96 protein-coding genes, 1 tRNA gene and 1 pseudogene are annotated in these 104643 nt (G+C 45.3%); 60 read left to right on the plus strand and 38 right to left on the minus strand.

The features are described from left to right. Nucleotides 1-85: 85 nt before the first annotated feature. Entirely contained in the window at nucleotides 86-430 is a 345-nt protein-coding gene (locus DW039_RS13055) for a pyocin knob domain-containing protein (RefSeq protein ID WP_117589304.1), read from the minus strand. A 75-nt stretch (nucleotides 431-505) separates the two neighbouring features. On the opposite strand from DW039_RS13055, the gene DW039_RS13060 reads away from it, so the two are divergent. The 4 genes from DW039_RS13060 (at nucleotide 506) to DW039_RS21090 (ending at nucleotide 2768) form a co-directional block, all read left to right on the plus strand. Continuing rightward, nucleotides 506-1105 (plus strand): master DNA invertase Mpi family serine-type recombinase, encoded by a 600-nt coding sequence (locus tag DW039_RS13060; protein ID WP_117599663.1) that lies wholly within the window; start codon nucleotides 506-508, stop codon nucleotides 1103-1105. Nucleotides 1106-1251: 146 nt separating this feature from the next. After that, nucleotides 1252-1593: a hypothetical protein gene (locus DW039_RS13065; protein WP_117866130.1), complete on the plus strand. Its 342-nt coding sequence runs from the start codon at nucleotides 1252-1254 to the stop codon at nucleotides 1591-1593. Nucleotides 1594-1723: 130 nt separating this feature from the next. Further along, on the plus strand, nucleotides 1724-2248 hold the full coding sequence (locus DW039_RS13070) for a glycoside hydrolase family 108 protein (protein WP_117866129.1): 525 nt from the start codon (nucleotides 1724-1726) through the stop codon (nucleotides 2246-2248). Then, nucleotides 2238-2768, plus strand: coding sequence for a hypothetical protein (locus tag DW039_RS21090; RefSeq protein ID WP_182012948.1), 531 nt, complete (start codon nucleotides 2238-2240; stop codon nucleotides 2766-2768). The genes DW039_RS13070 and DW039_RS21090 overlap by 11 nt, the downstream gene beginning before the upstream one ends. A 79-nt stretch (nucleotides 2769-2847) precedes the next feature. Here DW039_RS21090 and DW039_RS13085 read toward each other — a convergent pair whose 3' ends face one another. Continuing rightward, nucleotides 2848-4128, minus strand: a complete 1281-nt coding sequence (locus DW039_RS13085) for a DUF3440 domain-containing protein (protein ID WP_117866128.1) — start codon at nucleotides 4126-4128, stop codon at nucleotides 2848-2850. 141 nt (nucleotides 4129-4269) lie between these two features. Between DW039_RS13085 and DW039_RS13090 the strand changes: the two genes are divergently transcribed. From DW039_RS13090 to DW039_RS13100, 3 genes are all read left to right on the plus strand, one after another. Further along, nucleotides 4270-4512: a hypothetical protein gene (locus DW039_RS13090; protein ID WP_117866127.1), complete on the plus strand. Its 243-nt coding sequence runs from the start codon at nucleotides 4270-4272 to the stop codon at nucleotides 4510-4512. Nucleotides 4513-5225: 713 nt separating this feature from the next. Continuing rightward, entirely contained in the window at nucleotides 5226-5552 is a 327-nt protein-coding gene (locus tag DW039_RS13095; protein WP_008664637.1) for a hypothetical protein, read from the plus strand. 212 nt (nucleotides 5553-5764) lie between these two features. Continuing rightward, nucleotides 5765-6046 (plus strand): hypothetical protein, encoded by a 282-nt coding sequence (locus DW039_RS13100; RefSeq protein WP_005837084.1) that lies wholly within the window; start codon nucleotides 5765-5767, stop codon nucleotides 6044-6046. 69 nt (nucleotides 6047-6115) lie between these two features. On the opposite strand, the gene DW039_RS13105 is transcribed toward DW039_RS13100, so the two are convergent. Together DW039_RS13105 and DW039_RS13110 are read right to left on the minus strand one after the other, a co-directional pair. Next, nucleotides 6116-6520, minus strand: a complete 405-nt coding sequence (locus DW039_RS13105; protein WP_117866126.1) for a DUF5053 domain-containing protein — start codon at nucleotides 6518-6520, stop codon at nucleotides 6116-6118. Nucleotides 6521-6563: 43 nt separating this feature from the next. Then, a complete protein-coding gene (locus tag DW039_RS13110) occupies nucleotides 6564-6746 on the minus strand; it encodes a hypothetical protein (protein ID WP_117589094.1) in 183 nt (60 codons plus the stop codon). 316 nt (nucleotides 6747-7062) lie between these two features. Between DW039_RS13110 and DW039_RS13115 the strand changes: the two genes are divergently transcribed. Next, entirely contained in the window at nucleotides 7063-7272 is a 210-nt protein-coding gene (locus DW039_RS13115; RefSeq protein WP_117879008.1) for a hypothetical protein, read from the plus strand. On the opposite strand, the gene DW039_RS13120 is transcribed toward DW039_RS13115, so the two are convergent. The 7 genes from DW039_RS13120 to DW039_RS13150 form a co-directional block, all read right to left on the minus strand. Further along, nucleotides 7264-8436 (minus strand): phage integrase SAM-like domain-containing protein, encoded by a 1173-nt coding sequence (locus tag DW039_RS13120; protein WP_117589092.1) that lies wholly within the window; start codon nucleotides 8434-8436, stop codon nucleotides 7264-7266. The genes DW039_RS13115 and DW039_RS13120 overlap by 9 nt on opposite strands. A 336-nt stretch (nucleotides 8437-8772) precedes the next feature. After that, nucleotides 8773-9474 carry a LytTR family DNA-binding domain-containing protein gene (locus DW039_RS13125; protein WP_022401519.1) on the minus strand — a complete coding sequence of 234 codons (702 nt, stop codon included), beginning with the start codon at nucleotides 9472-9474 and terminating at the stop codon, nucleotides 8773-8775. Next, nucleotides 9471-10538, minus strand: coding sequence for a sensor histidine kinase (locus DW039_RS13130; protein ID WP_120382010.1), 1068 nt, complete (start codon nucleotides 10536-10538; stop codon nucleotides 9471-9473). The genes DW039_RS13125 and DW039_RS13130 overlap by 4 nt, the downstream gene beginning before the upstream one ends. Nucleotides 10539-10806: 268 nt before the next feature. Beyond that, a complete protein-coding gene (locus tag DW039_RS13135) occupies nucleotides 10807-12027 on the minus strand; it encodes an ABC transporter permease (protein ID WP_005836280.1) in 1221 nt (406 codons plus the stop codon). Between the two features lie 53 nt (nucleotides 12028-12080). After that, nucleotides 12081-12827, minus strand: coding sequence for an ABC transporter ATP-binding protein (locus DW039_RS13140; protein WP_005828066.1), 747 nt, complete (start codon nucleotides 12825-12827; stop codon nucleotides 12081-12083). Nucleotides 12828-12842: 15 nt separating this feature from the next. After that, nucleotides 12843-14072 carry an efflux RND transporter periplasmic adaptor subunit gene (locus tag DW039_RS13145; protein ID WP_120382011.1) on the minus strand — a complete coding sequence of 410 codons (1230 nt, stop codon included), beginning with the start codon at nucleotides 14070-14072 and terminating at the stop codon, nucleotides 12843-12845. A gap of 12 nt (nucleotides 14073-14084) precedes the next feature. Beyond that, nucleotides 14085-15485: a TolC family protein gene (locus tag DW039_RS13150; protein WP_120382012.1), complete on the minus strand. Its 1401-nt coding sequence runs from the start codon at nucleotides 15483-15485 to the stop codon at nucleotides 14085-14087. Nucleotides 15486-15695: 210 nt separating this feature from the next. Between DW039_RS13150 and DW039_RS13155 the strand changes: the two genes are divergently transcribed. The 3 genes from DW039_RS13155 to DW039_RS13165 all read left to right on the plus strand — a co-directional run bounded on the left by DW039_RS13155 (nucleotide 15696) and on the right by DW039_RS13165 (nucleotide 18777). Beyond that, nucleotides 15696-15917: a DUF4492 domain-containing protein gene (locus tag DW039_RS13155; RefSeq protein ID WP_005836288.1), complete on the plus strand. Its 222-nt coding sequence runs from the start codon at nucleotides 15696-15698 to the stop codon at nucleotides 15915-15917. Between the two features lie 116 nt (nucleotides 15918-16033). Beyond that, nucleotides 16034-17608, plus strand: a complete 1575-nt coding sequence (locus tag DW039_RS13160) for a cytochrome ubiquinol oxidase subunit I (protein ID WP_005828071.1) — start codon at nucleotides 16034-16036, stop codon at nucleotides 17606-17608. Nucleotides 17609-17628: 20 nt separating this feature from the next. After that, on the plus strand, nucleotides 17629-18777 hold the full coding sequence (locus DW039_RS13165; protein WP_005828073.1) for a cytochrome d ubiquinol oxidase subunit II: 1149 nt from the start codon (nucleotides 17629-17631) through the stop codon (nucleotides 18775-18777). Between the two features lie 75 nt (nucleotides 18778-18852). Here DW039_RS13165 and mtgA read toward each other — a convergent pair whose 3' ends face one another. The 7 genes from mtgA to potA form a co-directional block, all read right to left on the minus strand. Continuing rightward, entirely contained in the window at nucleotides 18853-19557 is a 705-nt protein-coding gene (mtgA, locus tag DW039_RS13170; RefSeq protein ID WP_120382013.1) for a monofunctional biosynthetic peptidoglycan transglycosylase, read from the minus strand. An 80-nt stretch (nucleotides 19558-19637) separates the two neighbouring features. Beyond that, on the minus strand, nucleotides 19638-20312 hold the full coding sequence (locus DW039_RS13175; protein ID WP_005828077.1) for an OmpA family protein: 675 nt from the start codon (nucleotides 20310-20312) through the stop codon (nucleotides 19638-19640). A 100-nt stretch (nucleotides 20313-20412) separates the two neighbouring features. Continuing rightward, a complete protein-coding gene (locus DW039_RS13180; protein WP_005828079.1) occupies nucleotides 20413-21741 on the minus strand; it encodes an MATE family efflux transporter in 1329 nt (442 codons plus the stop codon). A gap of 32 nt (nucleotides 21742-21773) precedes the next feature. Next, a complete protein-coding gene (locus DW039_RS13185; protein WP_175522695.1) occupies nucleotides 21774-23111 on the minus strand; it encodes an ABC transporter substrate-binding protein in 1338 nt (445 codons plus the stop codon). Nucleotides 23112-23155: 44 nt separating this feature from the next. Continuing rightward, nucleotides 23156-23947 carry an ABC transporter permease gene (locus tag DW039_RS13190; RefSeq protein ID WP_005828082.1) on the minus strand — a complete coding sequence of 264 codons (792 nt, stop codon included), beginning with the start codon at nucleotides 23945-23947 and terminating at the stop codon, nucleotides 23156-23158. Further along, a complete protein-coding gene (locus tag DW039_RS13195) occupies nucleotides 23944-24717 on the minus strand; it encodes an ABC transporter permease (RefSeq protein WP_120382026.1) in 774 nt (257 codons plus the stop codon). Before DW039_RS13195 ends, DW039_RS13190 begins: the two co-directional genes overlap by 4 nt. Before the next feature lie 16 nt (nucleotides 24718-24733). Next, complete coding sequence (gene potA / locus DW039_RS13200; protein WP_005828085.1) at nucleotides 24734-26140, minus strand: polyamine ABC transporter ATP-binding protein; 1407 nt, start codon at nucleotides 26138-26140, stop codon at nucleotides 24734-24736. A 213-nt stretch (nucleotides 26141-26353) separates the two neighbouring features. Here potA and DW039_RS13205 point away from each other — a divergent pair, with 213 nt between their 5' ends. Both DW039_RS13205 and DW039_RS13210 read left to right on the plus strand, forming a co-directional pair. Further along, on the plus strand, nucleotides 26354-27115 hold the full coding sequence (locus DW039_RS13205; protein ID WP_005836294.1) for an SDR family oxidoreductase: 762 nt from the start codon (nucleotides 26354-26356) through the stop codon (nucleotides 27113-27115). A gap of 100 nt (nucleotides 27116-27215) precedes the next feature. Further along, on the plus strand, nucleotides 27216-29420 hold the full coding sequence (locus tag DW039_RS13210) for an alpha-galactosidase (protein WP_120382014.1): 2205 nt from the start codon (nucleotides 27216-27218) through the stop codon (nucleotides 29418-29420). A gap of 342 nt (nucleotides 29421-29762) precedes the next feature. On the opposite strand, the gene DW039_RS13215 is transcribed toward DW039_RS13210, so the two are convergent. Further along, a tRNA-Lys gene (locus DW039_RS13215) sits at nucleotides 29763-29835 on the minus strand. Nucleotides 29836-29973: 138 nt separating this feature from the next. Here DW039_RS13215 and ettA point away from each other — a divergent pair. After that, nucleotides 29974-31671 carry an energy-dependent translational throttle protein EttA gene (ettA, locus tag DW039_RS13220; RefSeq protein ID WP_016273502.1) on the plus strand — a complete coding sequence of 566 codons (1698 nt, stop codon included), beginning with the start codon at nucleotides 29974-29976 and terminating at the stop codon, nucleotides 31669-31671. Between the two features lie 153 nt (nucleotides 31672-31824). Here the strand turns inward: ettA and DW039_RS13225 are convergent, their stop codons facing one another. The 3 genes from DW039_RS13225 to DW039_RS13235 form a co-directional block, all read right to left on the minus strand. Then, nucleotides 31825-33174, minus strand: coding sequence for a DNA/RNA non-specific endonuclease (locus tag DW039_RS13225; RefSeq protein ID WP_035457911.1), 1350 nt, complete (start codon nucleotides 33172-33174; stop codon nucleotides 31825-31827). 89 nt (nucleotides 33175-33263) lie between these two features. Next, on the minus strand, nucleotides 33264-34748 hold the full coding sequence (locus DW039_RS13230) for a BACON domain-containing protein (protein WP_016273504.1): 1485 nt from the start codon (nucleotides 34746-34748) through the stop codon (nucleotides 33264-33266). 27 nt (nucleotides 34749-34775) lie between these two features. Continuing rightward, a complete protein-coding gene (locus DW039_RS13235; protein ID WP_022401511.1) occupies nucleotides 34776-38045 on the minus strand; it encodes a TonB-dependent receptor domain-containing protein in 3270 nt (1089 codons plus the stop codon). A gap of 375 nt (nucleotides 38046-38420) precedes the next feature. Here DW039_RS13235 and DW039_RS13240 point away from each other — a divergent pair, with 375 nt between their 5' ends. The 4 genes from DW039_RS13240 to DW039_RS13260 all read left to right on the plus strand — a co-directional run bounded on the left by DW039_RS13240 (nucleotide 38421) and on the right by DW039_RS13260 (nucleotide 43598). Continuing rightward, a complete protein-coding gene (locus tag DW039_RS13240) occupies nucleotides 38421-39758 on the plus strand; it encodes a DEAD/DEAH box helicase (RefSeq protein WP_120382015.1) in 1338 nt (445 codons plus the stop codon). Between the two features lie 274 nt (nucleotides 39759-40032). Then, nucleotides 40033-41100, plus strand: a complete 1068-nt coding sequence (gene serC / locus DW039_RS13245; RefSeq protein ID WP_005828105.1) for a 3-phosphoserine/phosphohydroxythreonine transaminase — start codon at nucleotides 40033-40035, stop codon at nucleotides 41098-41100. Nucleotides 41101-41210: 110 nt separating this feature from the next. Beyond that, a complete protein-coding gene (locus DW039_RS13250; protein ID WP_035448197.1) occupies nucleotides 41211-42134 on the plus strand; it encodes an NAD(P)-dependent oxidoreductase in 924 nt (307 codons plus the stop codon). A 216-nt stretch (nucleotides 42135-42350) separates the two neighbouring features. After that, a complete protein-coding gene (locus DW039_RS13260; protein WP_120382016.1) occupies nucleotides 42351-43598 on the plus strand; it encodes a DUF1015 domain-containing protein in 1248 nt (415 codons plus the stop codon). A 60-nt stretch (nucleotides 43599-43658) separates the two neighbouring features. Here the strand turns inward: DW039_RS13260 and DW039_RS13265 are convergent, their stop codons facing one another. After that, the gene (locus DW039_RS13265) at nucleotides 43659-44048 is read right to left on the minus strand and encodes a hypothetical protein (protein WP_016273509.1); all 390 of its coding nucleotides are present in this window, start codon (nucleotides 44046-44048) and stop codon (nucleotides 43659-43661) included. Next, the gene (locus tag DW039_RS13270) at nucleotides 44045-44593 is read right to left on the minus strand and encodes an RNA polymerase sigma factor (protein WP_035448201.1); all 549 of its coding nucleotides are present in this window, start codon (nucleotides 44591-44593) and stop codon (nucleotides 44045-44047) included. Before DW039_RS13270 ends, DW039_RS13265 begins: the two co-directional genes overlap by 4 nt. Before the next feature lie 143 nt (nucleotides 44594-44736). Between DW039_RS13270 and DW039_RS13275 the strand changes: the two genes are divergently transcribed. The 5 genes from DW039_RS13275 (at nucleotide 44737) to DW039_RS13295 (ending at nucleotide 47875) form a co-directional block, all read left to right on the plus strand. Next, the gene (locus tag DW039_RS13275) at nucleotides 44737-45132 is read left to right on the plus strand and encodes a DUF6249 domain-containing protein (protein ID WP_016273511.1); all 396 of its coding nucleotides are present in this window, start codon (nucleotides 44737-44739) and stop codon (nucleotides 45130-45132) included. Nucleotides 45133-45182: 50 nt separating this feature from the next. Then, nucleotides 45183-45758 carry a flavodoxin family protein gene (locus DW039_RS13280; protein WP_005828115.1) on the plus strand — a complete coding sequence of 192 codons (576 nt, stop codon included), beginning with the start codon at nucleotides 45183-45185 and terminating at the stop codon, nucleotides 45756-45758. A gap of 18 nt (nucleotides 45759-45776) precedes the next feature. Next, nucleotides 45777-46178 carry an FKBP-type peptidyl-prolyl cis-trans isomerase gene (locus tag DW039_RS13285; protein WP_016273512.1) on the plus strand — a complete coding sequence of 134 codons (402 nt, stop codon included), beginning with the start codon at nucleotides 45777-45779 and terminating at the stop codon, nucleotides 46176-46178. A 64-nt stretch (nucleotides 46179-46242) separates the two neighbouring features. After that, on the plus strand, nucleotides 46243-46425 hold the full coding sequence (locus tag DW039_RS13290) for a hypothetical protein (protein WP_005828120.1): 183 nt from the start codon (nucleotides 46243-46245) through the stop codon (nucleotides 46423-46425). A gap of 109 nt (nucleotides 46426-46534) precedes the next feature. Next, on the plus strand, nucleotides 46535-47875 hold the full coding sequence (locus DW039_RS13295; RefSeq protein WP_120382017.1) for an MATE family efflux transporter: 1341 nt from the start codon (nucleotides 46535-46537) through the stop codon (nucleotides 47873-47875). Here the strand turns inward: DW039_RS13295 and DW039_RS13300 are convergent. Beyond that, the gene (locus tag DW039_RS13300; protein WP_120382027.1) at nucleotides 47872-49029 is read right to left on the minus strand and encodes a glycerate kinase; all 1158 of its coding nucleotides are present in this window, start codon (nucleotides 49027-49029) and stop codon (nucleotides 47872-47874) included. The genes DW039_RS13295 and DW039_RS13300 overlap by 4 nt on opposite strands. Before the next feature lie 450 nt (nucleotides 49030-49479). On the opposite strand from DW039_RS13300, the gene DW039_RS13305 reads away from it, so the two are divergent. From DW039_RS13305 to DW039_RS13320, 5 genes are all read left to right on the plus strand, one after another. Further along, a complete protein-coding gene (locus DW039_RS13305; RefSeq protein WP_074668557.1) occupies nucleotides 49480-50211 on the plus strand; it encodes a hypothetical protein in 732 nt (243 codons plus the stop codon). 249 nt (nucleotides 50212-50460) lie between these two features. After that, complete coding sequence (locus DW039_RS21095; protein WP_005828133.1) at nucleotides 50461-50610, plus strand: hypothetical protein; 150 nt, start codon at nucleotides 50461-50463, stop codon at nucleotides 50608-50610. 303 nt (nucleotides 50611-50913) lie between these two features. Then, complete coding sequence (locus DW039_RS13310; RefSeq protein ID WP_009036892.1) at nucleotides 50914-51510, plus strand: YigZ family protein; 597 nt, start codon at nucleotides 50914-50916, stop codon at nucleotides 51508-51510. A 157-nt stretch (nucleotides 51511-51667) separates the two neighbouring features. Further along, complete coding sequence (locus tag DW039_RS13315; RefSeq protein ID WP_120382018.1) at nucleotides 51668-52792, plus strand: HpaII family restriction endonuclease; 1125 nt, start codon at nucleotides 51668-51670, stop codon at nucleotides 52790-52792. 60 nt (nucleotides 52793-52852) lie between these two features. Further along, nucleotides 52853-53416, plus strand: coding sequence for a nitroreductase (locus tag DW039_RS13320; protein ID WP_120046663.1), 564 nt, complete (start codon nucleotides 52853-52855; stop codon nucleotides 53414-53416). Between the two features lie 111 nt (nucleotides 53417-53527). Here DW039_RS13320 and DW039_RS13325 read toward each other — a convergent pair whose 3' ends face one another. From DW039_RS13325 to DW039_RS13365, 9 genes are all read right to left on the minus strand, one after another. Further along, entirely contained in the window at nucleotides 53528-55858 is a 2331-nt protein-coding gene (locus tag DW039_RS13325; RefSeq protein ID WP_120382019.1) for a TonB-dependent receptor, read from the minus strand. 230 nt (nucleotides 55859-56088) lie between these two features. Then, nucleotides 56089-56457 carry a GntR family transcriptional regulator gene (locus DW039_RS13330; RefSeq protein ID WP_118936640.1) on the minus strand — a complete coding sequence of 123 codons (369 nt, stop codon included), beginning with the start codon at nucleotides 56455-56457 and terminating at the stop codon, nucleotides 56089-56091. A 3-nt stretch (nucleotides 56458-56460) separates the two neighbouring features. Next, nucleotides 56461-57255, minus strand: a complete 795-nt coding sequence (locus DW039_RS13335) for a hypothetical protein (protein WP_120382020.1) — start codon at nucleotides 57253-57255, stop codon at nucleotides 56461-56463. Continuing rightward, entirely contained in the window at nucleotides 57252-58076 is an 825-nt protein-coding gene (locus DW039_RS13340; protein ID WP_117866112.1) for an ABC transporter ATP-binding protein, read from the minus strand. The genes DW039_RS13335 and DW039_RS13340 overlap by 4 nt, the downstream gene beginning before the upstream one ends. Before the next feature lie 117 nt (nucleotides 58077-58193). Beyond that, complete coding sequence (locus DW039_RS13345) at nucleotides 58194-58856, minus strand: hemolysin III family protein (RefSeq protein WP_227980180.1); 663 nt, start codon at nucleotides 58854-58856, stop codon at nucleotides 58194-58196. Further along, nucleotides 58856-61705, minus strand: a complete 2850-nt coding sequence (gene gcvP, locus DW039_RS13350) for an aminomethyl-transferring glycine dehydrogenase (protein ID WP_120382021.1) — start codon at nucleotides 61703-61705, stop codon at nucleotides 58856-58858. Before gcvP ends, DW039_RS13345 begins: the two co-directional genes overlap by 1 nt. Nucleotides 61706-61736: 31 nt before the next feature. Next, complete coding sequence (locus DW039_RS13355) at nucleotides 61737-62375, minus strand: MBL fold metallo-hydrolase (protein WP_087332570.1); 639 nt, start codon at nucleotides 62373-62375, stop codon at nucleotides 61737-61739. A gap of 15 nt (nucleotides 62376-62390) precedes the next feature. Next, nucleotides 62391-63011, minus strand: a complete 621-nt coding sequence (rsmG, locus tag DW039_RS13360; RefSeq protein ID WP_044467280.1) for a 16S rRNA (guanine(527)-N(7))-methyltransferase RsmG — start codon at nucleotides 63009-63011, stop codon at nucleotides 62391-62393. A gap of 37 nt (nucleotides 63012-63048) precedes the next feature. Continuing rightward, nucleotides 63049-63915: a DUF3298 and DUF4163 domain-containing protein gene (locus tag DW039_RS13365; RefSeq protein ID WP_057258734.1), complete on the minus strand. Its 867-nt coding sequence runs from the start codon at nucleotides 63913-63915 to the stop codon at nucleotides 63049-63051. Nucleotides 63916-64053: 138 nt separating this feature from the next. Here DW039_RS13365 and DW039_RS13370 point away from each other — a divergent pair, with 138 nt between their 5' ends. The 4 genes from DW039_RS13370 (at nucleotide 64054) to DW039_RS13385 (ending at nucleotide 68857) form a co-directional block, all read left to right on the plus strand. Then, nucleotides 64054-64452: a hypothetical protein gene (locus tag DW039_RS13370; RefSeq protein WP_057097942.1), complete on the plus strand. Its 399-nt coding sequence runs from the start codon at nucleotides 64054-64056 to the stop codon at nucleotides 64450-64452. Nucleotides 64453-64535: 83 nt separating this feature from the next. Next, nucleotides 64536-66752 (plus strand): TonB-dependent receptor domain-containing protein, encoded by a 2217-nt coding sequence (locus tag DW039_RS13375; protein ID WP_120382022.1) that lies wholly within the window; start codon nucleotides 64536-64538, stop codon nucleotides 66750-66752. A 28-nt stretch (nucleotides 66753-66780) separates the two neighbouring features. Next, the gene (locus DW039_RS13380; protein WP_008663186.1) at nucleotides 66781-67092 is read left to right on the plus strand and encodes a heavy-metal-associated domain-containing protein; all 312 of its coding nucleotides are present in this window, start codon (nucleotides 66781-66783) and stop codon (nucleotides 67090-67092) included. 70 nt (nucleotides 67093-67162) lie between these two features. Then, nucleotides 67163-68857 carry a heavy metal translocating P-type ATPase gene (locus tag DW039_RS13385; RefSeq protein ID WP_120382023.1) on the plus strand — a complete coding sequence of 565 codons (1695 nt, stop codon included), beginning with the start codon at nucleotides 67163-67165 and terminating at the stop codon, nucleotides 68855-68857. 11 nt (nucleotides 68858-68868) lie between these two features. Here DW039_RS13385 and DW039_RS13390 read toward each other — a convergent pair whose 3' ends face one another. Together DW039_RS13390 and DW039_RS13395 are read right to left on the minus strand one after the other, a co-directional pair. Continuing rightward, the gene (locus DW039_RS13390; RefSeq protein ID WP_005828170.1) at nucleotides 68869-69702 is read right to left on the minus strand and encodes a helix-turn-helix domain-containing protein; all 834 of its coding nucleotides are present in this window, start codon (nucleotides 69700-69702) and stop codon (nucleotides 68869-68871) included. A gap of 92 nt (nucleotides 69703-69794) precedes the next feature. After that, nucleotides 69795-72641 carry a TonB-dependent receptor gene (locus DW039_RS13395; RefSeq protein ID WP_118936635.1) on the minus strand — a complete coding sequence of 949 codons (2847 nt, stop codon included), beginning with the start codon at nucleotides 72639-72641 and terminating at the stop codon, nucleotides 69795-69797. 137 nt (nucleotides 72642-72778) lie between these two features. Between DW039_RS13395 and lipB the strand changes: the two genes are divergently transcribed. Both lipB and DW039_RS13405 read left to right on the plus strand, forming a co-directional pair. Continuing rightward, nucleotides 72779-73450: a lipoyl(octanoyl) transferase LipB gene (gene lipB, locus DW039_RS13400; protein WP_227239111.1), complete on the plus strand. Its 672-nt coding sequence runs from the start codon at nucleotides 72779-72781 to the stop codon at nucleotides 73448-73450. Then, nucleotides 73447-74043 (plus strand): ACP phosphodiesterase, encoded by a 597-nt coding sequence (locus DW039_RS13405; protein WP_057281255.1) that lies wholly within the window; start codon nucleotides 73447-73449, stop codon nucleotides 74041-74043. The genes lipB and DW039_RS13405 overlap by 4 nt, the downstream gene beginning before the upstream one ends. Before the next feature lie 127 nt (nucleotides 74044-74170). Here the strand turns inward: DW039_RS13405 and DW039_RS13410 are convergent, their stop codons facing one another. Both DW039_RS13410 and DW039_RS13415 read right to left on the minus strand, forming a co-directional pair. Beyond that, nucleotides 74171-75001, minus strand: a complete 831-nt coding sequence (locus tag DW039_RS13410; protein WP_120382024.1) for a DUF4373 domain-containing protein — start codon at nucleotides 74999-75001, stop codon at nucleotides 74171-74173. Between the two features lie 40 nt (nucleotides 75002-75041). After that, nucleotides 75042-75389, minus strand: coding sequence for an SH3 beta-barrel fold-containing protein (locus DW039_RS13415; RefSeq protein WP_022401485.1), 348 nt, complete (start codon nucleotides 75387-75389; stop codon nucleotides 75042-75044). A gap of 1163 nt (nucleotides 75390-76552) precedes the next feature. Between DW039_RS13415 and DW039_RS13420 the strand changes: the two genes are divergently transcribed. The 26 genes and pseudogenes from DW039_RS13420 (at nucleotide 76553) to tnpB (ending at nucleotide 104632) form a co-directional block, all read left to right on the plus strand. After that, nucleotides 76553-77089, plus strand: a complete 537-nt coding sequence (locus DW039_RS13420) for a UpxY family transcription antiterminator (RefSeq protein ID WP_022401484.1) — start codon at nucleotides 76553-76555, stop codon at nucleotides 77087-77089. A 50-nt stretch (nucleotides 77090-77139) separates the two neighbouring features. Next, entirely contained in the window at nucleotides 77140-77634 is a 495-nt protein-coding gene (locus tag DW039_RS13425; RefSeq protein WP_022401483.1) for a UpxZ family transcription anti-terminator antagonist, read from the plus strand. Between the two features lie 413 nt (nucleotides 77635-78047). Continuing rightward, complete coding sequence (locus DW039_RS13430; RefSeq protein WP_118936629.1) at nucleotides 78048-80468, plus strand: SLBB domain-containing protein; 2421 nt, start codon at nucleotides 78048-78050, stop codon at nucleotides 80466-80468. 37 nt (nucleotides 80469-80505) lie between these two features. After that, the gene (locus DW039_RS13435) at nucleotides 80506-81588 is read left to right on the plus strand and encodes a Wzz/FepE/Etk N-terminal domain-containing protein (RefSeq protein ID WP_117720729.1); all 1083 of its coding nucleotides are present in this window, start codon (nucleotides 80506-80508) and stop codon (nucleotides 81586-81588) included. Nucleotides 81589-81890: 302 nt separating this feature from the next. Next, a complete protein-coding gene (locus tag DW039_RS13440) occupies nucleotides 81891-83417 on the plus strand; it encodes a lipopolysaccharide biosynthesis protein (protein ID WP_117720710.1) in 1527 nt (508 codons plus the stop codon). Next, nucleotides 83414-84514 carry a polysaccharide pyruvyl transferase family protein gene (locus DW039_RS13445; RefSeq protein WP_117720711.1) on the plus strand — a complete coding sequence of 367 codons (1101 nt, stop codon included), beginning with the start codon at nucleotides 83414-83416 and terminating at the stop codon, nucleotides 84512-84514. The genes DW039_RS13440 and DW039_RS13445 overlap by 4 nt, the downstream gene beginning before the upstream one ends. Next, nucleotides 84511-85704 carry a Coenzyme F420 hydrogenase/dehydrogenase, beta subunit C-terminal domain gene (locus DW039_RS13450; RefSeq protein ID WP_117720712.1) on the plus strand — a complete coding sequence of 398 codons (1194 nt, stop codon included), beginning with the start codon at nucleotides 84511-84513 and terminating at the stop codon, nucleotides 85702-85704. The genes DW039_RS13445 and DW039_RS13450 overlap by 4 nt, the downstream gene beginning before the upstream one ends. Nucleotides 85705-85706: 2 nt before the next feature. After that, entirely contained in the window at nucleotides 85707-86633 is a 927-nt protein-coding gene (locus DW039_RS13455) for an FAD-binding protein (RefSeq protein WP_117720713.1), read from the plus strand. 5 nt (nucleotides 86634-86638) lie between these two features. Further along, on the plus strand, nucleotides 86639-87745 hold the full coding sequence (locus DW039_RS13460) for a polysaccharide pyruvyl transferase family protein (RefSeq protein ID WP_117720714.1): 1107 nt from the start codon (nucleotides 86639-86641) through the stop codon (nucleotides 87743-87745). A gap of 2 nt (nucleotides 87746-87747) precedes the next feature. Beyond that, entirely contained in the window at nucleotides 87748-88941 is a 1194-nt protein-coding gene (locus DW039_RS13465) for an O-antigen ligase (protein ID WP_117720715.1), read from the plus strand. Beyond that, nucleotides 88929-90104: a glycosyltransferase gene (locus DW039_RS13470; RefSeq protein ID WP_117720716.1), complete on the plus strand. Its 1176-nt coding sequence runs from the start codon at nucleotides 88929-88931 to the stop codon at nucleotides 90102-90104. Before DW039_RS13465 ends, DW039_RS13470 begins: the two co-directional genes overlap by 13 nt. A 48-nt stretch (nucleotides 90105-90152) precedes the next feature. After that, the gene (locus DW039_RS13475; protein WP_117720717.1) at nucleotides 90153-90383 is read left to right on the plus strand and encodes an acyl carrier protein; all 231 of its coding nucleotides are present in this window, start codon (nucleotides 90153-90155) and stop codon (nucleotides 90381-90383) included. A gap of 2 nt (nucleotides 90384-90385) precedes the next feature. Next, a complete protein-coding gene (locus tag DW039_RS13480; RefSeq protein WP_117720718.1) occupies nucleotides 90386-91432 on the plus strand; it encodes a 3-oxoacyl-ACP synthase III family protein in 1047 nt (348 codons plus the stop codon). Between the two features lies 1 nt (nucleotide 91433). Beyond that, the gene (locus DW039_RS13485; protein WP_117720719.1) at nucleotides 91434-92186 is read left to right on the plus strand and encodes an SDR family NAD(P)-dependent oxidoreductase; all 753 of its coding nucleotides are present in this window, start codon (nucleotides 91434-91436) and stop codon (nucleotides 92184-92186) included. A gap of 44 nt (nucleotides 92187-92230) precedes the next feature. Further along, on the plus strand, nucleotides 92231-93247 hold the full coding sequence (locus tag DW039_RS13490) for a 3-oxoacyl-ACP synthase III family protein (RefSeq protein ID WP_243635032.1): 1017 nt from the start codon (nucleotides 92231-92233) through the stop codon (nucleotides 93245-93247). A gap of 1 nt (nucleotide 93248) precedes the next feature. Continuing rightward, nucleotides 93249-93488, plus strand: coding sequence for an acyl carrier protein (locus DW039_RS13495; RefSeq protein WP_117720721.1), 240 nt, complete (start codon nucleotides 93249-93251; stop codon nucleotides 93486-93488). Between the two features lies 1 nt (nucleotide 93489). Then, nucleotides 93490-94899: an AMP-binding protein gene (locus DW039_RS13500; RefSeq protein WP_178068554.1), complete on the plus strand. Its 1410-nt coding sequence runs from the start codon at nucleotides 93490-93492 to the stop codon at nucleotides 94897-94899. A gap of 9 nt (nucleotides 94900-94908) precedes the next feature. Next, nucleotides 94909-95526, plus strand: a pseudogene (locus DW039_RS21300) (sugar transferase); the annotation flags it as partial. Nucleotides 95527-96554: 1028 nt separating this feature from the next. Next, entirely contained in the window at nucleotides 96555-97643 is a 1089-nt protein-coding gene (locus tag DW039_RS13510) for a DegT/DnrJ/EryC1/StrS family aminotransferase (protein ID WP_117720723.1), read from the plus strand. Further along, the gene (locus tag DW039_RS13515; protein WP_117720724.1) at nucleotides 97640-98794 is read left to right on the plus strand and encodes an acetyl-CoA carboxylase biotin carboxylase subunit family protein; all 1155 of its coding nucleotides are present in this window, start codon (nucleotides 97640-97642) and stop codon (nucleotides 98792-98794) included. Before DW039_RS13510 ends, DW039_RS13515 begins: the two co-directional genes overlap by 4 nt. A 4-nt stretch (nucleotides 98795-98798) precedes the next feature. Then, on the plus strand, nucleotides 98799-99842 hold the full coding sequence (locus DW039_RS13520) for a GNAT family N-acetyltransferase (RefSeq protein WP_117720725.1): 1044 nt from the start codon (nucleotides 98799-98801) through the stop codon (nucleotides 99840-99842). Between the two features lie 29 nt (nucleotides 99843-99871). After that, entirely contained in the window at nucleotides 99872-100486 is a 615-nt protein-coding gene (locus tag DW039_RS13525) for a GNAT family N-acetyltransferase (RefSeq protein WP_118936625.1), read from the plus strand. 8 nt (nucleotides 100487-100494) lie between these two features. Continuing rightward, the gene (locus DW039_RS13530; protein ID WP_117720731.1) at nucleotides 100495-101688 is read left to right on the plus strand and encodes a pyridoxal phosphate-dependent aminotransferase; all 1194 of its coding nucleotides are present in this window, start codon (nucleotides 100495-100497) and stop codon (nucleotides 101686-101688) included. Nucleotides 101689-101972: 284 nt separating this feature from the next. Next, entirely contained in the window at nucleotides 101973-103733 is a 1761-nt protein-coding gene (locus tag DW039_RS13535) for a DUF4838 domain-containing protein (RefSeq protein WP_117720727.1), read from the plus strand. Between the two features lie 207 nt (nucleotides 103734-103940). Then, complete coding sequence (locus DW039_RS21100) at nucleotides 103941-104303, plus strand: hypothetical protein (protein WP_207810801.1); 363 nt, start codon at nucleotides 103941-103943, stop codon at nucleotides 104301-104303. Further along, on the plus strand, nucleotides 104297-104632 hold the full coding sequence (gene tnpB / locus DW039_RS13545) for an IS66 family insertion sequence element accessory protein TnpB (protein WP_007761176.1): 336 nt from the start codon (nucleotides 104297-104299) through the stop codon (nucleotides 104630-104632). The genes DW039_RS21100 and tnpB overlap by 7 nt, the downstream gene beginning before the upstream one ends. Nucleotides 104633-104643: the final 11 nt, after the last annotated feature.

Here is a 104643-nt window from a genome sequence, read left to right on the forward strand (position 1 = left end):
TCTATCATATCCCTTGTACTTTTGAGGGTCAGAAGATACGAATGAAAAAGAATGTATTAGGAAATATTCTATTTAGTAGTAAAAATCATTTCCATTGAGTCCAAACACCATTGACTCGTGACCTCTTATACTCTTTCAGGTCGATAAAGGATATTGCTATTTGTACAAAATCAGCTGAACCTATAACTTTGACCCAATAAAAGCTATTAGTTGGAATGTTTGCCACATTATTCCATACGCTATATTCTCCAGCTTCTACAAGGTTGTTTAAGTCTCCATCTTTAACAATATTTGCTTTGTTCATTTGCAAATTAAGGTCGCTTTTCTTAATCTTCACCGGTTCACTACTTGTTTCCCCATAGAAAAAATCTGCATCATCCTTAACAGATAAGCTGTTCAAGGCTTGACTTATGTTTACCTTCTCTATCATACCTTTGTATTTTTGAGGGTCATTAGAATACCCTTTTTGGTTAGGCTGTTGAATAAGACTACCTTCACCGCAAAAATGGTTTACGCATACATTAGGGTTAGCACTGACAAACAAACAGTCGAGAACCAAAGGTTCGAAGTCCAGAAATTTGCAACGGAAAAAGGACTTGTAATAGATAAATGGGTGTCCGAGAAGGTTTCCGGCACCAAAATTGCTAACGATAGGAAATTAGGCCCGCTTCTCAAGAGGATGAAGAAAGGCGACACTCTAATCATAACAGAAATCAGCCGATTAGGAAGAAACCTGATGGGTATTATGTCAATGCTTCACCTCTGTATGATTAAGGAGACTTGCGTTCTTACTGTCAAGGAGCGTTACGAATTAGGTAATAACATCAACAGTAAGGTATTGGCATTCGCTTTCGGTTTATCCGCTGAGATTGAACGTGATTTGATCAGTCAGCGAACCAAGGAGGCCCTTGCTTACAGAAAAGCTGCAGGAATACGACTTGGTCGGAAAAAGGGGGATAAAAACACGCATTACAAGCTTACAGGAAAGGAACCTCTCATTAGAACTATGCTCGAATATGGTTATTCAAAGGCAGCCATATGTCGTAAGCTTAAATGTAACCCTAAAACATTGGATGACCATTTGCGGAGAATGTCAAAAAAATAATGTCCTTTTTGAAGGCTACATCCATATCTATCTTTGCATTGACATTCTGTGTCAGTGGAAAATCCCGAATTGGCAGCATGTTTGACATAGGCTTACTTACTTTTGTGGTTGTCTGACAATTTGATGGTTATAAATAAAGTAATAAAATGGGTATGGATGATTGGGTTATGCTGGTGACCGCACTCGGTGGCATCGAGGGCATCAAGCAGCTTATTAAGTGGTGGATGTCGCGCAAAACCAATGCGCGTATTGAGGACGCACATGCGGATGTCGAGGAGTTTAAGGCATTACGGGAGTACAACGAGTTCCTGCAAAAGCAGCTTTCGGAGAAGGAACAGCGGTTTGTGGAGCAGACAGACCGGCTCCGTAAGGTGCAGGATGAGTTATTTACACTGAAGGAGGCTAATTCTGACTTAAAACTGGAACTGGCGCTTAAACGGTGTGAGAGGAAGAAATGCGGTGACAGAGAACCGCAAAACGGCTACTGATTCGCGGAAAGGAAGGTGTTTCACAACAGCTCCCTTTCCCTTAATACTACACAACTTAAAGTTTAAACAAAGGCGTTTGCAAATATATTGTATTTTTATGTAAAACCAAAAATCAAGGAGGAAAATAAGAATGGCGAATGTGTATAAATTAGCGCCGTGGATTCTCAAATGGGAAGGCGGTTTCGTGAATGACCCGGCAGACCTTGGAGGTGCAACGAATATGGGTGTGACTATTGGCACGTGGAAGTCATGCGGCTATGACAAGGACGGTGACGGTGATATAGACGTGGATGACCTGCGTCTGCTTACCCGTGAGGATGTCGTTAACCGGGTGCTCAAACCGCATTATTGGGACAGATGGAAAGCTGACGATATTAAATCGCAATCAGTTGCTAATATCCTTGTCGATTGGGTGTGGGCATCCGGTGTACACGGAATAAAGATTCCTCAACGTTTGCTTGGTGTTACTGTGGATGGCATTGTTGGACCTAAGACACTCGCTGCGGTGAATGCCAGGAACCCGCGTGAGTTGTTCGACATGATTAAGATTGCACGGTTTGATTTCATCGAGGATATATGTAAAAAACGTCCGGCGAACAATAAATTTAAGAGAGGTTGGATGAACCGTATAAATGACATTGCCTATGTTGGCTAAGGTTATGAACTGGGTAAGCCGGCATATATTGCTGGCTCCTTTCATGTGTCTGTTCCTATTGTTATCATGTGGCAGCTCTCATAAAGCTGTCAAGTCCGGTGCAGAAGTAATCAGAAAGGACAGCACGAGTGAATCGGTCGATATCGTACATGGGGCAAGTACCTCTTTGAGCGAACTCATTACCGCTAATGGTAACTATGTGATTGATTTCCGTATCTATGATACAAGAAAACCGCCCGATAGCTTGACCGGGAAATCTCCGTTATTGGCTGACGGTCATGTAGAAGGTGATTTCAATAAGAAGGAGGATAAACAGACGGTAGTAGTTGATACTACGAGTGTCAAGGCTGATAAAAGAACCATTTCCAATATCCGTGAGGAAAAACGGTCAGAAACTATAAAAGAAAAAAAAGAATCCACCTTGCTTAAACAAATTGGTTTTGCTTGTGTTTGTGTAACCGTTTTGATTGTCGTTATGCTGATAGTAAAACATTGGCGCAACAGACAATCTTCATCATAAGACTTTAAATTTATAAATTGGACTGCTCCGGCTTGCGAAAGTCGGAGCAGTTTTATATGTTTACTGTAAAATGCAGTATTTATAAAATATCCTTGTATTTTTTCAAGGCGTTACTCTTCATTTTGTTCTCCTCCTTGGTTAGGGCGAACCCCATATACTTGCAGGTATGGTCGTTACGCAGGATACATATACACATACGCTTATAGGTGGGAATTTCTCGGAACTCTTCTATGTCAATGTCATCCAGGTAGTCCATTCGTACTGGTTTCTTGTCTGTCCTATAGTTGGTACTGTCACCCACCTGGATGGGGATATTGCGGTCTTTCAGCTTCTGTATGACTTCATCACTGAGAACTCCACCCTTTTCCTTCCAAAATTTGATACTGGTTTCCAGCTTGGACTGGTATCTTCTCCTGGTATGTTCCGGCAGGGTCGAAAGCAGGAATTCCATGAATGACTTCCAGGTATATCCATCCGGCAGACGTATCTCTCTCCTTCCAGCAGCACGGGTATTGCCGTAAAGTCCGGCAAAGCCGACTCCGTTTACACGTCCTATCATCCGTCCCCAAGTGTTGGGGTCAATGACCTTGTACAAGGCAAGGCTCTCAATGGCCTCGCTGATGAACGGACTTGCCACCCGTTGCCGGTCAAGGCTTACCCCGGCTTGATAGTAGAGGTCGTATAGTTTATTGTAATCCCATCGGAACTTACCGTTGGCAATCCATATATCCTCCGTTTTCCAGTCGAACAGTGGATATAGGTTATACACATCCTCGCTGATTTTCGTGCTCCATTGGTAATCCTTATATTGCTCTTTCACACCTCGATAGATTGTGCGCCAACGGTTGTAGCTTTCTTGGGTACGTATGCCCACCAGACAGCAGGTACGCCGTGCAGCTTTCCGTTGATGGAGCCAACGGGAAAACTCTGTCTGAAATTCATAGTCCCACATCCTGCGGTTATAGAAAGGGAAATCGTCTACAGTCATTGCGCCCTCCGGCATTTCTCTGACCCATGCTTCCTTTTTTGCTTCGTCCCAGGGACGCCAGTAGTTCTGGTACATGGAGGTACAGGTCGTTACACGGAAAGGCACGCAGACACGGTACACGTCCAGCATGTCCTTGTTTGCCTCCAATACCCGGTCCACATAGTCAATGGTCATACTGTACTGTATCTCATAGTCCATGTGGAACACTCCAATCCTGCGCTTCAGCCGGTTCCTACGCATATAGTCCAGACATAGGTTCAGCAACACTCCGCTATCCTTTCCACCTGAAAAGGAAATGTATATATTGTCGAACTCTTTAAAAATCACTTCCAGTCTTTCCTGGATTAATTCATATACATTCTTTGGGCTCATATGGTGTAAAAAATTATAAGTAGTGACAAAATTAATGCAAAGCCTCAATATTTCCTATAACTTCGGCTTCTATATCATTTGTAATTGGCTTCAATTATCTATATTTGTGCAGGCTAATTCATAAAAACATAAATAGCAATTATGGCAGAAGAAAGTAAATATTCCTATGACGAGGAATCCGTCAAGGCAATAATCGAATGGGCACAAACAACCCAGTTACCCAAGGAGGTGATGCTAAGTGAGGCAGAACATATTTTTGACACCTCTATGTATGTTAATGCGAATATCTGCGATATAAAGCAGCATTATCCGGATGCTTTCTATAATCCGGCCATTGATAGATTGTATCGGTTGAAGGAAGTAATAGAAGGGGCGGTTGAATAAGCTGCCTTTATATTCATAGGCAACAATTCATATCTATTGTGTGTGACATGTCCCGGCTTTCGTCGGGGCTTTTTCATTTATATCCTTTCTTTTATAAAATTCCCTCAAGTCACGTAGGGAATTTCAGAAAAGCAGTTGTCTTTATAGTAGAATCCGGTATATAGTGTTAGTATAGTCCTTCTTTCAGCCATTGCAGTTTCTTTATACTGGATTTACAGAATGTTCCAACATTGTGTGCTCTAATTGATTGTATATATTGAAAGGAACATGCTGGACCTCAGCTTTTATGCGGCTGAGGTTTTGTCGGAGACAAGAGTGCGTTGTTGAACGTGCGATGGAAATATGTGTTTAACCAAATTATTAGTTATGAAAAAAGAGTTTTGTATGGTAATTGCATTTGCTATGGCTTTAGCCGGGTTATTTATGCTTATGTTTATGTCATTTGATTAGTGAATGTCTGTTTGTTGACTGTTTTATAGAAGGGGCAGCTTATTCAGCTGTCTTGTTCCATTTCCCAAGAATTAAGTAATCCATATTGTGTAATTATTCCCCATGTGTGGTACTCAGTTCCACATATTTCCACACATAATTATTCCTTCTTGTTTTTATAATATGCTGATGTATAATGTATTATGTACTGATGTACATCATGGCATATCGTTTGTCCTATAGTTAATACAAAAACTATATTTATTTACTTAAAACTTACGATTATGAAAAAAGTATTGGTAGCATTAGCAATGGTTATGGGATTAGGCAGTTCAGTAGCATTTGCTTACGTGGTTTCTGGAACACAGTCTGTAGAGCAAACTCAGCAAAATCCTCAGGATGAGTTCACAAAAGTGGAAGTAAAAGACTTGCCTCAGGCAGTTATGAATGTCTTGGCTAAGGACTATGAGGGGGCTGTAATAAAGGAGGCTTTCATTTCCGAGAAAGAAACCGGTAAGATTTATAAGGTTGTGTTGACCATCACCAAGGAAAATCAATCCACTGAAGAAGTAACGGTACTTCTGAATGAAAAAGGAGAAACTGTAGAATGAATGGAAACTCTGTAGTGGTTCGGATTCATCTACAGAGATGATTTGAGATACTTTTATGTCTATCTCGTTAATGCGAAAGGGGCGGCTGAATAGTCGCTCTTTTTGTTTATATTGTAATAATAGTTCGTTTCTTTTTTGTCAGAAATTCCTATTATAGAGGGTTGTTTTATACAAAATAATGTTTATATTTGTATTCTAATCCCTATTGTATTATGAATGACAAACAACAACTTCTAATTGATTGTATTTCCCTTCTTCCCGTTATAGGCATTCTGGTTTTGATAACTGTTGCCAATGACCAGCTTGTTACTATGGTTGCTGCCTATGTGCTTTGCGGAGAACTCTTATGTGTATTGGTTAGCAGGATATTAAATTTGTACTATATTGATGTGGCTTTTGTTTGGTTGGGTGGGATTATGCTTTGGCTGTGGTATTGGCTCTGGTTGGAGTCAAGCCATGTAGTGATGGAGATTGTGGAAAGGACAGTTGAATGAATCGCTTCTTTTTCAGTAAAAAATCCCCGTAGCGGCTCAACTACGGGGATGGTGTCAAATAACAGAGTATCAATATGAGATACTAAGTGAGCCTATTTTTTGAGATATGTCTTGTAGTGCATTGTTGAATGTCTGTAATTCTTCTTTAGTAAAGCGTGCCGGTTTCCCGTTTACCAGATTGCCATTTAACCTCTGATATAACCACGAACGGCTCTTGTTGAAATACTTTTTCGCAAGATAGCTTAGAGAAACTATTTCGGCAACTTCTTGTAATTGCAATTTGATTGCACTTTCTTCTATAACGTCCAGTTTCCTATCAATGTTCTGTAAGCGTTCTGATACGAAATCTGCAATAGCTTTTTTATCTTCTTCCGAATTGTACTTGGCGGCTATTTCTCTCATTTTGGTATAGAACTCTGGAGAGTCTGTACCAAGTAGCGGCTTTAATGCCAGTAATTCATCTTTCAGTGCCATATATTTGTTTTTTAGTGCCCTCTCCGGAGAGAGGGACTTTGTTTTACTTCTTTTTTTCTAACTCTTTCAATATTTTGTCGATTGTCAGTAATCGGTCTAATCTTTTATCAATCTCTTTTTCTTGGTTAGTTCCGGTAACTTCGGCAATAAACCTTAGCTGGTCTAATTCTTTTTTGAGGAATGCTCTTTGTATAAGCAGGTCCTTTTTAATTTGTTCGTTACTCATGTTGATTACTTTTGTTATTTGACATTACAAAGATAATAATCTTTTGGTTATTATACAACTATTGCATGAATTATTTTCGTTATTTCGCATATTTTTTCCATATTTGCGGTGCGTTACATACTTTATTGAATAGGAGGAATAGTAATATTCCGACCGTAGAGCTACTGGTGATAAATTTTGCCAGTAGCTTGTGCATATACGGTTCCGACCCCCGTGTGATAGCTTAATGGTTTCACTGTATCCTCCTATTTGAGAATATGTAACGCAACGGGAAAGCGGAACCGTTCTTTTTTCCGCTCCTTAATCCGGTTGCGTTATGGGTAAAACTGAATCATCCTTCCCGAAGCTCACGAAGTCCTTTATTGGATACGGTCACTATCGGCTGATAGTCACGTTTTCCGATTGTGTGAAAACCGCGCTGACGGGAAATATGGACTTAATAGACCGCTTGAACTCCGACATAGAAAAGGAGAGGGAAGAAGCTACTATCGAGGCAATAGCTTTCGTCCAAGAACAATCACTTTAGACTGTCGAAGATTTTTCTCATTGCATCATCCGCATGTTTTCGCATGACCCTAAAATAGTTGAATATTGGTCTATTGGTTTTCATCGACTGGCCGATGCAGTATTCAAGTATTTCTAAGGAGATACCTAATTCAAATCCGTGCTGGACGAATGATTTACGGGCTGAATAATATATCACATGTTTCTTTATGCCAGCTATCTTGGCAAGTTCTTCCATTTTACGTGATACCACGGAGTAGCATTGCCCGAATGTTTTGTACTTGCCAAACACAAGCTTTCCGTTTTTTTGCATGTATTTGTTTATGATTTCTCTGGCTTCCGGTTGGATTGAAAATGCGGTTTTGCTTTCACCGCTTTTCTTGTTCTTTGTTTTCCGTCGGTAATATTCTATCCAATCTTTACGGAAATCAATGTCAAGCATATCTATAAGGTTGATTCCACCGAGGTAATAACTTAGCATAAATATGTCGCGTACTACACCTATGTTGTATTTGGGAATTTCCATATCCCGGATAGCTTTTACTTCGTCAATAGTAAGGTCTAGTTCACGAATATTAGCGGATGGCATTCGGCAGAACTCAAAAGGGTCAATCTCATATTTTACCATATTGTGCTTCTTTGCATAGTTGATAATCACTTTGAGTAATGTCAGATATATTTTGATAGTGGTAGGGGATAACCTCTTATCCTCAAGGTCCATCTCGAAATGCTTTATATTCCGAGGTGTAATCATAGAAAGTAATAAGTCACCTTGTGACTTAATGAAGGACTGGCAGGATAGCCTATATAACTTCTCTGATTTACTTCTTTTCTCTTCTGCGAGTTCAGATAGATAAGAATTCATAGCTGAGGAGAATTTGGCATTGGTATGGTCTTTCTTCTTGATGATGATTTCCCGGAGTTCGGAACATGAATATACATCCACATCATAGATGTTGTCTATGACTTTTTGGTAATGGTTGAGCAGGTTCCGGAGCTTCATGTTCATAGATGCAGCTTCGGGGTGATTGATAACTTGACCATCTTTAAATTGGGACAAGTCATCGATGATACAGTTTGTAGGAATGTATCTGGTACCGGAGTTGTGTGCCAGAGATATTCTTACTTTGTGCTTTCCGTTGATAAGCACTTTAGCTGGTACGATACAAAGTTTAAGTGTTGCCATCTTTTTGTTTAATAAAGTTGCGACAATTTGGTTATTAAAAAATACTGTCCGACAATTGTCCGACAATCAAATTTTGCAACCTGCTGCGAAGTGATGGAAATCTGCTTTTTCCGTAAGTACCTGATACACCTAAAATAAAAGCACTTCCAGCGTTCGCTTACGGAGGAAGTGCTTCACACAAAAACTAAACTAGACTTAACTAAACTATTCTATTGGGGGAGTTTCACAACTCCTATCTGTTCGGTGCAAAGATAAAAAAACATATTTTAATATGCAAAAGGATTCTATAATAAATCGACGTTTTTTCCGATTTTATCGACGGATTAGTCGATTTTTTTAGCTTCTTTGGTCTAAAAATTCTTGAAAAGCTTGTTTATAGCTGTCACTTATCGGGATGTAATTCTTTCCGAACACGATGCGGCCACGGTCTATAATACGTATTTTATTCTTCTGAACAATGTAGGAACGGTGGACGCGCATGAAACGCGAGGCAGGCAGAAGTTCCTCCATTGCCTTCATGCTCATGAGAGACAGGATAGGCTTGGGAGAATCCTCCTCGTAGATTTTGAGATAGTCTTTTAGCCCCTCTATGTACAGAATTTTACTCAATTCGATTTGCACCAGCTTATACTCGCTCTTTACGAAGATGCTCTGAATCTCTTCCTTGGACTGTTGCAGCAATTCGAACCATTGCACAGCCTTGTTGGCAGCCTGCAGAAAGTCGACGTAGGAGATGGGTTTCAGCAGGTAGTCCAGCGCATTGACTTTGTAGCCGTCTATGGCATACTGGTCGAAGGCGGTGGTAAAGACAATGCGGGTGCCGGAATCGACCATCTTCGAAAATTCCAGTCCGTTCAGTTCGGGCATCTGGATGTCGAGGAAAAGCAGGTCGATGTGCTTCTCGGGCAACTCCTTGATGGCTTGTACGGCACTGGAGTATTTACCGACCAACTCCAGAAACGGGGTCTTGTTGACGTAGCTTTCCAGCAACCCTAGGGCGAGGGGCTCGTCGTCTACAATGGCGCACTTCAGATTCATATCTTTATAATTAAAATAGATTTATACTCTTTCATGTCCTCACTCACTCCTTGCTGCCAGTCGTAATGACCGGGATAGGTCAGCTCCAGACGCTTGCGCACTTGTTCCAAGCCGATGCCGCTTCCGCTTTTATCTGCCACGCTTTTGGGATGATAGCTGTTGGTTATTTCGCAATGTATCTCTCCGGGGCTTTCACTGAAGTGGATACGGATAAAGCTGGGCTCAGTGGGGGAGATGCCATGCTTGAAGGCATTCTCTATGAGGGAAATAAAGATGAGCGGAGCTATTTCCGTACGGCTGTCCGGTCGGACGTCTATCTTTGTTTCCACACGGACGTTGGCGGAGAGACGGATGCGCATCAGTTCGATGTAGTTACGGATGAAGTCCATCTCCTTGTCCAGGGTGACGAAGTTCTGCTGATTGTCATACAGCACATGGCGCAGCAGTCGGCTCAGTTCCTGCACGGCAGTCTGTGCCTTGTCGGCATCGAAGGCGATGAGGGCGTAGATGTTGTTCAGCGTATTGAGCAGGAAGTGCGGGTTGAGCTGGTTGCGCAGGTTCTTCAACTCGGCTTCCGTGCGGCTTTTCTCGGCTTCGCGGCGGGCGGCGTCCATCTGCGCCCAGCGGCGGCTCAGCTTGATGGCAGCGCTGAGGCCGGCGGTGAGAATCATGGTCGAGACGTCGCGCAAGATGAATATCCATTTGGGAGGCCCCATGTGCTGACCGTCATCATCGCCGCGCATATGGTTTTGGAATGTGTATTCTTGCCAAAGGTGGGCGCCGGTGGTAATGCAGATGATGAGCAGTGTGTTCAGCAGGAGATACTGCCGGATGCGTCCCTCGAACAAGTAGCGGGGAATGAGGAAGCAGTAGTTGATGTAGAATACAAGGAAGAATGAGAGGGTACTGCTGCTACCGTGGCGCAGATAGTCCGCAAGGCTGATATTGAAGCCGCTGCGTGTCATCATCAGAAAGGGGAAACCGATGACGATACCCCAGACGATGATGTGTATCAGGGTTTCGATGCCGCGGTGGCGTGGGTTAGGGAGCTGTTGTTTCATCATAATACAAAGATAGTGATTTTAGATGGATATTGGAAATATCCGCTGCCTACGAAGCAAATCTCTGTTCGCAGGTTGCGGATAAGCGTTTCCAGGTTGCGGATATGTATCCCAAGCTTGCGGATGTCTATCCCAAGGCTTGGGATAGAGATTATCCTTAGTTTCGCATAACTTTTCTCTTTATTGGCAGAAAGTTTTTTCTTAATACTTAGAACGTTTTTTTTTAATACTTAGGACGTGTTTTGATAACTTCTGGCAAGAGAGAGATAGGTTATTCGTAGCGTATGGCCTCTATCGGGTCGAGGTCCGCAGCCTTCTTGGCGGGATACCAACCGAAGAACACTCCGGTGACGGTACATACGGCGAAGGAGAGGAATACACTCCACGGCTGGATGAAGATGGGCCAGTGGGCAACGCTCTTCACTATCCAGCTGGCTCCGCATCCGATGATGACGCCGATAATGCCTCCGGTGATGCTGATAAGAATGGCTTCGATGAGGAACTGGCTCAAGATGTCGACACCGCGGGCGCCTACACTCATGCGCAGGCCGATTTCGCGCGTGCGTTCCGTCACCGATACGTACATGATGTTCATAATGCCGATGCCGCCCACTACGAGCGAAATGCCGGCTATGCAGGCAAGCAGCGTGGTCATCAGGTCGGTGGTGGAGTTCAGCATGGTGCTGAGTTCCTGCTGGCTGCGAATGGTGAAGTCGTCGTCGTCACTCTCCTTCAGTTTGTGGTTGCGGCGCAGTATCTCGGTGATTTCGTCGGTGGCATTGTCCGTCATGTCCTCGGTGAGGGCGGAGGCGAAGATGCCGCTAAGGTAGGTCTGTGCCAGCAGGCGTTTCATCACGGTGCTGTAAGGGGCAAGCACTACGTCGTCCTGGTCCATGCCCATGGAGTTGTAGCCTTTGGACTTCAGCACGCCCACCACGCGGAAGGGCACTTGGTTGAAGCGGATGATACGTCCCACAGGGTCCTCTCCTCCGGGAAAGAGGTTGTCTTGGATGGTCTTTCCGATGACGCACACCTTGGCAGAGGTCTGTATGTCGGCTTCGGTAAACATCTCGCCGTTCTCCACGCTGAGCTGCCGGATTTCGAGATAGTCCGTGCCCACGCCGCTCACGGAGGAGGGGTAGTTGTTGTTGCCCGCGATGAGCTGCCCGCTGGAGGAGACATTGGGGCTGACGGCAGCCAGAAAGTTGGTTTCGTTTCGCAGGGCTTCGTAGTCGGTCAGCTTCAAGGTCTGCATGGCGCTGGGGTCTTGGCGGACACCGCCGCGCATGTCGGCACCGGGGTGAATCATAATCATGTTGGAGCCCATCTCGGAGATTTGCGCCTGGATGCTTTTCTTCGAACCTTGTCCGATGGCAAGCATCGTGATGACGGACGCCACGCCGATGATGATGCCCAGCATGGTGAGGAATGCGCGCAGCTTGTTGTTGTTCAAGGCTCGCAAGGCTATTTTGAAAAGGTTTGTTCCGTTCATATCGTTTTAATGGAAAGTTTAAAATTAATCCCTAATCCTTAATCCCTTATCCCTCATTCCTCCTCCTGCTTAGGCAATGCTGCCAGGGCTTCGGCTGCATTCTGGATTTGGGTGTTGATGGTATCGTCCTTGATTTGTCCGTCGCGCAGCACGATGTTGCGGCTGCTGTACTGGGCTATTTCGGGGTTGTGGGTGACGAAGATGATGGTGCGTCCTTCGGCATGCAGCTTTTGGAACAGTACCAGAATCTCGAAAGAAGTACGGGTGTCCAGGTTACCCGTAGCTTCGTCTGCCAGGATAACGGCGGGATTGTTCACCAAGGCGCGGGCGATGGCTACGCGTTGCATCTGACCGCCGGACATCTGATTGGACTTATGTTCCAGTCGGTCGCCCAGCCCCACGGCTTGCAGGGCTTCGATGGCACGTCTCCGCCTTTCGGAAGCCGAGACGGAGGAGTTATACATCAGCGGTAGCTCCACATTTTCCACGGCAGTGGTTTTGGGCAGCAGGTTGTAACTCTGGAATACGAAGCCGATTTTACGGTTGCGTAGTACGGCGCGTTGAGGCTTGCTCATGGTGCGTACGGAGATACCGTCCAGCAGGTATTCGCCGCTGGTGGGCGTGTCCAGGCAGCCGAGGGTATTCAGCAAAGTCGACTTTCCGGAGCCCGATGTACCCATGATGGTGACAAACTCGCCTTCACGGATGGTGAACGAGACGCCGCGCAGGGCATGCACGGTTTCGTCCCCCACCTGGAAGTTGCGTTTGATATTTTGAAGTTCAATGACTGCTTTATTCATAATTCTTTTTTTGTATTATTTTCCGCTCTTCTTCTTACTTCCCGGAGGGCCAGGCATGAACGGACTCTTCTCACCTCCGGGAGCTTCCTGGCTCATGTCCGGAGCGCCGCTGCCGGGCATGCTGCCGATGGTGGCTTCGGTCACCACTACGGTACCTTCGTTAATGCCGCTGATAATTTCCGTGTTGACTCCGTTGGAGATACCTATCTTCACCGGATGGGCGGTAAAGGTGTTGCCTTCGCGGGTCCAGAGTTTATGTTCCCCTTCGCAATCCTTCACGATATCATTGTCGCCGATAAGCGGTTTTTCGGGGTTGAAGCGCAGGGCACGGGCAGGAGCGCACAGTACGTCTTTGCGGTCGAGGGTGAAGATGGTGACGTTGGCCGTCAGGCGTGGTTTCAGTTTCAGGTCAGGGTTGTGGGCGGATATGACTACTTCGTAGGTCACAACCGTGCTGGTGCTGGTGCTCGACGTGCTGCTTGAGCTGGCATCTCCCAGACGAATTTGTGTGACCACTCCTTCGAACACGTCATTCGGGTAGGCGTCTACGGTAAACGTGGCGCGCTGTCCCTCTTCCACACCGCCTATGTCCGCTTCGTCCACGTCGGCCACAACCTGCATCTGCGTCAGGTCGGCAGCGATGGTGAACAGTGTCGGTGTCTCGAAGCCGGAAGCCACGGTCTGTCCTGCTTCCACGTCGCGGCTGATGACTACACCGTCGATGGGAGAGGTGATGGTGGCGTAGGAGAGGTTGCGTTCAGCCTTTGCCAGTGATGCCTGGCTGCTTTCGTAGTTGCTCTTGGCCTTCTCGTAGTTATAGACGGACTGCTCATAGTCCGTGGCGGCGATGAGCTGCTTTTCGTTCAGCGTCTTGTTGCGCTCGTAGAGTTTTTTCTGGTACTCGTATTCGGCCTCTGCACCGTTGTAGGCGGCGCGTTGCGAAGCGAGTTCGCTTTGCAGTGTCACGCGGTCCATCTCGGCAATGAGTTGGCCTTTGGTTACTACGGAATTGTAGTCTACATGAATCTTGTCGATGATACCGCTCACCTGGGTACCCACTTCCACTTCCGTCACCGGTTCGATGGTCCCCGTGGCGGTTACGGATTCGGAAATCTCGCCTTTATGGATGGTTGCTGTGGCGTAGGTCACCTTGTGCTTGGCCTTGGCACCACCGAAGAGCCATACGCCGCCGCCCACTATGATTACGGCAGCTACGGCAATGAGGATGATTCTTTTTTTGTTCATATATATAAGGTATTATAATTCGATTTTTTCTCCTTGATAAAACTTCAGTAGCTGCATATTCAGTATGGCCATGTATTTGGCTTGCAGTGTCTCCTGCTGTGCGCTGAGCAGATTGCTTTTCTCAGTCAGCAGTTCTACGGTATTCTTCATGCCCAGGTTGAACTGCTCTTGAATCAGTTCATAGCTGGTCTGCGTACTTTTCAGTTTCTCTGTGGCGGCGGCGTAGCGCTGCTGGGCGCTGTTGGCATCGAGCCAGAGGGTTTCGATGGTCTTGTACAGCGTTTTTTGGTCGTCCAGCAGGTCCAGTTCGCTGGTCTGCTTCTGAATCTTGGCTTTCTCTACGGCACTCTTGGTCTGCCGGTTGCTGAAGATAGGCACGCTTACGGTGAAGCCCAGCGAGTTGTTCCAGTTCTGTTTGACTTGCTCGCTGAAGGTGAAGTCATTGCCGTTGGCATGGCTGGTTCCGATGCCGGCGCTGAGGCTCAGCGTAGGCAGATAGCCAGCGCGGGCAATTTTGATGTCGAGGTCGGATGTCTGTATATTCAGTTTGCCGGCTTCTATTTCCGGACGGAGCACGAGGGCAGAACGGTAAACGTCCGTTTTGGTGGGCAGGGGTGCCAGTACGTTTTCCGTGCCGAGTGTGGGGATGTAGAGGTTCATCTCGGATTCGCCGTCCAGTTCCAGGAGTTGTTTCAGTTGTAGTTTGTAGTCTTGCAGGGTGGCTTGTGCGGTCACCAGTTGGTACTTGTCGGTGCTTACCTGCGCTTCCAGTTGTGCCAGGTCGCTTTTGGCTATGCTTCCTGCTTCGAGAAGCTGGCGGGCGCGTTCGCATTCGGCTTGGCTCACTTCCAGGGTCGATTCGTTCACTTTCACGGCTTCGGCGGCGTAGAGTATCTGTACGTAGGTTTGTGCGATACTTTCTTCGATGCTGTTCTCGCTCTGTGCTACGCTAAGTTCGGCAATGCGGTTGTTCAGTTGCTGTTGTTTGATGGTGTTGAGGCGCTTCCCGCCGTTGTAGAGGGTCCAGTTGGCATCGATGCCGTAGCTGCCGTTATAGGAAGTCTTGCTCTGGCTGCTGGTGATGTTGTCGCCGTCGATGATGGTGTTTGTCTCGCTCTTCGGGCGATTCACGACACGCTGGCTCACACTGGTCGAAAGGCTGGGGAAGAGAGCGGCTCGGGCGGTCTTTACATCTACCTGGGCACTTTCCGCGTTGAGGCGGTTCTTGCGGATGGTGATGTTTTGCTGCAAGGCATAGTCGATGCACGCTTGCAAGTCCCATTGGGCGGGCAGGCTGTCGGCTGGCTGCTCGGAACTGCCGGGTATCTGCGTGGAAGTGCCGTTTTGGGCGGCCACTCCCATGCAGCTTGCCATACATAGCGCTATCACTGTCAATCTTTTTACGTTCGTCATATCTTCGTTATTCTATGGTTTTATATTTGCAAATGTAGTGGGGTGGAGAAAGGATTGCAAAAGTGATAGACGTTGAGTGAATTTTCCTCGCCTAAAATCTTTTTTGTACCGATGAATGGGAGAAGTCTTTTTTCTGTTCAACTTTTCACCTTTTTATTTGTTCTTTATATAAAAGTATTTTATATTTGTAATCATTATAATTTTATCGGCATGAAACAGACTGCGGTAAACATTTGGCGTTTTTATTTGGAAGGTTTTCGAAGTATGACGTTAGGGCGTACTTTGTGGCTTATCATTCTTGTGAAGTTATTCATTATGTTCTTCATTCTCCGCCTTTTCTTCTTCCCACGGTTTCTGAATACCCCCGTGGTGGGCGATGACAAGGAAGGCTATGTCAGCAATGAGCTTATCCACCGGAGTCTGGGCGACTAAACACGGAGACACAGAGTTTATTTCCTTGCCCTTATAAATTCTCCGTGTCTCTCTGTTCTTACCCGATAACTTAAAAACTTAATAACTCATAACTTATAACTCATAACTTGATTCTTATGCTTGGACACATTGACACTTCCCTGATTGACTGGTCGAGAGCCCAATTTGCCTTGACCGCCATCTATCACTGGATTTTTGTGCCGCTGACACTTGGACTGGCGGTAATTATGGGCATCATGGAGACAGCGTACTACCGTACGGGTGACGAATTTTGGAAACGTACTGCCAAATTCTGGATGAAGATTTTCGGTATCAACTTTGCTATTGGTGTAGCAACCGGTATTATTCTGGAATTTGAATTCGGTACGAATTGGAGTAATTACAGTTGGTTTGTGGGCGACATCTTCGGTGCGCCGCTTGCCATCGAGGGTATTTTGGCTTTCTTTATGGAAGCAACGTTTATCGCCGTCATGTTCTTCGGCTGGGATAAGGTGAGCAAGCGTTTCCACCTGGCATCTACTTGGCTCACGGGGCTGGGCGCCACGATTTCTGCCTGGTGGATTCTGGTTGCCAATGCGTGGATGCAGAATCCCGTAGGTATGGAGTTCAATCCCGATACGGCACGCAACGAGATGGTGGACTTCTGGGCTGTGGCAACTTCGCCGATGGCTGTCAATAAGTTCTTCCATAGCGTGCTGTCCGGCTGGGTGCTGGCTGCCGTGTTTGTAGTAGGCGTAAGCTGCTGGTATCTGTGGAAGAAGCGCGAGAAGAAATTTGCGCTGGCAAGTGTAAAGATTGCCGCATGGGTAGGTCTGTGTGCCGCTGTGCTCTCTGCCTGGACGGGTGATGGCTCGGGCTATCAGGTGGCGCAAAAGCAGCCGATGAAGCTGGCTGCTATGGAAGGCTATTATGAAGGGCGGCAAGGTGCCGGATTGGTAGCGTTCGGGCTGCTGAATCCTGCCAAGCAGACACCGCAGGACGGAGTAGACCCATTCCTTTTCCGTGTGGAAATCCCTAAGATGCTGTCGCTGCTTGCCGAGCGCAAGATGGATGCTTTTGTTCCCGGCATCAATGACCTGCTGAAAGGTGGATATCCGTTGAGCGATGGTACCGTAGCGCTTTCGGCAGAGGAGAAAATAGAAAAAGGAAAAACGGCTATCGGTGCGTTTGCCGCCTATCGTGCAGCCAAGGCTGCGGGCAATGAGGCAGATGCAGAGGTGGCTGCCAAAGTGTTGAAAGATAATGTAGCCTATTTCGGTTATGGTTATATCAAGGACGTGAACGAGCTGGTGCCCAATGTGTCCCTTACGTTCTACATGTTCCGTGTGATGGTGATGTTGGGTGGATACTTCATCCTCTTCTTTATTGTGGTGCTGTTCCTGGCCTATAAGAAAGACTTGTCGCGGATGCCATGGATGCATTGGGTGGCTATGCTCACCATTCCGCTGGGCTATCTGGCTGGACAAGCCGGATGGGTGGTTGCCGAGTGTGGTCGTCAGCCGTGGGCCATCCAAGATATGCTGCCCACGAGTGCCGCCATCTCTAAGCTGGATGTAGGCTCCGTGCAGACCACGTTCTTTATTTTCCTGGTACTTTTCACTGTCATGCTGATTGCTGAGGTGGGAATTATGCTGAAGGCTATTCGCAAAGGTCCTGAAACCGAAACGCACACACCGTCACATAACTCATAACTTATAACTCATAACTCACAATGAATGCTTATATATTTCTTCAACACTATTGGTGGTTTGTAGTCTCCTTGCTGGGAGCACTACTGGTATTCCTGCTGTTCGTGCAGGGAGGTAATTCGCTTCTGTTCTGTCTGGGGAAGACGGAGGAGCAGAAGAAGATGATGATTAATTCTACGGGACGGAAGTGGGAGTTCACGTTTACAACGCTTGTCACGTTTGGAGGCGCGTTCTTTGCTTCGTTTCCGTTGTTCTATAGTACCAGTTTCGGAGGAGCTTATTGGTTGTGGATGATTATTCTGTTCAGCTTTGTGTTGCAGGCTGTCAGCTACGAGTTTCAGTCGAAGGCGGGAAATCTGCTGGGCAAGACAACGTATCGCACGTTCCTGGTGATAAACGGAGTGGTAGGTCCGGTATTGCTGGGTGGGGCAGTGGCCACGTTCTTCACGGGGTCTAACTTCTATATCAATAAAGGGAATATCGCAGATGCGGCAATGCCGGTTATCAGTCAATGGGCTAACGGCTGGCATGGGTTGGATGCGTTGCTTAATCCGTGGAATGTGGTGCTGGGGCTGGCTGTGTTCTTCCTGGCACGTATCTTGGGAGCGCTTTATTTTATTAATAATATCAATGAGGATGATTTGGTGAAACGCTGCCGCCGGGCACTTTGGGGAAATACGGCGTTGTTCCTGGTATTCTTCCTGGCCTTCGTCATCCGTACGCTGCTTGCCGACGGCTATGCTGTACGCCCGGAAACGGGAGAGGTGTTCATGGAACCTTACAAGTATCTGACGAACTTCCTGCAGATGCCGGTAGTGCTGCTTGTATTCCTGGTTGGTGTGGTGGCTGTGCTCTGGGGCATTATCCGCACGCTGTGGAAGCCGGCATTCGACAAGGGTATCTGGTTTGCCGGTGCAGGGACGGTGCTTACGGTATTGGCACTGCTGCTTGTGGCAGGCTATAACAATACGGCCTATTATCCTTCTACCCACGACCTGCAAAGCTCACTCACGTTGGCAAACAGTTGCTCGAGCCAGTTCACACTGAAGGTTATGGCTTATGTCTCTATCCTTGTTCCTTTCGTTCTTGCCTACATCTTCTACGCTTGGCGCAGCATCGACAATCGCAAGATTGATGCGAAGGAGATGGAAGAGGGAGGACACGCGTATTAATTAAAAATTAAGAATTAAAAATTAAAGGAGGATGTGTCATCTGTGTGCTATTAACTGTTTTGATACATCCTCTTCTTATTCTTTTGTCCGCATCTCATTTAGCTGGAATTTGGGTACCAGTTTCATCAATCGTAGAATCTGTCCTTGCCTTTTCTTTATGTAAGGGGAGGGGTGTGCTGAGTCGAAGCGTATGGGATTGGGCAATGTTGCCGCTATTAGTGCGCACTGTCCGGCAGAGAGCTTGGCTGCTGTAGTCTTGAACTTGTATTTGGCGGCAGCTTGTGCGCCATAGATGCCTTTTCCCATTTCGATGGAGTTGAGATAGACCTCCATGATACGTTCTTTGGACCAGAAGAATTCTATCAGTACGGTGAAGTAGACTTCCAGTCCTTTACGTACCCAGGAAGACTGGGGCCATAGGAATACATTCTTTGCCGTCTGCTGGCTGATGGTGCTTGCGCCCCGTTTCCGTTTTCTTGTTTCATTCTCCTTTATCGCTTTCTGTATCTCGATGAAATCGAATCCGTTGTGTGTGGCAAACCGGTTGTCTTCCGAGGCAATGACGGCCATAGGCAGGTGAGGGGATATCTTGTCGGAAGATATCCAAGTGTGGTGCCAGCATGGACTTTCACCCTTAAAGACCTGTTGCACGCTGCGAATAACCATCAGTGGCGTGATGTAGACGGGTACAAAACGATAAGCCACTACCGCTAGGATAGTGGAAATAAAGAAGAATAATATGATGTTGCGGAGGAACCGCAAAGGCTTCGGGAGTTTCATGGAGAGAGTGCCAATGTGATTAATGTGTTAATGTGCCAATATGCATATTGGCACATTAACACATTAATCACTTTACCATATTAATTAGCTGCCTCCGCATTCTTAATCATCTGTTCGCTGGCATACATATATACCTCTACGCGTCGGTTCTGGTCGGCAGACAGACTTTCGTCGTATTCGTTGTATCCCACGCCTTCCACTTTCTTGAACTGGGCCGGAGATACGCCGCAATCCTGCAAATAGTTCTCTACGGCATAGGCGCGGTTCTTGGAAACTTTCATGTTGGCTTCGTAAGTACCCACTTTGTCGGTATGGCCGATGATGGCGATATCGGTTGTCGGGTCTTCCTTCAGAATCTGTGCGAGTTCGCGCAGGGAAGCCTTTGCCTCGTTGCTCAGTGCTGCGGAGTTGAAGCCGAAAAGAATACCTGCCGCAAAGGATACTTTGACAGCCGGCAAGCCGTTGGCATCCGTCACCTGCTCCACTTGGGCGCCTTCAATCTTGGCAGCTTCGGCAGCCTTCTTGTCCATCTTGTGTCCGATGGCAACGCCGGCACCCGTACCTACTGCAGCACCTACCGCAGCTCCAATGGCTGCCCCCTTGCCTTTACCTATCAGTCCGCCGATAATGGCACCTGCTGCTGCACCGGAGCCACCGCCGATTATTCCACCTTTGGCCTTGTTGTTCATTGTGCCGCAACTGCCCAGCAGCAATGCGCCGCACAAAAGTAATACTGTAAATTTCATCTTCTTCATAACTCTTTTTCTTTAAAAGTTGACTTTATCTTTAATGTTGCAAATTTATGTATATAATAACCATATTCTTCTTTCTAAAGTTCGCCAGTTCTGTCCTTTTTTAGAGAATTTTCCTTTTGATGAGGACGAACCAGGCTGTCAGTATAAGACCTTTGGCAACGGTCGTTCCACTTACTGCCCACCAGATGGCATCCACTCCCATACCCATGTGCACCAGCAATAACGCCACCGGAATACGCATGTAATTGCATCCGATGCTGACAATGGCAGGCGGCACTGTCCGTCCCAGTCCGTAGAACACGCCCTGCATGGTAATTTCCATCATCATGAACATTTGCGAATAGCCGTCGATGCGGAGGAAATCTCCACCCACACGGTAGGCTTCGGCCTCGGGTACGAAGATAGAGAACACCTCGCTGCCGAAGAAGATGAACAGTAGTGAGCAGAGGCTTCCGAATACGCCCGTCATCCACATGGTGGTGCGCCATGCTTGCTTCACGCGCGACTTCTGCCCCGCGGCATAGTTCTGGGCGATGAACGTGCTCAGCCCCGTGGAGAATCCTTGCGAAGTATTCCAGGTGATGGCCTCGATTTGTCCACCAGTGGTGAATGCCATCAGTCCGATGTGTCCTCCTTGCTCCGAGGCGGTGCGCGAGAGGAACATGTTGACGAAGGCAAATAGCGTGTTCAGCGTAGCCACGGGCAGCCCGAGCTTGAAGATGCGCCGGGTGTACTTCTTTTTCAGCGGAACGATAAAGGAGAAACCTCCGAGCACGGCGCTTTTCCCCCGGAGCTTGTAGACGAAGATGCCGAATACTGTAGCTTCGGAAAGCCATGTGGCAAGTGCCGCGCCCACTGTTCCCCAACCGAAGCCGAAGATGAACAGAGGGTCGAGGACGATGTTCATTATCAGTCCCGTCCCGCTGATGTAGAACGGAATCTTGCTTCGTCCTGCCGCGTTGTAGATGCCCGTAAAGGCAGCGGAGAGAAAGATGAAAGGCAGTCCCGTCGACACGATGCGCAGATAAGTCACGGCGGCGTCCGTGATATGCTGTTTCAGTTCGAAGATGTTCAGGATGGGGCGGGCGAAAAGAAAGAGCAGGCCTCCCCAGCAGACGGAGATGAGCAGGGCAATCGTAATGTTGTGCGAGGCAAAGCTGCGTGCGTCCTCTTCGCTGCGTGCACCGATGGACTGGCCTACGCTGACTTCGGCGCCCACTTTATTGAGCAAGGCGATGGAGCCGGACATCCACGTCAGTATGCCTACCGCACCTACTGCAGCCATGGACTCACTGCCCAGACGCCCTACCCATGCCATGTCCGTCAGGCTGTAGGCCATCTGGATGAACGAGGTGGCCATGATGGGCATTGCCAGCGTGAAAAGCTGGCGGTTGATGGGGCCTTGTGTCAGATTCTTTGTTCCTTGCACGTTGACGGGTTTTTAGGTAAACAATGTGTTGCTCATCCCCTTTTCCGCTTTCTGCGGAGACGGTGGCGGCGTTTCTGCTTGTACTTTCGTATCTTGGCATATACCAGCCAGATGAAGAGCAGACCGAAAACGGCGAAGATGAGCAGCACGATGCCTGTGTTGAGATTGTCACCTTTCACGCGGCTCCACATCTCGAGCACTAGTTCCGTGCGGTCGCCGAAGTCGCGTATCATGGCGCAACGTTCCACTACACAGCGGTCAGGGTACTGGACCGGGTCTATCTGCAGGCTGTCGGCTCCGGGCAGGGGGCCGAAGAAGTAGCTGAGGTCGGAGTGCACGTCGAGCGTGGTATCGGTCTTGGCCTCCATGATTTCCGGTGTGGCTACGGCGCTGACGTAGCCGATAGCATCCATGTTGCGCAGTGCCACGGAAGGCTGGCAGAGGTAGTTGATGAAATAGCTTGCCGCCTTCACGTTGCGGGCGTAGCGGGGGATTACCCAGCCGTCGTACCAGATGTTGCTGCCTTCGCGGGGGACGGTGTAGTCCAGTTCCACACCCACGGCATCGGCCTCCTCGATGGCCCAGACGGCATCGCCGCTCCAGGTGAAGTTAATCCACGCCTTGTTCTTGGTCATCATTTCTTTGCCGAAGTCGGCTTCCCAGCCGGCGATGTTGGGTTTCATCTCCTTGAGGCGTTGCTCGGCCAGGGCGATGGCCTGCGGGGAGTTGTCGTTCATCAGTTGCTCTACTGTGACGGTGCTGTCGGCCAGCTCCCGGGCGTGGGCGTAGATGATGGCGGTACCGTAGGCATCGCGGTAGCTGTCCTTCATCAGTATTTTGCCTCGGTTCTTGGAGTCCCAGAGGATATCCCATGTGCCGGCCTCTTCGGCGGTAATAAACTTTTTGTTGAAGAGGATGCCAGCGGTGCCCCACATGTAGGGTACGGCATAGTCCTCGGTCTGGCGTTCCGGTTGCGAGGTCTTGTTCAGCTCGTGGCGAATGTAGGGCGACACGTTGGGGATGTAGTCCGGCGTGTGGCCGAAGTTGCGGTCGATGGGTAGCAGGAGGTCTTTGCGAAGCATGCGTTCGATGATGTACTCCGAGGGGCATACGACGTCGAAGTCCTCGTGCCCGCGCTCAATTTTGGTGAGCATGATTTCGTTGATATCGAACACCTGGTAGATGATACGGAGGTCTTCGCCCGTCTGCTGCTTGTACCAGTCGGGAAATTCGGCAAGCACATCTTCATCGATGTAGTCCGCCCAGTTGTATATCTTCAGTACACGGCTGCGCTCTTCTGTGGAGTTTCCACAAGAAGAGAGGAATGCGATACAGCACAGTAGAATCAGTATGTTTATTATCCTTTTCATCATCTTGTTCTTGACAATTGATAACTTATAACTCATCACTCACATCAATCGTTTTTCGTCCGTTCGGCCCGCTTGTTGATTACAATCAGCAGCACCAGCACCGTCACGAAGATGATGGTGGAGAGTGGCCGCAGTTCCGGCGTCAGTCCACCTTTGCGCGCATCGGCGTAGATGTAGGTGGAGAGCGTTTCCAGCCCCTGGTTGCCGATGGTGAAGATGGTCACGGCAAAGTCGTCGATGGAGAGCGTGAAAGCAAGGATGAATCCGCTTATCATACCCGGAAATATCTCCGGAAGAATAACCTTGCGCAGTGCTTGGAACGGTGTGGCGCCCAGGTCGAGTGCCGCCTCGTAGACATTCTGGTTCATCTTTTTGAGCCGGGGCATTACGCTGAGCACCACGTAGGGCGTGCAGAAAGTGATGTGTGCCAGTACCACTGTGGTGAATCCTTGCGATATGCCGAAGCTGACGAACAGCAGGAACAGCGACACACCGGTGATAATGTCTGCATTCATCATCGGGATGGCATTGGCGAAGTTCATTACCTGCCGTGTGCGCGAGCGCAGATTGAAGATGCCGATAGCTGCAATGCTGCCCAGCGCCGTGCTGGCGGTGGCAGCAAGCAGGGCAATGGCGAATGTGTTCCAGATAGCATTCATCAGCGAGTGGTGCATCCCGCCCGTAAACAAGGAACTGTACAGCTTGGTGGAGAACCCCGTCCAGTTGCCCAGCACCTTTGCCTCCGTGAAGGAGAATATCATAATAATTAAGATGGGCGAGTAGAGCAACGCCAGCAGCAGCCACAAGTAGCCGCGGGTTAAGATTCGTGTCATCATATCACACCTCCGCTTTCATTCGATGCCCCGTCCTCCTCGTTGGTAAAGAGGATGGTGATGCCTATCAGCAGCAGCATGATGAGCGAGAGGGCGGCACCGTAGTTCCACATTCCGTTGTAAATATTCTCTTGCACCGTGGTGCCGAACAGTTTGATGTTGTTCATTGTCAGCAACTCGGCAATGGCAAAGGTAGAAACCGTAGGCATAAACACCATCACTATGCCGCTCATCACTCCCGGCATGGAGAGCGGCAGAATCACCTTGCCGAATACGTGGGTAGGAGAGGCTCCCAAGTCCTGCGCAGCCTCAATCAGATTGTGGTCCATCTTCTGAAGGGTGTTGTAAATGGGGTATATCATGAACGGCAGGAAGTTGTAGACCATACCGAACACAAGGGCACCTTCGCCCAGCGGCAGGTTCAGGAAGTCGAACAGCGCTACTGTGGCAAGCGTACGTATCAAGATATTCACCCACATGGGGAGGATGAACAGCACCACCATGGTGCGTGAGGTTTTGAATTGTTTCTGGCTCAGGATATACGCCGCCGGATAGCCCAGCAGCAGGCAGACCAGCGTGGTGATGACGGCTATTCCGATGGAGTAGACAAACGTGTTCATCGCTTCGGGGTGCATCATGAACTTGCGGAAGTTGGCCAACGTAAACGCCCCTCCGTCGTCCGTAAAGGCATAGAGCACGATGAGCAGCAGCGGTACTATGACAAATACAAGCAGAAACAGCGCGTAGGGTACCGTCCAGTTGCGCCGGCGCATGAAGAAATGGGATAACTTATTGAGCACTTCCTTCCTTATTAAGAGATTGAACAATCCGTATATTTTGAGGGGCGATGGTGATACCTACGCGGTCGCCGTCGTCCCACACGTCGTTGGTGTCGACAAAGATGTCTTCGTCCCAGTCCGTAAACACGGTCAGGTGGTAATGGTTCCCTTTGTAGAGGATGAATTTCACTTCACCCGTCAGACGGCCGTCCTCTTCGTTGTCTTCGAGGATGACGTGCTGGAAGTCTACTTCCACTTGCACGGCGCTGCCCGGCTCGATGCCCTGCACGGGGAGGCACTCGAAGTTACAGCCCAGGAAGTCTACGTGCGTCTCGTCCACCAGCTTTCCCTCGAAGGTGTTGCAGGTGCGTTCCTTCTTCATCACGTGGATGTCGAAGGGTTTCACCAGCAGGCCGACTTCGCGTCCTGCCTCGAAGGCATGGTAGTCCTGCACCATCAGCTCGTAGCCTTCGCGCGTCTGCACCAGCATTTCGTAGTGTACGCCTTTGAAGATGCAGCTGGTTACGGTCCCCGTCAGCTGTGCGGCGTCGGATACATCGAAGATGTAGATGTCTTCGGGGCGAATCACTACGTCTACCTGCATCTGCTCGCCAAATCCCGTGTCCACGCATTCAAATTCGTGTCCGCAGAAGGTGACGGCTTTATCCTTTATCATAACTCCGTTCAAGATGTTGCTTTCACCAATGAAGTCTGCTACGAAGGAGTTGATGGGTTCGTTGTAGATGTCCGTCGGCACGCCTATTTGCTGGATGCGTCCTTCGCTCATCACGACGATGGTATCGCTCAAGGTCAGTGCCTCTTCCTGGTCGTGGGTCACATATACGAAGGTGATGCCCAGCTTCTGGTGCATCTCCTTTAGCTCCATCTGCATGTCCTTGCGCATTTTTAGGTCCAGGGCGGCAAGGGGTTCGTCCAGTAGCAGCACTTCGGGTTCGTTGACGATGGCTCGGGCAATGGCTACGCGCTGTTGCTGCCCGCCGGAGAGGGAGTCTACGTCGCGGTCCTCATAGTCCGTCATGCCCACCATGCGCAGGGCTTGCTTTACCTTCTTCTCGATGGTGGCACCGGGCAGCTTCTTCAGCTTCAACCCGAAAGCAATGTTGTTGAACACGTTGAGGTGGGGGAAGAGGGCGTACTTCTGGAACACGGTGTTCACCGGACGCTTGTGCGGCGGTGTCTGCGTGATGTCCTTTCCGGCAATGGTTATCACTCCTTCCGAGGCTGTCTGAAAGCCTGCAATGAGGCGCAACAGTGTTGTCTTTCCGCAGCCGGACGGTCCCAGTATTGTTACAAACTCGCCCTTACGGACAGACAAATTCACATCATTCAGCACGGCCTTATCTCCGAAAAATTTCGATACGTGCTCCACACCGATGATGCAATCGGACTTTTGCATAAGCGTCTTTTACTTTATCCAAACGAATTAAACAAATCTCAGAAGAAAGCTGAAATAAAATCAAAACAGTTTCTCGGGCTTTCAAAAAGCGGGTGCAAAGTTACATAATTTATCGGGATTTTTCGCCTTACTCTAAAATTCATTATTCCTATGAAGTTAAAATAATAAGTAATACCTTTGTTGGCAGTATTGATATTAAAACTTAATAACATGATGGAAAAGAAGATTGTACTCATCACCGGAGCCTCCTCGGGAATAGGGGAAGGCTGCGCGCGTAAATTTGCCATGAACGGTTACCGGCTTATACTCAATGGCCGTAATGTGGAGAAACTGAATGCTGTAAAGAAAGAATTGTTGGAGAAATATGGAGCCGATGTGTATCTGCTTCCTTTCGATGTCCGCGACCGGCAGGCTGCCCGTGCCGCCCTCGAATCCCTTCCGGAGGAATGGAAGGCGGTAGACATACTGGTGAACAATGCCGGACTCGTCATTGGGGTGGACAAGGAACATGAAGGCAACCTGGATGAATGGGACATTGTCATCGACACTAACGTGAAAGCCTTGCTTGCCATGACCCGCCTCGTGGTTCCCGGTATGGTGGAGCGCGGCCGTGGTCACGTTATCAATATGGGGTCCATTGCCGGAGATTACGCTTATCCGGGAGGCAGTGTGTACTGTGCCTGCAAGGCTGCCGTCAAGGCCCTTTCCGACGGACTCCGCATCGACCTGGTGGATACCCCGATACGCGTAACGAATATCAAGCCGGGGTTGGTGGAAACCAATTTCTCCGTCGTCCGTTTCCGTGGTAACCGGGAGGCGGCCGATAATGTATATAAAGGTATACGCCCGCTGACCGGCGACGATATAGCCGAAGTGGTCTATTTCGCCGCTGCCGTCCCCGAGCATATCCAGATTGCGGAAGTGCTGGTGATGCCTGCCAACCAAGCCACGGGGACAATTGTCAGCCGGAAATAGAATTTGTATAAGGATATGATAAAATGATACTATTTTATCTTCGGGGAAACGCCTACATTTGCGCACAGCTAAATGAATATAGAATCTAAACAAGAAAAGCATGAATTTCAAGAAACGAACAAATTTTCTCTTTGGAGCACTGCTGCTGACCGGCAGTTTGTTGGCTCAAAACGTATGTGTATCCACTCCGAAAACCTCTTTGGTGCTTTCGGTTCCTGAAGGCGGTACACTGAGACACTTGTATTATGGTAACAGACTTTCTGAAGCCGACTTGCAGAATATCTCTGCGGCAGAAGCGAACCATGCAGCCTATCCCGAATATGGATTGAATGCTCCCGTGGAGACGGCCCTCGCTGTGAAGCATGCCGACGGTAACATGACCCTCCAGCTCGAAGTATTGAACGTGACTACCGAAAAGGAAGGGAATGCCGTGACGACTGTCGTGGCACTGAAGGATAAGGTGTATCCCTTCTTCGTCAACGTCTGTTACCGTGCCTGGCAGGATGCCGACGTGATAGAATCCTGGACTGAAATCTCCCATCAGGAGAAGAAGCCGGTGGTGCTCAATCAGTTTGCTTCCGGCTATCTGCCCATCCGCCGTGGCGATGTATGGCTATCCCATCTCTCCGGCTCCTGGGCCAATGAAGGGGTTTTGACGCAGGAACCTCTCACTCCGGGCATGAAGGTTATCAAGAATAAGGACGGTGTGCGCAATTCCCATACTGACCATGCCGAAGTGATGTTCTCCCTTGACGGCCGTCCGCAGGAGAACACGGGCAACGTGATTGGTGCAGCCCTCTGTTACAGCGGCAACTACAAGCTCCGCATTGAGACGCACGATGATGAATACCACCATTTCTTTGCCGGAATCAACGAAGAGAACTCTACTTATTCCTTGAAGAAGGACGAACTTTTCCGCACTCCCGAACTTGCCCTGACTTATAGTAATGAAGGCTTGAGTGGCGGCAGCCGTAACTTCCATCGCTGGGCACGCCTGCACAAACTGGCGCACGGCACTACCCCCCGCAAGATTCTTTTGAATAGTTGGGAAGGCGTGTACTTTGACATCAACCAGCAAGGTATGGACCAAATGATGGCGGACATTGCCTCCATGGGTGGCGAGTTGTTCGTGATGGACGATGGCTGGTTTGGCGACAAGTATCCCCGTAAGAACGACAGCTCATCACTCGGCGACTGGGTGGTGGACAAGAACAAGCTTCCGAACGGCATTGAAGGCTTGCTGAGTGATGCCAAGAAACATGGCGTCAAGTTTGGCATCTGGATTGAGCCGGAGATGGCGAACACTACCAGCGAACTCTACGAGAAGCATCCCGACTGGGTACTTAAGGCTTCCGAACGTGACGTTGTGTTGGGACGCGGCGGCACGCAGGTAGTGCTTGACCTTGCCAATCCTGCCGTGCAGGACTTCGTTTTCGGTGTGGTAGACAACCTGATGACCTCTTATCCTGAAATAGATTACATCAAGTGGGACGCCAATATGTCTGTCCAGAACCACGGTTCGCAATATCTGACGAAGGATAATCAGAGCCACATGTACATCGAATTCCACCGCGGCTTCGAGAAAATCTGCCAGCGCATCCGTGCCAAATATCCCGACCTTACCATCCAGGCATGTGCCAGTGGCGGCGGTCGTGCCAACTACGGAGTGCTGCCTTACTTCGACGAGTTCTGGGTAAGCGACAATACCGATGCCCTGCAACGTGTCTATATGCAGTGGGGAACTTCCTATTTCTTCCCCGCCATCGCTATGGCATCGCATATCAGTGCTGCCCCCAATCATCAGACGTTCCGCACCATCCCTCTGAAATATCGGATAGACGTTGCCATGAGTGGTCGTTTGGGTATGGAAATCCAGCCCAAAAATATGACGGAAGAAGAAAAGGCTCTTTGCAAGAATGCCATTGCCGAGTACAAGACCATTCGTCCCGTAGTACAGTTGGGAGACATTTACCGCCTGCTCTCTCCTTATGACAAGCAAGGTGTGGCTTCTCTGATGTACGTGGCTCCGGAGAAGGACAAGGCAGTCTTCTATTGGTGGAAGACGGAACATTTCTGTAACCAGCACCTGCCGCGTGTGAAGATGGCAGGGCTCTGTGCCGACAAGCAATACCGGGTGCATGAACTGAACCGTATAGATAATGTTCCCTTGAACTATGAAGGAAAGACTTTCAGCGGTGCCTATCTGATGGCAAACGGGTTGGAGATTCCTTACACACATAAGGTGGACTACCACAAACAGAACGACTATTCAAGCCGTGTGCTTTATCTGGAAGAGGTGAAATGACGTGAATAAAGGTGAGGTTTAGCCGCGTAAAGGTGAACTTGAGCGGCGTAAAGGTGAGGTTGATGGGTACAGTTGGTACAGTGGTACAGCGTCTCTTCTATCTCACACACGCATGTATATAAATAATGTACGCGTTATGAAGTAATGTACATAAGCACATGTGTGTGAAGCAGAAGAGGCGCTGTACCCACTGTACCAATTGTACCACTGTTTGGATGTCCAACTTTTCTTTTCGTACCCTTTTGGGACTTTCAGGTAAGATGGAAACATAAAAAAAGTCCCACAATACATTGATATTGTAGGACTTTTTTCTTTTTGTCGCCTTCTGACTTTGTTTCTATGTGAACCGCTTGGGGCTCGAACCCAAGACCCCAACATTAAAAGTGTTGTGCTCTACCTGCTGAGCTAGCGATTCAATCCTTCATTGCTGTTAAGCGGATGCAAAGATAGATACTTTTTTGAAAATTGCAAAATAATATCATCTTTTTTCTTATCTTTGTCCCCATTAATCCTTGATATTAATCATTATCACTGAACATTAATCATTAAATACATGGCAACAGTAGACGATAAAAAGATTATCTTTTCTATGGTTGGGCTGAATAAAACCATTCAGCAGAACAACAAGCAGGTACTGAAGAACATTTACCTCTCGTTCTTCTACGGGGCAAAAATCGGTATCATCGGTCTGAACGGTTCGGGTAAATCGACCCTGCTGAAGATTATCGCCGGATTGGATAAGTCCTATCAGGGCGAAGTGGTGTTCTCGCCGGGATATTCTGTGGGATATCTGGCTCAGGAACCGTACCTCGACCCCACCAAGACCGTAAAGGAAATTGTAATGGAAGGCGTGCAGCCCATTGTGGACGCGCTGGCAGAATACGAGGAAATCAACCAGAAGTTTGGCTTGCCCGAATATTATGAGGACCAGGACAAGATGGACAAGCTCTTCTCCCGCCAGGCCGAGTTGCAGGACATCATTGACGCGACCGATGCCTGGAACCTTGACAGCAAGCTGGAACGCGCCATGGACGCCCTCCGTTGTCCGCCCGAAGACCAGTCCGTAGAACATCTTTCCGGTGGTGAGCGCCGCCGTGTGGCCCTTTGCCGCCTATTGTTGCAGAAGCCCGACGTGCTTCTTCTTGACGAGCCCACCAACCACCTTGATGCCGAATCCATCGACTGGCTGGAACAACACTTGCAGCAGTACGAGGGTACGGTGATTGCCGTGACGCACGACCGTTATTTCCTTGACCATGTGGCAGGCTGGATTCTTGAACTGGACCGTGGCGAGGGCATCCCCTGGAAGGGGAACTACTCCAGTTGGCTGGAACAGAAAACTAAGCGCATGGAGCAGGAAGAAAAGACAGCCAGCAAGCGCCGCAAGACACTGGAACGCGAGCTGGAATGGGTACGTATGGCTCCCAAAGCTCGTCAGGCAAAGGGGAAAGCCCGTCTGAACTCCTACGACAAATTACTGAACGAGGACGTGAAAGAGAAGGAAGAGAAGCTGGAAATCTTTATCCCGAACGGCCCCCGTCTGGGCAACAAGGTGATTGAAGCCAAGCAGGTGGCAAAGGCGTTCGGCGACAAACTGCTGTTCGACGACCTCAACTTCATGCTTCCACCCAACGGCATCGTGGGTATCATCGGCCCCAACGGTGCCGGTAAGACCACGCTTTTCCGCCTTATCATGGGACTGGAAAAGGCAGACAAGGGCGAGTTCGAGGTAGGGGAAACCGTAAAGGTGGCCTACGTGGACCAGCAGCATAAGGACATCGACCCTAACAAGAGTGTATATCAAGTCATTTCCGGTGGAAACGACCTGATTCGCATGGGTGGACGCGACATCAATGCGCGCGCCTATCTGTCCCGTTTCAACTTCTCCGGTGCCGACCAGGAAAAGCTCTGCGGAGTGCTTTCCGGTGGTGAACGCAACCGCCTGCACCTGGCGCTCTGCCTGAAGGAAGAGGGTAATGTGCTTCTGCTGGACGAGCCTACCAACGACATCGACGTGAACACGCTTCGCGCCCTCGAAGAAGGTTTGGAGGACTTTGCCGGATGTGCCGTGGTTATCAGCCACGACCGTTGGTTCCTCGACCGTATCTGTACGCACATCCTCGCTTTCGAAGGAGATTCCAATGTGTTCTTCTTTGAAGGTTCTTATTCAGAATATGAGGAAAATAAACAGAAGCGCCTTGGGAAAGAAGAACCCACCCGTGTACGTTATAGAAAGTTGATGAATGACTGATTTGAGTATTTCAAAGAACAAATAGGAGAGAGGGAGGTCAGCCATAAGGCAAACCTCCCTCTCTCTTCTTATTATCTACTCGTCACTCAGGGAGTGTGTAATATACCATTATTCATGTTCAGATTCACGAATATTCATTCGTAGCACATGATACTACCAGGCCCAATCGGTGAGATTATAGCTACTCTCCACTTCATCCTCAATATAATCGGGAAGATTGCAGAAGAAGTCTATGCCAGTCTTGCTTTCAAGTTCATCAATGCTGATGGCATTTGCTTTGGTGTCATCCCTATTCAGCGGATGTTCAAAAGTATAGCCGTAGTCATCACGATGTTCCACCCAAAAACCTATGGTCTGATAGGATGTAGCTATGTCAACGGGCTGATTGGCACGATGAGCCAATACGGCAATGAAGTAATATTGTGGAACAGGCAATCCTTTTGATGTGAAACCCTTTGAGTCAGTAGCGGGCATCACTCCATCTCCTCCTGCCTTGGTTCCCTTATAATCTATCAATAGCTTGTCGAGCGTTCCACCTTTTGCCACATAGATTTTATCGTACACACTTCCAAAGGCATTGTCCTTGCGCACCCATGAATTGAGTAACTGCTCGAAGGTAACCCAGTAACCGCCATTGAATGAGTTGAGTTGTGGACTCATGTTGCTGAAGTAGAAAGTCTGCTTATTGGCTTCTGTAGAAAAAGAACGGTCATCGGAAGCACAGAGGTGTCCTCGGTCGAATCCGTCATTGGTATGCCAGCTATTGTCAACCCTCATACTCTCCGGCAGCAATGGGTCTACTGCCCAGGCGTCATCACTTCTGGTTACATTTTTCACCCCCGTAATGGCATCGTAGCTATAGGCCACCCAGCGAGAATGTTTCATGTGGTCGTTCCATTCCATTGCATAGTTAAGCACCTTGTTGCCACCGGCCGTAACTTCATGCTCCACGTAGGTATTGCCCTCCATCAGATGTGGCATTTCGTATTCTGTCACGTAATTTTGTCCTTGGGCGGATACATTCGCATTTTTGTTTTCTATCACAATTTTTTGGGCTGCATTATGCTCCACTCCTACATTTATCCCATCAACGTATGCGATGCGAAGTTTGAACATGGCAACTTGTGAAGGAAGCTGATAGCGTACCCAATAAGAAGTTTTTGCTTTGGCCACAGCCTTGTCACTCCATTGCTTTACGGTGGAGTAATCGGGAAGTGACGATAGATTATCAGTATCAAATTCTTCTGAAAAGGTGAATCCGTCACCGGAAATAGTCTTATTGGCTGCAATACTGATTTGCGAACGGATTGATTCATCCAATGTCAAGCCTTTGCTACCATCAATAGCATATAGTACTTCACGCTTGGAACCTTGTTCAGTGAATTGAATGTCATTGATAGTGGGATGTTCATTCATTTCTGAAGAATCATCTGAGCTACATCCACAGAACAATGGCAGCAACAGGCAAATCGCTAAAATCAAATTGTAATATCTTTTATTCATATCATATATAAAATTGAAAAAGAAATCCGCAATGTCATCTACATATACTGTGATGGCAGTGCGGATTTTACTTTATTATAAAAAATTCTTTATTCAGTCACTTTAGAAATGAAGAATGCGCTTCCCACTTGATCGGAATCTTTGTAGCTGGTACGAACACCGCATATAGTAATCTTATCACCTTCAACAATACCCAGTGATTCGAACTGTTTGCTTGCGCCTTTCCAGCCTGTAAGAAGACCATAAACATATACCTTGCCGCTTTCATCTGTAATATCAAAATTACCATAAAGGGTACTTGCGATATTTGATACAGTACCGGTCAACTGGTAATATTGTGAAGGGCTTTCCTCTGCTGCAAGGAAATCAGCAACAGTAACTGTTTTTACACTCTTCACGTCCTCTGCAACGGCATTGGTCATCTGCGGAGTACCTTTGTATTCGGCACGTGGACCAACGAGAGTTACAATATCACCTTCCTTGATATTAGAATCAGCAAAATCTTTGATGCCATAGATATATACATCACCCGAGAAATCCTTGATGTAGATATTGCCATATTGGGTATTAGCAATCTTGGTCACTACACCACTAATGCGGTATTGTGTAGCACCAACCTCGGCGGCAATGAATTCAGCAACAGTAGCTTCAACGATGGCGCCCTGCTGTGAGAGTTCAGTCTTGCTTGTGTAATCTTTTTTACCGTCAGTAGTGCGGAATGTAATGCTGGTTGAACGGTCACCACCTTCGTTTCGGGCAGCCTGGAACTTCACGCAAGCATCTGTTCCTTTCTGGTCGATAGAGACAATAGACAACCATTCTTTGGCATCCTCAGGAATTTCTACAGAAACGCCGTTGCCTTTGGTTATGATGTATGCCTCAAAGATACCACCCTCAACCGGAAGTACATCATTGTAGACAGAGTCGACCTTGATGAGCGATTTGTTAATCTTGAGCACAGTAACATCAACAAGCTCAACTGTAGTACCGTAGGTGGTTTTGGGACCTTGTATTGTTACCTCATCGCCTTCTTCCAGACCCAGGCTGGCAAAATTCTTCGTATTGCCTTTGGCGTCCAAAGTTCCATAGACGTAAACCTTACCGGTGGCATCCACAATGTCCCAGTTGCCGTAAACGGTGTTGGAAATATTTGAAACAACACCGGTCACTTTATAAGTCTTCTTGTCGGGACCGGCTATTACCTCGGCACAAGTAGCTTCCGAAATGACTGGCAAGCCTTGCATGATAGTCAAGTTCTGAGTTTCATTGGCGCTGCTCAGCTTCAGTTCCACTGAACGGCCATCCACAGCTTCATCAGCAGAGAATGTGATTTTGCTTTCGCCTTGAGGACCTTGAGTTGTAGAGATGGTAAGCCAATCGGCCTTGTCGTTACCTGTGATAATCCATTCGGACTTCGATTCAATTGTAATGTCAGTGCTACCTCCTTCAACCGGCAGCGCAACGTACGACTGTGAAACCTTCAATCCTGACAAGCCTATTGCTGCATCATCTTCAGCACAGCTTGAGAAAAGGGAAATCACAGCAGCAAGTACTATAAATAGATATTTTTTCATATTCTTCGATTATATTTAAATTGATAATCAGTTAAAGCAATACTTAATACCGATAGAAGCATACCAGCACTGACCAATAGCATGGTTGAGAGTCCAAGTCTTGGTGTTGCCATTTATAGACTCCGGAGTTGAGAATGTAGCAAAACCTTCAGCGTCTACACCTTCATACTTCAAGATACGGGCTTCGTTACCGATAGCAGGATTCAAATGCTTACTTACTCCCCAGCTTGAATTGAAGAAATTAAGCACGTTCTTCATGTCAAAGCTCAGCTGCAATTTGTGCTTGGCACCACATACATTCAAGTTGAAATCGTGCTTATAAGAGAAATCTACACGGTGTACCCAAGGAGAATAAAGACTGTTGGGCTCAGCATATTTACCCTGATTATTCTTAAGGTATGAGTCGTTGTGTACATAATCCATGAAGCGTGTCTTGTCATCCTCGCTAACGAAACGGAATGAACCGTCGGCAACTTGCTTGTCTGTAGGGATATAAATGGCATCGTAGTTGTAACCGTCACCGTTTATGTCGTTGGCAAGCATGTAAGAGTAATTGTAACCGCCACGCCAAGTCTCGTAAATCAAACTAAAGTGGTTGCCGCTCTTGTCGTTGATAGTGGCACTTGCAATGAAACGGTCGGGAGTAACGTTAAGGCCATTGTGCAAACGGAAGTTGTTGACACCTTCGTATGTAGAAAGGTAGTTGAGTACTGAAGAAGCATTGGAACCCGGAAGTGAAGTCACCTCCTTAGATACTGTATGCGTATAAGCAGCCATCAAATTGATCCATTTGGCAGGCGCTGCGTTCACGGTAACGCTGGTCGACCATCCGTAACCGCGGCTTGTATTCTCAAGCATGTAAGCACTGGGCAGACTCTTGCCCGCCTCGTCCGTATAAGTAGCGTCAGACGGGAATACAGGACGGTTATCAGCACCATTGAAGCGTGTAAAGCCGTTTATATCTTTCTGGCTCCAGTCTTTCAACATGGCGGCATTAAGTGTCTTGTTATAGATTCCTTCTACCGTCACGTTCAATGGGAATGATACGGGTACTGTATAATCCACGGCAATTGAAGACTTCCAGACCTGTGGCATTTTAAAGTCGGGATCGACGCCGCAAATGCTTGAAGGAACTGTACCGTCTTCCGGTTTGATTGTCTGAGGATAACCCAAATCATAAAGCTTTTGTTTCAGAGCTTCTGTAGAAAGGATTCCACCTTTGAATTCATCCATAGTGAAACCTTTGTCTTTTGCATTCTTGGCATTGACTTGCGCCTGATATTGAATCATACCGCCATTGGTAGGCATATTGGTAAAGAATACCAAAGGCAGACGTCCGGAGAACAAACCGCTACCACCACGCAGCTTCAAAGTATTGTTGCCAAGTATATCCCAACTGAAACCTATACGAGGAGATACTGTCAATGAGTTTCCGGGCCATTTGCCGGTATCGATATGACGACCGTTGTAGTCAAGGTCAAGAATAGCATTGTTGGTCATCAAGTCACCATTATCAAAGAAGAGTCCGTCGAAGCGCAGACCGGCTGTAACCTTGAAATCGGAACGTACGTTCCATTCGTCTTGCAAGTAGAAGCCCAATTTATTGTACTGAACACGTGATGCAGGTTCGTTTTCACCGTTATAGCCATAAGTCAAACATACAATTTCCGGAGCAGCTCCTTGAACAAAGTCATCCAGGCTGGTATAGCGATAATATCCTGTACCGTTACGGAGATACTGGTTGTCGGCCATTTGATGCTCATAGTTCAAGCCAACCATGATTTTATGATTGCCGGTATAGTAAGTTACGTCATCTTTTATATTCCACACTGTGTTGTGGACTGCGTTATTGTAAGTGAAAAGTTCTTCACCAAAAGAGATGTAGTTTTGATTGTCTTTCAAAATATCGACAAATGGGAAAATACTGGAATTAGTACCACGTACGTCATCCAACTTGGAGAATGTTGCCAAAAACTGGTTGGACAAGGTAGCAGAGAAGCGGCTGTTAAGGTCGAAAGACAATGAATGTACCAAGTTATCCAAGGAATACATGGAGTTGGCATACGACATGGCATACTGTGAAGTACGACTACCCGACATACGAGTACCACCGTCCATAGAGGAAGCGTTAGGGGCATTCCATACGGTATTCTTGGTATAGTTATAACGCAAAGCCAAGCGATGGTTGTTGTTGATGTTCCAGTCTATACGTGCCAATAATTTAGTGTTCTTATTGTCAGACGGGAAGCTGCTGAATGAACCGGTGTCATAGCCATATCTTTCTTTCGCTATATCGGACACATTCTGAAGATCGGCAACGGTTGCACGTGAGATGTATGCGTCTGCATTGGCCACACCGTCTTCGGAAGCACGCCAGCGATTGGCAATTGCAGGAGTATTCTGCAGCTCGCCGTTTGCAAAGAAGAAGAGCTTATTCTTGATTATCGGACCGCCAATAGTAAAACCATATGTAGTTGACTGGTCTTTCTCGCGAGCACCTAAGATTGTTTCACGATCAATGGCATCACCGCGCATGTTTTCATTCTGGTGATAAATATAAGCTGTACCTTTGTAAGTATTGGTACCTGATTTGGTAATGGCATTGATACCGCCACCGATGAAGTTGGTCTGGCGTACATCAAACGGAGATATGACAATCTGAATTTCGTCAATCGCCTCTATAGAGACCGGATTACCGCCACCAGGCAGGTTGGAACTCAAACCGAAGTTGTTGTTGAAGTTGGCACCGTCGATTGTGAAGTTGGCTGTACGACCGTCAGATCCGGCAAACGACATCCCATTACCACCGTAAGCAGACAAACGAGAATAGTCGGTAATGCTACGGCTTACAGAAGGCATGCTGGCAATCTGTGTATTGGAAATGTTGGTTGTTGCTCCGGTCTTTTCGGAAGCAAATTTAGTCTTTTGAGCTGTAACAACTACTTCCTCAAGAAGCTCTGATGATTCTTTCATCTGTACATTCAAATTGTAGACTTCACCTAATTGAAGAGTCACATCCTTGTACATCATTGTTTGGTAGCCGATGTAAGAGACTTCCACACTGTAAGGCCCGCCTGCCCGCATACCTTGAATGGTATAACGACCATCAATGTTTGTAATTGCGCCATATCGTGTCCCGGAAGGCTCGTGTATAGCCTGAACTGTTGCACCGATAATGGCTTCTTTGTCTGGGTCTGTTACCTTTCCACTTAATGAGGAGGTAGTCACCTGAGCCTTAGCTGTCATTGCGACTATCACCATAATTGTGGAAAGAATGAATCGCATTCTTTTTGCCATGAGATTTTAATTAATATGATTAAACTATTAAAAAACGTTGCAAATTTAAACAATAACTTTCAGATTACCGTTATATATCAATTACAATTTTATATTATATCTTTGGCATAAAAATGTATTTGTCAAAAGAAAACGGTGATTTTGTCAAGGACGTGCTCAATCAACCTGTTTCCTCAGGTAGATTGAGCACGTCCTTGACAACCTCAATATCTTTACTTCCCCAAAATTAAAGTGGGAGAAAACGACTTTAATTTTCTCCTATTCGATTGACGGGCATGTCATGATTTTAGGTAGCTTTCTTAAAAGCTGTTTTTGTTTTGATGGAAACTGACTTCTTATCCGTATCTTTGCATATTGATTAAAAAAGAGATATTCATGGAACTTTCGGATATACTTCATAATTTGAAGATACAAGAACTTACTCCGATGCAGGAGGCTGCTAAGGAAGCCTATCAATCAGCTAAAGATTTAGTACTTCTTTCGCCCACCGGTTCGGGTAAGACACTGGCTTTTCTCCTTCCGCTGGTACAGACCTTGAAAGCGGATATACAAGGTGTGCAGGCTCTTGTACTAGTACCTTCACGCGAATTGGCTTTGCAGATAGAAACTGTGTTCAAGTCTATGGGAACTCCTTTCAAGGCTATGAGCTGCTATGGCGGACGCCCTGCTATGGAAGAACACCGGACAATGAAAGGCATTCATCCCGCCGTCATTATCGGTACTCCGGGACGTATGAGCGACCATTTGAGGAAAGAAAATTTCAATGCCGCCACTGTCGTCACTCTGGTGATAGATGAATTCGACAAGTGTCTTGAGTTCGGCTTCCATGACGAGATGGCAGAGGTTATCGGGCAGCTTCCCTCACTGAAAAAGCGTGTGCTTCTCTCGGCCACCGATGCAGAGGAAATACCGCAATTTGCCGGAGTAGGAGGTGATTCCCCGTCTTCCGTCTCCCGGTTCATGAAGCTTGATTTTCTTGCTCCGGAAGCCCTTGCTCCGCGTCTGCGGCTGCATAAGGTCGTTTCTCCGGAGAAGGACAAGCTGGAGACCCTCTATAACCTGCTTTGTACTCTCGGCTATCATTCCACTCTGGTATTCTGCAATTATCGTGAAAGCGTGGAGCGTGTTGTTGGGTACCTGAAAGCCAGGAAGTTCCCTTGCGACATGTTTCATGGCGGTATGGAGCAACCCGACCGCGAACGTGCGCTTTACAAGTTCCGTAATGGCAGTTGCGCCGTGCTGATATCTACAGACCTTGCCGCCCGCGGACTGGATATTCCGGGTATTGAGAATGTGGTGCATTACCATCCTCCCGTAAACGAGGAAGCCTATACACACCGTAATGGACGTACCGCCCGTTGGGAGGCATCGGGAAATGCATATCTTGTCCTGCATGCCGAGGAGCGGGTACCCGAGTACATTTCTGAAGACATCGAAACGTACGAGTTTCCGGAGACGCTTCCCAAACCGGCCAAGCCCCGATGGGCTACCTTATATATAGGTAAAGGGAAAAAGGATAAGTTGAACAAGATAGATATTGTCGGCTTCTTGTATAAAAAAGGAGGGATGGCGCGTGAAGATGTCGGGCAGGTGGACGTAAAGGAACACTATGCCTTTGTAGCCGTGCGCCGCAGTAAAATGAAACAATTGTTGACGCTGGTACGCGGTGAAAAAATCAAGGGAATGAAAACTGTTATCGAGGAAGCAAAATGATTTATCTTATAAATATTCATTTTATTTGCGCTTATTCTTTTGAATATGAAGTAATGAAACCGCCTTGCTTTTAGTTTCTCTAAAAGTATTATCCTTGATAAGTAAAGATAACAAAATGGTGTATATATCTTGTATAAACCATTAAAAAGTAAGCTAAATGCGGCTTAAAAATAGAATTTCATCAGGAAAGGTTTGTTTTGAAGAAATATTTCCGTAATTTCGCAAAGTCGAAAGACATTAATGAACGAAATTGTATAACCAAAACAAACTTCAAATGAAAAAGCATAATTTCAATGCAGGACCTTCTATCCTTCCTCGTGAGGTGATTGAGAATACGGCACAAGCTATTCTTGATTTCAATGGCTCAGGCCTCTCACTGATGGAAATCAGCCACCGTGCCAAAGACTTCCAACCCGTTGTGGACGAAGCTGTGGCATTATTCAAAGAATTGCTCAATATCCCCGAAGGATATTCGGTACTGTTCTTGGGCGGTGGTGCCAGTTTGGAATTCTGCATGGTACCCTTCAACTTCCTTGAAAAGAAAGCTGCTTACCTGAATACGGGTGTATGGGCCAAGAAAGCCATGAAAGAAGCTAAGGCATTCGGTGAAGTAGTTGAAGTCGCTTCTTCCGCTGAATCTACTTATACTTATATTCCGAAGGACTATACAGTGCCTGCTGATGCAGACTATTTCCACATCACTACCAACAATACAATCTACGGTACGGAACTGAAAGAGGATTTGGACGTAAACGTTCCGATGGTGGCCGATATGTCTTCTGATATTTTCTCCCGTCCCATCGACGTATCCAAATATATCTGTATCTATGGTGGTGCGCAGAAGAATCTGGCTCCTTCCGGTGTTACATTCGTCATCGTGAAGAATGACGCGCTGGGTAAGGTATCCCGCTATATCCCGACCATGCTGAACTATCAGACGCATGTGGATAGCGGCTCTATGTTCAATACTCCTCCCGTTGTCCCCATCTATGCAGCCCTGCAGACATTGCGCTGGATTAAGGCAGAGGGTGGCGTGAAGGAAATGGAACGCCGTGCCATCGAAAAGGCCGATATGCTGTATGCTGAAATTGACCGTAACAAAATGTTTGTGGGTACGGCTGCCAAAGAAGACCGTTCACGCATGAACATCTGCTTTGTGATGGCTCCCGAATACAAGGAATTGGAAGCTGACTTCTTGAAGTTCGCTACCGAAAGAGGTATGGTAGGTATCAAGGGACACCGTTCTGTAGGTGGATTCCGTGCATCCTGCTATAATGCCATGCCAAAGGAAAGCGTGCAGGCTTTGATTGACTGCATGCAGGAATTTGAGAAACTTCATTAATAATATTGTTTTTCACCACAGATTACGCAGATTTGCACAGATTGTTTTTATGATTAAACTCTGTGATAATCTGTGTCATCTGTGGTGAGTCTTTTTAATATCATGAAATTATGAAAGTATTAGTTGCAACAGACAAACCGTTTGCCAAAGTGGCAGTAGACGGTATCCGTAAAGAAATAGAAGCAGCAGGTTACGAACTCGTGTTGCTGGAAAAATATGGTGAAAAAGCCAAGCTGCTGGAGGCTGTGAAAGATGCCAACGCTATCATTATCCGCAGTGACATCATTGATGCTGAAGTGCTGGATGCCGCCAAGGAACTGAAGATTGTGGTGCGTGCCGGTGCCGGTTATGACAATGTGGACCTGGAAGCAGCTACTGCCCACAATGTATGTGTAATGAATACTCCGGGACAGAACTCCAATGCTGTGGCCGAGTTGGCTTTCGGCTTGATGGTGATGGCTGTCCGTAATATGTATAACGGTACTTCCGGTACGGAACTGATGGGCAAGAAACTGGGTATCCACGCTTATGGTAACGTGGGGCGCAACGTAGCCCGTATTGCCAAAGGCTTCGGTATGGAGATTTATGCGTTCGACGCTTTCTGCCCGAAAGAAGTAATCGAGAAGGATGGAGTGAAGGCTGTGGGTTCTGCTGAAGAGCTTTACTCTACTTGCGATGTCGTTTCCCTGCATATTCCTGCAACTGCCGAAACGAAGAATTCCATCAATTATGCATTGGTGAACAAGATGCCGAAAGGTGGACTGCTGGTGAACACAGCCCGTAAGGAAGTCATCAATGAAGCCGAGCTTATCCAGCTGATGGAAGAGCGTACCGACTTGAAATACATGACCGACATTATGCCTGCTGCCAATGAAACATTTGCAGCCAAGTTTGCCGGACGTTATTTCTCTACACCGAAAAAGATGGGTGCCCAGACTGCCGAAGCCAATATCAACGCAGGTATTGCCGCTGCCAAGCAGATTGTAGGCTTCCTGAAAGACGGTTGCGAGAAGTTCCGCGTAAACAGGAAATGAGATGAATAGTAAGACTACCTATAAATGTTCAGTTCTTTATTTAGCAATAGGTGCTGGTATATTTTCATTAAGTAGTATATTCAGAAATGAATTGTCAGATTTCGCCCTCGGTTTTTGCGAGGGCGTATCTATTGTACTGATATTAGGTAGTGCAATTTATCTGGTAAGATATTTCGTGAAAAAGAAACCTCAATAATCCATATAAAACACTCTCTTATGGCTATAATTAAACCCTTTAAAGGGATTCGTCCCCCTCAGGATTTGGTGGAACAAGTAGCGTCCCGTCCTTACGACGTATTGAATTCTGCAGAAGCACGTGCAGAAGCGGAAGGTAATGAAAAATCCCTATATCATATTATCAAGCCGGAAATAGATTTTCCCGTCGGTACGGATGAGCATGACGAACGTGTTTATCAGAAAGCTGCAGAGAACTTCCGTATGTTCCAGGAGAAAGGCTGGCTGGTGCAGGACGATAAAGAAAACTATTACGTCTATGCCCAGACCATGAACGGCAAGACACAGTACGGTCTTGTTGTCGGTGCCTATGTTCCCGATTATATGAACGGCGTTATCAAGAAGCACGAGTTGACTCGTCGTGATAAAGAGGAGGACCGTATGAAGCATGTCCGCGTGAACAATGCCAACATTGAGCCCGTATTCTTTGCCTATCCCGATAACGCTGCGCTGGATGCCGTCATTTCCCGTTATACAGTCGGGAAACCGGTATACGACTTTATCGCTCCGGGTGATGGTTTCGGTCATACCTTTTGGATTATAGACAAGCAGGAGGACATTGATGCCATAACCCAGGAGTTTGCCCAAATGCCCGCCCTCTACATTGCCGATGGGCATCATCGCAGCGCCGCTGCCGCTTTGGTGGGTGCGGAGAAAGCCAAGCAAAATCCCAATCACCGTGGTGACGAAGAGTACAACTACTTCATGGCTGTGTGCTTCCCTGCCAACCAGTTGACTATTATTGACTATAACCGGGTGGTGAAGGACTTGAACGGCATGACTCCCGAAGAGTTTCTGGCTGCTGTGGGCAAGAATTTCATCGTGGAGGAGAAAGGTGAGGACATCTATAAGCCGTCCGAACTGCATAACTTCTCCCTCTATTTGAACGGAAAGTGGTACAGCCTTACTGCCAAACCGGGTACTTATAATGATAACGACCCCATTGGAGTACTGGATGTAACCATCTCCTCCAATCTGATACTGGATGAAGTGCTCGGCATCAAAGACCTTCGTTCCGACAAGCGTATTGACTTTGTAGGCGGCATCCGTGGTCTGGGAGAGTTGAAGAAGCGGGTGGACAGTGGTGAGATGAAAGTGGCATTGGCCCTCTATCCCGTTTCCATGAAGCAGCTGATGGACATCGCCGATACGGGCAACATCATGCCTCCCAAGACAACTTGGTTTGAGCCGAAGTTGCGTTCGGGACTGGTGATTCATAAACTGGACTAAATGAATTGATATAAACTGAAACGGGGATGTCTTCCACTAAAAGACATCCCCGTTTTTCGTTCAGAACTCTGGAAGCTTAGGAGTGTGATGTTTGAAATACAGTTTTCTCATCCACCGGTCAAACAGGATGAAAAGCGGAATGGTCAGAATCAGTAGGAGATAAAAGCAAGGAATCTGGATACTTTCTGACTGTGGGAGGGTGGTGGGCGTAAAGGCTTCCCGGATGCTGTCTCCGAAGTACAGAACCAATCCTGTCCCACTGACACCTATCAAGAAGATAGCAGCGGCAATAGTTGCAAGCAGAATTCTTCTTTCTGATTTCTTCTCGCGCAGACGTATGGCTTCTTCTACCTTCTGCATGGTGCGGTAGGTAAAATTGGACGGCAGGCGGAAAGTAGTCTGTTCTCTTACCGCCTTTTTCAATCCTCTATCTTTTAGTTCTTCGTTCATACTTTTTCTTGTTTCATTAACACATAAATCTTTTTACGTATACGGTGTAGCTTCACTTTTGCGTTGCTTTCCGTCAGTCCCAGGATGAGAGCGACCTCATTCAATGTTTTTTCTTCATAATAGAACAGGCTTATCAGTGCCTGTTCCTCGGAATCGAGTTGCTCCATGGCTCTGTTCAATTTGGCAATTTGCTCTTCCCCTTCATCATTTAAGGCTTCATCTACTTGTGTATCGGATATGTTGGCAAGCAGTGTATCATCCATGACAAAGGTATCAAATTTCTTTTTCCGTGCACTCGAGATGGCCGTATTATATGCAATCGAATAAATCCACGTCGAAAAAGAACTGGTGCCCTTGAAAGACGAGAGATGCTGGAAGGCTTTCAGGAAGACATCTTGGGTCAGTTCTTCGGCATCTTCCTGGTTGGAGACGATACGGGCCACCAGGATGAATACCTGCTGGCCGTATGTGTTGAGAAAATGCTCGTAAAGAGCAGTCTCTCCCCTCAAGATGCGCTGGATGATATGTCTCTCGTCGTCTTTCATTTTGTCTGTTAGACGCAAGTTTGTTTGGTTGGTTACAGATTTTCGGAAGAAAAAATATTTTTCCGGAAAAGTGTAACCTCATGTAAACTGCCGCGTCTAAAGGGTACAAAGAAACGAAATTACTAATTTAAATTGAAACGAATATGATGGATTTTATTATGGTGCCTGCGGTGATGACAATCATTACTTTAGGAGTTTACAAATTGTTTGAGCTGTTTGTTTGTAAGAAGGAAAGAATCATGCTGATTGAGAAGATGGACGAGCGGGGACTACTCCCTCAGATGGATACGCCTAAATTACGTGGAAGTAGCTTTTCGTTCTCTGCCCTGAAAATAGGATGTCTGTTGGCTGGTATGGGACTTGGGTTATTGCTGGGTTATCTTATCTGCTATGCGACGATTCCCAATTACTTTACTGCGGACAGAGACTGGATGTATAGGGAGACTGTTTCCCTTATTTATGGGGCTTGTGTGCTGGGTGTTGGTGGAATCGGACTGATAGTGGCTTTTATTACAGAACTAAAACTGAACAAGAAGTAAGGTTATTATGTAGAAAATGCCGACCTTTGCTGAAAAATTAAGAGTATGCAATGAAGGTATTGATTCTTAACGGTAGTCCTCGTCGTCATGGCAACATGTCGAAAATGTTGGAGCTGATGAAGCAGGAACTTGAAGGCTGCGGAGTTGGAACAGTTTATATAGACGTTCCACAGTTGCAGGTACATCCCTGCATCGGTTGCATGAAGTGTCGCAGTTCATTGAAGTGTTGTCTGCCCGAGGATGGGGCACAGAGAGTGTTGCAGTCTATGAAAGAAGCCGATGCAGTGATAATCGGTGCTCCTTGCTATTGGGGAAACATGCCGGGAGAAGTGAAAGTGCTTTTCGACCGTATGGTTTACGGTATGATGGGGGAGAACTCCTGGGGAATGCCCCTTCCGCTTCATAAGGGCAAGAAAGCGATTGTGGTAAGCACTTGTACTACCCCTTATCCTTTCAATATTCTCTATAATCAGACGCACGGTGTGGTGAAAGCTTTCAGGGAGATTCTGAAATGGAGTGGTTTCAAGATTGTGAAAACCATTGAGAGGGGAGGTACTAAGAAGCATCCTGAGCTGACGGAAAAGGATATGCGGAACTGCAAGAAAGCAGTGCACAAATTATTGTAAAGTATTGAAAAAGTCAATATGGGTAGAAAAGAAGAATATAAATTGCAGAACGAACAGTTTCTGGAACAGTTGCGTACGGCAGAAGGAATCAAGGAATTGCCTTGCGGCATACTTTATCGGGTATTGGAGGAAGGCAGAGACGGTCCGACACCACGTCTCAACAGTGTAGTATCTGTGCATTATAAAGGCACGCTTATTAATGGGCGTGAGTTCGATAATTCGTGGAAACGGAATTGTCCGGAGGCTTTTCGTCTGAATGAAGTGATTGAGGGCTGGCAGATTGCCTTGCTACGAATGCATCCCGGAAGTCGTTGGATTGTATATATCCCTTACACCATGGGATACGGTACACGTACCAGTGGACCCATTCCGGCGTATTCCACACTGATATTTGAAGTGGAATTACTAAATATCTCGTGACACTGCTGAACAATTTGCTTTTTTATCTTGTTCTCATATAAGAATTTAGAAAAACTCAATAGGTATGAATATAGATAAGAAAGCAGGGCATATTGACCCGAAAGTAGCATTGTCCCAGGCAGAACATGAAAAGGGAACAGTACCCGGACAACAGATTGGCCTTTACGGTAATGCAGACAAGAGAGATGTTCGTCAGGTCGTAAAGATTCTGAATCCTGACAAAAACAGTATGGAGAGCAGAGGTTAACCCTCTGCTTTTTTTATTACATGCCTCTTTCTTCGTCGAGTCCAGATGATTTGTTGGAGGGTTTTGTATCTTTGTACCCGGAAATGAAACTCTTAAAAACAAAAGCAGGATGCTACGGAAAGGAGACCTCACTCAAGGAGGCATAACCGGTACTTTATTACATTTTACCCTACCCATGATGGTAGGGTCTTTTTTGCAGCAATGCTACAACATTGCAGATACGCTCATTGTAGGCCAATGCATTGGTGCAGGGGCGTTGGCGGCGGTCGGTTCGGCATACACACTGATGGTTTTCCTGATATCCGTTTTGCTGGGACTGGCGATGGGCAGTGGCACTGTGTTCTCTTTACATTATGGTGCCGGAAACCATGTAGCACTGCGTCGTAGCATATTCAGTTCGTTTGTACTGATAGGTATCGTGACACTGATACTGAATGTAGTCGTTTTTATCTGGCTCGATCCTATTCTCCGGCTGTTGCAGGTTCCGCAGGACATATACGGCATGATGCGCAGCTATTTGTGGATAATCTTCTGCGGTATAGTTTTCACCTTTATCTATAACTTCTACGCATCTCTGCTGCGTGCAGTAGGGGATTCTGTCACTCCGATTTGGTTTCTGGCAGTTTCTGTCGTTCTGAATATAGCGCTCGACTTGTTTTTTATCCTACAACTGGATTGGGGGATTCAGGGTGCGGCTTCGGCCACTGTCCTTGCTCAAGGAGTAGCTGCTCTGGGCATCATCATTTATACTTACAGAAGGCGTCCGGAACTGCGATGGCATCATGAAGACATGTGTTTTGACCGTACTTGCTTGAAGGAAATAGCTTCCTTCTCTACACTGACTTGCGTCCAACAGTCGGTGATGAATCTGGGAATCCTGATGGTACAGGGACTTGTCAACAGCTTTGGAACAGCGGTAATGGCAGCTTTTGCGGCAGCTGTGAAGATTGACTCTTTCGCCTATATGCCCGTGCAGGAATTTGGGAACGCCTTTTCCACCTTTATTGCACAGAACTTCGGGGCCGGACGTTACGACCGTATCCACCGGGGTGTTCGCAGTGCATTTGTCACAGCGGTTGTTTTCTCACTCCTCGTGTCCGTGCTGGTTTTCGTGTTTGCCGAGCCACTGATGCTTATCTTTGTCCGTCCGGACGAGACGGAGATTATTGCGGTGGGAGTGGCGTACCTACGCATCGAAGGTGCTTTCTACTGTGGCATCGGCATCTTGTTTTTGCTGTACGGATACTACCGGGCCATCCGTATGCCGGGCATGTCTGTTGTGCTGACCGTGCTGTCGCTGGGCACCCGTGTAGTTCTTTCTTACTGGTTTGCTTCGATACCTGAGATTGGGGTGACAGGCATCTGGTGGTCTATCCCCATCGGCTGGCTGATTGCCGATGTAGTTGGTATCTGGTGCTATCGGTATGTTAAAGGAGTTAGAGGGAGTTAAAAGAAAATCCGGCAAATTTGCTCCACTGTCCTTCGGATATTTTCTTGAGCAAATTCAGGCTGCATGGCCTGCTCCAAAGAGACGGGAGAGGGGGTAATGGAGAATACGCCCCGGAATCCGGCTGCATTCAGTATCCCGGCATCCTCTATCGCTCCTGCCAGCAGGATGACGGGAATATGTTGCCTTCTTGCTTCCTGCAAGATGCCCGAAGGCACTTTTCCCATAAGAGTCTGCCGGTCCGATTTCCCTTCTCCAGTGATGATGAGGTCGGCATCCTTAATCTTTTCTGCAAAGTCCAGAGTTTCCAAAAAAAGCTCTATGCCGGGTTTCAACTGTGCATCCAGAAATGCGTGGAGACCGCCCCCCATACCGCCTGCCGCACCGGCACCGGGATGCAAGGATACGTCTTTGCCGGTAGTGCGGAATATGACGTCCGAAAGATGCTGCATAGCAACATCCAGTTCCTTCACCATATCCGCGTCTGCTCCTTTTTGGGGAGCGAATACGTGGGCTGCTCCATTGGGACCGAAGAAAGGATTGCGTACATCACACGCCGCCGTGAAACATGCCTTTTTCAGTGCGGGATGGGCAGAAGAGCTGTCTATGGAGCTGATTGCCGATAGAAGGGCACCGCATAGGGCGATGCCTTTTTTCATGCTTCCCACTTCGTGTCCTTCTTTATCGAAGAAACGGAATCCCAATGCTTGCAGCATTCCCAGACCGGCATCGTTCGTGGCGCTCCCTCCAAGTCCGATGACGAAACGGAGGCATCCCCGTTCCAGGGCATCGCGTATCAGTTCGCCCGTTCCGAAGGTGGTGGTTTTCATCGGATTCCTTTTGTCGGCAGGAACCAGAGGCAGTCCGCTGATGGCGGCCATCTCTATGAATGCGGTATTGCCGTCTCCGGAGATGCCGTAACTGGCATCGCACGGTTGCATCAACGGGTCGTGGGCACGGACGGTGATACGTTTTCCGTTACTGGCTGCAAGCAGGACGTCGAGCATGCCTTCTCCACCGTCGGCCACGGGGAGCACGATGGTCCGGCATTCGGGACATGCGGCATGTACCCCTTGGGCGGCAGCTTCTCCGGCTTCTGCCGAGGTGAGACATCCTTTGAAGGAATCGATGGCAATCACTATCTTTTGAGGCTTCATTTTAAATAACTGGTAGTCTATTTTCTGGAGGATCGATCCAGCCTGCAGATACATGTTCTTAGGTTGCGGATATCTGTTTTAAGTGCGAAAATAAAGCTTATTTTCAATACTTACAATGTTTAGTTCAAATAGTTTGAAATTTTCTTCAGATGATTTGGAAGTCCTTTGTTAAATGTTAGAGAGGATAATTTGACGTTTTTGTCATGTCTATTTTCGTAGGAAAAAAAGTTAGATAAAATAAACTATCGATACTTATATTCTTTGGTGCGTAAAATTCTTAAAAAGAAGAGCGAGTAATAGTAGAAAATAATATAGTTTCACTGAAAAATATCTATTTTTGCGGTAGATATACTTTTATGAAGGTTTTCGATAGGTATATTTTCATATGAATTGTCTCAAAAGTGAGTAATATTAGTTTAATGGTCGATAGGTTTATAAAAATAATAATTTATGCTATATCATTATACATCATTAGCAACATTTGCGTTGATTTTGACAACAAAGTCTATTAAGTTTAATCGCTTGGATTTAGTAGATGATCCGGATGAGAGTTTGTTTGGCTATGGGGATAGCGACATGAAATTGAATTCATCTTCGTTTGTTTCGTGTTGGACAGAGGATAAAGTAGAGAATATTGCTCTATGGAAAATGTATACAGACTTGAAAGGAGTGAGAATCGGGCTTGACAAGGATATGTTTGTTGTATATAAAATTAATGATAAAACTTCTTTTCTTAAAGAAAGATTCTATCGTGATGGACATTTAGCAGTAAGTAGTGATATGAATAATACAGAACCTTGTAATGTAAAGTATGATTTAAAAGATGATAATGATGCTGTTAAATGTTATAAAGAATATGCTGTTTCTTGTAAGAACGGTGACATTTTGCTTCATACTAATGAAATAGGGATTCATAAAAAGAAGTATTGGGATTTTCAAAAAGAGGCACGTTTCATAATAAGGGGAATGTCTGTTAATGAAAAAGGAGCTATTATAGATAGACCTCTTGAAAGAGAATCTTTTTATATACCGTTAAAATGGGAAGCTATGAAAAAAATGCAAGTTGTTTTAGGACCTAAAGCAGGAGAAGGTGAAAGAGCTATAGTTGATGCTTTGCTCTATAAAATTTTTCAAGATGATCATGATATTGATGTAAAAAAGAGTGTTGTAAGGATTAGATAATGATAGAATTTTACCTAAGTTTGTAAATGACATTTGGCTAAAATAAAATTTGAATAACCAAGAGATAGAGGTTTTACAGAGAATTTTCAAAGAACGTCAGTCAACATCCAAAGTGTTTGTACATTCTAAGAGCATTTGGAAAAAGTGATGTTGACATATGTGTTATTGTGATGGCGAAAGTGTTCTAGTCTCTTACAAAAGGCTTTCATCAAAGGATTGTTTGGTTATAAGGAAGTAATGTCCACTTCTATGACAACTATATTGGAGGAAATTAAGTGTGGCTTGCAAGTTACTAAAGCTACTCTCAAAATTATTGCTGTAAGTACTGGTGAATCGGAATTGACATATGATATGCGTGAGCAAGAAAAATATGAGAATCTGTTGGCACATATTTATTGATATTTCACTCTTTTTTATCTTCTTGATGGAGTAGAGTTTTTTGTTCCAATGGATGAAGTCCGGCAGATTAAAAGTTGCGGAGAAGTTGTCAGAGCTACATGACGAACTACGTACATGTAATGATTTTAGTAGTCCAAGTGAACTTCGCAATTTGAATATTTTTATCACTTGTCTGTTCTTTTGCTTTTTTACCGAAGACATAGGCTTTTTTGTGCATGACTAATTCACTGGTGTAAGGACATAACAGCGTAAAAATCTCTTTTCTTATTTCTACCACTTTTGATTTTGCATTATCTTTGCAGCATGAGCGAAGATACGTATAAAACCATCGTTGCCCCTTCCGAGGGCATTTACACTGAAAAGCGCAGCAAGTTCATTGCTATTGCCCTGCCGGTGCGTACAGTAGAGGAGGTGAAGGCGCATCTGGAAACTTACCAGAAGAAATACTACGACGCCCGCCACGTGTGTTACGCCTACATGTTGGGCCATGAGCGGAAGGACTTCCGTGCCAACGACAACGGCGAGCCATCGGGTACGGCAGGCAAGCCGATTCTGGGACAAATCAATTCCAACGAACTGACGGATATTCTCGTCATCGTAGTGCGCTACTTCGGCGGTATCAAGTTGGGTACGAGTGGACTGATTGTAGCTTATAAGGCTGCTGCCGCCGAAGCCATTGCCGCTGCCACCATCATTGAAAAGACGGTAGATGAGGAGGTGACTTTCCTCTTCGAATACCCCTTCATGAACGATGTGATGCGAGTAGTGAAGGAGGAGGAGCCGGAAATCCTGGAACAGTCGTATGATATGGACTGCCGCATGACGCTCCGTATCCGCCAGTCCATGATGCCGAAGTTGCGGGCACGGTTGGAGAAAGTAGAAACATTGAGGTTTGAATAATACAACAAATGGGATAAGAGCCCCTTTCAATAGGGAAGTTGTTCGTTTCCTTTAACGGAACAAGTTGTTTTGTCCTTCGGAACAGACTGTTTTCTTTGCGGAAACGGCATCACTCCTTATGAAAGGCTGACTCCCCCCTTTAAACAAAAGAAAGTTTATGGCATTTAGTGCAACAAAAAGAGAACTGGGTGAGCTCTACACCTTCTTTCGCCTGCTGGCGGATGGAGCCGTGTCATTGGGCACACCGAAAGCTGAAAAAGACGAAACCCTGCGCTGGCCCGTTGCCTTGATACAGAGGGAAGAGCATGACGGTACGCGCCGTTACTATATCGAAGCGCAGGAAGTGCGCATTGTCAGCGGAACTACCGGGAAGGACGGTTCGTTTGTTCCGGGCGAGAAGGAGGAACTGCGTTTCCCCCGCGAAGACTTTGGTGATGCGGCAGAGTTGGTTCTGCATCTGTTGAAGAACGTTTCGGGCGAGGAAGTGGAAGTATCCGAAGGTTTGGAAGCCTTTTTGGATGCTGTCAACATCTTCGACCTGGAAGCAAAGACGGAGGACCGTACCGACTTCTCCGTTGCCTTCTGGCATCCCGAAGCACCTCTGACGGGCTTCAATGTCCGTTGTCGTCTCGCCCCGATGAATCCGTTGCTGGACGGAGGGCGCACGGCGAATCTGAAGCTGGAGCAAAGCGGTGTCAAGTTTGCCGTGCCCACGGTGAACAAGGTGAATGCCCTGCCGGAATCTCCTACGGAAGTGGCAGAACGCATGATGATGATTGAGCGACTGGGCGGCGTGCTGAAGTATGCCGACGTTGCCGACCGCGTGTTCCGCTGCAACTTGCTGATGATAGACCTCCACTTCCCCCGCATGCTTGCCGAGATGGTGCGCTTGATGCACTTGGACGGTATCACCCGCATCAGCGAATTGACGGAGCGCATCAAGGAGATGAATCCGTTGAAGATAAAGGACGAGTTGATAAACAAGCACCGCTTCTACGAGTTCAAGATGAAGCAGTTCCTGCTGGCACTTGCCCTCGGCATGCGCCCTGCCAAAATTTATAACGGTACGGACTCTGCCGTCGAAGGCATCTTCCTGACGGACGGCAGCGGGCAGGTACTTTGCTACCACAAATCCCGTCCACAGGTCTTTGCAGATTTCCTCTATCAGAATACGCGTTTGGAGAAAGGTGCCGTAGAGAAAGATAAATACGGCTTCTTGGAGCGCGAGAACGGCGTCTGGTACTTCAAGTTGAATGTAAAGATTGGGCTGGTGAAACGGTGAAACAGCCCCACTGAACACGTACTGATGTGCATTATCAACTATCAATTCTCAAATAAACAAATGAACGAGACATTACAAACCATCAAGGCACGCCGCAGCGTCCGTGCCTATACGGAACAGCAAGTTTCCGCAGAAGATTTGAACCTTATCCTTGAGGCGGCTACCTATGCTCCCAGTGGTATGCATTTGGAGACGTGGCACTTTACCGCCATCCAGAATAAGGAGGTGCTGGAAGAGCTGAACGATAAAATCAAAGGTGCCTTTGCCAAGAGTGACGACCTCCATACACGGGAGCGTGGACACAGCCAGACTTATTGTTGCTACTATCATGCCCCCACGTTGGTCATTGTCTCCAATGAGCCGGACAAGTGGTGGGCCGGTATGGATTGTGCCTGCGCCTTGGAGAACATTTTCCTTGCAGCCAAGTCCCTCGGCATCGGTTCCTGCTGGATTAACCAGTTGGGGCAGACCTGCGACGACCCCGATGTCCGCGCTTTCTTGACAAAGCTGGGTGTACCCGAGAGCCATAAGGTATATGGCTGCGCAGCCCTGGGATATGCTCCCGCCGATGCTCCGGTGAAGAAGAAAAAGGTGAAGGAAGGTACGGTGACCATCATCCGCTAAACAGAGATACCCGCAGGAGAGGTGGCGGTTAGGTAATTAATCATACATGAAGCAAAATAACGTATAATTCTGCCACTCTCCGTTGGGCTTCCTCTTCACAGAGGAAATGGGTTATCGCTGCATATTGATGATGCCGCTGTCCGTATCACTGTTGTTCAGCCCCTTGTTACCTGCCTTGTGCTTGCGTCCGAACTCGAATGTATAGCCCACGCGCAGCACGACCATCTGTCCCGTTTCCCTGACGAATGTCTCGGAACGGAAAGGAGCCACTTCACTGATTCTTTCTTTTCCCACTTTATAGTTATTGGTGAAAGGAAACATAATACCGATTCCCGCCTGAAGGTTCTGCCGGGTGTACATTGCCATGAATGCTGTCTGGTTTTCGTTCTTTTTAATGGTTTCGCCGAAGAAATTGTTCTGCACTTTCCGGAACTGCCCGAGCAGCGAGAAGCCTTTATATTGCACTTGCGCCATCACGCTGTAATAGAATTCATCGTACATATGGCTATAGTTCAGGCCTTCCGACCAACTGCGCGTATATCCTCCCGAAGCATAAAGCGTCAGGAAATCTTTCAGTCCGAACAGTGTAGCGCCATTTATGCCGGCCATCAGTTCCGTATTCAGGCTTTGGAACGACCGCTGGTTTTCATCCTTCAGTATCAGTTTGCCGTCCTCCACGAAGATGCTTTCCATGATGGGATTGTCATAATACTGGTGGCGTACGCTCAGATTGGCATTGAACTGCTTCTTCGAATAGCTGTAAGACAAGGAGTTCGTGAACTGTTGATACGTTTTCAGCAACGGGTTTCCGCGGACTATCTGTATCGTGTCCATCGCCTGCTCCACATCAGTCAGCGAGCCGAGCGACGGTATGGCAGGACTGATGTTGAACCGGTAGCGCAGGAATCCCGCCTTCTTCAGATTATAGCTCAACCGCACGGTGGGCGTGAAGGTATAGTAAGCATGGTCTTCCTCACTTTCCTTGAACCAGGCACGTGTCATTCCTACACTGCCCGCATAGCTGAAGTCCTTTACCTTGCCCTGCACCTCGAAGAAAGCGGATGTCTGCGACTGGTCCATCTTCGAAGTGGTAGGGTTGGAACCTTTATACTCATTCTCTGTCCGCATCTGATAGTGGCGGGCACCGCCGCTCAGCTTCACCTCCTTGAAGTTCTTTTCATAGATGGCTTCGCCAATGACGGAGCGCTTGTCACCGTCCACCAATGTCTGGATGTCCGCCAGCGGTGCGTTCTCGTCTTTGTACTCCTTGTATTTCCGGTTGTTCTTGGTATGGATGAGCGTTCCCGTTACATTCACCTGGATGCTCTGCTGATGGGGCAGGGTATGCTGGAAGTAAAGGTCGAGTGCCGGAGAGTAGCTGGATGTGTGGTTGTTGACGTATGAATAGATGGACTCCGTGCTGCCCACTGCCCACATCTTGTTCAGTTCATTCTGGTAGGGGGCATTGCTGAGGTTGTTACGGAAGATGGCATTGAATACATATTTGTCCGCTTTCGTCAGATTGTACGTCAGATTCAGGTTGTTGATGAAGCTCAGGGAGGGAGACTCGTCTTCGATGCCTTCCTTGATGCGGTCGATGGTGCGGTCGCCCAGATAGAAGGTTTCGTGGGATTCGAGGCGGCTGTGATACTTGCCGTTCTTGTTGAAGTAGTCGATGCCCCATTCGGAGTTCTTGTAATTGAACTTCGCGCTCAGGAAATTCTCTCCCCATAGGGTGTGGGGCGAATCGGAGAGCTGGAAGTTCACGACACCGCCCGTTTCGCGGCGGCGCAGGATAATGTTGACCACGGCGCCCAGCTCATCGTCTCCGTACTGCTTGCCGGGGTCTTCGATGAACTCCACACGCAGTACGTCTTTGGCTCTGACAGCCGCTATCTCCTTGTCTGTCACTTTAATGCCGTTGATACGGGTTTGTACGGACCCGCCACCGCTGACGCTCATGCTGTTGCTCAGATTGTCCACTTGCAGACGGGCAATGCCGAGATTGTTCAGCAGGTCGTAGGCACCGAACGAGCGTTTCAGCTGGCTTTCGGAAGGCAGGATGATTTGCCGGTCTACCCGTTGCAGCACATTGCTGGCGGATACCGTCACTTCACCGAGGCTCACGGCATCTTCCTGCAACTGTACATCGCCCAGGTCGAGGCTTTTATTCAGTTTCAGCAGTATGTTTTCACTTTGGAGGCCGATGAAGGAGATGGAAAGGCGGTAATCGCCTGCCTTGATTTTATGGAGGGCGAACTTGCCTTGTGCATCCGAGGTTACTCCGGTCACCAAAGTAGAGTCTATGGTCCATAATGACACATTGGCGGCTATAACTGCTTCTTGCGAGGCGTCCGTGACGCGTCCTTTGATGGAGAGGCTCTGTGCCTGCGTACGGAGTACGGAGAGGGCAAGCAATAGTAAAAAAAGTTGGTTTTTCATAATTATTTGTATTAGTCTGTTGCTGTTGGATAGGGATGTAAAAGTCACTCTTCCCGTTAAGGGAAGATGCTGAAGCTTGTATGTCAGTTGTTTATACTTTCCTCGTCTGTCCGATGAAAGTCAGGAATGCATGAAGGAATAAATCTCGTACATCAGTGTCGAAACTTTGACAATCGTAAGTCCGAAGAGGAGTCCGAAGGTAATCCATAATGCAGTCTTTGCGTATCTCTTCATGAACCGTCTTTTTTAAGTTTGTTATATCGTTCTGTTATTTCTTCTATACTGATGCCGAGCAGCTCCATGCTGCGGAACATGTTGGCAAGCTGGTTTTCAAAAAACTCTTTCTTCTGTATTCGCATCACTTTCTTCACCGCATCTTTGGAGAGGTAGAACCCCATTCCCCGTTCCGGGTAGATGATGCCCTCTGCCTGGAGGTATTCATAGGCCTTCAACACGGTACGCGAGTTCACTGCCAGTTGTGTGGAGAGCTCCCTCACGGATACCACCCGCTCTTCTGCCCGCCATTCGCGGGTGAGAATCTTGCTGAAACAGAAATCTACAATCTGCTGGTATATCGGTTTGTTGGTCTTGAAGTCCATAGGCTACAGTTGTTTTTCTTTGAGCAGGAAGTAGCTCGATACCCATGAACCGAGCAGCACACTGATGGGAGCCGCATAATTGCAGAAAGTCACGATGGCTTGTGCACCGGCCGACAACGGATAGTTGGTGTTGGGCCATGTGGCAATGTTGTCTATCCAGTATCCGTCCGCTCTGGCTTCGGGCATGAGGGAGGCCACAAAAGTTACAATTCCTATGCAGACGGCAATGGAGCCTACAAAGATGGTGAAACTTTTCAGCAGGACTTGCCGACTGAAGGCGAAGTAGCCGATGAAGGCGGAAGCATGCAGGATTGCATTGGTCAGTATCTGGGTGTTGTGTATCCGGAACATCGTGATGTGCGTTGCGAAATATTGCAGGAACTCGCTGCCGCTTAAGGACAGCAGACCTTTGAGGCAGGCTATCAGCAGACTGCAGAATAGGGGAAGCAGCAGCAGGTATTTTATCCAGATATGCAGGAACTTCTCGAATGCCGATGTCGGCAGCAGTATATCGAGAGTGGAGCTGCGTTTGCTGAATTTTGTTTCCAGCAGGCAGGGGGCCATGAGGATAAACCATAGTATGTAGCGGGAGAATTCGGTGGCAGAGGTATGTTTGCCGTAATAACTTCCACCGCGGTTTATGTCGTAGAGGATGCATAGGATGCAGATGAACGATACGACGGCTGCCGACCAAAGCAGGTGCCTGCCGGTCTCATTCCTTTTATATTGTTCCAGTAGCAGGAAGCGTTTCAGATTAAAAGTTGCGTTCATAGTTCTGTTTGTATGATGGATTTTCATTGAAACATGCTCTGTATCTTTTCCGGTTGTTGCAACACCGCTTTATACAGCAGCTCGATGTCCGGTGTGTTCTCTTCTCCGTCCTCGTTGGGGAGAATGGAGAAATGGCCTGCCAAGTCTTGTTCGCTGTAGATGCTTTCTGCCGGCAGAATGTCCGTACGGGCAAAGAGAAGCCGGTTACTGATTTCGTCCAGCGAACGGTTCAGTAATATTTCGCCTTTGCCAAGGATGACGAGATGGTCCAGCAGATTCTCGAAGTCGTGCGCCTGATGGGTGGAGATGAGCAGCGTGCTTTCATCGTCCATGCTGCGGCTGATGATACGTTTCAAGGCTTGGCGGGAGGTGATGTCTAGCCCGTTTGTCGGTTCGTCGAGCAGGATGTATGGAGTATGCAGGGCAAAGGCGTATGCCAGCATTGCCTTCTTCTGTTGTCCGTAGGAGACGGAAGAGAGTTTTTGTTTCCGGTTGATTTTCAGCTCTTCCAGGTTCAGCTCGAATTCTTCCTGATTGAAATGTGGATAGAATACGGAATGGCGTGCAGCGAAGCTGACGATACTCTCGGTTGGCATCTGCATCTCTTCGGGCAGGAAGAAGTAACGGGCCAACCCTTCGGGCTGTCTCTCCGCCGTGTTTCTTCCGTCTATGCTGCACTTTCCGTTTTTGGGGAAGAGTAGTCCGCAGATGAGATGCATCAGCGTCGTTTTGCCTACGCCGTTTTCTCCCAGAAGTCCATATATGCCGTTTCCTATTTCCAAAGATATGTTGTTGAAAATAAGTGGATTGGACTTGTAACCGTAGCTCGTATTCTCTATCGTTATCATAATTTTATTAGTGTTGCACTAATGTACAACACTGCAAACGTAGGGTAAGTTATGGAGAAAAGCAAGGGGGAGAGATACTTATTAACTTCTTTTAGCGGTTGTGCGCTTGTCGTTTGCTTACAGCATCTTCACCAGTATGTCCCATACAGCCACCATGTGGCAGGCTGAACCGCCCAATACAAAGAAATGGAAAACCGAATGCATGTACCGTGCCTTGCGCAAGGAGTAGAAGGCGGCTCCCGTGATGTAGCATACCCCCTCGGCAATAATCCAGTAGCAGGCTGTGGGGGAGAGGGCGAAAAGCTGCTTGAATACTACCAGTACGGACAGCCCCATCAGGATGTAACACACTGTTTCCACGTAACTGTGCTCCTCCATCTTGCGGAAGCTGACAACAGTGCCGATGATGGCGCATAGCCAGACGAAGCCGAAAAGTTCCCATCCCCAACCGCCGTCCTCTCTCAATGCAATGAGCGTGATGGGGGAGTAACTGCCTGCAATGTGCCAATAGATGGCCGCATGGTCCCAATGCCGCAAGCGCCGTTTCCACGGATTATGATGTTTCAGGGAGTGGTAGAGTGTGGAGGCAAGATATGAACCGCCCATGCCGAACAGATAGAGCCATACGCCGCATGCTGCCCAAAGATTCTGCGCCTGGTAGCATTTTATCAGGAATAGTGTACTTACAATTACTCCCATGGCAATGCCGATGCCATGGGAGATGGAATTGATGGTTTCTTCTTTTTTACTATAAAATAGTCCGTTACGCTTTCTTTTCATCAGTCGAAGCATCCATAGCATGTGGGCAACAGTTTACGGTCTCCCAACGTGTTGTCTACGCGTGCCACGTTCACCCAGAACTTGTTTTCGCGCACGCTTTCTATCGGGTAGGCTGCCTTTTGGCGGGTATAGCTGTGCTCCCATGTGTCGGCTACCACTTCGTATTCGGGATGCGGGGCATTCACCAGCACGTTGTCCGTCTTGTCGACTTCGCCGTTCTTCACCTCTTGAATCTCGTCCCAGATGGTCAGCATCACGTGGACAAAGTTGTCGAGTTCGGCAAGGCTTTCGCTCTCCGTCGGTTCAATCATCAGTGTGCCGTGTACCGGGAAGGAGAGGGTAGGGGCATGATATCCATAATCCATCAGGCGCTTGGCGATGTCGTTTTCGCTGATGCCCGTCTCTTCGTGCACCTTACGGCATTCCAATATCATTTCGTGTCCTACGAAGCCGGTAGCACCGCGGTAAACGATGCCGTATGTATCCTTGAGGCAGGCTGCCAGGTAGTTGGCGCTGAGGATGGCTATCTTTGTGGCCCGTGTCAGCCCTTCTGTTCCCATCATGCGGATATAGCCGTAAGTAATGGGGAGGATACCTGCACTGCCGAAAGGAGCTCCGGACACCTGGTTGGCGGCATTGCCGAACAATTTGTGTCCCGGAAGGAACGGAACCAGATGCTCTGCCACGCAGATGGGACCTACGCCCGGTCCGCCGCCACCGTGAGGAGAGGCGAACGTTTTGTGCAGATTCAAATGGCAGACATCCGCACCGATAAAGCCGGGATTCGTCAAGCCTACTTGGGCATTCATATTGGCACCGTCCATATATACTTGCGCACCGCAGGCGTGTATAATGTGGCAGATTTCCACAATTTCCGTTTCAAAGATACCGTGTGTGGAAGGGTAGGTAATCATTAGGGCGGCGAGGTCCACCTTGTTTTCTTCCGCTTTGGCACGCAGGTCAGCCATATCCACATTGCCTTGTGCGTCGCAGGCGCAGGTCACGGTGGTAAAGCCTGCCTGGATGGCAGATGCAGGGTTGGTGCCGTGTGCGGATGCCGGTATCAGTATTTTGTTGCGGTGCCCTTGTCCTATGCTTTCCAGATAGGCGCGGATGACGCGGAGTCCTGCATATTCGCCTGCCGCACCGGAGTTGGGTTGCAGGCTGACACCGGCAAAGCCGGTAATTATCTTCAGCTCTTCACTGAGGTTGCTTATCAGTTCGCGGTAACCTTCGGCCTGGTCTTCGGGCACCAGGGGATGCATGTTCATGAATTCCGGACGGCTGAGCGGCAGCATCTCTGCGGCAGCGTTCAGCTTCATGGTGCACGAGCCGAGGGAAATCATGGAGTGTGCCAGTGAGATGTCCTTGCGGTCGAGACGCTTGATGTAGCGCATCATCTCCGTTTCCGTATGGTATTTGTTGAATACTTCATGTGTCAGATAGGTGCTTTGGCGTTTCATCTCCGCGCTGATGCTGCTTGCCATGGGTACGTCGCTTGCCTTTTCCCAATCCCTTCCGGCGGCAATGGCAAAGATGGAGAGCAGTACGTTGACGGCAGTGATGTCCGTAGTCTCATCGATGCTCATACCTACGTCCCCATTCTTGAAATAACGCAGGTTCACTTCCTTGCTCAAGGCGATGGTACGTATCTGCTGTGCCGAAATGGTGTCGGGCAGTGCAAAGCGGAGCGTGTCGAAATATTGTGCATTGACCTGCTTGTACCCCAGTTTGTTGATACTTTCTTCCAGAAATACGGCAATGCTGTGGATGCGTTCTGCAATGGTGCGGATGCCTTCCGGACCGTGATATACGGCATAGAAGCCAGCCATCGTGGCAAGCAGTGCTTGTGCGGTACAGATGTTGGAAGTCGCCTTTTCACGCTTGATGTGCTGCTCGCGGGTTTGCAGCGCCATGCGGTAGCACAGCTTGCCGTATTTGTCTTTCGACCAGCCGATGATGCGTCCCGGCATATTGCGCTTGTACTCGTCGCGGGTGGCAAAGTAGGCTGCCGACGGCCCGCCGTAGAACATCGGTGTACCGAGCCGTTGTGTGGTTCCGAAGACGATGTCAGCCCCCCATTCTCCCGGAGGGGTGAGCAGGGCGAGGCTCAGAATGTCGGCGGCAACGGCCACTTTGCAGTTGGCCGCATGGGCTTTTTCCACGAAGGCGCGATAATCTTCCACGTTGCCGGCGGCGTTGGGATATTGCAGTACGCAGGCGAAGATGTCCGGCGTGAATTCCATTTCATGGTATTTTCCTATACGCAGCTCGATACCTTGCGGAATGGCGCGGGTAGTCATTACCGCCAGTGTCTGCGGGAAGACGGCTTCGTCTACAAATACCACGTTGGCACCCGATTTCTGCATGTCGCGCGGACGCAGGGCGTACATCATCGTCACGGCTTCGGCTGCGGCAGTCGCTTCGTCCAGCAGGGAGCAGTTGGCAAGGGGCATGCCGGTGAGGTCACATACGGCAGTCTGGAAGTTCATTAGGGCTTCCAGGCGTCCTTGTGAGACTTCGGTCTGATAGGGGGTATAGGAAGTGTACCAAACGGGGTTCTCGAATACATTCCGTTGGATAACGGCAGGAGTGATGGTATTGTACCATCCCATACCGATATAGGTTGTGTAAAGTTTGTTTTTGGCAGCCAGTCCTGCAATGTGCTGTCCGAATTCGTACTCCGTCATTGTCTTGGGCAGAGCCAGCGGTTCTTTCAGGCGGATGTTGGCAGGAATGGTTTTATCAATCAGCTCGTCCAGGCTTTTCACTCCTATTTTTTGGAGCATCTTCTCCTCGTCTTTTTCGCTGATGCCGATGTGGCGGTAGGCCAATAGGTCGTTTTTCATGGCTGTAATGATTTAAAAGTTTGCTGTATATTTACCGGAAGAACGGATTCTCCGCTTTTTCTATTCCTATGGTAGTCGGTGCTCCGTGTCCGGGATAGACAATCGTGTCGTTGGGCAGGATGAACAGACGGCTGCAAATATGCTCTATCAGTTCGTCGAAGTTGCCGCCGGCAAGGTCGGCACGGCCGATGCTGCCTTGAAACAGCACATCCCCCGAGAACATGCAGTGGTCTGTCGCGCAATAGTACACCAGGCTGCCCGGCGAGTGTCCCGGCACATGGATGGCTTCCAGTTCCGTATTGCCGAAGGTGATGATGTCTCCATCGTGCAGATAAGTGCCCAGGGGCACGGGGGCTTCCTGCAGTTGGAAGCCGAACATGCGGCTTTGTTTCGGCGCTTCGTCAATCCAGAACTCATCGGCCTGGTTGGCTTCGGCCTTCAGACCGAACTCTTTCAGCATGAAAGGATTGCCGAAGATATGGTCCAGATGCAGATGGGTATTCAGCAGATGTTTCACATTCAGCCCATTCTTGATGATGAAGTTTTTCAAGGCCTGCTTTTCTTCCTCATAAAAACAGCCCGGGTCAATGACGACCGCTTCATTGGTTTCGTCCCAAAGCACATAACAGTTCTCCGGGAACATATTAAATTCGAATCTCTTTATTTTCATATTATGTATTTAGATTTATCCCCCTACATATACTACTTTCTTTGTCTCGAAGAACTCCTCTTCAAAGAACTCCTTCAAGTCCCACAACGTGGTCTTGTTCTTGACGGGCATGGTTTCATTTCCCAATTCGCCCCCCTTGAGGCAAATCAGTCCGTTGGGCAATGCATTCTGCTGTTTGGAGGAGATGTTCTTGCGGATAATCTTCAGTAGGTCTGTCAGTGGCATCACGGCACGGCTCACCACAAAGTCGAACTTCCCTTTTTCCTCTTCTGCGCGGGCATGACGGAAGGTGACGTTTTTCAGCCCGATGCTGTTGGCTATTTCGGAGGCTACGCGTACTTTCTTTCCGATGCTGTCCACCAGATGGAAGTGTACTTCGGGGAAAAGGATGGCAAGCGGGATTCCCGGAAAGCCTCCTCCCGTGCCGAGGTCCATAATCTGTGTCCCCGGCCTGAAGCGGATTACCTTGGCTATGCCCAGAGAATGCAGCACATGGTGTTCGTACAAGTTCTCTATATCTTTGCGTGAAATGACATTAATCTTAGAGTTCCAGTCCAGATAGAGGTCGTAGAGTGCGGCAAACTGCCGTTTCTGTTCTTCCGTCAGGTCCGGGAAATATTTGAGTATTAAATCCATTGTGAATTTTATATTGATAGACAATTGATTACAGTTCCTATTCGCCGTCTGTTTTTATAGCGCTGCTTAATACAATGAATTTACCGTTCATCAGAGGGGCTATGTCCTCATAAGACAACGTGATTTTGGTTGCTCCCATTACGTATGGGGCAATTTCATATACATTATAATAGAAGGTGATTCCCGTTGGGTCCAGGTAGAAATTCTCGATGGGCTCCAGATCGCCGGTGGTGGCGTAGCCCATGTCCTCCAGCTCTTGGCGGGTGCTGACGTTGTTGTCTGCCATCAGCTGTTTCCAAAGCAAGTCGGTCAGCGTTTCCTTATAGTCGCCTTCAAAGAGGTCGTCCAGGCGGATGGGGCTTAGGGTCTTTAGGTCGAGGTTGAGGAAGGTGGACATATAGATGCCGTGTGCGCCGCCGGTATATTCGTTGTAATCTATACGGTAGGTCAGTACCAAGGTATTGCACAACTGCACATGGCTTTCGATTCCTTTATAATAGGAATACCAGGCTCCTATGCTTTCTTCGTCCTCCTTGTCCTGCTCATCCTTTTTGTACATAGGCTCCAGGTCATTGCGGTAGTCGCCGACATATTTCTCCGTATATTTCTTGACAGCTTCTTCGGGTGTCATCGCCATGTACTTGTCGCCGAAGCAGGCGGAGAGGAAGAAGGCGTTCAGACTGTCTTTCAGCCTCACGTCGGATGACTGGCTGGCGTAGGCAACGTTGAGGATGAGGTTGCAGGCCGGCTTGGCTGTGTCTCCGAAGAGATGTACGGTTTCGTTTACTTGTATACTGTCGAACTCCAACGCATATGCGTTTTTGTTCACGGTGTTACCGCAGGAAAAGAAAAAGCCGCTTGCCGCAAGCAGAAGGACAAGTAGGCTGACAGTTTGCTTTTTCATATTGAATTTCGTTTATAAATCAACATATCAATCAAAAAACTTTATCGACAAATATAGAACTTATTAACGAACTGCACACATAAAAAAGGAAAAATTAATTCCGGCAAACGGTTAAAACTTTCTATCTTTGCAGCGCTTATGAAGGAACTCCGTTACATACTGGCTGTACTCTTTTCCTCCCTTATCATTATAAGCGGAGTGGGGATTTCTGTAGTTCAGTATTGCTGTGCCGGATGCGAGACGACGCAAAGCTGCTGCACTTCCGGCTGTTCCAAATGCCATAATACACATCGTGCCTCACGGCAAACATGCAAGGATACCGGCTGTACAGCCGTCTACTACAAGGTGGATTTCGTGAAGCATGCACACGAGTCTGTTTCGTTCGTGCCATTCCTTACACTGTTTTGCGAGCAACTGCCGCTGTTTGATCACTCCTCGCCGCAGGTGGCTTGTACTCCGAGAGTTGTTTCAGGAGCACCGCCATATGTCGTCGGCTCGCGTCATTATCTGGCGCTCTATTCCACGCTTCTCATTTAGTGTTGTTTTATACGGGGCAATGACCTGGATTGCCCGGAGGGAACTGTTTGTTTTTTAATCACTTCTTTAAGTATAAAACAGAAATGAAATATAGTTTGATAGCCATTCTTCTGTTCTCTTTCACCGCCTTGCAGGCGCAGGTAAAGGGAACGGTAAAGGATAATTTGGGCGACCCGATTGCGGGTGCCAACCTCTTCTGGCAGGGAACCACCCAAGGTACCACCACTTCGGCGGACGGTACTTTCTCCTTGTCCAAACCCAATGACAAGCATATGCTTGTAGTCAGCTTTATCGGTTTTGAGAACGATACGATACACGTCAGTAACCGCAATGAGACGCTCGACATTGTCTTGCGCGAAGGGGTGGAACTGAGCGAGGTGAATGTGGTCAGCCGTAAGTTGGGCACCATGAAGCTGCGCAACAGTGTGATGAATGAAGATATGATAAGCAGCGCCGAGTTGAGTCGTGCCGCCTGCTGTAACCTGGGAGAGAGTTTTGTGACCAATCCCTCGGTGGACGTCACCTACTCTGACGCCGCCACCGGTGCCAAGCAAATCAAGCTTCTCGGCTTGTCCGGTACGTATGTGCAGATGATGACGGAGAATATCCCCAACTACCGCGGCTCTGCCGCCCCCTACGGACTGGGTTATGTACCCGGGCCATGGATGCAGAGTATTCAGGTGAGCAAGGGCAGTTCGTCCGTGAAGAACGGCTATGAGGCCATCACGGGACAAATCAATGTGGAATTCAAGAAACCCCAGTTGCCCGAGGCCGATTGGTTTTCCGCCAATCTCTTTGCCAGCAGTACCAACCGTTATGAAGCCAATGCCGATGCCACGGTGAAACTCTCCAAACGCTGGAGCACCTCTTTGCTGGCGCATTACGAGAATGAGACCAAAGCTCACGACAGCAACGACGACGGCTTTGCCGACATCCCCCGCGTGGAGCAGTACAACCTCTGGAACCGCTGGGCATACATGGGCGACCGCTACGTTTTCCAAGCAGGCATCAAAGTGCTTACGGAAGACCGCAACAGCGGACAAGTCGGTCATGGCAAAATGCCTCTGACAGACCCTTATAAGATAAGTATAGGCACCGACCGCTACGAAGCTTTCACCAAGAACGCCTATATATTCAACAAGGAGAAGAACACTAACCTGGCATTGATCCTTTCCGGCTCCCTGCACAAGCAGGATGCCTTGTACGGACGGAAAATCTACGATGTGGACCAGCACAACGCTTATGCCTCCTTGCTGTTCGAGACGGAACTGACCAAGCGTCAAAGCCTTTCTGCCGGACTGAGCTTCAACTATGACTCCTACGACCAGCACTACCGCCTGGACAATGACGCCGCACAGCCTTTGACGAAGAAATTCACCAAAGAAGCCGTCCCCGGCGCCTACGTGCAGTACACCTACAACTGGGACGATAAACTGGTGCTGATGGGTGGCATCCGCGGCGACCATAGCAGCGAGTACGGCTATTTCGTCACCCCGCGTTTCCATGTGAAGTACAATCCCAACGAGTATGTACATTTCCGTCTTTCGGCAGGAAAAGGATACCGCACGAACCATGTGCTGGCCGAGAATAACTATCTGCTGGCAAGTAGCCGCCGGATAGACATCGCCAAACGTCTTGACCAGGATGAGGCCTGGAACTATGGCGCAAGCACTTCCGCCTATATTCCCTTGTTCGGCAAAACCTTGAACCTGAATGCGGAATACTATTACACGGATTTCAGCAAGCAGGTGGTGGTAGACATGGATACGGACCCGCATGCCGTTCTGTTTTACAACCTTCACGGCCGTTCCTATTCGCAGGTAGTGCAGGTGGAGGCAAGCTATCCGTTCTTCCCGGGTTTCACCTTTACCGCGGCTTACCGTTGGACGGATGCCAAGACGAATTACAACGGAGAGCTGATGGAGAAACCCCTTACCAGCAAATATAAAGGTTTGCTGACGGCTTCTTATCAGACACCTTTGGGATTGTGGCAGTTTGATGTGACTTTGCTACTGAACGGTGGCGGGCGCATGCCGGCTCCATACGAACTGACAGACGGCAACTGGTCGTGGGAAAGGCGCTATGGCGGCTTCGAGCAGTTGAGTGCCCAGGTGACGCGCTATTTCCGTCGCTGGTCTATATACGTCGGTGGCGAGAACCTGACAAACTTCAAGCAGAAAAACCCCATCATTGATGCTTCCAATCCCTGGGGAAGCAACTTTGACGCTACGATGGTGTGGGGACCCATGCATGGAGCAAAAGCCTATGTAGGTGTTCGTTTTAACTTGCCGAGAATATAATATTATTTATTAAATCAATAGCGAAACAATGAAAACAAGAAGATTTTTAATGACTTTGGCAGTTGTACTCTTCTGTGCATCTGCCGCAATGGCAAAAGACATCCGTACAGCCGTGTTCAAGGTGGCACAGATGAAGTGTGAGAACTGTGTAAGGAAGATAAACAATAACATCCGTTTTGAGAAGGGACTGAAGGACTTCAACACAGACCTGAAGACAAAGACGGTAACCATCACGTATGATGCCGACAAGACCAATGTGGAAAAGTTGAAAGAAGGTTTCCAAAAGTTCCATTATGAAGCGGAGTTTGTCAAGGAAACCAAGCAGGACGATAAGAAGTAATTGAACAAACTGCTCATTTCGGTTGTTGCTTTATTAAAGCGGAACAACAACCATCTAAAAAATAAATCGAATGAGCAATATAATTACTAAGGCACATCCCGTGCCGGATATGCACAGCACGGGATTGCGCGTCGTCGGTGCATGGCTTTTTGCCATCGTGCTGATACTGTTTTCTACAGTCTTTGTGCATGTACCCTATACCCGTGAAATACAGATGGTACTGGCAATTCCGGTACTGCTGTTTTTCGGCGCTCCTTTTTATGCCGGTGCCTGGAAGGGAACCCGGTCGGGCCGCAACAATATAGACCGTCTGGTGGCACTTACCACCTCTGTGGCTTTTCTGTTCAGTGTGTTCAATACTTTCTTCCCGGATTATTGGCTGGGCATCGGGCTGGAACCGCATGTCTATTATGGGGTTGCCGCCGTCATCATCGCTTTTTCCCTGACCGGCGAGTTTATGGAGGAACGTGCCCGGAGAACTGTGTCGGCGGCTATCCGCCGGTTGGGAGGCTGGCAGCATAACGCAGCCCGCGTACTGCCGGAGAAGCAACGCATTGACGACCGTGTTGCCGAGCTTTTTGTCCCGGTCATTCTCATCATTTCCCTGCTGACCTTTTTTATATGGGTGTTCTTCGGAGGCATAGATGTAGTGTCACACGGTCTGTTTGCCGCTTTGTCCGTATTGGTGGTGGCTTGTCCGTGTGTGGTAGGGCTGGCCACTCCAGTAGCTTTGGCGGCGGGCCTCAATAAAGCTGCCCGCAATCATATCCTAATTAGGGACACTTCCGCTTTAGAGCAGATGCGCAATGTGGATGTGGTGGTATTCGACAAGACCGGGACCCTGACAGAAGGACATCCTACGGTAATAGGCTGGCTGTGGGCGCAAGGGCAGGAGGAGCATTATAAAGATGTACTGCTTGCTGCCGAGTCTACTTCGGACCATCCTCTGGCAGAAGCAATCGTTACGGCCCTGGAAGGGGAGGAGCAGGTTATCCCTGCCCACCTGGACGGTTTTGAAAACATTACCGGAAAAGGTGTCAGAGTGGCCTATCAGGGTGCGGAATATTGGGTAGGAAGCCATAAACTGCTGAAAGATTATCAAGCCAATTTGTCGGATATCCTGGCCGATATGCTGACACAATATGAATCGGATGGAAACAGTATTGTCTACTTTGGGCGTGAGAACGATTTACTTGCCGTTATTGCCATCAAGGACCAGTTGCGGGTGACTTCTATGGAAGCTATCCGGGAACTGCGTATCCAGGACATCGAGATATGCATGCTTACGGGAGACGGTGAGCGTACAGCTTCTTCCGTGGCCGGCAGTTTGGGTATCATGCGTTTTGTGGCCGATGCCATGCCCGATGACAAAGAGGATTTCATCCATAAGCTGCAGCTTCAGGGTAAAACGGTCGCCATGGTAGGTGATGGCGTGAACGATGCGCAAGCCTTGAGCTGTGCTGATGTAAGCATTGCCATGGGAAAGGGGACCGATACGTTGATGGACACCGCCATGATTACTCTCAGGACTTCAGACCTGCTGCTGTTGCCCAAAGTTTTCCGGTTGTCTCGCCAGACTGTGAGCCTCATGTACCGGAATCTGTTCTGGGCTTTCATCTATAATACAGTGGGTATCTTTGTCGCGGCCGGAGTACTCTATCCCGTCTATGACATCCTGCTGAGTCCTGCGCTGGCAGGTGCTGCCATGGCTCTTTCCTGTGTATCCGTGGCTTTGAGCAGCCTTCGTCTGAGTTCCAGGTTCTGACGGCTGTATTCTCAGCTGTTCCTATACTCCAGCGGACTCATGCCCATGTGCCTCTTGAAGTATTTTCCAAAGAAAGAAGCACTGGGGAAGTTTAGGGAATAGGCAATCTCCTGAATGGTCATATTGGTTGATTTCAGCTTGGCTTTCACGTCTACGATGACGACGTGGGCGATGATGTCCAATACATTTCTGCCGGTCACCTGCCTCACGGTGGTGCTGAGGTGTTGCAGGGAGATGCCCAGTTTGTCGGCATAGAATTGCGCGCGGCGTTCGCGGGTATAGTTTTCGATGACGAGCTGCACCAGTTCGCGGCATATTTCCTCTTTCCGGCTCTTATTCCCTTTTTGCATCTGCGGACGGTGGCAATACATTCTGTCTATGCCGCTGAGGAGCATGTTCAATGTGCTTTGAGCCATTTTTGTATCGGGAGGATAGGGACCGGTCGTGATGCGTGCCCATAGGGCAAAATAGTCCTTGAAGTAGGAGGCGACGGTAGGGTTGACAGCCAGTACCGGATACTCCAGTATGTTGGAGAAAGAGCTCAATGTAGACTGGATGAGGTTGACTCCATTGAGGCAATGGGAAGAAAACCCCACGAATCCCAGGCACACTTTTTCCTTTTGTTCGTAAAACTGTATGATAGTTCCGGGAAGCAGGGTAATAAAATCCCCTTGCTTGATTTCCGTATCCATCAGATTGATGGATACCGTGATGGAACCTTCTATGCATAGTGCAAAGATGCATGCTTTCAGGCGGCACGACTGTTTGTATATGTTTAGAATGTCTTCCGTTACTTCAGTCCATGCAATCATGTCTACTGGCAGGTCGACTTGAGGAAATTCCATACGCTTTGTCGTTTAGAGTTTGCACAAAGGTAATTCTTTTCCGGGAAAAAGTAACGGAAGACATTCTGTTTTTAAAATGAAATGTTCTTTTTTTAAAATGTAACGTCCATCTTTACGACGAAAGTACGTGGCGCGCCCACTGCCATGGGACGATAGCTGTACTCCTTGTTCAGCAGGTTGTTTATCATGAACTGGAAAGCTACTTCCTTGGTGGCTTTCACCCCGAAGCGCATGTCCACTGTGGCATAGTCCGTATTATGCTTTTTCCAATAGGATGCCAGGGTTTCCCCGTTGGACGAGCCGAAGAGGATGCCGCGCACGTAGTCCAGCAGGTCAGGTTCACTTTTGCTGCGTTCGTCCAGCATAATATAGTCCACGGCAAGTATCTTGCTTTTCCAGTTTACGTTGGCACCTATGTTGATGCGTTTCCACTGAAAGTCCAGCGTGGCCTTGAAACTGTGTTTCGGACGATATTTCAAGTACTTGCCGTCATTGCTTTTCTCCTTCATCTGAAGCGGGTCGGTATAGGTGTTCTCCAGGGCATTGCGTTTCTTGTAGTCGGCATCCCTCGGTTCGGTATATACATATCCCAGGTTATAGAGCAGCTTGGCGTTTTTGTTGAAGGTGTACATGCCGTTGGTACTGATTTCCATTCCATAAATCTGTGCTTTGGACACGTTGTGGAACTGTGCCCCGATGCCGAAACCCTTGCCGTCCTTCAGCATTTGTATGGCGTCTGTAACGCTGTTTATCATGCTCAGGTCCGCATTGTTGAATAGGCCGAACTGGAATTCCACCATATCCTTGTATTGGGTATAGAAAGCGGCGACATCTGCAAATCCTTGTAGATTGCCTGCCTTGTACCCTTGCTTGAATCCCAGCTCGGCATTGAATCCTTTTTCCGGCTGTACGTTGTAGTTGGGATATACACCTACACCTCCGATGTCTTTGCGAAGGTATTTCTCGGTGATGGAGGGATTACGGTAACCCTGGCCGAAGCTGGCACGCAGGAAGCTGTAATCGGCTAGCTGGTAGTTCAGCCCGGCACGGAACACGGGGCGGAAAGGAATCTTGCTCCCGAAAACCTTTGTGTCGGCTTCCCGGTAGTGCTTGTCTATCCGGTAGTATTCGGCACGTACACCGGCCGATACGCTGAGGCGGTCCCAGAAGCGCTGGTCGTATTGCATATAGGCGGCAACATTGTCACTTTGATGTACTTCTTCCGTTTCGCCGGAGAAGGTGCGGATATGTTCGTAAGTCAGACCCGTGGTGATTTGTGCGCCGCCGTCCCATTTCTTGTTGAACTGATAGTCCAGATAATAGTCGTAATTCTTGTCCGTCCGTGTTGGTGATTGATTGCGCTTCGGATTGAGTACACCGGATAGCCAGGGAACCAGGTCGCTGGGTAGTTTCCCTTCAAGCAGTCCTCCCATGTCAGACGGCAGGCCGTTGCTCATTACCCAGGAGATGAGGTCGCAATAGTCGGCAGTGGTGGCATTGGGGAATATGTTGTCCAGAGAGCCGAAGACACCGTCCATCAAATCACTCAGCTTGTCGCTTCCCAGCCATTTGATAACTCCGGTCATCAGTGGCTGGAGGGCTGTGTAGTCTCCATTGGCAATGTTCTGGATGACTTGTGCGTCGGTGCCCATGTTGCCCAGAATATCCGTAATGGAGGCGGATTGTGTAGGGCGTACCACATTGTCCGCACTGTAGTAGAAACGGCCCTTTACTTTGTGTGAAGTACCTCTTTCAGGATTGGTGAAGTTGAAGAAAGGGTCAATGCGGAAGTTGTTGGACTCACGTCCCATATTAGTAAAGGGAGAGGGGCGGTAGGCCTCGCCGGGCGAGCGCCAGATGAAGAAATCCCCGTACTTGTTGGAAAGGAAATCCACGTTGAAACCGTAGTTCATCAGTTTCATACCCATATCCGGCTGATAGTAGGTGAGGTTTCCGTTGATGTGGAAACGTTTGTTGTAACCTTGTTGGCGGTAGCCCTCGTCGGTAAAGAGATTCAGTCCGCCGCTGACGTCAAAGTTACCGATGCGGCGGGAGTGGGTGAGGTCGAAACCTTCGTAGAGCGGATTGCGTACACCGCTGAAAAGGCTGTTGCGCAACAAGGGCTTTACCGGATATTTGTCCTCTTTCCAGAAAGATTTGTCACTCCATTGGTAATCGCTGTTGTCGGGGTCGTCATAGATTCCTACATAGGCACTGAAACGGGTCTGAGGGGTCAGTCCCGGCCGTGCGGTGCGTATGTTGATGATGCCGTTCAGGGCCGACGAACCATAGAGCACGCTGGAGGCTCCTTTGATGACCTCTACCTGCTGCACATTTTCCAGAGGTACGCTGTTCCAGTTGATGACTCCGTTTTGGGGGCTGAGCACGCTCATCCCGTCTACCAGTACCAGGCTGCGGGCACCTACGCTGTAAGTCCAGCCGCCACCGCCTCGAATGCTGGGTTGCTTGTCGATGATATCCACCCCCGGAATGGTCTGCAGTGTCGAGGTGATGTCTGTGGGAGCCTGGCGGGCAATGTCACTGGCCTTTATCAAATCCATGGAGACCGTCACATCGCTCAGCTTCTGTTCAAACCGTCCGGCCGAGACCACGACATCTTCCAGCAGGTTGGTGCTTTCCTTCATGTACACGTCTTTCTGCATAATGTCTCCTTTGCTGATGACGATGGGCATTGGCACATCCTCATATCCCACGTAGCTGAATACCAAATCTACACCTCCCGCCGGCAGGTGTACTTCGTATGCACCGTTTATGTCGGTCACTACGCCTTGCGTGTCTTTCAGCTTGTAGGTGACCGATGCCCCTGCAAGCGGTTCATTGGTCGTTGCATCATATACGTGCCCCTTCAATATCTGTGCAGATATGGAAAAGCTGAACAGTAACGCTGCGAATAGCGTTATTAGAATTCTTTTTTTCATAAGTCTGTCTTTTTGTGAATAGTTATATCAGAATGTTTGCAAAGTACGTGAGATATTATCAGATTATCAAGGTGTATTTTTATGAATAGATGCTACATATTTAAGATAAATTCGGGGAGTGAATTCAAAAAAGTGCTATATTTGCTTGCATGAAACTGGAAATATCAGATTGGAACATGATTCCTTATGCCGGGGCATGGAGCCGGCAGACGGAATGGTTTGACGCACTTGTACACGCCAAGCAGGCAGGAGAGTGCTATGTCAATCATATTGTGCTCTGCGAGCATCCCCATGTCTATACATTGGGGCGTAGCGGGAAAGAAAGGAATATGCTGCTGGGAGAAGAACAACTGCGCAGGATAGGGGCTACGCTCTATCATATTGACCGTGGTGGAGACATTACGTATCATGGTCCGGGACAGTTGGTCTGTTATCCTATTCTGAACCTCGAGGACTTTTCTTTGGGGTTGAAGGAGTATGTGCATCTGCTGGAAGAGGCGGTAATTCGCGTTTGTGCTTCGTTTGGCATCGCTGCCGGACGCCTGGAGAAGGCAACGGGCGTATGGCTGGAGGGCGATACTCCCCGTGCCCGTAAGATTTGTGCCATCGGCGTGCGCAGCAGCCATTTTGTTACCATGCATGGGCTGGCACTGAATGTGAATACCGATTTACGTTATTTCAGCTATATCAATCCCTGCGGATTCATCGACAAGGGGGTCACTTCTTTGCAGAAAGAACTGGGACATGAAGTGCCGATGGAAGAGGTGAAGGAGTGTCTTTGCAAGGAGCTGGTAAATCTTTTGTCATGAACTATCTGGCACATGTATTCCTTTCCGGTCCGAACAGAAAAGTACAGTTGGGCAATTTTGTAGGCGATGCTGTAAAGGGAAGCTCCTATAAGAATTATCCGCCGGATATAGCCAAGGGTATTCAGCTTCACCGCGCTATTGACGACTATACCGACCGTCATCCGGCTGTCTGCGAGGTGGTACATAGGCTTCAACCTGAATTCGGACGCTATTCGGGGGTATTGCTGGATATTTATTTCGATTATTTGCTGGCTTCCCGTTTCGAGTCGTTCTCCGGAGTTTCCTTGAGGAGGTATACCCGGACTTTCTATCTTTCCCTCCTCATCAATTACCGCTATCTTCCGGTACGGTTCAAACGTTTCATCTGGCATTTTATCCTGACCGACCGTTTGCGGAAATACGCCACTCTGAACGGAATAAGAGAGTCTTTGAACATCATGGTGGAATATCATCATATTGATATATCCGTAGACAAGGCTATTCGTTACCTTGAAGAGCACGATGAGGAACTGTTTGCTGTGTTCCAGCCATTTTTTATTGAATTGCAGAGGTTTTGCACTGAATACCGGCATAATTATAAGGTACAGTTTTAAGGACGAAGAAGAAATTCATATCGTGTCGGCAAGGAATTAATTTCCTGCCGGCACGATATTTGTTTTTTGTATCACACGTTATTGATTTCCTGCATGACATGTTATTGATAGCTTGTGCCCTGTGGAATCAGCTTCCCGTACTCCGCTTCTCTCTTGCCAGTACCGAGATGATGTACCCTCCCTTGCTGTTCACCTTGCTCCAGTTCGTCCCATTGAATATTTTCCAGACGTAGTTTCCCAGCCTGCCGTAGTCCGATAACTTCAGTATCTTCCTGATTTCCTCCCGGTCGGTGATGTAGAGCTTTTCCAGATTCAGCATGAGGCATTCCAGGTTGTGCGTATTCCTGTTGTAGGCATATCCGGGAATGTCCAGATCAGGATTCCCCTGCGCTCCTCCGCTTTCCCCCGGGGGAGTAAGAGGGGGAAGTGCTTTACTTTCTTTTGCTTTACTTTCTTCTACTTTGCTTTGTTTGGAATTGCATGCATTTTCGGGGAAAATGTCTGCATCCTGCGTGCAATTTTCCCGTTTTTGCGTACAAGTCTCGTCCTTGTCCGGTTTATCTTCCTCCGTCTCTACCAGCAGATAGGGTAGGGTGGTGAGGTCCCTTTTTCTTCTTTTGGTGGCTTCCAGCCATATTTTCTGTATCTCGGTAGAGGTCAGCACCCCTTGCTCCTTATAGGTTTTGGGGTCGAAAAAGGCTTTCTCCACCAGGATGTCCACGATTCCCTGCATCTCCTGCTCGTTGATGTCCTTTCCCGCCTTGTTTGTGAACAGTGTGCATTGCTCCGCGTTCCATTTCAGGTAATATCCGTTTTCCTTGTGTATCTTGCACAGCAGTTTCATTACCGCCGCCGTTCCTTTCAGTTCGAACCTGGCTTCCACCAGTTCCACTGCTATCTCTTCGAATAGATTTACTTTGAGGGGGAAGTATAGCATTCCCCCGTACATCATGGCCATTGTTTTTAGTGTTTAATGATTAGTGATTAATGGTTAATGGTTAGCATATGGGGCTCCATTCGAGGAAGTTTTCCAGCTGGAAGGTTTTCCATGCCTGCAGTTCCACGTCCCAAAAGGCTATGGTGCTTGTCACTCTTGTGATGTCATAATCTCTTCTGAAGTCTGCCTTGTAGGGCAGTAAGGTGGCTTTCGCCAGCCTGAATGTCCCGTCCTGCTTGTGGTAGGCTATGAGTGCGTGTCCGTATTGCATGTGGTCTATCAGGCTTTCTATCCGTCGGGCCATCCATGTGGCGCATGTTTCCGTGTAGTTCTTTTCCAGCATGATACGTATTTTCCATAGGTTTCTCAGTGCTTCGTGAAGTGAAGCGTTCTTTGTCGACTTTCTCATCTTGTTGTCTTTAAAATTAATAATTGTATTAGTTTGGCAGGAGGTACGCTTGTATATAAAAAAAGATGCCGCATTCATTGAGAAAGCGGCATCTGTAGGTGGTGTGGCTTCATCCTTACCAAAGTGGCGGCAAAGATAAGTGGTTTATTCCTTAAGTTGTTTATATTTAATTATTGTCAATAAGTTTCGTGGTTTCTGCCCTTTTTTGTTTTATTCCCTATATCTCTCCTGCTACCTTCATTTCCCGCCACACTTCACCGAACTCTTGTATTATAGTGTTTTCTGACAGTCTTTTATAGTCTGGCGTTCTGAAGTCGAAATGTGAGTATGCCCATTGTGCCAATGCCTTGTTGCTTGTCGGCTTTTCTTCTATAAAGTATCTTGATTTTTTCCATAGGATGATGTCTTTAATGACTTCTTTCCTATATTGTGGCAGTATTCCTATAACCTCCCCGCTTGAGGGACGTCCTACTCCTGCTTTCGGAGCTGATATGCCGTGCTTTACATCCGTTTTAAGGGTGTCTCTTTTTGTTTTTTTTCCTTACTTTGGAGTGTCTTTTTTGCCTTCATTTTCTAATGTTTTTGGGTTAATAATTAAAATTACTGTAGTTTGTAAAATAAATGCAAAGGTATATCAAGTTTTTTGTTTTTGTGGAGTAAGGATGGAGATAAAAAGCTGGGTTTTATCTTTATGATGGGTTAATGCGTTGATATATAAATGGAAATGACTTTGATTTGGAAGTGTTTTTTAAACGTTCGTTTAATGGACGTCAAATTTCAGGAAATGAAATAGGGAATGAGTTAATAAAAGGGAATGGAAATTTTAAATATTAAATAAGATACTTAATATACTGAATTACTGTTGATTAAACTGGAATACAATGGGTTTTCCAAAATATTTTTATTAAACATTTTGAGGATATAAAAAACAGTCTTATCTTTGCGTCCATTAAACGAACGTTTAAAAAACGCTTTTTGTTTGTAATCCGTTCGTTTATAGTCTCTTACCAGAAGGTAATGACGAACTGCAAAAAAACTGTTGGCAAGAAGGGCACAATGCTTGCTGTATTTTACATAAGGTGCTCGCAAATGATTGAATACCAGGTGTATACCAAGGGTTCAAAGCCCCAGAGGAACACTCTTTTGTGAACAAAACAACGAAAATGGAAACGGATAACGAGGTTGAAGTTTGGCATGCCATGCGTGCCACATACCGCAGAGAGCTTGATGCGGTGCATCTTCTCGAGAAGGAGAACCTCGGCTGTTTTGTCCCCATGCAATATAAGGTAAGTATCCGTAAGGGTAAGAAAGTCCGTACTTTGGTTCCCGTCATCCGTAATCTGGTTTTTGTCCATGCACGTCCTTCCGACGTACAGCGTGTTAAGTCTCAAATTACTTATTTGCAATATATAACCGATACTCGCAGTGGTCAGAAGATAATTATTCCCGACCATGAGATGCAGCGCTTCATCGCCGTTGCCGGAACCTATAACGACCATTTGCTTTATTTCCAGCCCGAAGAGTTGAATCTGTCGAAGGGAACTAGAGTCCGTATTACGGGTGGTGACTTTGCAGGTCAGGAGGGTATTTTTCTGAAAGTAAAGGGGGCACGTGACCGCCGTGTGGTTATAGAGATACAAGGTGTCATTGCTCTTGCCATGGCCACCATCCATCCGAATCTTATAGAAGTGATCGGCTGAATTATAATTCATAATTTACAACTCATAGTTCACAATTCATAATTCAAAAAATGTCCTCCTCCCTTTTCGAAGAAGCAATTAATCTCCAGCGTGCTGCGCACGAACTGATGTATTTAGGTATGGACGGTAGTCCTATCTATAGTGATGACCTTTCCCGCCGTAACGGTGAGGTTTACCGCTTGACTGCGGCTTTGTATGGTTCCAGTGCCCGAGGTACTACTACGGAAGAACAGGCAAACGTCTGTCTTGCTCTCTTGATGGGGTATAACGCATCGTTCATTGACCATGGCGAGAAGCAGGATCACCTCCAGGAGATATTAAATCGTTGTTGGAATCTCCTTGATACCCTTCCCGCCTCGCTGTTGAAACTCCGTCTGCTTACTGCCTGTTATGGAGAAGTGTTCGATGAGCCCCTGGCCGACGAAGCCCGAAAGATTATTTCTTCCTGGGACTCCGCATCGCTCACTGCCGAACAGCAGGAAGCTGTCGAGGAATTCCGGAATGTAGTTAACAATCCCTATCCATGGGAATATCTTGAGGACTAAAACAGGTGAAAGTTTTCTCGAAAGGCAAAAAAAGAAATGGAGTGGAGAATGCAGGAGACACGGGAAAAGTTAAAGGCATATAGAGCTAAACATACAAGTGATATATTCATGTAATGAGTGAAAAGGATTCCACGCATTGTATTACGAAAAATAGCCTCCAGAGAAACGGATTATATGGCATTTCTGCCAATGAATATAGTAAAATAACTTATTATTTGATTAAAAATATAACTCAAAGTGGGTTATACCCCCTTTAGTAGATGCCCAATATCTATTGAATATCCGGGAAGCGTGGTACTAACTCTTTCATTACTACGCGAAGTAATAAATATAAATCACCTTTGGTTCCACCTTCCCGGATTAGTTTGATTTTTTCAGTGTGTGACATATAAGAATCTAACAAACATTAAATTATGCGTCGAATCTTATTTCTGATTTTATGTCTTTTTATTTTCTTCGGTTCTGCCTATGCCCAGCGCATGTCCGACGAGCAAGTGGTTGAATATGTGAAACAAGCACAGGCAGCCGGAAAATCTCAGAAGCAGATGACTGCCGAACTGTTGCGCCGTGGTGTGACCCGCGAACAGGTGCTCCGCATCAAGGATAAATATGAGAACTCGGGTGTTGCTGTCCCGGGTTCCGAAGCTCCCTCACAGATGCGCAAGCGTTCGGTTGCTGTGGGAGAATCCTACGAGGCTGCCGAACTGGATGACCAGAAAGCGGTTGTTGATGAGAGACTTGAAAGCCAGTCCGCCCCTGAGGCTGCCGGCATACAGATTTTCGGTCATAATCTGTTCCAGAACCGTAATCTCTCCTTTGAACCTAGTGTGAATCTGGCTACTCCGGCAAATTATCGGCTGGGGCCCGGCGACGAGGTGATCATAGATATCTGGGGAGCTTCCGAGAATACCATCCGCCAGACCATCAGTCCCGAGGGGAGTATCCAGGTGAAAGACCTCGGTCCCGTTTATCTGAACGGCATGACTGTTAAAGAAGCCAACGCTTATCTGCAACGGGAACTGTCCAAGATCTATTCCGGTATCGGAGGGGGGGATCCCAATTCACAGATCCGTCTGACTTTAGGCGATATACGTACCATTCAGATTCATATTATGGGTGAGGTCACGGTGCCGGGTACTTATACACTTTCGGCTTTTTCTACGGTTTTCCATGCCTTGTACCGTGCCGGTGGTGTGAATAATATCGGTAGCTTGCGTGATATCCGTCTGGTTCGTAACGGAGAGACGATAGAGCATTTGGACGTCTATGAGTTCATCATGCAGGGCAAGATGAATGACGATGTCCGTCTGCAGGAGGGCGATGTGATTATCGTGAGTCCCTACCAGTCGTTGGTCGAGATAGTAGGTAAGGTGAAACGTCCCATGTATTATGAAATGAAGCCTGCCGAGACGGTTGCTTCCTTACTGAAGTATGCGGGTGGCTTTATGGGAGATGCCTATAAGAAGGCTGTACGCATCATCCGTAAAAGCGGACGTGAACATCAAGTATATAATGTGGATGAGATGGACTATTCTGTATTCCGTTTAGACGACGGTGACTTAATGACGGTTGACGCCGTACTCGACCGTTTTGAGAACAAGGTTGAGGTCAGTGGTGCCGTCTATCGTCCGGGGCTTTATCAGTTGGACGGTGAGGTGAATACGGTGAAGCAGCTGATAAAGAAGGCTGAGGGACTCCGGGGAGATGCTTTCCTTGCCCGGGTCCTTCTGGACCGTGAGCGTGAAGATCTTACGCACGAAATGGTTGCCGTTGATCTGGAGGGTATCATGAACGGTACGGTTTCTGATATACCCCTTCAGAAGAACGACCATCTGTATGTTCCCGGTATCCATGACCTGAAGGAAAGCGAGACGGTCTCCATTTATGGTGAGGTGCTCAATCCCGGTACTTTCCTATACTCCGACAACTTAACGATAGAGGATATGATTGTCCAGGCGGGAGGTCTTACTGAGGCTGCCGCCACTACCTGTGTGAGCGTGACGCGCCGCATCAAGGATCCCAAGAGTACTGCCTACAGCAGCAAGCTTGCGGAGACATTCACCTTTGACATCAAGGACGGTCTTCTGACGGGTGCCGGTAGTTTCTACCTGCAACCTTTCGATGTAGTCCAAGTTCGTCGCAGTCCTGCCTACCAAGTTCAGCGCATGGTGACAATTGCGGGTGAGGTGCTTTTCAGCGGCAGCTATTCGTTGTTGAAAAAGAATGAACGTCTGAGTGATGTGATAGGTCGTGCAGGCGGAATTACTTCGGCGGCATATATAAAGGGGGGACGTTTGATTCGCAAACGCAATGATGAGGAACGTCGGCGTGAGACGGATGTGCTTCGCATGGCACAGAGCGGTGAAGGTTCCGATAGCATTGCAGTGAACAAGCTTGCTATCTCCGATACTTACACGGTAGGCGTTGACATGAAAAAGGCTCTGTCACATCCGGGTAGTGATTATGACATTGTCCTACGTGAGGGAGATATCGTGTATATTCCTGAATACATCAATACGGTGAAGATCAGTGGTTCTGTGATGTATCCCAATACAGTAACCTGGGAGGAAGGTGCCAAGCTGAAACATTATATCAATATGGCAGGTGGCTATGGCGAGAATGCGAAAAAGAAGAAGGCATACATCATTTATCTGAACGGTACGGTAGCCCTTGCTAAGAAGAGTGACAGTGATTTAATCCAGCCGGGTTGTGAGATTGTGGTTCCCACGAAGTCTGATAGGAAGCGTCTCCAACTTTCCGAGATTATGGGTATGAGCTCCATGACTGCAACGATTGCGGCGATGGTGGCTACATTGACTAATGCTTTTAAATAAGAAATAAGTGGAAGATATAAAAAGAAAGGATGCTGATATGAATGACGGACAACAGAATAAACATCCACAGGAAGAGGAGATTGATTTGCTTGAGCTTGCTTTGAAAGTCTGGGCAGAGCGCAGGTGGATATTGAAGTGTTGCGGCTATGCAGTGATTGTGGGGTTGGTGATTGCTTTCAGTATTCCCAAGGAATATACAACAAGTGTAATGATTGCTCCGGAAGCTTCTGATAATAAGGGAGGAAGCCTTTCCTCACTGGCAGGTTTGGCAGGCATTAGTCTGAATACATCTTCGGGATCTGATGCGATTTATCCTGATTTATATCCGGATATTGTGAGTTCCACTCCTTTTGTGACAGGGTTGTTTGATGTCCCAGTCCGGGATATGGATGGGGAGATAAACACCACACTTTATGGCTATATGGATGAATACCAACGTATGCCATGGTGGTCGTATATCATATCTGCCCCTTTTAAGGCTTTAAGTTGGACCATTTCTCTGTTTAAGGAATCAGAAGAAGAGGTGGATAAATTAGATCCTTTTCAGCTGACAAAAGAGCAGACTGATATTGTGAAAGCACTGAGTGATCATATAGGTGTTTCGGTAGATAAAAAGACCGGGGTTACTACAATTTCTGTCACGATGCAGGATCCCCGTATTTCAGCATGTCTGACAGATACTGTTGTAAATAGGTTGCAGTCTTACATTATTGATTATCGTACTAATAAAGCCCGTAAGGATTTTCATTTTCAAGAAAAGCTTTTTGAACGTAAGAAGAAAGAATATGAGATGGCGCAGGAGAATTATGCCAAGTTTGCCGATGCCAACAAAAATATCATTCTCCAGAGTTATCGTGCCGAACAAGTGCGTCTAGAAAATGAGATGAATCTTGCTTATCAAGTCTATACATCCGTTGCACAGCAATTGCAGATAGCAGAGGCAAAGGTGCAGGAGATAACCCCAGTTTATACAATTGTTGAGCCTGCTACTATTCCTGTAAAGGCGTCAAAACCGAGTAAGGGGATAATTTTGCTTGGAATCATCTTTCTGACGGGAGTAATTTGTGTGGGATGGGTTTTGTTTGGTCATGATTTGTTCAAAGGTTTATGTAAACCCTGAACACCATAAAAAATATTTAGGATGGTTTGATAGTAAAATAGCAAGAACAGAAAAAGTGTTTATATATGTTTTTTTACTATAATTAGAGTCCCAAAAATAGAAATTTGAAGAATTGCTTGGTAAGTCCTATCTGTGAAGTGATGTGTGGCAATAAGGGCTATGAAGGATTTCTTTAGGAAGTTTATATAGGTCTATAAAAAAGCTAAAATAAATTGTTTTCAATTGTTATCTTATGAAATTAAGTGGTATGGAAGTGATTGAGTGCTTACAATGCTTAAAAATAAGTTATTATAAATATATTTATGTTCAACACAAGCAGTTCTGTAAATAACAAACGAATAGCTAAGAACACCCTATTCCTGTATCTGAGGATGTTGGTGGTTATGGGCATAGGTCTATATACCGTCAGAGCTATCCTTCATTTGTTGGGTGTTGTTGACTATGGTATTTATAATGTTGTAGGAGGTGTAGTTGGAATGTTTGCGTTCCTCAATTCAACGCTGGCTACATCATCTCAAAGATATTTTTCTATTGAATTAGCGAAAGGAGATTTAGATAGACTCAATAAATGGTTCTGTTTAAACATATCTACTTTTTCTATTTTCATAGTTATCTTTGTTGCCATTGCTGAAACAGTAGGATTATGGTTCGTTAATACTCAGATGACTATACCTAAGGAGCGAATGTTTGCTGCCAATGTGGTTTATCAGTTATCTATCGTATCATTTTGCGTCAGTTTATTCTCAATACCCTATAATGCATTAATCATTGCTCATGAACGAATGAGTGCCTTTGCTTTTATAAGTATTATTGAAGCATTGACAAAACTAGCAATAGTCTTTATCCTATCTTTGGTATCATGGGACAGATTGATTGTGTATGGTATCCTTATGTTTTTTACATCGTGTGCTATGACTTCCTCGTATATTTTGTATAATAGAAGATATTTTCCTGAATCGAAGTTCCATCTTTATTGGAATAAGTCTGAATTTATTGAGATTATTGGCTTTTCTGGATGGCATTTTTGGGGAACCTTCTCTATGGTTATAAGGAGCCAGGGCATTAATATATTACTTAATTTGTTTTTTAATCCGGCAGTAAATGCGGCTAGGGCTGTAGCTTATCAGGTTTATCATGCAGTTGTTCAACTTTCCGAGAATTTCTTTGTGGCCGTAAAACCACAAATCTACAAGGCTTATGCTTCTGGAGATAACGAGGCTTTATTCAAATTGGTTTTACGAAGTTCTATACTAAGTTCTTTATTGGTTTCGATTCTGGTTTTTCCCATTTTGTCAAATACCCAGTATGTTTTGGGGCTGTGGCTTGAAGATCTGCCCGAATACACTGTAATTTTTACTCAATTGGTTCTCATAAATGGTCTGATAGATTCTACTAATGGTCCATTAGCAGTATCTGTTCTTGCTACTGGAAAGATCCGTAACTATGAATTATTGGTTGCAACGACTATAATGATGAATCTTCCAATATCGTATGTCGCATTGAAATTAGGTGTAGCACCTCAAGCTACAATGATAGTGTCAATCTGCATATCTATAGTTACTACGTTTAACAGGGCGTTTATTATGTGCAAAAAGCTAAATGTTTTTTTAGGTAGATATGTGGTTACATTTCTTAGATTGGTTCTGGCTGCTGTTATAATAGGACTGATATCCTATATGACGGTTTATGACAAGTCCGAAACTTTATGGCAGTTTATATGGCAGTCTATGTTTATTTTCCTTCTGACAGCTGTGGTCTATGCAATTATAGCGTTTGACAAAAACGATGTTAAGCTTGGCATACAATATATTAAGCAAAATCTGAAATGAAGATATATACGCTCACCTTTGTGATTTATAATTATGGTTCTATTTTGCAGGCTTTTGCTTTGCAGTCTAGATTAAGGGATTTTAATAGCGAGCCCATTGTATTATTTCCCGTTCGTAAACCAAGATGGTATTTGCTGAGAAAGTTCCCTCAGCTTATTACTTTATTGTCAATATTGAAACCTAGAAAAAACTATAGTTTATATCAGCGGTTTAAGTTAAAGCTTGACAATCGGAAGTTTGTTGAAAAGCGAAGAAAGATTGATGTTTTTAAGGCCAAGAACTTGTCCATTATGCCTGTGCCCAATATTGTTGAATTCAATAGTTCTGTCAAACCAGAGGATGTCTTTCTTGCGGGAAGCGATCAGATATGGAATACTTTGGATGGAAATTTATCTCCGTGGTATTCATTTCAATGGGTAAAAGGTGATAATAAAAAATACAGTTATGCTGCCAGTATTGGTCAGTCTGAAATAAGTGAACATCAGAAGAATGAATATATTTCCGGGCTTTCGCATCTTAATGTGCTATCGCTTAGAGAAGTTCAGGCTACGAACATATTTAAGTCTCTATTCCCAGGAAAGGTACGACAGGATTTAGATCCAACTTTGCTCTACGATAATATTTTTTGGAGAAAACACGAATCCCCAAGGCTTATATCTGAGCCCTATATTTTTGTCTATATGCTGAGACCTGACATGAATGTGATAAACTTGGCTAAAAGAGTTGCGGCTGAGAAGCATTGCAGGGTGATATATACAGGTGTCTTAGCGTCTGATTTCGATGGTGTGACCACGGTATGTGATGCGGGTATAGAAGATTTCCTCTCTTATATAGATAATGCTGAAGTAGTGGTTACCAATTCCTTCCACGGCACAGTATTTTCTATCCTCTTTGAGAAACCGTTCCTGTCCGTTAAACTTGCATCCACCTCTTCGCGAGTGGAAAATCTACTGAATATGACTGGATTGGCCAGCCAACTCGTGGAAGGAACAGTAAAGACATATAATCTTACTGTTGATTACACTGATGTCCAAAGGGTTTTAACAGAAGAGCGTCAGAAATCGTTAGATTACTTAAAAAGTATTTGTCGAGCATGACTATAACATCATTAAAATCTGAATTGTGTTGTGGATGTGCGGTTTGTTATGACCGCTGTCCGGTGAATGCGATCTCGATGAGGGAGAACGCAGAAGGCTATATTGCTCCTGTCATTGATGTTGCATTATGTATTGATTGTGGTCAGTGTGCCAAAGTCTGCCCACAGATGAATGGAAGTCAAGGTCGCGATTATCAAAAGCAAAGTTATGTTTGCTTCGATCCAAATACGGATAGGGAAGGAAGGTCTTCTTCTGGTGGAATGTTTGCATTGATTGCAACTTATATCTTAGAGAAGGAACACGGTGTTGTATATGGTGCTGCCATGGTTTACGAAAATGATATATTGCAGTGTAAGCATAAAAGAATTGAAAATACAAAAGATTTACATTTGTTGCAAGGCAGCAAATATATGCAGAGCCATACGAATGGCATATATAAGCAGGTAAAAGATGATTTAAAATCTGGCAGAACTGTTTTATTCTCAGGAACGTCATGCCAAGTGGCCGCTCTTAAAAGGTTTGTTGGTGAGAACGATTATTTGTTTACTGTAGATCTGGTTTGTCATGGCGTACCATCGGATAAATTATTCCGAGACTATATTCACTTTGTCGAACTAAAGAATCACTGCCATATAACTAATGTAAGTTTTCGAAACAAGGGATACTATCATTTTGGGAGAGAGGATACCTATTCTTTCCTCTATTCGTTCACAAACGATAAAGATCAAACTGGTAAAAAGCGGATTCCTTCATATAAGAGTGCTTTTTTTGTTTTGTTTCGTGATAGGGCAGGCTACAGACTGTCATGCTATCATTGTAAATATGCATCATTGCAAAAGCCTAGTGATATAACATTAGGTGATTTCATACCGTGTGATAATGAAATAAAGCGGTACGGTTTTATCAAAAAACAGCATTATTCATCAGCTATTATAAATAATGAGCGTGGTATGGGGCTGTGGAATTTAATATCGTCACATACCATTGCGACACGGATTCCCATGGATGAGATGTTACCTCATCATGGTAATTTGCAAGCACCTAGTGCTGTTACAGAAAGAGGAAGGAAATTCTTATCTGTGTATAAGATAGGAGGATATGAAAAATTGCAAAAATGTATTATTAAAGCTTATTGTAAATCCGAAATTATAAGATTTATCAATAGGTTAAAATTTAAGCGTTTATTTTGAAGATGGAAGTTCACCATAATGTTAGCATCAATAAGATTGCGTGGCTCAAGATTCCAAATCCTGGTGTGATTAAAAATCTGTTTATACCGGAAAACAGGGCTGAATTGGAAGAGTTGTGTTGTAAATTGTATTCAGAGAAAAAGCAATTTGATGTCATTGGGCATACTTCCAATATATTATATTACTCCACATATAATCCTGAAAATGTGGTTTCAACCCGAAAGGTTAATTTCTATTCCGTGCATGATAATGTGATAGAATGTGATTGCGGAGTAAATGTCAGCAAGCTTTCTCGCGAAATGGTTGAATTCGGATTTGAGGGGTTTGAGGGTTTGATAGATCTTCCTGGAACCATTGGAGCTGCTATTTTTGGAAATGCTGGGTGTTATGATTGTAGCATTACCAGTCTGCTTGAATATTGTGAACTACTTCGTCCTGATGGGACAATTGTAAGACTATCAAAAGATGATCTGGAATTAAGCAAAAGATCGACTGTACTCAAAAGGAAAGAGGTTGATGGTATCATTTTATTTGCTTTCTTATCCAAAAGAAAAGGAGATCCAACTAAGCTTCAGGCTGTAGCAGATATTAATAGGCAACGAAGAAGGATAACACAACCAGGTCCAGCCAAAAATTTAGGTAGCGACTTTGCAAGTGTGGGAAAGGTAACGTTAAAATATAGAATTTTAATGTTGCTGTGCAGAGTTTATTATTTATTATACTATCTGAAAATTCATCTTACTCGAAGACAAATAACATCTTTCATACTTAAAATAGTAGGACATAGAGAGTTAATCCCATACCTAGAGTGGGGTTGGAATAGGTTTATTTGGAAAGATGACAGTGCATTCGTCTTATTTAATGCCTATAAAAAGTTATATCTGTCATTTTTTCAAAATGACAGACTGGAAATTATTGAAAAGAAGTAGTATTTATGAAAATAGGTATATTAACATATCACAGAGCAGAAAACTATGGTGCTTTGTTACAGGCTTACGGTCTTAAAATATATTTGTCCTCTTTAGGGCATGATGTATCTTTTGTGGACTATTGGCCTGAATACCATCAGAAGTACCATAAGATTTTGAGAATGGATAAAATTCTATATGGTTCCTTAAAAGAAAAATTGGTTTCGATATATAATGTTCTTTTTTGGGGTATGTTTCGATATCGTAGAAGGAGAAATCTTCAACGATTTATGCATGAACATCTTGGATTAACGCAAAATCCTCTATACTCAAAGGATAATGATATCGTCAAAGGGTATGATTGCGTGGTTTATGGCAGCGACCAAATATGGAGAAAACAAAGTCAAATATCTGATATTGGTTTTAATTCATGGTATTTTGGCTCTGATAATATTATTACACCAGTCAAAATTGCTTATGCTGCTAGTATGGGGCAAATATTATGTTCGGAGGATGACAATAGTTATTTGATAAAATATTTGGGCGGTTTTTCGCATCTCTCGGTACGTGAACAAGATTTGAAAGAAAAATTAAATACATTAGGTTTTCATCCTGAACTAGTCTGCGACCCGGTTTTTCTGTTGCCAAAAGAAGAATGGAGGAAAATCTTTAGTCCTCAAGAATATAAAGAAAAGTATATTTTAGTATATAATTTATTGGAAAATAAAGAAACAGTTGTCTTAGCTGAAAAAATTCATCAACAGACTGGATTACCTATAAAAGAAATTAATATTCGTTTTGGAATTAGACATTTAGGAAAGAGGTACATAAGAATAGCAAAAGTAGACGATTTTTTAAGTCTGATTGATAATGCGGAGTATGTTGTGAGTAATTCATTTCATGGTGTTGCTTTTTCTTTGATTTTTGAAAAGAATTTTTTCGCTATTGGGATGGAAGAAAAATCTTCTAGAGTTATATCTTTATTAAATATCGCAGGTCTTGATGATCGGTATTTGAGTAGTGTGGATAAGTTAAACCTAAATAGAAGTATAAACTTTCAACTTATAAGAAAAAAAATGGATCCTTTCATACAAAAATCAAAAGATTATTTATTATCATCGCTAAAATTGTGATTATGAGAAGTTCTTTTTTCTATATCATTTTTTTAAGTTTACTCTTGTCGTTCTTTTATGCCTCAATAGATTTTTGGGGAGAAGCTCAGGCAAACTGGGATTATTCTGATATGAACTCTAGATGGCTGAACTATTCTTTTTTTTTATTGGATATATTCTGCGCATTTGTATTATTCTTGAACTGTAAAGGGAAACAATATTCTAAAATATTTATTATATGTATACTTTGGTTGTTGATTATGCCGCTTATTTTGCTTTATAATAAAGGGTCTGTAGGAGATTATATTAATACTTTATTATGGCCTTTATTGTTTGAGGCAAACTATCTATTTATAGTTAACAAAAAGGGTAGAATAAAAACACTTGTCTTAATCGTTTTTTTTGTATGGCTATTTGGTTTGTACTATTTTTTATTTGAGGGGTTTTCTGTTGAACGCCAAACTAATACTATTTTTTATGCTTTCATACCCTTACCTTTTTTTCTTTTATTTAAATCAAGGAATATGCAAATAGTGATATTGCTATTATTTACTTTCTTAGTATTATTGTCAATGAAGCGTTCTGCAATGTTGGCAATGGCTTTAATATGGATAATGTTTTTTTTTATATTATATTTTAAGGGTGATAAAAGGAAGAAGGGAGGGATATGTGTAGTTACAATATTGGCTTCAATACTTTCTTATTATATATTCCAATCTGTAGATAAATCAGTTGGGGGTGAGCTCTCTGAACGTGTTAATACTGAAGAAACAGAAAATACAGGACGTCCTCTGATTTGGGCAACAACATGGGTGATGATACATGATTGCTCTCCTCAGCAACTGATATTGGGAAATGGCCATTATGGTGTTAAAAGAGATTCTTTTCTTGAATTATCAGCTCATAATGAGTATTTAGAAACACTTTACGATTATGGTATTATCGTTTTTGTTATTTATCTTTATTTTATTGCGTTATTGGTTAAAAAATGTGTGTGTTTTTATAAGTCAAATTCTGTTTTTTTAATTCCATATATTACTTCTCTTTGTATTTTTTTTTCAATAACTATGGTAGGGCATCTTTTGCTTTATACTTCTTATTTTAATTTGTTAATTCTATTTTGGAGCTCAATAGAAGCTTATATATATGGATGTAAAGATAGTTCTCATATACAAGAACATAATACATCAAATAATAAGATGCTATGTATATATTAATGTTAACAAGAGGTATTCCTACTAAGGAAGAGCCAATATGGGGTATTTTTGAGATGCAACAAGCTATAGCTCTAAAAAATGCTGGACATAAAGTTGTTATTGGCTTTATCGATGAACGATTAAAATCAAAAGAAAGGTTTCTTTGCGTGTTTAAGTCTATAGGTATTCATAAGAAAAACAATAATGGAATATTGGTATATGATGTTTTTTATATGCCAAGGCGTTTTGTTAAATGGATGGGTGCTAAAAAATATTTTAGATTTTTGGACTGGCAATATGAACAACTGCTTAAATGTATAGTTAAAGAAACAGGTGTGCCAGATGTCATATATTCACATTATCTTCAGATAAATTATTTTGCTGTCAATCTTCATAATAAATTTAATATTCCAGTAGTAGGTGTTGAACATTGGAGTGAGTTACAGCGACCTGTGATTGCAGATTATGTAAAGAAAATGGCTCAACAAACATATCATAAATTAGATAAGTTGATATGTGTCTCAGAACCCCTTCGGGATATTATAAAGAAAAATTTTGGCGTAGAGGGTGTGGTTGTAAACAATATCGTGGAGATTGATTACGATAAAGTTTCTTTCATGAAGGGAAAATCTAATAAAAAGAATGATCAAATCAATATAGTCTCTGTAGGTAGATTGGCTCCCCCAAAAAAGATGGATGACCTCCTGCGAGGTCTTTCGCAATGTACCATGCCTAAAGAAAAGTGGCAACTAACTATTGTTGGAGGAGGGTCACTTGAAGCACCTTTAAAGGCACTGACTAAGGAACTTAGATTGGAAGATAATGTGATTTTTACAGGTATGGTTTCTCATGAAGAGGTATGTCGTATTATGTCTGAGAGTGATTTTTTTGCTTTAGCTTCAGGATATGAAACCTTTGGCGTAGTTTTCATTGAAGCTATGTCGTATGGTCTTCCTGTATTAGGAACTCGTTGTGGTGGACCAGAAACTATTATTAATAAGAACAATGGCTTATTAGTGGATAATGGAGATATAGATGGTCTTGTTAAGGCTTTGGACACAATGATGAAGACTTATATGTATTATTCGCCAGAAGCGATCAAGGCAGAAGTTAAGGCAAAATATTCTCCTAAGGCAATAATTCCAAAGATTGAGAAAGTGATGAAAGAAGCAATAAAAAAGTAGAAAAATAAGAATCAAACACTTAAATTTTATTTACAAAATTATTTTATTATGGAAATTGAAGAATTTGTTAAGAATTTTGCGGACCAGTTTGATGAAACTGATGCAAGTGTATTCACTCCCATAACAGTTTTTAAGGAGTTAGATGAGTGGTCTTCTTTAATTGCTTTGTCTGTGATCGCAATGGTTGATGAGGAATATGATGTCACATTGAAAGGGAATGACGTGAAGAGTGCATCTACCATTGAGGATTTATTTAATGTTGTAAAATCACGGGCATAATTATGGCATTGTTGAAAATTGAAAACGTCCGTATCTCAGGAATGAGTGTGGGCGTTCCACGTAAAGTTGTAAAAACGATATCTACTACATCTAAATATGGTGCGGAAGATTTTGTAGCAACAACAGGTGTCATAGAAAAAAGGCTCGACAATCTTACTACATCAGATTTAGCTCTGCCTGCCGTAGAGAAACTTATCGCGGATTTGAAGTGGGATAAGTTAGATATTAAAGGACTGGTATTTGTCACGCAGACACCAGACTATTTCCTTCCTGCTACATCTTGTGTAGTACAGGGAAAACTTGGCCTTGGTAAAGATTGTTATGCAATGGATATAAATCTCGGTTGTTCTGGATGGGTATATGGTCTTTCAGCAATGGCTGCTTTAATGCAGACCGGCTGTATAAAAAAGGCTATCGTGATTGCTGGAGATGCAAGAAAACAAGCTGCTGAGGAGCAAGATCAATTGTTTGGATTTGCGGCTACGGCAACTGCTCTTGAGTATGACGAAAACGCAGGTCCTATTTATTTTGATTTCGGAACAGATGGTACTGGGTATGATGCTATTATTCGTCCTGGAGGAGGGTGCCGCAATCAGTTTAATGAGAACTCCTTAAAATTGGAAATGTGTGATGATGGAAGAATGCGTCATAGCCTTCAGACAAGAATGAAGGGGATGGATGTCTTTGCGTTTGGAATATCAACAGCTCCAAAGTCAATTAAGAATCTAGCAAAATTCATCGATGGTGAAAACAATGATAAACCATGGCTTGATTATGATTATTATATTTTTCATCAGGCAAACATGAAAATGAATGCTCAGATTGTCAAGAAACTTAAACTTGAGGATGATAAGGTGCCATATTCTATGTCTCATTTTGGTAATACATCATCAGCTTCAATACCACTAACGATAGTTACACAATTGAAGGATAAGATTAAAAATAAAAAAACAAAGTTCATGTGTTGTGGTTTTGGAGTTGGCCTCTCTTGGGGTACTGTAGCATTTACCACAGAAGATTTTATTATTTCTGATTTAGTTGAAGTTTAATATGAATCCTAATCCATTCTCTCTAACTGGTAAGACAATATTAATTACAGGAGCTTCTTCTGGTATTGGCAAGGCTTCTGCTATTCAGTGTTCCACTATGGGTGCTAATGTAATTATAACAGCCCGTGATGAGCAACGTCTCAACCAAACGTTTTGTTTTTTGGATACCAGCAAACAAAATATAAGTATTATTGCGGATTTAACAAATAAAGAAGATATTGATAGACTTATTAGCGAATTGCCTATAATTGATGGGGTAATGCTGTGTGCTGGTAAAAGTAAAAGACTTCCAATTCAGTTTATAACTCGTGAAAGCTTAGATGATTTATTTAACATTAACTTTTATGCACCTGTAGAGTTATTGAGATTGCTTTATAAAAAAAAGAAGATTTCTAAGGGTGGTTCTGTCGTCTTAGTCGATTCAATAGGGGGTAACACGGTATTTGCACCTGGTGCAGCGATGTACGGAAGTTCAAAGGCTGCACTAAATGCCATGATGAGGTATTGTGCTAAAGAGTTCGCATCTCGTTTAATCAGAGTAAATTGTATTTGTCCTGGTATGGTTGATACCCCATTGATTCATAGAGGAGATATAACAGCAGAACAACTTGAAAAAGATAAAGACCAATATCCCCTCAAGAGATATGGCACTCCTGAGGATATTGCATATTCCGCGGTTTATCTTTTAAGCGATGCTTCTTCGTGGTTGACAGGGCAAGATATTATTATTGATGGAGGTATTTCTATTAATTAATTAGAATGGCTTTTCTAAAAATAGATAATGTAGCTATTCGTGGCTTGGCAGCCTGTGCTCCGGTCACGATAGAAGAGAATGCTGATTTGCCAGTCTTCGAAGAAGGGGAGGCTGAGCGAGTAATCAACCAAACGGGTATTGTTCGCAAGCATGTGGTGCCGCCTGGAACTACGGCTCTTGATCTGTGTAAGGCAGCCATGGAGAAACTACTTGAAGATTTGAAATGGGAGAAGGACAGCATTGATGTGCTGATTTTTGTCAGTACTACCTTCGACCATATCATTCCTCCTAACTCCTGTATTCTTCAAGGTATGCTTGAACTATCTGAAGAAACGCTTTGCATTGATCTTCGTCAAGGTTGCCCTGGTTGGACGCACGGTATGACCACGATGACCTCACTGCTTTCTCATGGAGGCATGAAGCGTGGAATCCTATTGGTGGGTGATACCACAACCCTTTCACATTCTCCGCTGGATAAGGAAACTCGTCCATTGTTTGGGGATGCTGGTACGGCTACTGCACTGGAGTTTGATCCGGAGGCAAAGCCAATAGAGTTCTATCATGGTACTCGTGGTAAAGACTATAAAAGTATTTATGCCAAGAATGGTGGATTCCGTTATCCGCTAGACGAAGAGGCCTTGAAGTTTGTTGAGCATGGCAAAAACATCCGATATCGCAGTACTGACGTAGTGATGGATGGTATGAGTGTATTTGGCTTTGGTCTGTCAATGGGACCCAAGAGTGTGAATTTACTTTGTGAACACTTCGGCATTGATAAGGAAAACGTAGATTATTATCTCTTCCATCAGGCCAACCACTACATGAACGACAAAATTCGTAAGAAGCTGAAGATTGACGAAAGCAAGGTTCCATATAGTATGCAGGATTTCGGAAACACCTCATGTGCTTCGATTCCTCTTACATTGGTATCTCAATGCAATAAGGAATATGCAAGCAAGAAACTCAATTCCGTAGCTTGTGCCTTTGGTGTAGGTTTGGCTTGGGGCTGTGTTCACTTTGAAACTGAAAATATAGTTTGTCCGGATTTAATTTTATTATAATATGACGAATATAGAAAAATATAATCAGATCTTTGCCGAGACCTTAAATTTGGGTCTTGATGAGGTGAAAGATGCTAAATTCAAGGAAACTCCATTATGGGATTCCGTAGGCCACATGACTTTGGTGGCAGCTCTTGAAGACGCATTTGATGTGCTTTTAGAGGCAGAAGACTTGATGGCTATCAGAAGCTATCAGGGTGGTATAGATATTCTCTCTAAAAATTATGAAATAGAATTCTGATATGACCGACGTGTTTCAACTCCTTGAAGAATTCAGTGGCAATACTTGTATTGTTACGGATGCGGGGCGTGAAATGAGTTATGCTCAGTTGCTGGAGGTGAGTGGGAAGATTGCCCAACAATTGAAAACTGGCAGTATGGCGTTTTGCTTTTGTGGCAATCAGGTGGGATCTGTAGCTGGTTATCTGTCCTTTCTACATGCTCATGTGCCAGTATTGTTGCTCGATGCCAATAAAAACAAGGATTTGGTGGATGACCTTTTGGCTATTTATCATCCCCGTTTTGTATGGATACCCAGCGAAAAAGCAGAGGGATTAGACGGAGCAAAGTGCATTTATGAAGCGGAAGATTATTCTTTGCTTCAATATGAAGTACCTGATATAGAGACTCATCCTGAATTGGCTTTGATGCTTACGACTTCTGGCAGTACAGGTAGTCCTAAGCTCGTAAGATTGACATTGAATAATCTCCTGAGTAATGCCAGAAGTATCGTGGAATATTTGGAAATAGACCAGAGTGAAAGACCTATCACATCACTTCCTATGTATTACAGCTATGGACTTTCTGTTATCAACAGCCATTTGATTTCTGGTGCCACTTTGCTGATGACCAATAACACGATTCTTCAGCGTGAATTCTGGAAATTTGCGGCAGAGCAGGGTGCTTCAAGCATATCTGGCGTTCCATACACTTACGAAATGCTTCGTCGCTTGAGATTCTTCCACATGAACCTGCCTAAACTTAAGACCATGACTCAGGCAGGTGGCAAGTTGCATCCAGAGTTTGTGAAGGAGTTTGTAGAACAAGCCAAGGAACACGACAAGCGTTTTATTGTGATGTATGGCCAGACAGAGGCTACAGCTCGTATGAGTTATACACCACAGGAAAATATACGGGAGAAATATATGAGTATAGGTATCGCTATACCTGGTGGTAGGTTTTCACTGATAGATGTTAGTGGTAATGAGATTACAGAACCCGAAACTGAGGGCGAATTGGTTTATCGTGGTCCTAATGTCTCTTTAGGTTATGCGGAATGTCTGGATGACCTGAAAAAGGGCGATGAAAACCAAGGTGAACTCCATACCGGTGATGTTGCCAAATTCGATACGGATGGTTATTTCTATATTACTGGTCGTTTGAAACGTTTCGTAAAGGTTTGGGGTAATCGTTGTAATCTTGATTCTGTGGAGCAGATGGTGAAGACTATTACATCCAACTGCGCTTGCGTTGGTGTGGATGACAAAATTACAATCTTTGTTGCAGAAGAAGTTGATGATAAGGTTATCATCAACATGTTTGGTGAAAAGACAGGTTTGAATACCCGTGCTTTTGAAGTTAGACATATAGATGTGATTCCGAAGAATGCATCGGGAAAGGTGCAGTATAAGGAGTTACAAGCGTTACTGTAGTTATTGATTATGTATAAACATTTTTTTAAGCGTGTTTTAGACTTTTGCTTCTCTTTAGTAGTGCTAATAATTCTTTTTATTCCTTTGCTTATCATCACCGTTGGGCTTCATTTTGCCAATAAGGGAGCTGGGGCTTTTTTCTTACAGAAAAGGCCGGGAACAAAGGGCAAAGTTTTTAATCTTATCAAGTTCAAGACAATGACAGATGAGGTTAACGAGCGTGGAGAACTGTTGCCGGATGAATTCAGATTGACAAAAATAGGGCAATTTGTTCGATCTACTTCTATCGATGAATTACCTCAACTTTTTAACGTGTTGAAGGGTGATATGGCGCTGATTGGACCTCGTCCACTTTCTCTGAAACTTCTTCCTCTTTATACTAAGGAACAAGTGCGTAGGCATGATGTTCGCCCTGGTATTTCTGGATGGGCGCAGGTTAATGGTAGAAATCATGCAAAATATAGTGAGAAGTTTGCAAACGATGTTTGGTATGTGGATCATTGCACTTTTGCAACAGATTTAAAGATAATATGGATGACCATTCGAAATGTGCTTAATAGAAGTGATATCGGGTCTGGTGCAGAGGATATGGACACTGTTGATGATTTACATTTTGGTATTCGATTGCTGAAATTTGGATCAGACTATCCTGTTATTGATAACTATAAGAAAGGAAATGCTATATCTAGTATATATCCAAATGCTAATTATTATGCTTGTGGGCGACAGGCTATAAACGACCTTATTGGAAAATTTCAATGGAAAAGGATTTGGATGCCTTCATATTTCTGCTATGATATAATAAACTATATCAAGACAACGGGTATTAAGGTTGTTTATTATGTAGACTATCCTGGAAATGACGATGAAACAAGCATTGGTAAAATACAGTTTGAAGAAGGAGATGTTCTTTTCAGAATGAATTTCTTTGGATTCAGAGGTGTGAGAACTAACAAGACCATCCCAGTTCCTGTTATTGAAGACCATTCCCACGACCTTGTTGGAGAGTGGCCTCAAAATAGTGATGCTGATTTTTGTATAGCTTCATTAAGAAAAACACTTCCAATTAGTGAGGGGGGAATTCTTTGGTCTCCAAAAGAAAAAAAACTGCCCTTGTTTCCAAAAGAGACAGAGGAGAATAATAAACTTGCAGATATCCGCTATAAAGCGATGACGAGAAAGGCTGGTTATTTGAATGGCTCAATTAAGAAGCCTCGTTTTAGGCAAGATATGTTAGACACCGAAAAGATGTTAGATAAAATACCAATATCGAAAATTTCAAATGATAGTTGGAATATAATTAATGAAATAGATATCCAAGAGTGGTATGATCGCAAACATCGTAATTGGAATTTATTACAAGACATTACTAACGAAGATGTGAAGATACTGCAACCTGAAAAAAATACATTTAATCCTTTCTCACTGGTGCTTTTGTTCAAGAGTAAAGAGGTAAGGGATAAGATGAGGGATATATTGATCAATCGCCAAACTGTTTTTCCCGCCATCCTTTGGAAAATACCGGAAATGCAAAATTCTGAGAGTGTGGATTTCGCTAATAGAATGCTGAGTATACATTGTGATGGCAGGTATGATAAAGACCTTGATGAACTGAAAGAAAGAATCATTACAGCAATACGATTACTGAAAGGACAATGTTAAGTGAAATAGGAAGCAATTTTTGGATTAGTCCTAACGAGTTATCTCTGCAAGTTTTAGAGATAACGCCGGAAAAGTTCAATTGCAAGGGTTCGGATTATGTTTGGATGTCTACAGGTAGGGGGGCTACTTCTTTTATACTGGATACAATTGAAAGGCGAAATTTTAATGTCAGTAAGGTAGCTTTATTGCCTCCATTCACCTGCAATACGGTAATTGAGCCTTTCCTCGCTAAAGGATATGAAGTCAAAACATTCCATACAGGAAAGGATTTGAGGTCAAAAGGTGCGGATATTGTTTCTGCAGCTCGTGAATGTAATGCAGGCGTTGTGCTATTCCATCGCTATTTCGGAGTAGATTCAATAGCAGATATTGATGAAGCTGTTAATGAACTTCGGAATGCGGGCATTATTGTTATAGAAGATTGTACACAATGCCTATACAGTACTTTCAAGAGAGCAAATGCTGATTATGTTGTTGCCAGTATCAGAAAATGGTGTGGTGTTCCAGATGGAGGATTTGCGGTTTGCAAGGATGGAAGTTTTGAAAATAAGCCGGAAAAGAAAGATACTGAATTGGAAGAAGCTAAAAAGGAGGCTTCAATTTTAAAATATCAATATTTGTTTGAGGGGGCTGGATACAGGAATGTGTTCTTGACAAAATACAGAAAAGCAGAAGATATTTTGGATGAAGAGAAGCTGTATTTTACCATCTCTGATTTGTCGGCGGCTATTCAAAGTAATCTGGATATTGAGAGTCTGAAGCAAAAAAGAAGAGAGAATTACAAGATTATAGCTGAGGGTCTAAAAGAGGTAGAAGGCATAACAGTCATAACTGAAGTATTGGCTGAGGATGAAGTCCCTCTATACTGTCCGATTCTTAGCGAGCATCGATTTGATATTCAAAAACTGCTGGTAAAGAACGCTATTTATGCTCCTATTGTTTGGCTAAAGGCAGACAGTTGTCCTGCAGTGGACGAAGATGCTGATTATTTGTATGATCATATTCTATGCATTCCGATAGATCAGCGATATGGTGAAGACGATATGAAGCGAGTAATAAATACATTAATTCAGAATAAATGAAAAAAATAGCAATAATCGGTGGGGGCGTGATGGCTTCATACTTTGGAGAGGCTTGTCATCGTCTTGGATATGAAGGTCATTATTTTTCCATGCTCGATGGCAAAGTTGATGATTCGAAAGTGGATTTCTTTCATGAGATCAATATCTTCAACAAAGATGGAATTGTGACTATATGCAAAGAAATAGGCGTGGATGGTGTTGTGCCCACAACCGAACTTTCAGTTCCTATTACAGCTTATGTGGCAGAAAAGCTTGGGTTGCTGGGCAATCCAGTTAAAGTAGCAGAGGTAATAACTAACAAGTATCGCAATCGCGAATGCATAAAGGATCTGACAGATCTTCTTTCTCCGAAATTCGTAGCAGCAAAATGTATAAAAGATATAGAGAACTCTGATGTTCCTTATCCTATGATTCTGAAACCTGTAAGCTTAGGTGGTAAAAGAGGTATCACTGTTGTGAATAAGTATGATGAGCTGATTGGCGCATTTGAATATGCAGCTAATAGCTTTCGCAAAGGTGTTCAGCCGTTGATTATTGCAGAGCAATTCCTTGAAGGAGGAATGGAGTGCAGTGTAGAATCAATTTCTATCAAAGGTCGCCATACTATTATCCAGATTACCCAAAAGGATAGTAGTGATGCACCTCATTGTGTGGAATTAGGTCATCACCAGCCTGCACCTCTTTCCGATGAAATTTGGAATAAGGTTGTCAAGGGCGTAAGCTCCGGACTGACAGCCATTGGATTGGACAATGGCCCTTGTCATACAGAAATTAAAATCATAGATGGGGAGGTCTATCTTATTGAATTCAATGCTCGACCAGGTGGGGATCACATTTGGTGGCCAATGGTAGAACTGAGTACCGGATTTGATATTATCGGTGCTGTGGCTCAGGCAGCGACTGGTGACCTAGAATCGATTGATGTGAAGAGTTTCAAACACCGCTATTCCGGTTTGTATTATGTAGTAAAACAAACCGCACATCTTAAGGCGATCTTTGATACCTGCGAAAAAGAGAAATGGTGCTGGGAAAAGAACTTCATTACTGATGATTTATACGAATTGGTCCAGAATGATATGGAACATACCAACTATATGATCTACTCTTCTGAGGAGGAGGATCCTGTTGAAAAACTTCTAAAGAAACAGTAATTCAATGATAGAAACATTAGGATTAGATAGTCGCGAAAGATGGAACGAGGTGGCGAAGTCTTTTAAAGATTATGACATTTACTATTCGCCAGAGTATCTGATTTCATTTCAGATGATAGGTGATGGAGATCCGATACTGATTTATTATAAAGAAAATGGGTTAAAGGCTATGTGTGCCTTGATGAAACGTTCGCTGAAAACGTATGGTGTGGACGATTGGTTCGACCTGATAACGCCATATGGTTATGGTGGTTTTGTGTTTGAGGGTGATATGTCCGAAAACAATAAGAAGGTCTTCAGCAAAGCATTCAAACAGTGGGTTGTGGAACATAATGTAGTAAGTATCTTCTATCGTTTTCATCCTCAGTTAAGAACCGCAGAAAATGCCTATTGGTATTGCGATCCGATAATGCTTGGACATACTATTGAGATGGATCTTACTGATGAAGACACTATATGGAAGAATATGACCAGCAAGAACCGTAATATGATTCGCAAGGCTGAAAAGAATGGTATAACTATAGAACATGGTTTGACGTGGGAACTTTTCCTTGAATTCAAAGTGGTATATGATGCCACGATGGTCAAAGACAATGCTGAGGAATATTACTTCTTCAAGGAAGATTTCTATCGTAGTATTTTTGATAATATGAAAGATACCTGTGAAATATTCTATGCTGTATATGAGGGGAAGAAGATCGCTATGAGTATGATGTTACATGAGAATGATAGAATGCATTATCATCTCTCGGGTTCTGTTTGGGAATATCGCAATCTGGCACCATCGAATCTTTTGCTGTACGAAGCAGCAAAATGGGGTAGCTCCATAGGCTGTAAGATTTTTCATTTGGGAGGTGGTGTTGGTAGTGGAAAGGATAATCTCTTTAAATTCAAACGCGAATTCAATAGAAACTCTGATATTACTTTTGGAATTGGAAAGCAGATTTGTAATCAGGAAATGTATGACAAACTGGTTCAGTTTTGCATTGATGGAAAAACTGATTTTGATAAGGATAATAAGTTCTTCCCATTGTATCGTACAATATAACATTAATTGAAACTTATAATTAGAGAGATATGGAAAAAAGTGTGTACTTTAGAGCCTTAGAACCTGAGGATGCTGAGTTGATATATCAGTGGCACAACGATGCCGAGATGATGAAGAATGCCGTGGGCATGGAGAGATTTTGGAGCAAACAGGATTGTCGAGATTGGGTAGCAGCTCGTAGCAAAAGAGATAACTTTAATTTTTGGTTTGCTATTTGTCTCAATGATGAATCTAAAAAGATGATAGGTTATTTTGGCATTAACAAAGTGCATTATGTAAATCGGTCGGCAACAAGTGACGCAATAGTAATTGGGGACAAAGAACATAGAGATGGCTTTGCTTGGATTGAAACATACTTGTATATGAAATACTTCGTTTTTGAAGTGTTGCATCTTCATAGATTCTATGGCTCTTGTATGGCCACTCAAAAGCAGACTCTTTTTATGACAAAACTATTGTATGCTCATGTGGATGGCATAATTCCTGATTGTTATTTTAAGAATAATCAATATATAGATGAGGTTTTAACATCTTCGCTTGATGACGAGTACTTCATGCATAAAAATAATGGTGACTTCGAAATGAAGGCTTTGTTGAAGCGCATAAGGCAACTGAGAGAAGAAGAAAAGGAAAAAGAAAAATGACAAATAACGTGCTCCAAATTTCACAACGTGGCACAGAGATGCCACTTTCTCCTATACGTAAACTTTCTCCGCTGGCATTCGCTGCAGAGGATAGAGGGATAAAGGTTTACCGACTGAACATCGGTCAGCCTGACCTGCCAACGCCTCAATGTGCAATAGATGCCATGAAGAATGTGGATATAAAGATTTTAGCGTATAGCCCTTCACAAGGCTTTAAAAGCCTACGTGAAAAGATGATGGGTTACTATGCTAAATACAATATCCATATAACAGCGGATGATATTATCATTACCAATGGTGGTTCGGAGGCAGTTCTATTTGCTTTTATGAGCACCTTGAACCCAGGTGATGAGATTATTGTTCCAGAGCCTGCATACGCCAATTATATGTCGTTGGCTGTATCGGCTGGTGCAGTTATATGTACCATTCCAACGACTATAGAAGAAGGATTTTCACTGCCAAAAGTGGATCAATTTGAAAAACTGATTAATGAGCGTACGAAGGCAATTCTGATTTGTAATCCGAATAATCCTACGGGGTATCTCTATACGCAGAAGGAGATGAACCAAATACGGGATTTAGTGAAGAAGTATAATCTTTACTTGTTCTCGGATGAGGTTTATCGTGAGTTTATCTATACAGGATCTCCATATATCAGTGCCATGCATCTAGAGGGGATAGAACAGAATGTGATTCTGATTGATTCCTTCTCGAAACGTTATTCTGAGTGTGGTATCCGTATAGGAACATTGATGACTAAGAACGAGAAAGTACGCGCTGCTGTGATGAAGTTCTGTCAGGCAAGGCTTAGTCCTCCATTGATTGGACAAATCATTGCAGAGGCTTCATTGGATACACCTGAAGAATATCTTCGTTCTGTTTATGATGAATATGTGGAGCGCAGAAAATGCTTGATAGATGGTCTGAATAGGATCCCCGGTGTTTATACCCCAATCCCAATGGGTGCCTTCTATACTGTGGCTAAACTCCCTGTGGATGATACCGAGAAGTTTGCTGCTTGGTGTCTGGAGGAATTCTCGTATGAAGATGCTACCATTATGATGGCGCCAGCTTCAGGATTCTATACCACTGAAAAGATGGGAAAAGATCAAGTTCGTTTGGCCTACGTGCTAAAGAAAGAGGATTTACAGAAGGCACTTATTATATTAGAAAAGGCACTAGAGAAATATAATAAAAGATAAGGGTTGAAGATGTGTGAAGTTGGTTCTACCATTCTATGAGAAAACATCGAAACCAGAAAGAATATTGGAACTAATATTTGAAGGAGGTAATTTCGGACACAATCATGGGGAGAAGCCTATACCAATAGGCAAGTTAGCCTGACATTAGCGTGGAGTGACAGATACTTTAAAACGATATTGGATAGTGGGTAGAACAATTCCAAATGATATAAGTTTTTTCTTCCCGAACTAAGTGCATTAGCAAGGATAAAAAGCATTTTGAGAATTAATTGTTTATTCGAAGCATGAAGAGGTCGATAAAAATATTATTATTTTCTATAATCTATTTATTTTTAGTTAGCCATGTCCATGCTAACGCAGAAGAATTATTTAACAGAGGCAAGACTAATTACCGTATTGTGCTGTCTTCGAATGCTTCTAAAACAGAGGAGACAGCTGCAAATGAATTAGCGACATATCTGAAACAAATAAGCGGCACAACGTTCGAAATTACTGGTACTCCTGGCGAAAGGAATATCTATGTTGGTTATGATAGTGCTAATAAAGTATTTAAAAGATTAACCGCATACAAGAATGATGATGACGGTTTTATGGTAATGACTATTGGCTCTGATATTGTAATATTTGGAGGAAAAGAAAGAGGTACGATGTATGGTGTATATCGATTTTTGGAAACACTTTTTGGGGTAGAATGGTACACACCTACATTTACGAAAGTTCCCAAACTCACTACTTATAGTTTTAAAAAAATAGAATTTTCAGAACATCCTAAAATTTTTTACCGATATACCGATTTTTATTGTGTAAATGATGATGCATGGTTGGCTCATAATCTAATGAACAATAAGTATAGGAAATCTACACCTAATACAAATAAGTATGGCATCCAACGTTGTTTATGGAGCCAACATACAATGAAAATACTTTTGCCATCTAAAAGTAATTTTGATAAACACCCAGAATATTTTGCTTTGTATAAAGGGAAGAGAATTAAAGATGGACAATTGTGTTTGTCTAACCCCAAAGTGATTGATATCTTAACAAAAGAAATCTTAAAAGTTATAGAAAATCATCCCGAGTTTGATATTTATGATGTTTCGCAGAATGATAACAATTATTTCTGCCAATGTGAAAATTGTAAAGCTGTTGAAGCTAAATATGGAGGAAAATCTGGATTGATTTTGTGGGCAGTGAACCAAGTAGCGAATGAGGTAAAAAAAAGCTTTCCAGATAAATATATAACAACTCTTGCGTATAAATTAACCCGAAGCGCTCCTGTGGGGATAGCTCCTGCAGATAATGTTGTTATAAGACTGTGTGATATAGAATGCTGTTTTGCTCACTCCCTCTCAGCTGATAATTCAAGCCGAAATACTTCCTTTATAAAAGACTTGAAAGATTGGAGTCGTATAGCAAAACATATATTTATTTGGGATTATGCCGAGAATTGGCGAGGATTTATGACACCTTACCCGAACATTAATGCATTAGGATCCAATATTCAAACATTTATGAAGTATAAAGTAATGGGTGTATTTGAAGGAGGGCAGAATCTTTCTTACGGTAGTGATTTTGAAGAATTGAAGAGCTGGCTGATTGGAAAGTTGCTATGGAATCCGTATCAAAATACAGAGTTTTTAGCACGGCAGTTTATAAAAGACTATTATGGCTCTTCGTCTCAAGAAATTCTACAATATTACAATCTGTATAATTCACTTGTAAAACCTGATGTTCATATTGGATGTAGGCTTAAAAATGAGTCTGAGTTTTATAATGATGATTTCGTGAAAAAAGCATATCCTATTATGGAAAGAGCAGAAAAGGCTGCGAGTGATTCTGTTATATTAGAGCGCGTGAAGAAGGTGAAATTGCAAGTATTGGCGTCTGAATATGCATTGCATCCTCAAAATTTTTACAAAAGCGGGAAGTGGCTTGAATTCAAAACCTTGGTTTTGAAGTATAATGCTTACATAAAGTTGGGTGTTGGGCCAGAGAAGTTTATTCCAGAGTTTGAGAGTGTGGTTAAAAAAAGAAATGGCATATAAAAGAGTCAAGTATAAAACCGCTTGCTTTGTTAATTAGTATAGGTGTTTTGATTGCGACAGGTGTAGGATTGAAAAGAAGAATAAGGAAAACTGTATAGTCATGGTATTGGAGATAAAGTGTATGGGAATGAACCTATAGGGGAATTGTTACATCTTTGTACAATTTGGAGCATAACATCTTCGCTGCGAACAAAAATTTTAGAATTTATGTATAGCAGTGAAGATCTTGAAAGGTTTTACTTTCAATACCAGACCGAGGCTTTGCCTCATGGAGAATCTCTCCAATCGTTTTGCGTTAAGAACAAAGTTCCTTATAACATCTTTCAGAAATGGTACAAGGATACCCGTAAAAAAGTAGTTGAAGTCCAGGTTGATGGTGCTCCTGCAATTGGTCATGAGGAAAAATCCAGGGCTAGTGATCAACCTCAACCGGTATCACCAAGCAGAAATGATCACCCGGTTCGTATTTGGGTTGAGATTCGTATCAGCAATGGCTTGCATTTGTCCCAAAAGAATTTAAGCTACCCGGATTTGGTTCGTATGGTAGAGCAGTTGGAGGGGTTATGTTGAGTGTTACCGGTCTGAATCATTTTTATTATGTCCGTGATTTTACCGATATGCGTTGTAAACACAGCCGTGTGTTGTCTGTCATTCGTGAACGGCTTCACCGTGAGCCCAATGATGGAGACGTCTTTATAGTCATGTCTCGAAATCGCAGGATAGTCCGTATGTTTTCATTTGATAATCGTTCATATAGTCTGTTCGAAAAGAAGTTTGTGGCAGGCTATCAGTTCATGAAGGTGGAGCGGAACGGGGCAGATACTGTTTATCGGATTGCCTGGAAGGACGTGGTTTTGATTCTTGAGAATCCTATAGTTAAAACATTAAAAATCAGATAATTAATCTATTT

The sequence above is a fragment of the Bacteroides sp. AF39-16AC genome, from assembly GCF_003602735.1.
GTDB lineage: Bacteria > Bacteroidota > Bacteroidia > Bacteroidales > Bacteroidaceae > Bacteroides > Bacteroides uniformis.

Excerpts from the sequence above, each read along its gene's own strand:
- DW039_RS13055 (WP_117589304.1), bottom strand. The coding sequence starts at position 430 with ATGATAGAGAAGGTAAACATAAGTCAAGCCTTGAACAGCTTATCTGTT.
- DW039_RS13060 (WP_117599663.1), top strand. The coding sequence starts at position 506 with ATGGTTTACGCATACATTAGGGTTAGCACTGACAAACAAACAGTCGAG.
- DW039_RS13065 (WP_117866130.1), top strand. The coding sequence starts at position 1,252 with ATGGGTATGGATGATTGGGTTATGCTGGTGACCGCACTCGGTGGCATC.
- DW039_RS13070 (WP_117866129.1), top strand. The coding sequence starts at position 1,724 with ATGGCGAATGTGTATAAATTAGCGCCGTGGATTCTCAAATGGGAAGGC.
- DW039_RS21090 (WP_182012948.1), top strand. The coding sequence starts at position 2,238 with ATGTTGGCTAAGGTTATGAACTGGGTAAGCCGGCATATATTGCTGGCT.
- DW039_RS13085 (WP_117866128.1), bottom strand. The coding sequence starts at position 4,128 with ATGAGCCCAAAGAATGTATATGAATTAATCCAGGAAAGACTGGAAGTG.
- DW039_RS13090 (WP_117866127.1), top strand. The coding sequence starts at position 4,270 with ATGGCAGAAGAAAGTAAATATTCCTATGACGAGGAATCCGTCAAGGCA.
- DW039_RS13095 (WP_008664637.1), top strand. The coding sequence starts at position 5,226 with ATGAAAAAAGTATTGGTAGCATTAGCAATGGTTATGGGATTAGGCAGT.
- DW039_RS13100 (WP_005837084.1), top strand. The coding sequence starts at position 5,765 with ATGAATGACAAACAACAACTTCTAATTGATTGTATTTCCCTTCTTCCC.
- DW039_RS13105 (WP_117866126.1), bottom strand. The coding sequence starts at position 6,520 with ATGGCACTGAAAGATGAATTACTGGCATTAAAGCCGCTACTTGGTACA.
- DW039_RS13110 (WP_117589094.1), bottom strand. The coding sequence starts at position 6,746 with ATGAGTAACGAACAAATTAAAAAGGACCTGCTTATACAAAGAGCATTC.
- DW039_RS13115 (WP_117879008.1), top strand. The coding sequence starts at position 7,063 with ATGGGTAAAACTGAATCATCCTTCCCGAAGCTCACGAAGTCCTTTATT.
- DW039_RS13120 (WP_117589092.1), bottom strand. The coding sequence starts at position 8,436 with ATGGCAACACTTAAACTTTGTATCGTACCAGCTAAAGTGCTTATCAAC.
- DW039_RS13125 (WP_022401519.1), bottom strand. The coding sequence starts at position 9,474 with ATGAATCTGAAGTGCGCCATTGTAGACGACGAGCCCCTCGCCCTAGGG.
- DW039_RS13130 (WP_120382010.1), bottom strand. The coding sequence starts at position 10,538 with ATGATGAAACAACAGCTCCCTAACCCACGCCACCGCGGCATCGAAACC.
- DW039_RS13135 (WP_005836280.1), bottom strand. The coding sequence starts at position 12,027 with ATGAACGGAACAAACCTTTTCAAAATAGCCTTGCGAGCCTTGAACAAC.
- DW039_RS13140 (WP_005828066.1), bottom strand. The coding sequence starts at position 12,827 with ATGAATAAAGCAGTCATTGAACTTCAAAATATCAAACGCAACTTCCAG.
- DW039_RS13145 (WP_120382011.1), bottom strand. The coding sequence starts at position 14,072 with ATGAACAAAAAAAGAATCATCCTCATTGCCGTAGCTGCCGTAATCATA.
- DW039_RS13150 (WP_120382012.1), bottom strand. The coding sequence starts at position 15,485 with ATGACGAACGTAAAAAGATTGACAGTGATAGCGCTATGTATGGCAAGC.
- DW039_RS13155 (WP_005836288.1), top strand. The coding sequence starts at position 15,696 with ATGAAACAGACTGCGGTAAACATTTGGCGTTTTTATTTGGAAGGTTTT.
- DW039_RS13160 (WP_005828071.1), top strand. The coding sequence starts at position 16,034 with ATGCTTGGACACATTGACACTTCCCTGATTGACTGGTCGAGAGCCCAA.
- DW039_RS13165 (WP_005828073.1), top strand. The coding sequence starts at position 17,629 with ATGAATGCTTATATATTTCTTCAACACTATTGGTGGTTTGTAGTCTCC.
- mtgA (WP_120382013.1), bottom strand. The coding sequence starts at position 19,557 with ATGAAACTCCCGAAGCCTTTGCGGTTCCTCCGCAACATCATATTATTC.
- DW039_RS13175 (WP_005828077.1), bottom strand. The coding sequence starts at position 20,312 with ATGAAGAAGATGAAATTTACAGTATTACTTTTGTGCGGCGCATTGCTG.
- DW039_RS13185 (WP_175522695.1), bottom strand. The coding sequence starts at position 23,111 with ATGAAAAGGATAATAAACATACTGATTCTACTGTGCTGTATCGCATTC.
- DW039_RS13190 (WP_005828082.1), bottom strand. The coding sequence starts at position 23,947 with ATGATGACACGAATCTTAACCCGCGGCTACTTGTGGCTGCTGCTGGCG.
- DW039_RS13195 (WP_120382026.1), bottom strand. The coding sequence starts at position 24,717 with ATGCGCCGGCGCAACTGGACGGTACCCTACGCGCTGTTTCTGCTTGTA.
- potA (WP_005828085.1), bottom strand. The coding sequence starts at position 26,140 with ATGCAAAAGTCCGATTGCATCATCGGTGTGGAGCACGTATCGAAATTT.
- DW039_RS13205 (WP_005836294.1), top strand. The coding sequence starts at position 26,354 with ATGGAAAAGAAGATTGTACTCATCACCGGAGCCTCCTCGGGAATAGGG.
- DW039_RS13210 (WP_120382014.1), top strand. The coding sequence starts at position 27,216 with ATGAATTTCAAGAAACGAACAAATTTTCTCTTTGGAGCACTGCTGCTG.
- ettA (WP_016273502.1), top strand. The coding sequence starts at position 29,974 with ATGGCAACAGTAGACGATAAAAAGATTATCTTTTCTATGGTTGGGCTG.
- DW039_RS13225 (WP_035457911.1), bottom strand. The coding sequence starts at position 33,174 with ATGAATAAAAGATATTACAATTTGATTTTAGCGATTTGCCTGTTGCTG.
- DW039_RS13230 (WP_016273504.1), bottom strand. The coding sequence starts at position 34,748 with ATGAAAAAATATCTATTTATAGTACTTGCTGCTGTGATTTCCCTTTTC.
- DW039_RS13235 (WP_022401511.1), bottom strand. The coding sequence starts at position 38,045 with ATGGCAAAAAGAATGCGATTCATTCTTTCCACAATTATGGTGATAGTC.
- DW039_RS13240 (WP_120382015.1), top strand. The coding sequence starts at position 38,421 with ATGGAACTTTCGGATATACTTCATAATTTGAAGATACAAGAACTTACT.
- serC (WP_005828105.1), top strand. The coding sequence starts at position 40,033 with ATGAAAAAGCATAATTTCAATGCAGGACCTTCTATCCTTCCTCGTGAG.
- DW039_RS13250 (WP_035448197.1), top strand. The coding sequence starts at position 41,211 with ATGAAAGTATTAGTTGCAACAGACAAACCGTTTGCCAAAGTGGCAGTA.
- DW039_RS13260 (WP_120382016.1), top strand. The coding sequence starts at position 42,351 with ATGGCTATAATTAAACCCTTTAAAGGGATTCGTCCCCCTCAGGATTTG.
- DW039_RS13265 (WP_016273509.1), bottom strand. The coding sequence starts at position 44,048 with ATGAACGAAGAACTAAAAGATAGAGGATTGAAAAAGGCGGTAAGAGAA.
- DW039_RS13270 (WP_035448201.1), bottom strand. The coding sequence starts at position 44,593 with ATGAAAGACGACGAGAGACATATCATCCAGCGCATCTTGAGGGGAGAG.
- DW039_RS13275 (WP_016273511.1), top strand. The coding sequence starts at position 44,737 with ATGATGGATTTTATTATGGTGCCTGCGGTGATGACAATCATTACTTTA.
- DW039_RS13280 (WP_005828115.1), top strand. The coding sequence starts at position 45,183 with ATGAAGGTATTGATTCTTAACGGTAGTCCTCGTCGTCATGGCAACATG.
- DW039_RS13285 (WP_016273512.1), top strand. The coding sequence starts at position 45,777 with ATGGGTAGAAAAGAAGAATATAAATTGCAGAACGAACAGTTTCTGGAA.
- DW039_RS13290 (WP_005828120.1), top strand. The coding sequence starts at position 46,243 with ATGAATATAGATAAGAAAGCAGGGCATATTGACCCGAAAGTAGCATTG.
- DW039_RS13295 (WP_120382017.1), top strand. The coding sequence starts at position 46,535 with ATGCTACGGAAAGGAGACCTCACTCAAGGAGGCATAACCGGTACTTTA.
- DW039_RS13300 (WP_120382027.1), bottom strand. The coding sequence starts at position 49,029 with ATGAAGCCTCAAAAGATAGTGATTGCCATCGATTCCTTCAAAGGATGT.
- DW039_RS13305 (WP_074668557.1), top strand. The coding sequence starts at position 49,480 with ATGCTATATCATTATACATCATTAGCAACATTTGCGTTGATTTTGACA.
- DW039_RS21095 (WP_005828133.1), top strand. The coding sequence starts at position 50,461 with ATGACAACTATATTGGAGGAAATTAAGTGTGGCTTGCAAGTTACTAAA.
- DW039_RS13310 (WP_009036892.1), top strand. The coding sequence starts at position 50,914 with ATGAGCGAAGATACGTATAAAACCATCGTTGCCCCTTCCGAGGGCATT.
- DW039_RS13315 (WP_120382018.1), top strand. The coding sequence starts at position 51,668 with ATGGCATTTAGTGCAACAAAAAGAGAACTGGGTGAGCTCTACACCTTC.
- DW039_RS13320 (WP_120046663.1), top strand. The coding sequence starts at position 52,853 with ATGAACGAGACATTACAAACCATCAAGGCACGCCGCAGCGTCCGTGCC.
- DW039_RS13325 (WP_120382019.1), bottom strand. The coding sequence starts at position 55,858 with ATGAAAAACCAACTTTTTTTACTATTGCTTGCCCTCTCCGTACTCCGT.
- DW039_RS13330 (WP_118936640.1), bottom strand. The coding sequence starts at position 56,457 with ATGGACTTCAAGACCAACAAACCGATATACCAGCAGATTGTAGATTTC.
- DW039_RS13335 (WP_120382020.1), bottom strand. The coding sequence starts at position 57,255 with ATGAAAATCCATCATACAAACAGAACTATGAACGCAACTTTTAATCTG.
- DW039_RS13340 (WP_117866112.1), bottom strand. The coding sequence starts at position 58,076 with ATGATAACGATAGAGAATACGAGCTACGGTTACAAGTCCAATCCACTT.
- DW039_RS13345 (WP_227980180.1), bottom strand. The coding sequence starts at position 58,856 with ATGAAAAGAAAGCGTAACGGACTATTTTATAGTAAAAAAGAAGAAACC.
- gcvP (WP_120382021.1), bottom strand. The coding sequence starts at position 61,705 with ATGAAAAACGACCTATTGGCCTACCGCCACATCGGCATCAGCGAAAAA.
- DW039_RS13355 (WP_087332570.1), bottom strand. The coding sequence starts at position 62,375 with ATGAAAATAAAGAGATTCGAATTTAATATGTTCCCGGAGAACTGTTAT.
- rsmG (WP_044467280.1), bottom strand. The coding sequence starts at position 63,011 with ATGGATTTAATACTCAAATATTTCCCGGACCTGACGGAAGAACAGAAA.
- DW039_RS13365 (WP_057258734.1), bottom strand. The coding sequence starts at position 63,915 with ATGAAAAAGCAAACTGTCAGCCTACTTGTCCTTCTGCTTGCGGCAAGC.
- DW039_RS13370 (WP_057097942.1), top strand. The coding sequence starts at position 64,054 with ATGAAGGAACTCCGTTACATACTGGCTGTACTCTTTTCCTCCCTTATC.
- DW039_RS13375 (WP_120382022.1), top strand. The coding sequence starts at position 64,536 with ATGAAATATAGTTTGATAGCCATTCTTCTGTTCTCTTTCACCGCCTTG.
- DW039_RS13380 (WP_008663186.1), top strand. The coding sequence starts at position 66,781 with ATGAAAACAAGAAGATTTTTAATGACTTTGGCAGTTGTACTCTTCTGT.
- DW039_RS13385 (WP_120382023.1), top strand. The coding sequence starts at position 67,163 with ATGAGCAATATAATTACTAAGGCACATCCCGTGCCGGATATGCACAGC.
- DW039_RS13390 (WP_005828170.1), bottom strand. The coding sequence starts at position 69,702 with ATGGAATTTCCTCAAGTCGACCTGCCAGTAGACATGATTGCATGGACT.
- DW039_RS13395 (WP_118936635.1), bottom strand. The coding sequence starts at position 72,641 with ATGAAAAAAAGAATTCTAATAACGCTATTCGCAGCGTTACTGTTCAGC.
- DW039_RS13405 (WP_057281255.1), top strand. The coding sequence starts at position 73,447 with ATGAACTATCTGGCACATGTATTCCTTTCCGGTCCGAACAGAAAAGTA.
- DW039_RS13410 (WP_120382024.1), bottom strand. The coding sequence starts at position 75,001 with ATGGCCATGATGTACGGGGGAATGCTATACTTCCCCCTCAAAGTAAAT.
- DW039_RS13415 (WP_022401485.1), bottom strand. The coding sequence starts at position 75,389 with ATGAGAAAGTCGACAAAGAACGCTTCACTTCACGAAGCACTGAGAAAC.
- DW039_RS13420 (WP_022401484.1), top strand. The coding sequence starts at position 76,553 with ATGGAAACGGATAACGAGGTTGAAGTTTGGCATGCCATGCGTGCCACA.
- DW039_RS13425 (WP_022401483.1), top strand. The coding sequence starts at position 77,140 with ATGTCCTCCTCCCTTTTCGAAGAAGCAATTAATCTCCAGCGTGCTGCG.
- DW039_RS13430 (WP_118936629.1), top strand. The coding sequence starts at position 78,048 with ATGCGTCGAATCTTATTTCTGATTTTATGTCTTTTTATTTTCTTCGGT.
- DW039_RS13435 (WP_117720729.1), top strand. The coding sequence starts at position 80,506 with ATGAATGACGGACAACAGAATAAACATCCACAGGAAGAGGAGATTGAT.
- DW039_RS13440 (WP_117720710.1), top strand. The coding sequence starts at position 81,891 with ATGTTCAACACAAGCAGTTCTGTAAATAACAAACGAATAGCTAAGAAC.
- DW039_RS13445 (WP_117720711.1), top strand. The coding sequence starts at position 83,414 with ATGAAGATATATACGCTCACCTTTGTGATTTATAATTATGGTTCTATT.
- DW039_RS13450 (WP_117720712.1), top strand. The coding sequence starts at position 84,511 with ATGACTATAACATCATTAAAATCTGAATTGTGTTGTGGATGTGCGGTT.
- DW039_RS13455 (WP_117720713.1), top strand. The coding sequence starts at position 85,707 with ATGGAAGTTCACCATAATGTTAGCATCAATAAGATTGCGTGGCTCAAG.
- DW039_RS13460 (WP_117720714.1), top strand. The coding sequence starts at position 86,639 with ATGAAAATAGGTATATTAACATATCACAGAGCAGAAAACTATGGTGCT.
- DW039_RS13465 (WP_117720715.1), top strand. The coding sequence starts at position 87,748 with ATGAGAAGTTCTTTTTTCTATATCATTTTTTTAAGTTTACTCTTGTCG.
- DW039_RS13470 (WP_117720716.1), top strand. The coding sequence starts at position 88,929 with ATGTATATATTAATGTTAACAAGAGGTATTCCTACTAAGGAAGAGCCA.
- DW039_RS13475 (WP_117720717.1), top strand. The coding sequence starts at position 90,153 with ATGGAAATTGAAGAATTTGTTAAGAATTTTGCGGACCAGTTTGATGAA.
- DW039_RS13480 (WP_117720718.1), top strand. The coding sequence starts at position 90,386 with ATGGCATTGTTGAAAATTGAAAACGTCCGTATCTCAGGAATGAGTGTG.
- DW039_RS13485 (WP_117720719.1), top strand. The coding sequence starts at position 91,434 with ATGAATCCTAATCCATTCTCTCTAACTGGTAAGACAATATTAATTACA.
- DW039_RS13495 (WP_117720721.1), top strand. The coding sequence starts at position 93,249 with ATGACGAATATAGAAAAATATAATCAGATCTTTGCCGAGACCTTAAAT.
- DW039_RS13500 (WP_178068554.1), top strand. The coding sequence starts at position 93,490 with ATGACCGACGTGTTTCAACTCCTTGAAGAATTCAGTGGCAATACTTGT.
- DW039_RS13510 (WP_117720723.1), top strand. The coding sequence starts at position 96,555 with ATGTTAAGTGAAATAGGAAGCAATTTTTGGATTAGTCCTAACGAGTTA.
- DW039_RS13515 (WP_117720724.1), top strand. The coding sequence starts at position 97,640 with ATGAAAAAAATAGCAATAATCGGTGGGGGCGTGATGGCTTCATACTTT.
- DW039_RS13520 (WP_117720725.1), top strand. The coding sequence starts at position 98,799 with ATGATAGAAACATTAGGATTAGATAGTCGCGAAAGATGGAACGAGGTG.
- DW039_RS13525 (WP_118936625.1), top strand. The coding sequence starts at position 99,872 with ATGGAAAAAAGTGTGTACTTTAGAGCCTTAGAACCTGAGGATGCTGAG.
- DW039_RS13535 (WP_117720727.1), top strand. The coding sequence starts at position 101,973 with ATGAAGAGGTCGATAAAAATATTATTATTTTCTATAATCTATTTATTT.
- DW039_RS21100 (WP_207810801.1), top strand. The coding sequence starts at position 103,941 with ATGTATAGCAGTGAAGATCTTGAAAGGTTTTACTTTCAATACCAGACC.
- tnpB (WP_007761176.1), top strand. The coding sequence starts at position 104,297 with ATGTTGAGTGTTACCGGTCTGAATCATTTTTATTATGTCCGTGATTTT.